This is a genomic window from Nocardiopsis sp. CNR-923 (assembly GCF_001942255.1).
Taxonomy (GTDB): domain Bacteria; phylum Actinomycetota; class Actinomycetes; order Streptosporangiales; family Streptosporangiaceae; genus Nocardiopsis.
The window spans coordinates 115,344-204,647 of the sequence record NZ_MKKC01000098.1 but is presented as its reverse complement, the minus strand read 5'-3'; the positions used below and the strand labels follow the sequence as shown (position 1 = coordinate 204,647).

The window sequence follows — 89,304 nt, the reverse complement described above, 5'->3', positions numbered from 1 at the left end:
GCGTCGTTGCGCACGCCGACCGGAACGCTTCCCGCAACATCGCCCACCGTGGCGGGGTTGTGTGGAACGCGGGGCGCAAGTCACACGTCCCACCCGGATCCTAGGATCGGGGTAAGACGCGGTGGACGTTCCTGGCTGCCAGTCAGGTGTTCGACCGCAAGCTCAGTCCTTCAGGGCCGAGAAGCTGACACCAGAGCCATCCCCGTCCCTGTGGACGGGCTCCGCCTGGGCCGCCCGCCGCTGTCGCCGTCGTCGTCGGCACCGCACTCCCGCCGACGAGGGGAGGTGCGGCGCCTGGGGACGAGGGTCGCGGAGGCTTCGCACCCGAGCCGCGCCTACCCCGGCACGGTGAGGATCTCGGCCCCGTCGTCGGTGATGGCGATCGTGTGCTCACTGTGCGCCGCCCGGCAGCCCGTCGCACTGCGCAGCGTCCACCCGTCGGCGTCGATGACGAGTTCGGCGGTGTCCGCCATGACCCACGGCTCCAGCGCCAGCAGCAGCCCGGGGCGCAGCCTGTGGCCGCGGCCGGGCCGTCCGGTGTTCGGAACGTGCGGGTCCTGGTGCATCGTCGATCCGATGCCGTGGCCTCCGTACTCGGTGTTGATCGGATACCCCGCCCCGCTGAGGACCGTGCCGATGGCGTGGGAGACGTCGCCGACACGGGCCCCGGGCCGGGCGGCGGCGATCCCCGCGGTCAGCGCGCGTTCGGTCGCGTCGATCATCGCGACGCTCTGCGGGGGTCGCGTGTCGCCCACGACGAAGCTGACGGCGGCGTCCGCGGCGACTCCTCCCAGGGCGAGGGCGAGGTCGAGCGTGAGCAGATCGCCGTCGGCGAGCGCGCGGTCGTGGGGGCGTCCGTGGAGCACGGCGTCGTTCACGGCCGTGCAGACGTGGTGGCCGAACGGGCCGCGTCCGAAGGGCGGCGCGTATTCGACGTAACAGGACAGCGCCCCCGCCTCGGCGATCATGGCCGCGGCCCACCGGTCGATGTCCAGGAGGTTCGTGCCGACCGCGCTGCGGCTCCTGAGCGTGCTCAGGATGTCGGCGACCAACGCGCCCGCGTCCTTCGCGCGGGCCAGTCCGGCGGGGGTCAGTATCTCGATCACGCGGCGCCCTTCTCCAGATCCGAATAACTATACCGTCCATGCTATACCGGTCCCTGGGTGGGTCGCGTCGACGGGCCGCCCACTCCCACGGGCCCGGACACGGACCGCGCCGCCCCCGGGCGGTGACCCCGTCCGCGTACGGGGCTTGGCCCGGCCGCGCCGCGGACACGACCTCCGCCGGTCGCGCGTCATCCGCACCCCGTTGCCCTAACCTTGGGCAACGTGACCGAACAGCACCACTACCCCTGGCCCGACGCCTCCGCGACCGGTGTCGGGTCCTGGCCGGGGGAGGACCCCGACGAGGCCGTCCGCACCGTCCTCGGCGAACTCCCCGACCTGCCGCACCTTCCCGAACTCCCCGCGCGCGCGTCGCGCGACATGATCGGCCGCACCGGCGGTCTCCTCGTCGACTTCCCCGTCGAGGTCCAGCCCAGCGGTTGGCGGGTCGTCGACAGCCCCGGCCGCGACGTCGCACGCGCCACCAGCCTCATGTCCTACGACCTGGACGCCCTCGCCGAGCACGCGCACGGCTTCCAGGGCGCCCTGAAGATCCAGGTCGCCGGGCCGTGGACGCTCGCCGCGTCGATCGAACTCCGTTCCGGTCAGCGCCTCGTCTCCGACCGGGGCGCCCGCCGGGACCTGGCCGAGTCCCACCTGGAGGGCGTCCTCGCCCACGTCGCCGACGTCCGCCGCCGCGTGCCCGGCGCCCGCCTCCTCGTCCAGGTCGACGAACCCTCCCTGCCCGCCGTCCTCCTCGGCTCCCTCCCCACGGCCAGCGGGTACGGGCGCCTGCCCGCCGTCGACCGCGTCCACGTCGAGGGGGCTCTGCGCGTGCTCTTCGAGGCCCTCGACGACGCCGGGGCGGTCCCCGTCGCCCACTGCTGCTCCGCAGGGGCCCCCATCGACCTCATGCGCCGCAGCGGAGCCCGTGCCCTCAGCCTCGACGCGCTGCTGCTCGACCGGGACCACGACGAGATGGTCGGCACCGCCGTCGAGGCCGGCGTCGGGCTGATCCTCGGCGTCGTCCCCTCCCTCGACGGCACGCGCGCCGATGCCCGCCCGTCGCCCGCCACCGCCCGGGGACCGCTCCGCGGCGGGACGGGACACCCTCGACGGACGCCTTCGGCGCGGTTCCCTCGAATGTCCGATCCGGCGGCTACGGTCGATCCCGTACGCGAGCTGTGGAACCGGCTGGGATTCACCCCTGACCTGCTCTCCCGCGCGGTGGTCACCTCGCCCACGTGCGGGCTCGCGGGCGCCTCGCCCGAGCACGCGCGCGCCGCCCTCGACACGGCGCGCTCCGGAGCCCGGGTCCTGCGGGACGAACCCCGCGGGTAGGCGCACCCCGGGTCCGCGACCGCGGCGGGCGAGAACGAGAGCAGAAGAAAGGCAGGCAGTGAGCGCGCACGACGACTCCATCCACGTTCCCGACGAGGTCCGCGACCGACACGAGCAGCTGTGTCAGGAACTGGACGACTACAGTTACCGGTACTACCTCGGCAAGCCCGTCGTCTCCGACGCCGAGTACGACCAGTTCATGGGCGAGCTGCTCGACATCGAGCGGCGCCACCCCATCCTCGTCACCCAGGACTCGCCGTCGCAGAAGGTCGGCGCCCCCATCAGCGTCGACTTCGCGGAGGTCGAGCACCTGGTGCGGATGGAGAGCCTGGGCAACGCCTTCGACTACGACGAGCTGGGCGCCTGGGCCGACCGCGCCAGCTCCGAGGTCCCGGTGGACGCCTACCTGTGCGAACTCAAGATCGACGGCCTCGCGGTCGACCTCGTCTACGAGCGCGGCCGTCTCGTGCGCGCGGCCACCCGCGGCGACGGACGCGTCGGTGAGGACATCACCCCCAACATCCGCACCATCGACGTGGTCCCCGAACGCCTCGACGAGTCGGTCCGGCCCGCTCCCCGGCTCCTGGAGGTGCGCGGCGAGGTCTTCCTGCCCGTCGAGGACTTCGAGCGGCTCAACCGACGCATGGCCGACGCGGGCGAGCACGTCTTCGCCAACCCGCGCAACGCCGCCGCCGGGTCGCTGCGGCAGAAGGACCCGCGCGTCACGGCCACGCGTCCGCTGTCGATGATCGTGCACGGTGTGGGCGCCTACGAGCCGGCCGGCGGCGAGGTCTCGTCGGGCGGAGTCGCCCTGACCAGCCAGTCCCAGGCCTACACGCTCCTCGGCGAGTGGGGGTTGCCGCTCAGCGACCGCTACGAGGTCGTCGACTCCATGGACGCGGTCCGCCGGTACGTCGCCCGCTACGAGCGCGACCGCCACGTGCCCGCCTACGAGATCGACGGCATCGTCATCAAGGTCGACGACTTCGGCCTGCAACGTCGCCTGGGGTCCACCAGCCGCGCCCCCCGCTGGGCGATCGCGTACAAGTACCCGCCCGAGGAGGTGACCACCAAGCTCGTCGACATCAAGGTCGGTGTGGGACGGACCGGCCGGGTCACCCCGTACGGCGTGATGGAGCCGGTGGTTGTGGCCGGGTCCGAGGTCGAGTTCGCCACTTTGCACAACGCCCAGGAGGTCGCCCGCAAGGGAGTGCTGATCGGCGACACCGTGGTCCTGCGCAAGGCGGGCGACGTCATCCCCGAGATCGTGGGCCCGGTCGTGGACCTGCGCACCGGCGACGAGCGCGCGTTCGTCATGCCCGAGCGCTGCCCCGAGTGCGGCGCCGAGCTCGGCCAGCAGAAGGAGGGCGACGTCGACCTGCGCTGCCCCAACGCCCGCTCCTGCCCGGGCCAGCTGCGCGAACGCGTCGCCTTCATCGCCGGACGCAAGGCCCTGGACATCGAGGCGCTCGGCTACGTGGCCGCCACCGCCCTCACCCAGCCGCTCGAACCCTCCGAGCCGCCGCTGCGCGACGAGGGTGACCTGTTCGACCTCACCGTCGACCAGTTGCTGCCCATCCGCACGTACGTCCTGGACCCCGACACCACCGAGCCCAAGACCGACCCCAAGACCGGCGATCCCAAGGTGGTGTCCTTCTTCGCCAACAAGGAGGGCGAGCCCAAGAAGACCGTCGAGAAACTCTTCGAGCAGCTGGAGGAGGCCAAGCGGAAGCCGCTGTGGCGGGTTTTGGTGGCCCTGTCCATCCGGCACGTGGGCCCGCGCGCGGCCGAGGACCTCGCCCGCCACTTCCGGTCCATGGACGCCATCCGCGAGGCCGACGAGGAGGAACTGGCCTCCGTCGACGGCATCGGTCCGACCATCGCGACGTCCATCCGGGAGTGGTTCGAGGTCGACTGGCACGCCGAGATCGTCCGCAAGTGGCGCGATGCCGGGGTCCGGATGGAGGACGAGGCGCCCGAGTACGGGTCGGACCTGCTCAAGGACCTGTCCATCGTGGTGACGGGTGGCCTGGAGGGCTTCACCCGCGACAGCGCCAAGGAGGCGATCGCCGGGCGGGGCGGGCGCGCGACGTCGTCGGTGTCGAAGAAGACCAGTTTCGTGGTGGCGGGGGAGAGCCCCGGCTCCAAGTACGACAAGGCGGTCAAGCTGGGGGTGCCGATCCTCGACGAGCGGGGCTTTCGCGTCCTCCTGGAGTCGGGGCCGGAAGCGGCCGTGCGGGAGCGGACGAACCCTCCCGGGGACACCGACGGTGACGGCGAGGCGGCCTCCGGGACCTAGGGTGCGGTCCCGGGGGGCTCGGACGGTGTGCGTGCCGGCCCGTGGGCGAGCCGGATCACCGCGTCGGAGGCCCGGGGCGGACACGGCGGGCCCGGTCGAGGGGATCCCGGCCGGTCCCGCCCCGTCCACCGCCGTTACGCACCGTGTTTCACGGATAGTCTCGGGTACGCGACAGTTGGTGATGAAACCGCGTAAGCTGGACATCACGCGCATGGATGTGGACACATCCAAATCCCGGATTCGGCCATGAGGGGTGGCCGTTTCGTGGGAGCCTCGACTCAGAGGAGCAGCGGCGTCACAGGCGTCGCCCGTCTCCGCGTCCCCCTCACGAGGACCACGGATGAAGGACCCCATCAGCACCAGGGACATCGGTCCCCGGGCCGGGACACCACTCTGGCTGTACATGGCGAGCACCATGCTCGCCGGTCTGGGCCTGCTCGTCTTCGCCAGCCTCGAACTCGGCCTCGCCCAGCTCCAGTCACTGGTCTCCGAACCCCTGCTGTGGGTCCTGCTGTGCATGATCGTCCTCGGCGAGCTCAGACCGATCTCCATGCCCGGCCAGCCGCCCAACAGCGGCACCCCCACCTCCCTGCCGTTCTCCTTCGCCGTCGTCCTCTTCTTCGGGCTCCCGGTCGCCGCCCTCCTCCAGGCCGTGGCCACCGGCGTCGGCGGGTTCGTCAGCGGCCACGCCGGCCACCGGATCGCGTTCAACGCCGCCCAGTACACGCTCTCCCTCGGCGTGGCCGACGCGGTCCTGCGCCTGGCCCTGCCATTCGTCATGGGCGTCCCCTGGATGCCCGAGGGCGGTGAGCTCGTCGCCGTCGCCCTCGCCGGAGCCGCCTACTTCGCGGTCAACCGCGTCCTGGTCATGTGCGCGGTCGCCATGCACGAACGAGCGCCGCTGGCGCAGGTCATGGTCAAGGGGCTCGGCCAGCAGGTCTACGTCAACGGAGTCCTGCTCAGCCTCGCACCGCTGGTCGTCACCGCCATGACCCACTCCGTGCTGTACGTGCCGCTGTTCGCCGTGCCCCTGGGCGCCTTCTACACCAGCGTGCTGCTCTCGGTCAAGCGCGACCACCAGGCCAACCACGACGAACTCACCGGCCTGGCCAACCGCGCCTGTCTGACCGTGCGCGCCCGCCAGGACATCGGCCACGCCCAGCAGCGCGGCAGCCGGGTCGGCCTGCTCCTGCTCGACCTCGACCGGTTCAAGGAGGTCAATGACACCCTCGGCCACCCCACCGGGGACCGCCTCCTGCAGACGGTCGCCCAACGGCTCACCCACAGCGTGCGTCCAGGCGACCTCGTCGCCCGGCTCGGCGGGGACGAGTTCGCCGTCCTGCTGCCCAAGGTCCGCGACACCGCCTCCGCCCGCGAGGTCGCCGCCCGCCTCCGCGACGCCCTCGCCGAACCCGTACGCCTCGACGGCTTGGACTTCGACCTGGAGGCCAGCATCGGCATCGCGCTCTTCCCCTGCGACGCCCCCGACTTCGAACTGCTCATGCAGCGCGCCGATGTCGCCATGTACGTCGCCAAGAGCGCCCGGACCGGAGTCGAGTCCTACGACCCGGGCAAGGACCGCAACTCCACCGCCCGCCTCAGCCTCTTCAGCGAGCTTCGGCGCGGCCTCACCGAGGGCGCCCTGGAGATGTACTACCAACCCAAGGTCTGTCTCAGCGACGGCCACCCCGTCGGCCTGGAGGCCCTCGCCCGCTGGCGGCACCCGACCCGGGGACTGCTCACCCCCGACGAGTTCATACCGGTCGTGCAGCAGTCCAACCTGTTCCGCGCGTTCACCGGCCAGGTCCTGGACACCACCCTCGCCCGCGTCGCGGAATGGCGCCAGGGCGGGATCGACCTGCCCGTCTCCGTCAACCTCAGCATGCGCGAACTCCTCGACCCGGCCCTGCCCGGCACGGTGAACGCCGCGCTGCGCGAGCACGGGGTCCCGCCCGAGCAGCTCGTCCTGGAGATCGGCGAACAGGCGCTCATCACCGACACCCAGGCCGCCACGGCCGCCGTCCGGGCGCTGCGCGGCCTCGGCGTCGGCCTGGCCCTCGACGACTTCGGCACCGGACACTTCACCCTCGCCCAACTCGCCGGGCTCCCCCTGGACGAGGTCAAGATCCACGAGTCGTTCACCGCGCGGCTGACCGACGACTCCGACAACGGCCACACCGTCGTCCGCGCGGCCATCGCCCTGGTCAGGGCCCTGGGGATGAGCGCCACCGCCGAGGGCGTCCAGACCCGTGAACTCGCCCGCGCGGCCGAGGACACCGGCTGCCACGCCGCCCAGGGCCACTACTTCTCGCCCGCGCTCGCCGCTCGCGACGTCCCCGGGTGGCTCGGTGGAAGAGGCCGGGGCGCACTCGCCGGAGCCTTCGCCCGCCACTCCTTCGCGCGGCGCCGGTTCGTCCCCCGGTCGGCGTCGGGACCGGTCGCGGAGCCATAGGATTGGGCCGGTACGACAGTCCGCCGAAGAAATGGTTCTGATGACCGCCATCACCCGCGATGAGGTCGCGCACCTCGCCCGGTTGGCGCGGTTGGCGCTCGACGAGGGCGAGCTCGACACGCTCGCCGTCCAGCTCGGTGACATCCTCACCGCCGTGACCAAGGTGCAGGAGGTCGCCCAGGGCGACATCCCGCCCAGCTCGCACGCGCTGCCGCTGACCAACGTCTACCGTCCCGACGAGGCCCGACCCTGCCTCACGCCCGAGCAGGCCCTGTCCGGGGCCCCCGCGGTGGAGGACCAGCGCTTCCGGGTTCCGCGGATCCTCGGGGAGGAGGAGTGATGAGCGAGGTCGTCAGCCTGACCGCAGCCGAACTCGGCGCGGCCATCGGGACCGGTGAGGTCTCCTCCGAGGAGGCCACCGCCGCCTACCTCGACCGGATCGGCGCCGTCGACGGGCAGATCGGCGCCTTCCTGCACGTCGGCCGTGAGTCGGCGCTCGCCCAGGCCCGCGCGGTGGACGCCCGCCGCGCCGCCGGCGAGGAGCTGGGGCCGCTCGCCGGTGTCCCGGTCGCGCACAAGGACGTGTTCGCCACCAAGGACATGCCCACCACAGCCGCCTCGAAGATCCTCCAGGACTGGCGCCCCCCCTACGACGCCACCGTCACCGCGCGCCTGCGCGAGGCCGGTCTCGTCATCCTGGGCAAGACCAACATGGACGAGTTCGCCATGGGTTCGTCCACGGAGAACTCCGCCTACCACGTCACCCGCAACCCGTGGGACACCGACCGCATCCCCGGCGGCTCCTCCGGCGGCTCCTCCGCGGCCGTGGCCGCCTTCGAGGCGCCCCTGGCCACCGGCACCGACACCGGCGGCTCCATCCGCCAGCCCGCCGCCGTGTGCGGCCTGGTCGGCGGCAAGCCCACCTACGGCGGCTCCTCCAGGTTCGGGCTGATCGCCTTCGCCTCCTCCCTGGACACCCCCGGTCCGCTCGCGCGCAACGTGCTCGACGCCGCACTGCTCCACGAGGCGTTCTCCGGCCACGACCCGCACGACTCCACCTCCGTCGACGCGCCGGTGCCTCCGGTCGCGGACGCCGCCCGCGTGGGCGACGTCGACGGCCTGCGGGTCGGCGTGGTCAAGGAGCTGGACGGCGACGGTTTCCAGGCGGGGGTGCGCCAGCGCTTCCGCGAGACCGTCGAGCTCCTGGAGTCGCTGGGCGCCAAGGTCGTGGAGCTGTCCTGCCCGAGTTTCGACGCGGCGCTGTCGGCGTACTACCTCATCGCTCCCAGCGAGTGCTCCTCGAACCTGGCCCGCTTCGACGCCATGCGCTACGGCCTCCGTGTCGGCGACGACGGCACGCGCAGCGCCGAGGAGGTCATGTCGCTGACCCGCGCGCAGGGCTTCGGCGCCGAGGTCAAGCGCCGTATCGTCCTGGGCACCTACGCGCTGTCCAGCGGGTACTACGACGCCTACTACGGCAGTGCCCAGCAGGTGCGCACGCTCATCAAGCGCGACTTCGACGCCGCCTTCGAGAACGTGGACGTGCTGGTCTCCCCGACCACGCCGACCACCGCGTTCCCGATCGGCGAGCGCCTGGACGACCCGATGGCGATGTACCTGGCCGACCTGTGCACGATCCCGTCCAACCTGGCCGGGAACGCGTCGCTGTCGGTGCCGTGCGGCCTCGCGCCCGAGGACGGTCTGCCCGTCGGCTTCCAGATCATGGCTCCGGCCCTGGCGGACGACCGCACCTACCGGGTGGCGGCGGCCGTCGAACGCGCCCTGTCCGAGCGCGATGGCGACCTGCTCGCCCGCAACCCCTACGCGGTCTAGCCGGGGCCCGTCCCGGATCGATCGCCCGTGCCCGCCGTGTCCGACACGGCGGGCACACGTGTGTCCGGCGGCCGGGTCGGCGTGCCGCGGGGTGCGGCGCCGGGAACGGGCGAGGGGCCCGCCCCTGTGATCACTCACACGGACGGGCCCCTCGTGCACGACCGCTCACTCGCGGCCGAACCGGGGCCGCACCGAAGCGGCGGCCCCGGGAGGTACCGTCAGCCCTCGACGGAGTCGTTGGCGGCGGACTTGCGCTTGCGGCTCAGGTAGATCGCGCCCGCGCCGGCGCCCAGGGCCGCGATACCGGCGGCCACCAGACCGGCCAGAGCGCCACCGGTGACCGGCAGGGACGGCTGGTCACGGTCGTCCGTGGGCGGCGTGGTCGGGGTGGGGGTGTCGGACGGGGTCGGGGTCGGCTCCGGGGACGGCTCCGGGCTCGGGCTCGGGGTCGGCTCCGGGCTCGGGGAGGGCTCCGGCTCCTCCTCGACGGCGGTCCAGGTGGCGGAGGCGGAGGCGGAGACCTCGACCTCGCCCTCCTGGGCGGTGATGAGCGTCTGGGTCGGCGTGTTCTCGTCCTCGCCCTTGAACAGGCGGCCGGTCTGCACCGTGGCGGTCGCGGACAGGCTGAAGGAGGCGGAGCCGTCCTCGGCGTCCCCGGGGACGGAGAAGCCGACGGTGTCGCCGTTGCCGACCGCGTCCACGGCCTCGCCGGACTCCAGGTCGATCAGCTCGACGCCCTCGGGGACGCCGTCGCCGAGCTCGACCGGGATGTCGCCCTCGACACTGGTCTCGACGAGGAACTCGCCGACGGTCGCGCCCGCTCGCCGGAGCTCGCCCGGCGTGATGCTGAGCGTGGCGTTGGGCTCGGCGGTCTGCGGGAGCTCCTCGGCGTTCTCGGTGAGGTACTCGTAGATCGTCTCGGTGTTCGCGTGCGCCTGGGTCAGCTCGGCGCCGTTGCTGAAGTGCCAGATGGCGGCCTGGGTGGCCGAGAGCGCCTGTTCGTCGGTGGTCTGCTCGGTGGCGCCGGCGGCCTCGGCCAGGGCGGCGGTGTCGATCGCCGGGTAGCCGTTCTGGAGGACCCAGTGCACCTTGGCGGGCTGGGCGAAGTCGCCCTGACCCGGGTAGTTGCTCCAGGCGTCCTCGCGGTACCACGCGTCGTTGCGGATCGCGGTCTCGAAGTCGATGCAGTAGGTGGTGAGCGTGTCGCCGTTCTCCAACTCCAGTTTGAACAGGCTCACCCTGGTGCGCTGGCCGTTCACCTCGATCCGCTCGCCGGACTCGGCGGTGCCGGCGTACTGGCCGCGGACGGAGCCCTCGTAGGGTTCCGCCGGGTCGGCGGCCGCCGGCGCGGCCAGCCCGAAGGCGAGCAGGCCCGCCACGGTGGCCGCGAAGCCGACACGGGCGGTGGAACGGGGGAGGTTCGATTGGATCAACTTGTGTCCCGGTTGTTCTAGGGGTTACCGGTAGGCCCGGACAGGTGGACGAGGGGGGATGGAACGGGCACGGCCTCCACGGGCGGCGGCTCGACGAGTCCTTGGGGTCGTCGCGGCCGTCTGGGCGCTCATCGGACAGTCCGAACGCGTGAGGGACGGCGTCCGTGGGGCGGACGCGTCGTCGGTGGGGCGCCAACGCGGGAGCGGGCCGCGTTCGTCGTGGAATGTCTGCCGCGGGCCCGATACTAGCGAGCGCGTCCGCCGTATCCAACCCACTCCGGGGAATTTGTCCTTGAATCGGACATGTACAAAACGCGGTGCCTTATGTCCTGATCCGGACTCCACGCCAGAGCGAAACCATATCGGTCAGTTCCGGCGTTTGCCACCCAGCACCAGGATGAGCAGGCCGGAGACGACCAGGGCACCCGCGATGACCAGCAGACCCGACAGCCAGGTCCCGGTGCCCGCGAGCCGTCGTCCTCGACCCGGTCCTCGGACTCGGGGGCGGGTTCGTCCGTCGGTGTGGCGGCGGGCACCTCGACCGGGGCCTCGGCGCCGGACCCGGGGGTGGGGGTGGGAACGGCGGTCGCGGGCGGTCGCGGCGCGGGGCTGGAGGCGCCTCCGGCTCCTCGGCGTGCCAGGTCAGGGTCGCTGCGGTGGAACTCGTGGTCGTGCCCGGCTCCGCCGTGACCAGCGGCCGGGTCCGCACGCCGTCCCGCCCGGTGAACAGGCGTCCCTCGGGCAGCGGCACGTCGCTGCCGCGCGCGTGCAGGGTCACCACCCCGGCCGGGACCGACGGGTCCACGTCGAGGTAGACCGCCGCGCCGTCGCGCACCCGGCGCACCTGCTCTCCGTCCGCGTCGACCAGCCAGGCCGCGGGCGCGCCCCGAACCGAGAGCTGGACCGGCTCCGTGCCCGCGCTGGTGACGGTGATCGGCCCCAGGGGCCGATCGGGCGCCACGGCCTCGATCTGGGACGGGGCGACCTTCAGGGACGGCGTCGTCGTCTCGTCGGGGGCGCTCTCGCTGCCCGCCACGAGGTACTCGTACAGCGCGGCCACCGCGACGTCGTTGGCGGCCGGGTCCAGTTCGGCCCCGTCCAGGACGTGCCACAGCGCCGCCTGGGTGCCCGCGATCGCCTGGCGCTCGTCGAGGAACGCCGTCGCCGAAGCCAGGGCCAACTCCGTGAGGTTGACGTGGGGGTAGGAGTTGGCGACCACCCACGCGGCCCGGTCCGCGGGGCCGGGCACCGTGTCGGTTTCGGGCCACTGCGTGCCGTCGTCCCACGCTGACTCGACGTAGGCGGTGCGCGGGCGCACCTCGCCCTCGGCGGTGGCCGTGTAGGCGCCCACGGAGTCGCTGCCGCCCAGCCGGAGACTGAACAGGGCGGTGGGGAGCTCACCGCCGTCGGTGAGGACCACCGCCGTGCCCTCGACCGGGTCGCGGTCCACCCGGGAGAAGTCGTCGGCCAGGACTGGGGAAGCGCCGGCCAGCCCGCCGGCCAGGGCGGCCGACGTCAACAAGGCGGCGCACCGACGCAGGATGCTCCACACGCTCACATGCTCCCCGCGAAAGGACGGCGGCCCGATGGGCAGCCGACGAAACCACGATGCTGGGACGTCCAGACTAACGGTCCGACACCGTCGGTGACGGTGACCGGGCACGACGGCGGTGCAATCGTGTGCTCCCCGTGACCTCGGGCGGGGCCGAAGGGGGACGGGCGGGCCCACCCCCGTACGCTCGGTAGGCTGGCCTGGAAGGTATGTCCTCTACGGAAACGGGTTCCCGGCGATGGCCCACGCGGTAACTCCCAGCACTGCCCCGAACAGCGGCCCCACCCCTGTGGCCTACGAGCAGGCGCTGGCCAGGTACGAGCCCGTGCTCGGCTTGGAGACCCACATCGAGCTGGGCACCGCCTCCAAGATGTTCTGCTCCTGCCCCACGGCGTTCGGCGCGCGGCCCAACACCCAGGTGTGCCCGGTCTGCCTCGCACTGCCCGGATCGCTCCCGGTCGTCAACCGGAAGGCCGTCGAGAGCGCCATCCGGCTCGGCCTCGCCCTCGACTGCTCGATCGCGCCCTGGGGGCGGTTCGCCCGGAAGAACTACTTCTACCCGGACATGCCGAAGAACTACCAGATCAGCCAGTACGACGAGCCGATCTGCGTCGACGGCCACCTCGACGTCACCGTCGACACGCCCGAGGGCCCGCGCGTCTTCCGGGTGGACATCGAGCGCGTCCACATGGAGGAGGACACCGGCAAGACCTCCCACGTGGGCGGCGCCACCGGGCGCATCCACGGAGCCGACTACTCGATCGTCGACTACAACCGCGCGGGCATCCCGCTGTTGGAGATCGTCACCAAGCCCATCACCGGCACCGGCGAGCTCGCCCCCCTGGTCGCCCGCGCCTACGCCGCCGAGCTGCGAGACCTGGCCCGCTCGCTGGGCATCTCCGACGTACGCATGGAGGAGGGCTCCATGCGCGTGGACGTGAACGTGTCCGTCAACGAGCACGGCGCCGACGAGTGGGGCACCCGCAGCGAGACCAAGAACGTCAACTCGCTGCGCTCGGTCGAGCGCGCGGTCCGCTCCGAGATCGAGCGCCAGGCCGGTGTGCTGGACGCCGGACACAGGGTCGTCCAGGAGACCCGCCACTTCCAGGAGAACACCGGCCGCAGCATCTCCGGCCGCTCCAAGGAGGAGGCCCAGGACTACCGGTACTTCCCTGACCCCGACCTGGTCCCCGTGGCGCCTCGCGGGAGTGGATCGAGGAGCTGCGCGCCACGCTGCCCGAACTGCCCGCGGCCAAGCGCGCCCGCGTGCGGGCCGAGTGGGACCTCACCGACACCGAACTGCGCGACCTCGTCAACGCCGACGCCATCGACCTGGTCGAGGCGACCGTCGCCGCGGGCGCGCCGTCCGCCGAGGCGCGCAAGCTGTGGCTGAACGAGCTGTCCCGCCGCGCCACCGAGCAGGAGGTCGAGCTCCCCTCCCTGCCGATCACCCCCGGCCAGGTGGCCCGGGTCATCGCGCTCGTCGCCGAGGGTACCCTCACCAACAAGTTGGCACGGCAGGTCGTCGAGGGCGTCCTGGCCGGCGAGGGCGGGCCGGACGCGGTCGTCGAGGCGCGCGGCCTCAAAGTGGTCAGCGACGACGGCGCGCTCGGCGCGGCCGTCGAAGAGGCGATCGCGGCCAACCCGGACGTCGCGGACAAGGTGCGCGGAGGCAAGGTCGCCGCGGCAGGCGCCCTCGTCGGCGCGGTCATGAAGGCAACCCGCGGACAGGCCGACGCCGGCCGTGCCCGCGAACTCATCCTGGAGAGGCTCGGCGCGAACTGAGCGCGCGGACGGGTGTGCGGTGGGTCTCCGGCGCACACTCGTCGATCACGGAGCGTGATGGCTCTGACGTCAACTCTCAGTCGGTCCTCAATCGCTGTGTGACCTTGGTTGCGTAGGGTGGCCGAACATGGGGGTGCGCGCGCCCTCCCGGACCGCCGGTCGCTCCCGGTCCCAGGGCCCGGACGAGCGGGTTCCGTGCCGCGCCCGGAGTCGAACGACGCGAGGTTGGTGGCCCATGTCCGAGGAGAGAGCGCGACGGGGGCCGGGAGCCGTGAGCACCGGGCCCCGTGCCTTGGGAGGTCGGTGATGGGCAGCAGTGCACGCCACCTGTGGCTGTCGGGCGTGGGCGCGGTCTTCCTGGTGCATGTCGCGCTGACGCTCGTGCCCACGGCCGGCGGGACGGTGGCAGGAGACCTCGCCGAGTGGCCCACCGCCGTGGCGGCCGGGGTCGCGGGGGCGTCCCTGTTGTACGCGTCGCACCGCTGGGCCGTCACCGGAGCGGACCAGGACGCCCAGGCGGACGGAGCCGACGGTCCGGCGGCGCTGCGCAACCTGGCGTTCGCCGCCTTCGCCTGGTGCGCGGGCGGTCTCACGCACGGGATCACCGGTCTGCTCAGCTCCGGATCCGTGTTCTCTCTCACGTTGGGTGACCTCTTCTCCCTCGCCGCTTTGCCACTCTTCGTAGTCGGATTCACCAGGTTCGCGCCGTGGCCGGGCGGGCTCCGGACCGCTCTGCGGCACATCACCGACAGCTACGTCTGCGCCGCCGCCGTGTTCTCCGTGGTGTGGCTGCTGATCTTCGCGCCGCTCTACAGCGAACTGGGCGAGGGCGCCGGGTTCCTCGGGTTCGCGCTGGTCTACCCGGTCGCCGACATCGTCGTGCTGTGCCTGCTGGTGCCCTTGGTGTTCATGTCGCCGCACAGCACGCGGCGGGCCGTGCTGTGGGCGATCGGATCGCTGATCCTCATCGCCGGGGCGGACCTGATCGGCGCGATCACACGGCTCACGGGACCGCCCGTGGCCGGGGGCGTCGAGTACCCGGTCAAGCTCCTCGGCTTCGCGCTGCTGGGCGCGCTCCCGTGGCTCGTGGAGCACCGCCAGGCCGCGACCCCGCGCCGGATCACCGGGCGGGGCCTGTACCGGTTCGCCCCCGAACTCGCGGCCATCGGCGCCGTGCTGGTGGCCACCGTGGTCCTGACGGTCGCCTCGCTCGCCCTGCCGGGGGTCGCCCCGGTGCTTCCGCTGGCCGCGGGGACCGCCGTCGTCGTGCTGCTCGTCCGGGTCCTGGGGATGCTGGAGGAGAACGCGACCCTGTCGCGCATGGTGCGCAACCGCGAGGGGCATTTCCACGAACTGGCGCGCAACAGCGGCGACGTCATCCTCATCCTGGACCGCGACGGGGGCGTCCACTACGTCAGCCCGGGCACGGCGGAGGCGTTCGGCTACCGGCTCGACGACGTGCTCGCCGCGCCCGTCACCGCGCTCGTCCACCCGGAGGACCTGACGCGCACGGAGGCCGTCACCGACCTGTTCGCCGACCGGGGTAGTCAGGGCGTCCACCTGCGCCTGCGCGTGCGCGCGTCGGACGGGACCTGGCGGCACACCGAGTCGACGGTGTCCCTGTACGAGCAGCCGGGCGAGCCCGCGCGCCTGCTCGTGACCACGCGCGACATCAGCGCGCAGGTGGCGCTCCAGGACGAGGTGGAGCACCTGACCTTCCATGACGGCGTCACCGGGCTGCCGAACCGGGCCTACCTGGAGGAGCGGGCGAGCGACGTGCTGGCGCACCGCTCGATCAGCGACGAGCCCACCGGGGACATCGCGGTGATCTTCCTGGACCTGGACGGTTTCACCGCGGTCAACGACTCCGCCGGGCACGTGCGCGGAGACCACCTCCTGGGGCAGGCGGCCCGCAGGCTCCGCGGCGAGTTGGACTCCACGGCCACGCTCGCGCGCTGGGGCGGCGACGAGTTCTCGGTCCTGGTCGAGGGGATGCCGCACGCCCAGCAGGTCGTGGACCTGGCCGAACGGCTGGGGCGGGCGATCGCGTCGCAACCCTTCCCGGTGGCCGACCGGGACATCCTGCTGACGGCGAGCATCGGCGTGGCGTTCGCCGAGCCGACCATCGACAGCGGTGAGCTGCTGCGCAACGCCGACGTGGCGATGACGCGCGCCAAGGAGCGCGGGGCGGGCCACGTGGAGGTGTACGCCGCGCACATGCACGACACGGTGGTCTCGCGCCTTGAGCTCCAGATCCGGTTGCGCGAGGCGCTCGCGCGGGGCGAGTTCTTCCTGGAGTACCAGCCGATCGTCGACCTCGGGACCTCCCAGGTGACGGCGGTCGAGGCGCTCGTGCGGTGGAACCGCGACGGTGAGGCGGTCGGACCGGACGCGTTCCTGGGCGCGGCCGAGGAGTCGGGGATGATCGTGCCCCTGGGCGAGTGGATCCTCCGGGAGGCCTGCGAGAAGGTCGCCGTGTGGCGGGTCTCGGACTGGGACATCGGGCTGTCGGTGAACCTGTCCGCCAAGCAGGTGCTGTCCCCGCGTTTCGTGGAGTCCGTCGAGCGGATCCTCGCCGAGACGGGGCTGCCCGTGGAGGTGCTCACCCTGGAGGTGGACGAGGACGTCCTGCTCGGCGACGGCGGTGAGGCGGTCGAGCGCCTCGGCGAGCTGCGGACGCTGGGCGTGCGCCTGGCCATCGACGACTACGGCATGGGCTACGCCTCCCTGGCGCACCTGCGCGAGCTGAGCGTGGACGCGATCAAGATCGACCCGTCGTTCACCGCCGACCTGGGCCGCGACGACACCGTCACGCTGCTCACCCACACGATCATCCAGCTCGGGCGGGACCTGGGCGTGCAGGTGGTGGCCGAGGGCATCGAACGCGCCGAGCAGCTCGAACAGCTACGGGGGATGGGCTGCGACCACGGCCAGGGCTTCCTGGTGGCCCGGCCGATGCCCGCCAGCGGCGTGGAGGCGCTGGTCGGGGGCGAGGCGGGCGCGAGCCTGTAGCCGTGCGCGCCCGGGCATCGGCGACATACCCGGACGTTGCGTCGTTCACCCGTGCGGATGCCTGTGTACTGGCTACGTTGGCGCCATGCCCTCATTCCAACACGAGTTCCCCCTCGACCTGTTGCGGAACGACCCCGGTTTCGCGGCGGAGCTGCTCCAGGAGGCCACCGGGAGGCCGTTGCCCGAGCACACCCGGGTGCGCTGCGACGCCGCCGAGGCCACGAGCACGGCGTTCCCGTACATCAACTCGGACAACGTCGTGGTCTGTAAACGTCCGCCCCTGCCCGGCGAGGGCGACGATCCAGTGCACGTGCTGGCGATCGTCACCGAGCCGCAGCGCAAGTGGGAGCCTCATAAGCTCTACACCTGGCCCACCTACGTCACCTACACCCGACTGCGTCTGAAGTGCCCGGTCGCCCTGCTGGTGCTGACACCTACCTCGGCCCTGGCCCAGAGGTACGACGAGCCCATCGACATGGGCTGCGGCGAGGTCCGGCCCACGGTACTGGGCCTCGACACGCTCAAGCCCGTCACCGACAAGCGGGTGGCCGCCGACCACCCCGTGTTGACGGCCCTGGCCATCGCTGCCAATCCCACCGAGGACCGAGCCGCGCTGGAGGCCTTGTCGGTGGCCTTGCGAAGCCTCGATGCGTCGACGTCCTCGCTGTACTCTGACTATGTCCTCGCGGCGTTGTCCGCCGCGGCCCTGGGATCTCTGGAGGAGATCGTGAAGCTGCGCGACTACGAGTTCAAGACCGAGTTCATCGGTCGCCCCTTCCGTGAGGGAGAGACCCTGGGCCTCACCGAGGCGATCATCGAGTTCCTGGAGGGCCGGGATCTGGTGGTCAGCGATGAGGTCCGCGACCGGATCAACGCGATGACGGACCGAGAGACGCTGCGTGTCTGGGTCCGCCGGGCCGCGAAGGTGGACCGGGCCGAGGACCTGTTCCGCTGACCGTCGCGGGGCCCGTCCACGGACTGGACGAGTCCCCGTCCGACGGCGACACGCGGAACACCTCCGGCGTGTTCTGTGTTACACAGCGCGGGGCGCTTCGTCGGGTTTGCCCTGTTCAACGGTGCAGCATGTCAGCGTGTGCGGTCGGATGCTGAAATTCGCGTCTCAAAAAGTGAGACAAATCGTCGTTCTTGTTGACGCGCCACCACTCCTTCGGTCACTGTTGTGACCGTGCAGAGCAACTCCCTGATTCTCGTACTTGGTCGCGCGCCGCAGCCAGCTGACCTGGTTCTGCTGCGCGCCACCCCTCAACCGCATCGGCGGTGGGGGTTTTTTTATTGCCCGACCAGGCCGTCAGACCACCACGCCAGAGCCGCAGTGCCGCTCTGGACCCTCGCTGAAGGATCTTGAGATGACCGAGCAGATGACCGGCGCCCAATCGCTGATCAGGTCGCTGGAGCACGCCGGCGTTGACACTGTCTTCGGGATTCCCGGTGGCGCCATCCTCCCCGCCTACGACCCCCTCTACGACTCGGCCAAGGTGCGCCACATCCTGATGCGCCACGAGCAGGGGGCGGGCCACGCGGCCGAGGCTACGCCTACGCCACGGGTCGCCCCGGGGTGTGCATGGCGACCAGCGGCCCCGGAGCCACCAACCTCGTCACCCCCCTCGCCGACGCGCACATGGACTCGGTCCCCATGGTCGCGATCACCGGTCAGGTGGCCTCCCCGATGATCGGCACGGACGCGTTCCAGGAAGCCGACATCTGCGGCATCACGATGCCGATCACCAAGCACAACTTCCTCGTCAAAAACGTCCGCGACATCCCGCGCACGGTCGCCGAGGCCTTCCACATCGCCTCCACCGGCCGGCCCGGCCCCGTCCTGGTGGACATCTCCAAGGACGCCCTCCAGGCCTCGGCGGACTTCGCCTGGCCCGAGCGACTGGACCTGCCCGGCTACCGCCCGGTCACCAAGCCGCACGGCAAACAGGTCCGCGAGGCCGCCCGGATGATCAGCGAGGCCAAGCGCCCGGTCCTGTACGTGGGCGGCGGCGTCCTGCGCGCCGGGGCCTCGGCCGAACTGCGGGTCCTGGCCGAACTGACCGGCGTGCCCGTGGTCACCACCCTCATGGCCCGCGGCGTCTTCCCCGACAGCCACCCCCTGTGCGTGGGCATGCCCGGCATGCACGGCGACGTCGCCGCCGTCGGCGCCCTGCAGAAGGCCGACCTGATCGTCGCCCTGGCGCCCGCTTCGCGACCGCGTCACCGGCCGGCTCGACAGCTTCGCCCCCGACGCCAAGGTCGTCCACGCCGACATCGACCCCGCGGAGATCTCCAGAACCGCCACGCGGACGTGCCGATCGTCGGCGACTGCCGCGAGGTGCTGGCGGACCTGGTCGTCGCGGTGCGGGCCGACCAGGAGAAGGGCCGCGAGGGCGACTACGCCGCCTGGTGGAGCCAGCTCAACCGGCTGCGCACGACCTACCCGAAGGGTTTCGACGAGCCCACCGACGGCAGCCTGTCCCCGCAGGCCGTCATCCAGCGCCTGGGCAGGATCGCCGGTCCCGAGGCCAGCTACGTCGCGGGCGTCGGCCAGCACCAGATGTGGGCCGCCCAGTTCATCGACTACGAGCGCCCCGGGGCCTTCATGAACTCCGGAGGCCTCGGCACCATGGGCTTCTCGGTCCCGGCCGCGCTCGGCGCCAAGGTCGGCGACCCGGACCGCGTGGTGTGGTCGGTCGACGGTGACGGCTGCTTCCAGATGACCAACCAGGAGCTCGCCACCTGCGCGATCGAGGGCGTCCCGATCAAGGTCGCCGTCGTCAACAACGGCAACCTGGGCATGGTCCGCCAGTGGCAGACCCTGTTCTACGAGGGGCGCTACTCCAACACCGACCTCCAGACCGCCCCCAGGGACGAGAAGGTGCGGATCCCCGACTTCGTCCGGCTCTCGGAGGCGTACGGTTGTGTCGGCCTGCGGTGCGAGCGCCCCGAGGACATCGACGCCACCATCGAGAAGGCCATGTCGATCGATGACGTCCCGGTCGTCGTGGACTTCACCGTGAACCACGACGCCATGGTCTGGCCGATGGTCGGCCCAGGTGTCAGCAACGACAGCATCCAGTACGCGCGCGACATGGCGCCGACCTGGGAACACGAGGACTAGGAGAGGCCCTAACCACCATGAGCCGTCACACGCTTTCCGTTCTGGTGGAGGACACCCCGGGTATCCTCGCGCGTGCCTCCTCCCTCTTCTCCCGCCGCGGGTTCAACATCGACTCGCTCAGCGTCAGCACCACTGAGTACGCGGGCCTGTCCCGGATGACGATCGTGGTCAACTGCGACCTCCACCCCTTGGAGCAGGTGACCAAGCAGCTCAACAAGCTGGTGAACGTCGTCAAGATCGTGGAGATGGACACCACCGCGTCGGTCCAGCGCGAGCTCCTGCTCGTCAAGGTCAAGGCCGACGCGTCCAGCCGCACCCACGTGCTTCAGACGGCCGAGCTGTTCCGCGCGCACGTCGTGGACGTCAGCCCGGACGTCGTCGTCATCGAGGCCACCGGTGATCCCGAGAAGCTCGATGCCCTGGTCAAGAACCTGGAGCCGTTCGGTATCAGGGAGCTCGTCAAGTCCGGCCTGGTCGCCCTGGGTCGCGGGCCCCGGTCGATCACCGACCGCTCCCTGCGCGCGGTCGACCGCAGCGCCTGAGAGTCCGCGCGGGCATCCGGACGCTTGCGCCGAGCCCGGACACGAACGTAAGAATCAAGGAGAAACCCCAAGTGGCAGCACAGATGTACTACGACGACGCCGCGGACCTGGCGCTCATCCAGAGCAAGAAGGTCGCCGTGATCGGCTACGGCAGCCAGGGGCACGCCCACGCGCTGTCGCTGCGGGACTCGGGCGTCGACGTGCGGATCGGTCTGGCCGAGGGCTCCAAGAGCCGCGCCAAGGCCGAGGAGGAGGGGCTGCGCGTCCTCACCCCCGCCGAGGCCGCCCGTGAGGCCGACGTCATCATGATCTTGGTGCCGGACCACATCCACCGGGACCTGTACGCCAACGAGATCGCGCCCAACCTCGAAGCGGGCAACGCGCTCTTCTTCGGTCACGGCTTCAGCATCCGCTACGGCCTCATCACCCCGCCCGAGGGCGTCGACGTGGCCATGGTCGCCCCCAAGGGGCCGGGTCACCTGGTCCGCCGCCAGTACGAGGCCGGGCGCGGCGTGCCCTGCCTGGTCGCGGTCGAGAAGGACGCCAGCGGACAGGCCTGGGACCTGGCGCTGTCCTGGGCCAAGGGCATCGGCGGCACCAAGGCGGGCGTCATCAGGACGACCTTCACCGAGGAGACCGAGACCGACCTGTTCGGCGAGCAGGCCGTCCTGTGCGGGGGCGCCGAGGAGCTGGTCAAGGCGGGTTTCGCCACTTTGGTCGAGGCGGGCTACCAGCCGGAGATCGCCTACTTCGAGTGCCTGCACGAGCTCAAGCTGATCGTCGACCTCATGTACGAGGGCGGCATCTCCAAGATGAACTGGTCGGTGTCGGACAACGCCGAGTACGGCGGCTACACCCGAGGCCCGCGCGTGGTCACCGAGCAGACCCGCGAGGAGATGCGCAAGATCCTGCGTGAGATCCAGGACGGCAGCTACGCCAAGGAGCTCATGGACGAGTTCGACGCCGGGCAGCCGACCTTCACCAAGCGCCGCGAGGTCGAGCAGAACGAGCCGATCGAGAAGGTGGGCGCCCAACTGCGTCCGCTCATGAGCTGGCTCAAGGCCTGACGATCCGGCACGTCCGGGGCGGGTGGCCACCCGCCCCGGACGCGTGCCCGGGGTGGGGACCTCCGGCGGGTGGCGGGCGGGCGCGTGCGCCCGGTCCCCGACACAGCGACCGGCCGACGGGCTTCCCTACTCCGGCAGTAGACTTTTGATCGGCCGTCACACCCGGGCCGATCCCCCCACCCGTCCGGGTAGCACCACCCGAAAAGGAACCGTTGTGCCCAAACCCGCCGTACTCGTAGCGGAAGAACTCTCGCCCGCCGGAATCGCGCTGCTCGAAGAGGACTTCGAGGTCCGCCGCGTCGACGGGGCCGACCGCTCCCAGCTCCTTCCGGCCATCGCCGACGTCGACGCCGTCATCGTGCGCAGCGCGACCAAGATCGACGCCGAGGCCCTGGCCGCGGCCCACCGCCTCCAGGTGGTCGCCCGCGCCGGTGTCGGTCTGGACAACGTCGACGTGGACGCGGCCACCAAGGCGGGCGTCCTGGTGGTCAACGCCCCGACCTCCAACATCATCAGCGCCGCCGAGCAGGCGATCAACCTGCTGCTGGCCAGCGCGCGCAACACCGCCCCGGCGCACAACGCGCTCGTCAACGGGGAGTGGAAGCGCTCGAAGTACACGGGTGTGGAGCTGTACGAGAAGGTCGTCGGTATCGTCGGCCTGGGTCGCATCGGCGCCCTGGTCGCCCAGCGGCTGTCGGCGTTCGGCACCAGGGTCATCGCCTACGACCCGTTCGTGCAGCCCGCGCGGGCCGCGCAGATCGGTGTGGAGATGACCACCCTGGACGACCTGCTGGAGCGCAGCGACTTCATCACCATCCACCTGCCCAAGAACAAGGACACGCTCGGCCTGATCAGCGACGAGGCGTTGAGCAAGGTCAAGCCGAACGTGCGGATCGTCAACGCCGCGCGCGGCGGGATCCTCGACGAGGACGCGCTGTACCGGGCGCTCAAGGACGGTCGCGTCGCGGGCGCCGGGATCGACGTCTTCGCCAAGGAGCCGTGCACGGACAGCCCGCTGTTCGGGTTCGAGAACGTCGTCGTGGCCCCGCACCTGGGCGCCAGCACCGCCGAGGCGCAGGAGAAGGCGGGCACCCAGGTGGCGCGCTCGGTCAAGCTGGCGCTGTCGGGCGAGTTCGTGCCCGACGCGGTGAACGTGCAGGGCACGGGCGTGGCCGAGGAGATCAAGCCGGGTCTGCCCCTCACCGAGAAGCTGGGCCGGGTGTTCACCTCCCTGGCGGGGACGATCGCCAGCCGGATCGACGTCGAGGTGCGCGGCGAGATCGCCGCACACGACGTCAAGGTGCTGGAGCTCGCCGCGCTCAAGGGCGTGTTCGCCGACGTGGTCGAGGACACGGTGACCTTCGTCAACGCCCCGCTGCTGGCCAAGGAGCGCGGGGTCGAGGTCAACCTCGTGACCAGCGACGACAACAGCGACTGGCGTAACCTCATCACCGTGCGCGGTGTGCTCGCCGACGGTCAGCGGGTGTCGGTCTCGGGCACCCTGACCGGTCCCCGCCAGGTCGAGAAGCTGGTGGAGATCAACAACTACGGCATGGAGATCAGCCTCAGCGAGCACATGGTGTTCCTCTCCTACGAGGACCGTCCGGGCATCGTGGGCAAGGTGGGCGCGCTGCTGGGCGACGCCAGCGTCAACATCGCGGGCATGCAGGTCATCCGGGACCAGGAGGGCGGCAAGGCGCTCATCGCCCTGACCGTGGACTCCGCGGTGCCGGACGACGTCCTGGCCTCGATCTCGGCTGAGATCCAGGCGGACATCTCCCGTCAGATCGACCTGGAGGACTGAGGGATCCGGTGAGGGGGCCGTCCGCGGGTGTGCTTCGCTCCGCGCCCGGTGTCCACTGGGCGGCAGGGGCATGACGTGGGCCGTCCCCCCCGGCCTCCCCGATCAGGGCAGGGCCGTGCCACGGACGTGGCGCGGCCCTGCGTCGTCCAGGAGCCAGGGCGCTGTGCCGCTGTGAACCGCGACGACACGCGGTCGTCTCGCATATTGAGATGACCTGGTCAAATACTTGGACATCCGATATTCTGTCGTCCTAGGAGTCAGCGGTCCGGGCCCACCGTCCACGCCGAGGACGAGGTCCACCGCGCACTCCAGGGCGCGTTGGACCGCAGGGACGGCGGGGGTCCGCTGGACCGCTAGGCTTGTCTCATCCACCGTTCAACCTGATCTCGCGATGTGAGACAAGCGGGGTCCGTTCGAGTTAGAGGCAGTCCGTATGGCAGCGCGCACGGTGAAACTGGCCGTCATCCCCGGTGACGGGATCGGTCCCGAGGTGGTGGGCGAGGGGCTCAAGGTCCTGGAGGCCGTCGCCTCGCGGCACGACCTCGCCATCGAGGCCACCGAGTACGAGCTGGGCGCCAGGCTCTGGCACAGGACCGGCGAGACGCTGCCGGACTCGGTCGGGGCCGAGCTGCGCGAGCATGAGGCGATCCTCCTGGGCGCCGTCGGTGACCCCAGCGTCCCCAGCGGCGTCCTGGAGCGCGGCCTGCTGCTGCGCCTGCGCTTCGACTTCGACCACTACGTGAACCTGCGTCCCGTCCGCCTCTTTCCGGGCGTCGAGAGCCCGCTGGCGGGCGTCTCGCCCGAGGACATCGACATGCTCGTCGTGCGCGAGGGCACCGAGGGCCCCTACGCCGGAGCCGGGGGCGTGCTGCGCAAGGGCACCCCGTACGAGATCGCCACCCAGGACAGCGTCAACACCCGCTTCGGGGTCGAGCGCGTCGTCCGCTACGCCTTCGAGAAGGCCGCCGCCCGCCCGCGGAGGAAGCTCACCCTGGTCCACAAGGACAACGTCCTCACCTTCGCCGGTGAGCTCTGGCAGCGCGTCGTGCGCGAGGTCGGCGCCGAGTACCCGCAGGTCGCCGTCGACTACTGCCACGTCGACGCGGCGGCCATGTTCTTCGTCAACCAGCCCGCGCGCTTCGACGTCGTGGTCACCGACAACCTGTTCGGCGACATCATCACCGACATCGGCGCCGCCGTCACCGGGGGCATCGGGCTCGCCGCCAGCGGCAACGTCAACCCCGACAACACCTTCCCCAGCATGTTCGAGCCGGTCCACGGCTCCGCCCCCGACATCGCGGGGCAGGGCAAGGCCGACCCCACGGCCACGGTGCTGTCGGTCGCCACCATGCTGGACCACCTCGGAGTGCCAGAGGCCGCCCGCCGGATCGAGGCCGCCGTCGCCGCGGACCTCAAGACCCGCGCACAGGGCGCCAAGGCGCGCTCCACCTCCCAGATCGGCGACGACCTCGCCGCGCGAGTAGGCGAGCAGGGCTGACGCGGCGCCGTCGGCCCTGCCCCTCACGCGGGCGCGGCCGTCGGGAACCACCGGCACACGTTGACGGGCGCGCCCGGGTCATCCGCGCGCGCCCGTTGTCCGCATACCTTCCGGTCTGGCACCGGGTGCGCTCTTCCGACAGACTAGATCCCAGGTCGGCGGCGCTGCCGACCTGTTGCACCCGAGAGGACCACCGACGACATGAACAACGACACCACCACAAGCGGGTTGACGTTCGACATCCAGCTCTCCGACCGCCGGAAGACCCCGCGCGAACGAGAGGAACTGCTGGAGAATCCCGGGTTCGGCCAGGTGTTCACCGACCACATGGTGACGATCCGTTACACCGGGGGCAAGGGCTGGCACGACGCGAAGCTGGAGCCGTACGGGCCGCTGAGCCTGGACCCGGCGACCGCCTCCCTGCACTACGCCCAGGAGATCTTCGAGGGCCTCAAGGCCTACCGCCACCCCGACGGCTCCCTGGCCTCCTTCCGGCCCGACGCCAACGCGGCGCGGTTCAACCGGAGCGCGGCCCGCATGGCGATGCCGGAACTGCCCGAGGACCTCTTCCTCCGCTCGATCGAACTCCTCCTCGACCACGACGGCGACTGGGTTCCGAGCAAGCCCGACTTCAGCCTCTACCTGCGCCCGTTCATGATCGCGACGGACGTCGGCCTGGGCGTGAACAACCCGTCCCGCAGCTACCTCTACCTCCTCATCGCGTCTCCGGTCGGCTCCTACTTCTCCGGCGGCATCAAGCCGGTGACCGTCTGGCTGTCGAAGGACTTCACCCGGGCCGCCCCGGGCGGGACCGGAGCCGCCAAGTTCGCGGGTAACTACGCGGCCAGCTTCCTAGCCCAGGCCCAGGCGGTCGAGAAGGGCTGCGACCAGGTGGTCTGGCTCGACGCCCGCGAGCACCGCTGGGTCGAGGAGATGGGCGGCATGAACCTGTGGTTCGTGTTCGGCTCCGGTGAGAACGCGCGCCTGCGCACCCCCCCGCTGACCGGGACGCTGCTGCCGGGCATCACCCGCGAGTCCCTGCTGCGGATGGCGCCCGACCTGGGCTACGAGGCCGAGGAGGCGCCGCTGTCCGTCGAGGAGTGGCGTGCGGCGGCCGAGTCGGGAGAGATCACCGAGGTGTTCGCCTGCGGCACCGCCGCGGTGATCACCCCCGTCGGATTGGTCCGGAGCGACGACGGCGATTTCCGCATCGGCGACGGCACCCCCGGCCCCGTCACCATGCGCCTGCGCGAGGAACTCGTGGGCGTCCAGACCGGCCAGCGCGCCGACAAGTACGGGTGGGTCGCGCGGTTCTAGGGCGGGTGCCGCGCATGCCGCCCGACGCGGAGTGAGCACCGCGTCGTAGGCGTCGGCACCCGGAAGGGGCCGCCGTCGAGGGCGGCGCGCGCCCTGGCGGCGTCACCGCCCGGAGTTCCCACGCGGGCCGTCCGGAGCGCCGGGCGGCCCGTCGTCGTGTCGGCCGGGGCCCAGCCGCCGCCGCGGAGCGGGACGGACCTGCCGAGGATACGTCCGGTAAGAGGGATCACAGTCTCGGAGAATGAGACATTCGGTGCGTGAACTCGGAGGACGCGACCCCCGTGTGGCACACTGGCCCCATGCCGTCCCAGGTTCTCATTATCGTGGGGCGCGCTGGCTGACCGACTGCCCATCCACGCCGGGGCAGTTCACACGGACCCCGCCAGCGCGCTGACCTCTCGTGTCCACGAGGGGTCTTTTGTTGGTCGGGCCGGTGCCCCGGCATCCACCTTCGGGAGTACCACCCATGAGGGATGACGGTTTCCACGTCTTCGACACCACGCTGCGCGACGGGGCCCAGCGCGAGGGGATCAATCTGCGGGTCTCCGACAAGCTGGCCATCGCGCAGCTGCTCGACGACTTCGGGGTGGGGTTCATCGAGGGCGGGTGGCCGGGGGCCAACCCCAAGGACACCGAGTTCTTCCAGCGGGCTTCCCGAGAGCTCACGCTGAAGCACGCGCGACTCACCGCGTTCGGCGCGACCCGCCGGGCCGGTGTGCGGGCCGCCGACGACCCACAGGTGGCCGCCCTGCGCGACAGCGGCGCACCGGTCGTCACCCTTGTCGCCAAGAGTGACGGCCGGCACGTCGAACGCGCTCTGCGCACGACCCTCGCCGAGAACCTCGCCATGATCGCGGACACGGTTTCCCACCTGCACGACCACGGCCAGCGGGTGTTCGTGGACTGCGAGCACTTCTTCGACGGCTACCTCCACGACCCCGCGCACGCGCTCGACGTCGTGCGCACGGCCGCCAAGGCCGGGGCCGACGTGGTCGTCCTGTGCGACACCAACGGCGGCATGCTCCCGGCCGACGTCACCCGAGTGGTGACCGAGGTGCGCGAGGCGACCGGGGTCCGTCTGGGCATCCACGCCCAGGACGACACCGGCTGCGCCGTCGCCAACACCCTCGCCGCGGTCGAGGCCGGCGTCACGCACGCGCAGTGCACCGCCAACGGTTACGGCGAGCGGGTCGCAACGCCAACCTGTTCTCCGTCGTGGGCGCCCTCACCCTCAAACAGGGCCGCGACGTCCTTCCCGAGGGCTGCCTGTCGGAGATGACGCGGGTGGCGACCGCGATCGCCGAGATCGTCAACCTCGCCCCGGACACCCACCAGCCTACGTCGCGTGTCCGCGTTCGCGCACAAGGCCGGGTTGCACGCCTCCGCGATCAAGGTCGACCCGGACCTGTACCAGCACACCGAGCCCGCGCTGGTCGGCAACCGCATGCGCATGCTGGTCTCCGACATGGCCGGGCGGGCCTCGATCGAACTCAAGGCCAAGGAGCTGGGGCTGGACCTGGGCGGCGACCGCGAACTGTCGGGGCGCGTCGTCGACCGGGTCAAGGGGCTGGAACTGTCCGGGTACAGCTTCGAGGCCGCCGACGCCTCCCTGGAACTGCTGCTGCGGGAGGAGCTGGGTTCCCCGGTGCGCTACTTCGACACCGAGTCCTGGCGGGTCATCACCGAGCGGCGCCCCACCAGTGGGGCCAGCCCGCTGGACGACGGTTACGAGAGCCTCACCGAGGCCACGGTCAAGCTCCAGGTCAAGGGTGAGCGGGTGATCGCCACGGCCGAGGGCAACGGCCCGGTCAACGCGCTCGACCGCGCGCTGCGCACCGCGTTGGAGGGCGTGTACACGGCGTTGGCCGGGTTGGAGCTGACCGACTACAAGGTCCGCATCCTGGAGGGCAGCTCCGGCACCAACGCCATCACGCGGATCCTCATCAGCTTCAGCGACGGCGCGGGGGAGTGGACGACGGTGGGCGTGGGCCCCAACGTCGTCGACGCCTCCTGGGTGGCGCTCGAACAGGCCGTCACCTACGGCCTCCTGCGGCAGGGGTACCCGCAGGGCTGAGGTCGGCGGGAGGTCCGCTGCGGGGTCAGCCGTTGCCCGGGTGCACCCACCCGTTGGGCTCGCACCCCTGGAGGCTCAGCGTCTGCTGCTGCATCACCGGCGCGGGTTCGCCCCCGCCGGGGCACAGGACGTGGCCGCGCCCCAGGGTGTGACCCACCTCGTGGTTGATCAGGTAGATCCGGTAGGTCTCCAGGTCGCCGTCGAAGTGCTCCACGCCCGACACCCACCGGTTCTGGTTGATGACGGCGCGGTTGCCGCTCGCACACGAGACGAACCCGTTGGTGCGCAGCGGCGCGCACAGGCGGTCGACGGTGTCCGGGGCGGCCAGGAGCACGCGGATGTCGGCGTCGTCCCCGTCAACCCGCTGGAGCGACCGCTCGCCGTCGTTGCCCCAGCTCCGGGGGTCGCCGAGGACCTCCTCGACGGCCGCAGTGAAGTCCTCGGCCTCCCCGGGCAGTCCCTTCTCCACCTCGACGGCGAAGGTCAGCAGCGGGCCCTCGCCCATGACCTCGCCCTCGCCGTCCATAATGCGCACCACACCGTCGGCGGTGTCGACCTCCTCCTCGACCGAGCGGAGCAGGACGGGAACGTCCTCCTCGGACTCAGGCTCGGCGGCGGCCTCCTCGTCGGCCTCGCGCTCGGCCGCCGGATCGGCGGAGCCGGCGTCGTCGCCCTCCTCCAGGATGGCGGTCGCCCCGGTCCCGGCCGGCGCGGCCAGGCCGCCCGGTTCGGGTACGGCGACCATGAGGACCACGGAGGCCCCGGAGACGAGGCACAAGCCGAGCGCGAGCCCCAGCGGGTACCGGTGGACCCGGCGGAGCCGGGCTCGGGATCCCCTGTGCGAAGCGGACGTGGGCACTGACTGCAACCTCTCGACAACGGACGTCCCTTCCAGGATGCCAGAGGCTGTCCGGAATCCGTGCCAAGGCGGCGCTCCAGAAGCCCGGCAGGGAAGGGGATGTCGGTCACGCGGCCGGATGGCGTGTGCTCTCGGCGGTCCGCGCGGTTACCCTTCAACCGCAAGTGAGTCGACGGGGGTGCTGGGAGGCATCAGGTGCGCATCGCACGTTTCGCGTCCGGGGACGAGGTCGGGTTCGGCCTGGTGGAGACTGACACCGACAGCGGGGAGGAGTTCGTCGCCCGGCTCAACGGCCACCCCCTCCTGGGTGACATCGCGCCGACCGGCGAGCGCGCCAAGCTCTCCGACGTCCGGCTCCTGTCCCCCGTCCTGCCGACCAAGGTGGTGTGCGTCGGCAAGAACTACGCCGACCACGTCGAGGAGATGCGCGACGTGACGGGCGAGCCCACGGAGGAGCCCGTGGTCTTCCTCAAGCCCTCCACGTCGGTGACCGGCCCGCATGACCCCGTCTTCCACCCCGCGGTCTCCGAGGAGATCCACTACGAGGGCGAACTCGCCCTCGTCATCTCCCGGCCGTGCCGCGAGGTGCCCCGCGAGCGCGCCAAGGACGTGATCTTCGGGTACACGGTCGCCAACGACGTCACCGCCCGCGACCTCCAGAAGAGGGACAAGCAGTGGACGCGGGCGAAGGGGTTCGACTCGTTCTGTCCCCTCGGACCCTGGATCACCACGGGTCTGACCGTCGAGGAGGCCCAGAACCTGGCGCTGACCACCACGGTCGACGGCGAGGTCCGGCAGGAGGGCCACACCTCCCGGTTCATCCACGACATCTCGGCCGTCATCGAGTACGTCACCTCGTTCATGACTCTGCTCCCGGGCGACGTCGTCCTCACCGGCACCCCGGCGGGCGTGGGCCCGGTGCGGGTCGGCCAGGAGGTCGCCGTGACCGTCGAGCGGCTCGGCGCCATTCACAACCGCGTGGTCGCACGGGACTGACCCGCCGCTTCCCGCCGAGCGGGCCGCGGCTTGACGCCTTCCGACCCCGATTCCGGGCACGTCCGCGGTACGGCGGTACGCTCTCCGTACCGCCGACCCCGGGAAACGGAAGGATCCACCGTGGCCACGCTCCGACGTCCGGTCCCGCCCGTGATCGCGGCGGCGCTGGCCGTCGTGCTCGTCGTGCTGGGCGCCGGCCTGTGGGCCCTCACCCGGTACGGATCCGGTGACAGCGACCCCGAACAGGAGGCCCCGGTGCGCGAACCCAGCCGCGTCATGATCGCGGGCGACTCCATGACCCAGGGCGCCAACGGCGACTGGACCTGGCGCTACCGCCTGTGGAACCATCTCGCCCCGCACGTCGAGGGCCTGGACTTCGTCGGCCCCTACACCGCACCCGCCACGCGGGACATGATGTTCCCGGTTCCGACCGCCGAGGACGCCGCGACGGACGCCCCGGAGGAGCCGACCACCCCGTCAGCGACCGCGTGGCCCGGCGCGGACGGCGACCCGGCCACCGTCGAGTACCGGGACCCCTCCTTCGACCAGGACCACAACGCCCTGTGGGGGCGCACCCTGCTCGACGCGACCGGCTCGATCGAGGAGGAGGTCAGGGCCCACCAGCCGGACGTGCTGTGCGTCATGATCGGCGTCAACGACCTGCTCTGGCCGGTGGAGACCGAGGAGATGGAACAACGCCTGCGCGACTACGTGGAGGCGGCCCGGCGCGGCAACCCGAACCTGCGCGTCGTGATCGGCGAGGCCCTGCCCATCGCCCTGGCCGAGACCGACGAGGGGTTCGCGCTGCGCGTGTACGCCTACAACGAGGTGGTCCGCGCGGTCGCCGCGGACCTGACCACGGACGCCTCCCCGGTGGTCGGCGTGGACATCGCCGGGCCCCTCGGCTGGAACCCTGCCGTGGACGCCTACGACGGCACCCACCCCAACGCCGACGGCGAACTGAAGATCGCCGCCGCCTTCGCCGACACCCTCTCGCGAAGGTTCGGGATGGGTCCGGCCTACCCCCGACCGCTGCCGTTGGCTACCTGAGCCCACCCGTCACCCACCACCGCCCGTGGGGCGCTGCGCGGTCCGACGGGGACGTCCACCAGCGACGTTCCGGGAGCGGCCGCCAGCCCCCGATACGCTGGTGCCCGTGACTGAGACTCCTATTCGCACCCGATTCGCCCCGTCCCCCACGGGCATGTTCCACGTCGGCGGCGCCCGCTCCGCACTGTTCAACTGGGCCCTGGCGCAGCAGGACCCCGCGGGCCGCATGGTCCTGCGCGTCGAGGACACCGACGCGGCCCGCAACCGCCCGGAGTGGACCGACGGCATCATCCGCGCGCTCGCCTGGCTGGGGATCAGCGACGCAGACCCGCACTTCGAGGGGCCCTACTTCCAGTCGTCCTACGCCGACCAGCACCGTGAGACCGCCGAGCGGCTCCGGGCGGAGGGCCGCGCCTACTTCTGCGACTGCACCCGTGAGCAGGTCCAGGAGCGCCGGGACAACCCCAACCTCGGCTACGACGGCTTCTGCCGCGATCGCGGGCTGGAGCCCGGCCCGGGACGGGCGCTGCGGTTCCGCGTGCCCGAGGGCGGCCCCACGGTCGTCGAGGACCGGATCCGCGGCAGAGTGGAGTTCGACCACGCCTCCATCGAGGACTTCGTGATCGCCCGCGCCGACGGCTCTCCGCTCTTCGTCCTGGCCAACGTGGTCGACGACGTCGAGATGGGCATCACGCACGTCATCCGCGGCGAGGAGCACCTGTCCAACACGCCCAAGCAGCAGCTGCTGTGGGAGGCGCTGGGCTTGACCCCGCCGACGTGGGCGCACCTGCCCGTCATCGTCAACGAGCAGCGCAAGAAGCTGTCCAAGCGCCGCGACAAGGTCGCCCTGGAGTCCTACCAGGACGAGGGCTACCTGGCCGAGGCGATGGTCAACTACCTCATGCTGCTGGGCTGGGCGCCGGGCGAGGACCGTGAGATCCTGCCCTGGGAGGAGATGCGGCCGCTGTTCCGGGTGGAGGACGTCAACAGCTCCAGCGCGTTCTTCGACGAGAAGAAGCTGCGTGCCTTCAACGGCGAGTACATTCGCGCCCTGGACCTGGACGACTTCGTCCGCCGCTGCGAGCCCTGGCTGACCGGTGACGCCGCGCCCTGGGACCCGGCCGACTTCGACCCCGCGGTGTTCCGCGCGGTCGCCCCGCTCGCGCAGAGCCGCGTCGCCGTGCTCGGCGAGATCGTGCCCAACGTGGACTTCCTCTTCCTCCCGGAGCCCGTGGAGGACGACAGGAGCTGGTCCAAGGCGATGAAGCCGGGCGTGGGCAGGGAGATGCTGGAGGCCGTCCAGGACCGCTTCGCCGGTTCCGCTCAGGAGTGGACCGCCGAGGCCCTGAAGACCGCCACGGAGGAGGCCGGAGCCTCGCTCGGACTCAAGCTCGGCAAGGCCCAGGCCCCCGTTCGGGTGGCCGTGACCGGACGCACCGTCGGCCTGCCGCTGTTCGAGTCGCTGGAGGCGCTCGGCCGTGACCGCGTCCTGGCACGGATCGGAGCCGCCTTGGAGCGGCTCCGTGCCCAGGAGAAGGACGCCGCTCGGACGTGAGCGGACGGGGTGGTCGGAGCCACGGTTCGGCCGCCCCGACTCCCGTTCGCGAGCACTCTGAATGTCCGCTAGAGTTAGCGACGTCGCCGAGGGGGACGAGGAAGCGAGAGCGGCCAGGTCCTTCCGAAAGCACTGGGGTATGGTGTAATCGGCAGCACGACTGATTCTGGTTCAGTTAGTCTAGGTTCGAGTCCTGGTACCCCAGCTCCGGTCTCACGGTTGTCCGTGAGCCGCACGGGTCATCGACCACAACGTGCGCCCCGTCGTCTAGTGGCCTAGGACGCCGCCCTCTCAAGGCGGTAACGGCGGTTCGAATCCGCTCGGGGGTACCACAGGGAGAGGCTTCCACCGCGTGGGAGCTTTTCTCCTGGTCGGCGCTTGTCGTCGATGTCCGGTTCGAGCGGGTATCGTAGTCTTCGCGATCGCGCTTGGATCGTCCTGGCCCCCGTCGTCTAGTGGCCTAGGACGCCGCCCTCTCAAGGCGGTAACGGCGGTTCGAATCCGCTCGGGGGTACACGTCACGGAGGGCCCCGCTCGTATGGAGCGGGGCCCTCGTCGTGCCCGGGGTCGACCCGACGGGTCAACTCCCCCGGCCGCGCGTCGCGGAGAGCGATCGGCGACCGGATGAGCCGGTCGTCCCGGAAGCCGTGGACGTGCGCGCTCGCCTCGCCGCGCGGTACCCGTGCCGCGGGCGCCGGATCGGCCCGGGGTGGTCGCGAGGTGGACGCCGTGTGGCGGCTCGGACGTTCTATCCGCGCCGTCCCCGCCAGCTCACCCCGACCCCGCTGCCGAAGGCCCTGATGCCGTGCGTCGGCGGGTCGGGCGTTGCCGACCTCAGCGGTCAGTGCGCCTAGCGGCCCTCGTACGTGTGCAGCGACTCGCTGATCCGCTCGGCGGCCGAGAGCACCGCCTGGGAGTGCATCCGTCCGGGTGAGCGGGTCAGGCGCTCTATCGGTCCGGAGACCGAGACGGCGGCGATCACCCGGCCGCCCGGGCCGGACACGGGAGCCGACACCGACGCCACGCCCTGCTCGCGCTCGGCGACGCTCTGGGCCCACCGGCGGCGACGCACCTGGGTGAGGCTGGCGGCCGTGAACCGGGCGCCCACGAGGCAGCGGCGGATGCGGTCGGGGTCCTCCCACGCGAGCAGCACCTGGGCGGCCGAACCGGCGTTCATCGGGAGTTCGCTGCCGACCGGCACGGTGTCCCGAAGGCCGCTGGTGCGCTCCGACGCGGCCACGCAGACCCGCAGGTCGCCCTGGCGGCGGTAGAGCTGGGCGCTCTCCCCGGTCAGGTCGCGCAGCTGGACGAGCACGGGCGCCGCCACGGCCAGGAGCCGGTCCTCGCCGGTGGCGATGGAGAGCTCGCCCAGGCGCGGGCCCAGCACGAAGCGGCCCTGGCTGTCGCGCCCGACCATGCGGTGCCGCTCCAGGGCGACGGCCAGACGGTGGGCGGTGGGCCGTGCCAGACCGGTGATCTGTACCAACTGGGCCAGGGACGCCGGGCCCGACTCCAGGGCGTCGAGGACCGACATCGTCTTGTCCAACACACCGACGCCGCTGGATGAGCTAGAGTTGTCCATGGCTTGATATTGCCGTCTCGAAATATGGAATGCAAGTCAGCCCGCACGTCCGCGCTGGGTCCACCTCCGTCCGGACCCGAGACGAAGAACGAGAGAGGCGATCGCCCATGGCACGCACGATGGCCGAGAAGGTCTGGGAGGAGCACGTCGTCCGGCGTGCCGACGGCGAGCCGGATCTGCTCTACATCGACCTCCACCTGGTGCACGAGGTGACCAGCCCGCAGGCCTTCGAGGGCTGCGCCTGGCGGGTCGGTCCGTGCGGCGCCCCGACCTCACCATCGCGACCGAGGACCACAACGTCCCCACCCAGGACCTGTTGGCTCCGATCGCCGACCCCGTCTCCCGCAAGCAGGTCGAGACCCTGCGCAAGAACTGCTCGGACTTCGGCGTGCGCCTGCACCCGATGGGCGACATCGAACAGGGCGTCGTGCACGTGGTCGGCCCCCAGTTGGGCTTGACGCAGCCCGGCATGACCATCGTCTGCGGTGACAGCCACACCAGCACGCACGGCGCGTTCGGCGCGCTGGCCTTCGGTATCGGCACCAGCCAGGTCGAGCACGTTCTGGCCACCCAGACCCTGCCCATGGCCCCCTTCAAGACCATGGCCGTCACGGTGAACGGCACGCTCAGGCCGGGTGTGTCCGCCAAGGACATCATCCTCGCGGTGATCGCCAAGATCGGCACCGGCGGCGGCCAGGGCTACGTCATCGAGTACCGCGGCGCGGCGATCGAGTCGCTGTCGATGGAGGCCCGCATGACGGTGTGCAACATGTCCATCGAGGCGGGCGCCCGCGCCGGGATGATCGCCCCCGACCAGACCACGTTCGACTACGTGCGCGGGCGCGCCCACGCCCCGAAGGACGAGGACTTCGACGCGGCCGTCGAGCACTGGAAGAGCCTGCGCACCGACGAGGGCGCCGTCTTCGACGCCGAGGTGGTCCTGGACGCCGACGAACTGAGTCCGTTCGTCACCTGGGGCACCAACCCCGGTCAGGGCGTGCCGCTGGACGCGTCCGTGCCCGACCCGACCTCCTTCGAGGACCCCACCGCGCGCGCAGCCGCGGAGAAGGCCCTGGCCTACATGGACCTGGCCCCCGGCACGCCGATGCGCCAGGTGAGCGTCGACACCGTGTTCCTGGGCTCGTGCACCAACGGCCGTATCGAGGACCTGCGCACCGCCGCCGAGATCATCCGGGGCCGCAAGGTCGCGGACGGCGTGCGCATGCTGGTCGTCCCCGGCTCCATGCGGGTCAAGGAGCAGGCCAACCAGGAGGGACTCGGCCGGATCTTCGAGGAGGCCGGCGCCGAGTGGCGCGAGGCCGGGTGCTCCATGTGCCTGGGCATGAACCCCGACCAGCTCCAGCCCGGTGAGCGCAGCGCCTCCACCTCCAACCGCAACTTCGAGGGCCGCCAGGGGCGCGGTGGCCGCACCCACCTGGTGTCGCCGCAGGTGGCCGCCGCGACCGCCGTGCGCGGGATGCTGTCCTCGCCCGCAGACCTGGTGTCCCTGTAGGGCCCCGACCAGCTAGGAGAGACCTGTTCATGGAGAAGATCGACGTCCACACCGGTCGGGCCGTGCCGCTGCGCGCCAGCAACGTGGACACCGACCAGATCATCCCCGCCGTCTACCTCAAGCGTGTGAGCCGCACCGGGTTCGAGGACGGCCTGTTCGCCGGGTGGCGCGGGAGCGACCCCGACTTCGTCCTGAACCGGCCCGAGCACTCGGGTGCGTCCGTGCTGGTGGCCGGCCCCGACTTCGGTACCGGCTCCTCGCGTGAGCACGCTGTGTGGGCTCTTCGGGACTACGGCTTCCGCGCGGTGCTGTCGTCGCGCTTCGCCGACATCTTCCGGGGCAACTCGCTCAAGGGCGGGCTGCTGACCGTCCTGCTGCCCCAGGAGGTCGTCGAGAAGCTGTGGGACATGGTCGAGGCCGACCCCACCACCGAGGTGACCGTCGACCTGGTCAACCGCGAGGTCCGCGCCCCGGGCGTCCAGGAGGCCTTCGAGCTGGACGACTACACCCGTTGGCGGTTGATGGAGGGTCTGGACGACATCGCCCTGACGCTGGGCCACACGGAGGGGATCGCGGGGTTCGAGCAGGCTCGCCAGCGCTGGCTGCCCGTGACCCAGTAGACACCGGATCGTGTCCTGGGCGGGGGCTGGAGGGCGGTGTGACGCAGCACACCCACCGGCCCCCGAATATTTTACCTTTACTTGGTGTGACCAGTCGCTTGCGGCCTTTGCGTCCTTAAGCGCGCCGCGCGCCGTGCCCGGAATCCGGTTATACGTAGGCATTTGAGGCTCACACGCGGGGGCAAAAGGGGCGCGTGGGACGGTGTCCCGCGAGCTGGGGCCACTGCCTTCCGTGGCTGACGCGCAGGTGGGCGCGGGCTCGACACGCCTTCTCCACAGGCGTTTGTATTTGTGTAAGGGGCCGGGCTTCCCCTAATTTCGTGCGAGCAAGGGGGAACCGGAGGAACCTTATGAACAAGCGTGACCTGATCGACGCGATCTCCGCGCGTCTCGGAGACAAGAAGACCGCGACCGAAGCGGTCAATGCTGTGCTCGAGACCATTCAGACCACAGTGGCGTCGGGCGACAAGGTCGCCATCACGGGCTTCGGTGTGTTCGAGAAGTCCGAGCGTGCGGCTCGTACCGCCCGCAACCCCGCCACCGGGGCCACCATCAACGTCCCCGCGAGCTTCGTTCCGAAGTTCCGTGCTGGCGCTGACTTCAAGGCCCTGGTCAACGACGGGAAGAAGTAGTTCCATCGCCGAACGGCGACGGGTCGGTACCGCCCGGGTCCCCCACGGGGGCCCGGGCGGTACGCGTCCGCGCGACCGTGTCGACCGCGAGGCCGTGCCCGTCCCTCCGCGCCAGCACCAGCAGGTCCCGCGTGCGCGCCCCCACACCGAGACGGACCGCCGCCCGCAGGTCCTCGGGAGTGTCCACGTCCCGCCGGACCGAGTCCACGTCCTCCAGGACCAGTTCCCGGGCGCGGAGGCCAGATGCCGGACGCGTGAGGCGCCCTCGAACGCGGGGCGGAACGGCTCCCCGGGCGCGAAGCGAGGAGTGTCGTGCCCACTCCGGGCGCGTCTGGGAGGAAGGAACGGCGTCGGTCCGACGCCGAGGACAGGACGCGGGCGAGTTCTCCCGGGCGCAGCGCGGGCAGGTCTGCCGACAGGGCGCACAGCCCGTTGCCGGGGAGGCGCCGCCGGGCGACCGCGGCCCCGTGCCGAAGCGCGGGATTGAGCCCCGTGCCCGGTTCTCCGCCCACCACGACCGCGCCGAGGGCCCCCAACGCCTCGCCGGCCCGGACGTCGTCGGTCACGGCGAAGACCGCGTCGACGCGTGCGCAGGCGAGAGCGGCGGTCACCGTGTCGCAGGCGACGGCCAGTGCGAGCTCGCCCCGGAGGGGGCCCGCGGCACGGGCCAGTCGCGACTTGGCCCGATCGAGGTGCTTGACTGGGACGATCAGGGACCAGCGCACCCCGGCGCCTCGGCCCCGTCTCGCTCTCCAAAGCCGGTCACGGTCCCCCCGGAGATGCGGCAACGACAGTGACACGAGGGTAGGCGTTCGCGGCGCGGGGCGGCGCGGGCCCGACGGGTCGGACACCCACCCGGTGACGTGCGTCTCCGGGCTGGAGGAGCGGGTACCGACGCGCCCTAGACTGAACCGGTTGTGCTTCGGGGCCGGACGGGCCCGCAGCGATGGAGTGAGGAGTCCCGTGGCCGAGCATCGAGAATCACGGTGGGTGAAGGTGGTCGTGGCGAGCATCGTGCGCCCCCTCCTGCGACTGGTGACCAAGCCCGTCTGGCGGGGGACCGAGAACGTGCCCGCCCGGGGCGGCGTGATCATCGCCGCGAACCACCTGTCCACCGTCGACCCCCTCACGGTCGCGCACTTCATGTACGTGGGCGCGCGGCGCTGGCCGACCTTCACCATGAAGGACGCGGTCATGCGGATTCCGGTGGTCCGGTCGGTCGCCAGGAGCACGGGGCAGATTCCGATCAAACGCGGCACCACCGAGGCGGTCAAGGCGCTGCGCGAGGCCGAGCTGGCGCTCACCAGGGACGGAGCCTCCGTGATCTTCTACCCGGAGGGGACCTGCACGCGCGACCCCCGGCTGTGGCCGATGACGGCCAAGACGGGTGTGGCCCGCCTGGCGCTGACCACCGGGGTTCCGGTGGTTCCGGTGGCGCACTGGGGCGAGCAGAGGCTCCTCCCGTACCAGGGGGAGAAGAAGCTCAGCCTGTTCCCGCCCAAGCGCGTGGAGTTCCTGGCCGGACCGCCGGTGGACCTGTCCCGCTTCCGGAACAAGCCGCTGACCGCCTCGGTCCTCGCCGAGGCCACGGAGGCCATCATGCGCGACATCACCGACCTCCAGGCGAAGATCCGGGGCGAGGAGCCCCCGGCGGTCCCCTACGACATGAAACGGGCCCGGGTCGAGGCCCGGGCCGAACACGCGGATGAGACGGACGACGCCGAACCGGCGGCGGACGGGCCCCGGACGACGACAACGGGAAGAACCAGGCGTGACGGGACGGATGGGCAGCGACGAGGTGAGGATCGCCGTTCTCGGCGCGGGTTCCTGGGGAACCGTGTTCGCCAACGTCATCGCGGACGCGGCCGACCAGGCCCGGGTGGAGGATCCGGGCGGCCCGGCGGTCGAGGTCGTGCTGTGGGGGCGGCGCTCCTCGGTCGTGGACGCGGTCAACGAGACCTCGCAGAACCCGGACTACTTCCCGGGGATCGCGCTCAACCCGCGGTTGCGGGCCACCGCCGACGCGGCCGAGGCGCTGTCCCGGGCGGACGTGGTGGTGCTGGCGGTCCCCTCGCAGTCGCTGCGGGCCAACCTGGTCCAGTGGCGGGCGCACCTGCGCGACGACGCGGTGATCGTCAGCCTGATGAAGGGCGTGGAGCTGGGCACGCTGCTGCGGGTCAGCGAGATCATCGCCGAGGTCCTGAAGTTCCCCGAGGAGCGGATCGCCGTGGTCTCCGGGCCCAACCTGGCGCGGGAGATCGCTGAGCGCCAGCCCGCCACCGCCGTGGTGGCCTGCCCGCGCGAGGAGACGGCGGTGCGTCTGCAGACCCTGTTCCGGGCGCCGTACTTCCGTCCGTACACCAGCACCGACCTGGTCGGGGTGGAGATCGGCGGTGCCATGAAGAACGTCATCGGGCTCGCCGTGGGCGTGGCCGAGGGGATGGGTCTCGGGGACAACACCAAGGCGTCCCTCATCACGCGCGGACTGGCTGAGAGACGCGTCTCGCGGTGACGCTGGGGGCTGACGAGCACACCCTGTCCGGGTTGGCGGGCATGGGTGACCTCGTGGCGACATGCTCCTCACCTCTGTCGCGGAACCGGACCTTCGGTGAGAAACTGGGCGCGGGCAAGACCCTGGAGCAGGTCGTCGCGGAGACCAGGCAGACGGCAGAGGGGGTCAAGTCCTCGGAGTCGATCCTCGAACTGGGTTGGCGGCACGGCGTGGACATGCCGATCACCGAGGCCGTCGTCAAGATGATGCACCACGACCTGAGCCCGGCGCAGGCGCTGGCCGCGTTCATGGCGCGCAGCACCAAGCCCGAGCGCTACGGAGTCTGAGAGAGGGCGACATGCCGCCTACACCCGCACCGGGGCCCGACACCGAGCACACCCTGGCCCAGAACCTCCCGCACCCTCCCGTCCCGGCCGAGCGGCCGATGCGGATGCCCGTCCACCGGGCCACCACCTACGCGTTCGACACCTCGCGGGAGTACGCGGACGTGCTGGCGGGGCGGCGGGAGGGGTACTCCTACGCGCGGATCGACAGTCCGACGGCCGACGCGTTCGCCGCGGGGGTCGCGGCACTGGAGGGCAGCGGATCGCGGACGCCGGTGCGGGGTCAGGCCTTCGCGTCGGGCATGGCGGCGATCAGCACGGTGCTCATGGCGCTGACGGAGTCCGGGGCGCACGTCGTGGCGGCACGGTCGATCTACGGCAACACGTACTCGCTGCTCGACGGGCTGCTCCGCCGGTTCGGCGTGCGGACGGACTTCGTGGACATCACCGACCCGGAGGCCGTGCGGGCGGCCGTGCGACCCGACACGGCCGTGCTGTTCACCGAGACGCTGTCCAACCCCACCACGGCGGTGTCCGACCTGCCGGCGCTCGCGCGGATCGCGCGGCAGGCGGGCGCGGTCTTCGTCGTGGACTCGACGTTCGCCTCCCCCGCGGTGTGCCGTCCGCTGGAGCACGGGGCGGACGTCGTGCTGCACTCGGCCACCAAGTACATCGGCGGCCACAGCGACGCCACGGGCGGTGTGGCGGTGGCCGCGCCCGAGCTGATCGACCGGATCCGCGCGGCCCGGATCGACCTGGGGCCGTGCCTGGCCCCGGACGAGGCGTACCTGCTGCACCGCGGGTTGGAGACACTGCCACTGCGGGTCCAGCGGCAGTGTGAGACCGCGGCCGCGTTCGCCGCCGCGCTGGAGGGGCATCCCGAGGTGGAGCGGGTCGACCACCCGTCCCTGGCCTCGCACCCGCAGGCGGAGTTGGCCGCGAGGCTGTTCGACGCCGGGCGGTGCGGTGCGGTCGTGACCGTGCACCCGCGGGGCGGTCGGGACGCGGGGATGGCCTTCGCCGACCGGATCAGGCTGGGCACGGTCGCCGCCTCCCTGGGCGGGACGCACACGCTGGTGGGACACGTGGCCTCCACCTCGCACCGCACGATGGGGGAGACCGAACTGGCGGACGCGGGTATCTCACCTGGAGCGGTGCGGTTCTCCATCGGTCTGGAGGACCCCCGGCACCTCATCGAGGACGCTCTCACAGCGCTCGGCGGGGACATGTGACGCGAACGGGATGGTTTCCTGTTTCCGGTTCCATGAAAAGGCGAGATAGGGTCAGGCAGCATGTCGTCCGAGCAGCGCAAGATTCGCGTCGCCGTCGTCTTCGGCGGTCGCAGTTCCGAACACGAGATCTCCTGCGTCACCGCGGGCAGCGTCCTGTCCGTGATCGACCACGACCGTTACGAGGTCGTGCCGGTCGCATCACCAGGACCGGCAACTGGGTCCTGACCTCGGCCGACCCCGAGCGGTTGCGGATCGACGGGGAGACCAAGGCGCTGCCGGCCGTCCCCGAGGACGGCGCTGACCTGGCGCTGCCCTTCGACGCCGCCGGTCAGTTGATGACCGTCGACCCGGAGCGCGGCGTGGAGCGACTGGCCGGTGTGGACGTCGTGCTGCCGTTGCTGCACGGGCCCTTCGGCGAGGACGGCACCGTCCAGGGCCTGTTCGAGATGATGGGCGTGCGCTACGCCGGCGCGGGGGTGTTCTCCAGCGCGGCGGCCATGGACAAGGCGTTCATGAAGGCGATGCTCGTCGGCAACGGGATCGCGACCAGCGACTACGTGGCGATCACCGACCGCCAGTGGCGGACCGAGCGCAAGAAGGCGCTCGACGACGTCGCCGAACTCGGCGGGACCGTCTTCGTCAAGCCCGCTCGCGCGGGCAGCAGCGTCGGCATCAGCAAGGTGGGCGACGCCGGGGACGCCGACGCGGTGATCGCCGCCGTCGAGGCCGCGCGGGAACACGACCCCAAGGTCATCGTGGAGGCCCAGGTCCTCGGGCGCGAGATCGAGTGCGGAGTGCTGGAGGCCGAGGACGGCGGTACGCCCGACGTCTCCCTGCCCGCCGAGGTGCACGTGGCGGACGGGTTCGACTTCTACGACTTCGAGGCCAAGTACCTGTCCACGAGCAGCCTGACCATCCCGGCGCGGATCCCGGATGAGGCCATCGCCCGGCTGCGCGCGCTGGCCGCCGAGTCTTCGACGCGATGGGCTGTGAGGGCCTGGCCCGGGTGGACTTCTTCTACACCGAGGACGGCGGGATCCTCGTCAACGAGCTGAACACGATGCCCGGGTTCACCCCGGCGTCGGCCTTCCCCCAGATGTGGGAGGCGACCGGAGTGGACTACGCGACGCTCGTCGACCGGATGATCACGACGGCCCTCCGGCGGTCTCCGGGCCTGCGCTAGCGACCCGAAGAGCGGGCGACCGAGCCGGTCACCCGCTTCACGTGCGCGGGGGAGGTCGGAGCGGGGGTCAGTTCCGGGTGGGCGGGCGCCCCGGGCCTGGGGAGTCCAGGGGAAGCCTGGAGCCGGAGGGGTCCCCGGTCCGCCCGGGTGCCGCCGCCCCTGGGGAACTCCCGGGGGCTGGGGGCCGCCGTATGGGAGCGCGCCGCCTCCGGTCCGCTGGGCGTCGGCGCCGAGCAGTTCCCGGGCCAGGATGGTGCCGCCCGCCGCGGCCGCGGGGAACACCACGATCGCCACGAACGGTATCGCCAACAGGAAGTACGTGGGCACCGCGTACCCGAGGACGCGCAGCCGCCGGGTGGCCATGTACCCGCGGCGGTCCCGGACGAGCAGCAGGTCGCGCCGGTCGAACGCCCCGGCCAGGAGTTCGATGGCGAGCAGCCACCCGCCGAGCGCCGCCGCCAGGACCGCCCCGGCGACCTGCCCGATCAGGGGGACGAACCCGACCGCGAACACGACCAGGGTGACCGCGAGCGAGGCGAGGATAATCCCGAGCGACTGGCGGACCGCCCGCACGATGGAGGCCGCCAGCGGCTCGTCGGACCCCTCGGGCGCGTTGCCCAACTGCTCCTCGACCAGTTCGGTGATCTTGTCGTAGATCGGCGCGCCCAAGGCCAGCGTCACGGTCGTGAAGGTCACGACCATGACCAGGACGGCGCTGACCGACACCGCCACGGCGACCGCGCCACGCAGGACGTCGCGCCAGAGGGGGGTCCACCCCTCCGAGAACGGCGTCGCCCACGCCGCCAGATCGGACACGTTGACCAGCAGGGTCACGAACAGCGCCAGGAACACCAGCGACGTGAACAGCGGAGGCAGCGCGCCCAGAACGAAGAGGCGCGGACTGCGCACCATCATGCCGAAACCGCGCACGAGCGCGCCCGCACCACCGAGGACTTCGCGAAGAGACTTGATCACGCACGCACCCTAGAGGATGGGTCCGCCGGTGTCAGCCGCGCGGATCGCCAGGGGGCCGGGGTCTGGCCCGCCCGGGCAGGGCATCCCTGACCATCTCCTGGAAATCGCGTACGCCTGTCGTGGCGGTCAGTGGGCGCTCACGGTCCGGAACCACCCCTCCTCCCGGGACAGCTCCGCGTGGGTGCCCGATTGGATCACCCTCCCCTCGCGCACGACGTAGATCCGGTCGACCCGCTCCAGACCCGCCAGGTCATGGGTGATCAGCAGGGTCGAGTAGCCCTCGGCCGCGTCGAGCAGGTCGTCGATGACCGCGTCGCGGGTGTCCGGGTCCAGGTGCGCGGTCGGCTCGTCCAGGACCAGGACCCGGGGCGACGCGAGCAGGGCGCGGGCCAGCGCCAGCCGCTGCACCATGCCGCCGCTCAGTCCGAGCCCGTGCGTGCCCACCCGGGTGTCCAGGCCCTCGGGCATCGCGGTGACCTCGTCCGCGAGCCGGGCCCGGCGCAGCGCCGCCCACAGCTCGTCGTCCTCCGCGCCGGGCCGCGCCAGCCTGAGGTTCTCCCGGAGCGTCGACGCGAACACGTGCGGATCCTGCGGCACCCCCGACACCAGGGCGCGCACCTCGTCCGCCGGGTAGGCGGTCACGTCCGTGCCGCCGATCTCCACCCGCCCCGCTTCGGGGTCACGGAACCGCAGCAGAACCGACGCCAACGTGCTCTTGCCCGCGCCGCTCGGCCCGATCACCGCCACCGTCCACCCGGCCGGGATCTCCAGGTCCACCCCGTCCAGGGCCCAGGGCTCCTCGGGGCCGTACCGAACGCGCAGGTCCCGAACGCGCACCGTCGGATCGCCGTCCGGCTCCAACCCCGTACGAGCGGGCGGCGCGACGGAGGGCGGCGCGTCCAGTACCCCGAACAGCCGCGCCCCGCTGGCCCGGATCGCCCCCAGCTTGGCGGCGACCGCGGGCAGCGGCGCCACGATCTCGAACGCCGCGAGCGTGGTCAGCACCAGCACGGCCAGGGACACCGCGCTCAGCGTGCCGCCCTCCACCGCGGTGACGCCCAGCAACAGCGCCGCCCACACGGTGAGTCCGGTGATCAGCGCGGTCGCCCCCGCGCCGAAACCGAGGATCGCCGCGTCACGCCGCTCCATCCGGGCCAGCTCGCGTCGGCGGCGTACACGCGTTCCACCTGCCGGTCCATCGCCCCGTAGGCCACCAGGTCCGGTGCCCCGTGCAGGGTGTCCACGAGAGCGGTCGACAGCTCGCCGCGCGCCCTGGCCTGCCGCCGCCCCGGGCCCCGGCCGAGCGCCGCCGCCGCGAGCGGCACCGCCAGACCGGCCAGCAGCAGCCCCGCGGCGAGCAGCGGACCGCCCGGCACGTACACCGAGGTCAGGAAGAGCACGGTCGCGCCGCCGGTCACCACCGACACCAGCGGCGGCGTCAGTCCGCGCACGAGCAGGTCCAGCGTCGCCTCGGTGTCGTTGACCAGTCGTGACACCAGGTCACCCGACCGGAACCGGCCGAACGGCTCGGTGGCCGCCAGGCGCTCGTACACCCGCACCCGCACCTCGGCCAAGGTGCGGAACGCGGCGTCGTGGGTGACCAGGCGTTCGAGGTAGCGGGCCACACCACGGCTGACGCCCAGGGCCCGGGTGGCCACCACGGCCACCCCGAGCGCGGTGATCGGCGGATGGTCGGCGGCGGTCGCGAGCATCCACGCCGCCACACCCAGCAGGGCCACCCCCGCGCCGGTCGCGGCCGCTCCCAACAGCACGCCCAGCGCGAACCGGCTCCCGCGCGGCCACGCAAGGGCGACCATCCGCAGCAGCGGGTCCCGGCCGTGGGCGGGCCCGTCCGTGCCGCGTTCCAGGGGGACCTCCGCCTCGGTGCTCATCGCGCCACACTCCGCTCCAGGCTCCGCGGCGGCAACGTGGCGACGCGCGGCGCGGCGCCGAGCACGTCGCGGGCCCACCCGGTGTCGTGGGCGACGATGACGGCGGTCCGGCCCTCCAACAGCCGGGCGACCGCCGTGCGCACCGCCGCGGCGTTCTCCGGATCCAGGTGGGCGGTCGGTTCGTCGAGCAGGACCAGCGGCGCGTCGCGGCACAGCGCCCGCGCGAGCGCGATCCGCTGCCGTTGACCCGCGGACAGACGCGCGCCGCGTTCGCCCAGCCGGGTGCCGTATCCCTCGGGGAGCGCGGAGACGAACGCGTCGGCCTCGGCCCGCCGCGCGGCCTCGCGCACCCGTTCCATGGACGCGTCCGGGGCGCCGAGCCGGATGTTGTCGGCCACCGAGACGTCGAACAGGTAGGGGTGCTGGGGGACCCAGGCGATGCCGCGTCGCCAGTCCTCCGCCGGGACGTCCTCCAGCGGTGTCCAGTCCCCTCCGGGCGCGCGGACGCTGATCCGGCCCTCACCGGGTTCGTGCAACCGCAGCAGTAGGGACAGCAGAGTCGTCTTGCCCGCCCCGCTGGGCCCGGTGAGCAGAACGTGCTCCCCGGCGGTGATCTCCAGGTCCAGGCCGCTCAGCGCGGGCAGGTCCCGTCCGGGGTAGCGCACACCCACACCCTCCATGCGGATGTCCCCGCCGGTGGTAGGGGAGACTCCGCCGGTCGGCGCGTGCTCCCTCCGGTCCCTCGCTCCGGCCTCGGGCTCCCGCCGATCCCCGGCCTCGGCCCCGCCGGCGCGGCGGTGGGCGCCGCGCGTGCGGTCCAGTTCGGTGAAGACCTGCTCGGCGGCGGCCACGCCCTCCATGCTCGCGTGGAAGCGCGCGCCCACCTCGCGGAGCGGCAGATAGGCCTCGGGGGCCAGGATCAGCACGAGCAGGGCCGTCTGGTAGTCCATGTAGCCGCCCAGGAGCCGCAGTCCGACCTCCACGGCCACCAGCGCCACCGCCAGGGTGGCCAGCAGTTCCAGCGCGAGCGCCGACAGGAAGGCGACCCGCAGGGTGCCCATGGTCGCCCTGCGGTGCTCCTCGCCCACTCGTCGGATGACCGCGGCCTGGGCCTTGGCCCGGCGGAACACCGCGAGCGTGGGCAGCCCCTCCACCACGTCCAGGAAGTGCCCGCCCAGACGGCTCAGCAGCCGCCACTGCCGATCGGTGCGCGACTGGGTGTGCATCCCGATCAGCGCCATGAAGACGGGGATCAGCGGCAACGTCACCAGGATGACGGCGCCCGAGATCCAGTCGGCCCAGAACACCACCGCCAGTACGGCGAGCGGGACGATGGCGGACAGCACCAGTTGCGGCAGGTAGCGGGCGAAGTAGTCGTCGAGCGCGTCCAAGCCCCGGGTGGCCAGGGTGACCAGCTCGCCCGCCTTGGGGGAGCCCGCCTCGCCGTCGACCCCGGGCTCCGCCGTCCACACCCGACCGGAGCCGGTCACGTGCGCGACCAGGCGTCTGCGCAGCTGGGACTTGGTCCGCGCGGCGCTGTGCAGGGCGGAGGTCTCGGCCAGGTACGAGAGCGCCGCCCGGGCCACGGCGACCCCCGCGACGGCCGCGATCGCCCATCCCAGGGTCTGTGTCCCGGCGCCTTCGGCCGCCCCGGTGATGGTGTAGGCGAGCAGCCAGGCCTGTGCCAGGATCAACCCGGTGAGGAGCACCCCACTGGCGACGGAGACGGCCAGGTGGACCCGGACCGCGTCGGCGGTGCGCACCAGGCGTGGGTCTAGCGGTTTCAACCAGGTCTCCTTGCCGGGGACGGTACGGCGGGACGCTCTCGACCCTACTCACTGGATCCGAGGCGCGGCAGGGTCTCCCCTGCGGCTGTGGACGGCGCCGGACGGACCCGTCCGAGCGGGGAGGCGTGCACGGAGGGCCGCGCGCGGAACGTCCGTGCGGGGCGATGCGCACGGACGTCCCACACGCGGTGGCTACGGCGCCGGGGTCGGCGTGGAGCCTCCCCCGGTCCTCCTACCCGGGCCCGTCACCGCCGGCTCCCGCCTCATCGACGGGGGCCGGCGCTTCGGTGGCCGGGGCGCTGGCGCCCGCTCGGCCCGCGAGGAGGTCGCCCGTGACCTGTGCCCCGGTCACGCGGCGTCGGAACACCCAGTAGCTCCACCCCTGGTAGAGCACGACCAGCGGCAGGAACACCACGGCCACCCAGGTCATCACCACGAGCGTGTACTCGCCCGAGGCCGCGTTCGACACGGTCAGGCTGAACGCCGGGTCGGTGGTCGAGGGCAGCACGTTCGGGAACAGCGACCCGAACAGGGTCGTGGACGCCGCCAGGACGGTCGCGGCGGTCAGGGCGAAGGCCGCCCCCTCCTGTCCGCGCGAGGTCGCGGCGACCCCGCCCACCAGGGCCACGGCGGCCACCACGGCCACTGGCAGGGTCCAGGGCGCGCCGTGGGCCACCTGGGTCCAGACCAGGAAGGTCGCTCCGGCGGGGACCGCGACGCACGAGGAGACCAACGCCGCCCGCCGGGCCCGGACCCGCACCGGGCCGTCGGTCTTGAGCGTCAGGAACACCGCCCCGTGCAGGGTGAACAGCGACAGCGTGGTCACACCGCCGAGCAGGCCGTAGGGGTTGAGCAGGTCGAGGAGGCCGGCGGTCACGATGTGGTCGGCGTCCATGGCCACGCCCCGGACGATGTTGGCGAAGGCCACCCCCCACAGGAAGGCCGGAATGACGCTCCCGAGGAAGATCGCCCGGTCCCACCAGGCGCGCCAGGGCGCGCTGTCCCGCTTGCCCCGGTACTCGAAGGCCACGCCTCGCGCGATCAGGGCGACCAGGATGAGGAGCAGCGGCAGGTAGAACCCGCTGAACAGGGACGCGTACCAGGCGGGGAAGGCGGCGAACATCGCGCCGCCCGCCGTGAGCAGCCACACCTCGTTGGCGTCCCAGACCGGGCCGATCGCGTTGATCGCGACCCGGCGGTCGACGGAGTCGCGCCGACCCATGAAGGGCAGCAGCGTGCCCACTCCGAAGTCGAACCCCTCCAGGACGAAGTATCCGGTCCACAGGACCGCGATGGCGACGAACCAGACGACGGTCAGTTCCATGGTCCTCGGCTCCTAGTAGCTGAAGTGCGGGATGCGGGCCTCGTCCTCGTCGTCCACCAGTTCGGGGACGAGGTGCGAGGGCCCGGCCTTGACGTACTTGACCAGCAGCCCGACCTCGACCACGAAGAGGACGCCGTAGAGGGCGGTGAGGACGGCGAGGCTGGTGGCGACGGTCCCGAGGCCGACCCCGGGGGAGACGCTCGCGGCGGTGAGCAGCTCGCCGTGGACGGTCCACGGCTGGCGTCCCATCTCGGTGAGCACCCAGCCCAGGATGTTCGCGGCCAGGGCCGCGGGCAGGGCGAGCATCCCCAGGATGTGGAACCACGGCCGGGGCGAGCGGCCGCCCCCGGTCAGGAGGAGCCCCAGGGCCGCGACCGCGACCCCGGCCATTCCGAGACCGATCATCAGGCGGAACGCCCAGTACACGACGAACACGTTGGGCGTGTAGTCACCGGGGCCGTAGTACTCCTCGTAGGCCTGTTCGAGGTCGTTCATCCCGTGCACCTCGCCGTCGAACTCGCCGGTGGCCAGGAAGCTGAGGACGTTGGGCACGGTCACGTCGATGGGGTTGTACCGGGCCTCGGTGTCGCCGACGGCGAAGGCGGAGAAGTCGGCGCCCTCCTCGGTGTCCCACAGGGCCTCGGCGGCGGCGAGCTTCATCGGCTCGTACTCGGCGGCCAGTTTGGCCTGGTGGTCGCCGGAGACGACCACGATCACCCCGGCAAGGAGGGTGAACACCAGCCCGACCCTGAGCGTTGCGCGGAACAGGGCGCGTTCGCCCTTGGGCGGGGCCACGCCCGCCACCCCGGTGTCGCCGTGCCGCGCGTCGCGCCAGAGCTTGTAGCAGCTGACGCACACGACGAACAGACCGGCCGTGATGAACGCGGCCGACACGGTGTGCAGGTAGGTCGACCACGCCTGGTCGTTGCCGAGCACGGCCCAGATGTCGGTGAGCTGGGCGCGACCGGTCAGCGGGTCGACCTCGTAGCCGACCGGCCGCCGCATCCACGCGTTGGCCGCCAGGATGAAGTAGGCGGACAGGTTGGTGCCGATCGCCACCAGCCAGACGCAGAGCAGGTGCACCGCGCGCGGCAGCCGGTGCCAGCCGAAGATCCACAGGCCGATGAAGGTCGACTCCAGGAAGAAGGCCAGCAGGGCCTCCATCGCCAGCGGGGCGCCGAAGACGTCCCCGACGAAGCGGGAGTACTCGCTCCAGTTCATCCCGAACTGGAACTCCTGCACGATCCCGGTGACCACGCCCATGGCGAAGTTGATGAGGAACAGCTTGCCGAAGAACTGCGTCGCCTGGAGGTACTCGTGCCTGCCGGTCCGGTACCAGACCGTCTGGAGCACCGCCACGATGAAGGACAGCCCGATGGTCAGGGGTACGAAGAGGAAGTGGTAGATCGTGGTGATCCCGAACTGCCACCTCGCGAGATCAAGAGCTTCCATGCCCACCTCTCAGGTACCGACTGGCCGTAGTACTACGAACTGTAGTGCTACGACGCGTCGTAAGTCCGGGCGGCCCCGGGATAACGCCTGGCCGGTGCGCCGTCGGGGGGTGGGGCGGGGGCCGTGACCGTGGCGGTGGATCGTGCGAGGTCGCCCGTTCTTGCTGGGGGAGGGCCTCTGCCTGCGACAACGCGGCCGTGTTGGGGGTCGGTCCCACCATGGCGGGTGATGGTGGGCACGGGAGGGCGTGTGGTGCGACACGTGCTGTTTGGGAGCGCTCCCGCGTCTGTCGGGCAGCCGCCCCTCGGGGCGGATGGCCGCGCGGCTGCGGCAGGCGGGTGGGGCGGGCCGAGGCCGAGGGCACTCAGTCCCGCGCGCCCGTCCCGGCGACGTCGACGCCGCGGTCGGCCAGCATGGCCTCCATCGCCTCGATTTCCTTCACCTGGGCGTCGGCCATCCCCTGCGCCAGGTCGGTCACGAGCTCCTCGCGGCCGAGTTCGACCTCGACCTGGGCCATGTCGATGCCGCCCTCGTGGTGGGCGATCATCAGCTCCAGGAACATGACCTCGGCCTCGACGCCCTCGGCCGCCCGGAAGGCGTCCATCTCCTCCTCGGTGGCCAGGCCGGGCATGGTCTGCGGAACGACGCCCTCGCCTGCGCCGTGGTCGTGCTCGGAGCCCTCCATCCACGCCATGGGCGGCTCCGCGCCGCGCGAGTTCAGCCCCCACATGGTCAGCCAGCCCTGCATGATCCCGATCTGGCCCTGCTGCGTACGGGCGATGTCGACCGCGATGATCCCCAGCTCCGGGTCCGCGGTCTTGTCCATGATGATGAGCGACATGTCCACGGCCTGGGCGTGGTGGGCGCTCATGTCCCGGAGGAAGCCCGCGTCGGCGCTGTTGTCCAACGGGCTGGACGGGCGTCCCACGAGATAGCCGACCACCAGTGCGAGAGTGACGAGAATCACAGTTATTCCCAGGGGCACGGCACGACCGGCCGAACGGGGGGACCCGTCCCGGGTGGCGTCGTCCGTCTCCTCCGCGCCTGCCCGCCCGAGCGCTTCCCCGTGCGGCGCGTCGCCGGCCGCCTCGGTGGTTCCGGCGGCGGTCTCGCTTGTGTGTCCCATGGACCCATCCTGGTCGAATCGCACAGCTGTGGTGCCAAAGTAGAGGATAGATAAGTCCTATTCGACCGCATGTGTATCAGGAGGCCCGGTGGCCAAGAAGAAGACGGCGGCGGAACGGCGTCGTAGAGCCGCGGAGATGCGGGAACAACGGGTCAAACTTGAGCGGCGTCGCAAGATACTCAACATCGCGGGCGTCAGCGCCGCAGCCGCCCTGGTCCTGGGTCTGCTCGCCTTCGCGGTCTTCATGGAGATCCGCAGCCGGATCATCTCCGGTCTGGAGGAGTTCGAGGTCGGCTCCTACCAGCACGTCGACGTCGGCGAGCGGGTGGACTACGCGCAGTCGCCGCCGGTGGGCGGGGACCACTGGGCGTACTGGCAGAACTGCGGGGTCTACCCCGAGGCCGTGACCCCCGAACTCGGCGTGCACTCCCTGGAGCACGGCGCGGTGTGGATCAACTACGCACCCGATCTCGAACAGGACCAGGTCGACGCCCTGGTGGACATGTACAGCCCCGGCGACTACCTGCTCATCGCGCCCCGCGACGGCCTGGAAGCGCCGATCGTCGCCTCCAGTTGGGGCCGCCAGATCACGGCCGAGACCGCGGACGACGAGGCCCTCCAGCGATTCGTCACCCTCTACGAGCGCGGCACCGACGTCCCCGAACCCGGCGCCGCCTGCTCGGGCGCGATCTCCGCGACGGAGCCCGTGGTCGAGGAGGGCCTGGAGACGGGCGACACGAGCTTCCTCGGCGGAGATGCGCCGATGGACGACGGTTCCGGCGCCGGTGCGGACGACGCGGCCGGTGCGGACGACGCGGCCGCCTCGGACGCACCCGCCGAGGAGTAGCCGCTACTTCCTCGCCGACCCCTCCCGCCCCACCGTTCCCTCCCACCGCAAGGACCCGGGGCCGCCGACGCTGCGTCGGCGGCCCCCTTCTCATCCCTCGTCCTTGCTCCCGCGGCCCGTCCACACGCGGGCGGCGCGCGCGCTCACAGCCGGCCCTCGGGCAGAGGCGGGACGTGCTCCTCGACGAGCGCGCTCAGGGTGGTCAGCGCGGCGGCCGCAGGGCCGTGGCTCGGAGGCACGGTCAGCTCGACATAGGCGGTGTGCCCCACCGCCACGAACATGGTGGGGTCGTCGGCGGGTACCGGGAGCCAGGGCACCCCGTCGACCTCCTGGAGGGGGGCGTCGATGGTCAGGGCCGCGGGACGGGGCACTCCGCAGCGCACACCGATCGGGGGGTCGCCCCACGCCGCCGTCACGTCGGACTCGGGGGTCACGTCGGCGCGTCGGGCGCCCATGAGGGTGTCGGGGAGCGCGGCGACCAGCGCTGCACAGGTCCGCACGGTCGTCTCGTCGGTCTTGGGCGGTTCCATCCGCACGGTCCCCGCCCCGCACCCGGTCGCCAACAGGACGCCGGCGACGGCCGCTGCCACACCCGCTCTCCACACGGTCAGCACCCCACCCGTGCGTCAGAGGTTGACGATCGGGCAGGTCAGAGTGCGGGCGATCCCGTCCAGCCGCTGGATCCGGGCCACCACCAGCGCGCCCAGGGAGTCGACGTCGTCGGCCTGGGCCTGCACGATCACGTCGTAGGGTCCCGTGACGTCGTGCGCCTCGTCGACGCCCTCGATCTCCCTGATCCGTCCCGCGACCTCGGCGGCGCGCCCGACCTCGGTTTGGATCAGGATGTATGCCTGCACCATGTGAACTCCTTCGTGTGTGCCGGGTGTGAGGTAGAGCGGCCCCGGCCGAGCCGACGGTGCGGCCGATGACGAACGGGTGACGATCGTGGGTCTAGACCACCGTTCCGGAGCGTCACCGTACCCTGATCACTGTGTTGAGCACCATTGGGGGTCTTGGTGAGTTCGCTCTGATCGCACGCGTGACGAGCCAATTCCCCGCGACGCAAGATGTAATCCTCGGACCAGGCGACGACGCGGCGGTCGTCGCGGCGCCCGACGGAAGGACGGTCGCCACCACGGATGTGCTGGTCGAAGGGCGTCACTTCCGTCGGGACTGGTCGTCCGCGCGCGACGTCGGGCACCGTGCCGTGGCCCAGAACTTCGCCGACGTCGCCGCCATGGGCGCCCGCCCCACGGGGCTGCTCATCGGCTTCGCCGCCCCCTCCGACCTGCCCGTCTCCTGGGCGGAGGAGTTCGCCGCCGGGGTACGCGACGAGTGCGCTCTGGCGGGCGGCGCCGTCGTGGGCGGAGACACGGTGGCGTCCGACACACTGACCGTCGCGATCACCGCGCTCGGCGACCTCCAGGGGCGCGCTCCCGTACGCCGCGACGGAGCCCGCCCGGGCGACGTCGTGGCGTACTCCGGCCGTCTCGGGCTGTCGGCGGCCGGTCTGGCCCTCCTGGAGGCGGGGATCGACGGCCCCGCGGAGTGCCTGTCCGAGCACCGAAGGCCGAGTCCCCCCTACGCCGAGGGGCCCGTGGCGGCCAGGGCGGGGGCCACCGCCATGCTCGACGTGAGCGACGGCCTCGCCCAGGACCTCGGCCACGTCTGCCGGGCCAGCGGGGTCCGCGTCGACCTCGACCCCGAGGCGCTCCGCCCCGACCCCGCACTCCTGGAGGCGGTCCGGGTCCTGGGGGCGAGGCCGGAGGACGCCGAACGCGTCGCCCGTGAGCTGATGGTCGGCGGCGGTGAGGACCACGCCCTGGCCGCGACGTTCCCGCCCGAGGCCGACCTCCCCGAGAACTGGATCCGGATGGGCAGCGTCCTCACTGGTGGAGGGGAGGCTGAGAACCGGGCCGACCGGTCGCGCGCACACCGGTCACCGTGAACGGCCGCCCGCCGGCGCGGAGCGGCTGGGATCACTTCCGCGAAGGTTGACACAGCCGGGATTTGTCCCGTTTGGCGATCGCGCTAGGCTGTGCCAACGCGGCTCACGTCGTCCGCTGGGCGGCCCGCCCGTCCTCGTGGAGCGAAGAGCCCGGAACGTGCCAGCGCCCGGGCACGGAAGGTCCGCGACCGGCCTCCCCCCGGCGAGGGCAGGCAGAAGCGGAGCATCGTCGAGAGGCGGTTTATGGGGCGGCACGTGTCGCGGCACGACTCCCGGCGCGGTGTGCACCGCAGCGAACGGGCGGACGCCGGCGTGCTGCGACGGATCGGCGGCTACCTGGAGAGCACCGTTCCCAAGCGCGTCGAACCCCCACGGCTGCTCAACGTCCTCGTCGTGTCCGGTGTCATCCTCGGACTGCTGCTCTTCGGCTACAGCACGACCCAGATCTACCTCCAGTTCGGCGGTTCGCCGGGAGCGACGCAGGTCCCGGACGCCCAGGACGGCGCGCAGCCGAGCCACGGGGCCTCCCCCGGCGACGAGGAGGGCGGTTCCTCCGGCGAGCGCGGCGAGCAGGTGCAGTCGGGCGTGGAGCCCACCACGGTGGTCTACGAGATCGTCGAGGTCAGTACGACGGGGTTCACGGCACGGGTCACCGTCACCAACACCTCCCGCGTCACGCTGGACGCCTGGGAGTTGGCGCTGGCCTTCGGGACCGCCGAGGTCACCGAGGTCCGGGACGCCGACTGGGAGCCGTTCTCGGACGGCATCCTCGCCCGTCAGCCCGGTTCCCAGGAGGACCTGGAACCCGGTGACTCCGCGACGCTCGAACTCGACGCCATCGGCGCACCGCAGTACCCGGTGCGCTGCTCGCTCAACGGCCACGTCTGCGCCCTCTGAACGGCCGCCGCGGAGCGCCCCGGGCGGCGCCCGGCGGGTCCCCGGACACGCCGAAGGCCCCCCGACCGTTGATCGGAGGGCCTTCGCCGAATCCAGAAGGCTGGAACCCTAGCGGGTCACCTTGCCGGCCTTGATGCACGAGGTGCAGGCGTTCACGCGCTTGGGCGTGCCGCCCACGCGCGTGCGAACGGTCTGGATGTTGGGGTTCCAGCGGCGGCGGGTGCGACGGTGCGAGTGGGAAACACTGTTACCGAACCCTGGTCCCTTGCCGCAGACGTCGCAGACGGAAGCCACGGTAACTCCATTCAAGCGCTCGGGATCGCGCACGTCGCCGCACGCGAAGGGTCGACCGACCGGGAGAGGCCGGGTGGACAGGCTGGCGCGGACGCCAACCGTGGAAGAGTACACGAAGGACGTGGTCGCGGATGTCGACCGCGGACCGGTGCCCGTACCCGTCGTGGTGGAGACGGTGCGGACGAAGCCTCGCACCCCCACCTGAGCATCGCATCCGCCACGCGGGCATGGCGAAAAGGCGATGAACTCCGACGAGTATACCCCGGTCGGGAGGGGCCGGACGCCCACCCGGACCCGCCCGCCGGCCCCACACACCTCCTACGCGTCGCACGCTGCCACTACGGTGACGTTGAGCAGAGCGATCTGGCGGGGACGGGGACACTGTGAGCACCTGGGACGAACCGCTGCGCGTGGCCCTCGGCGGCTCCGCGCGGGCCTTCAAGGACAAACTGGACCTGCACACCGTCGGCGACCTGCTGCGGTACTACCCGCGCCGCTACGACCGCCGGGGTGAGCTGACCGACCTCGCCGCGCTGCGCGAGGGCGAGGACGTCACCGTGCAGGCGCGCGTGCTGGACGCCAAGCGCCGCACCGTGCCCGCGCGTCAGGGCCGCCGCCGGATGGACATGATGGAGGCCACGGTCACCGACGGTACCGGGCGCCTGCACCTGACCTTCTTCAACCGGGGCGCTACCACCAGAACTCCCTCGTGCCCGGGCGGCTGGCGCTGTTCTCCGGCCGGGTCTCCACCTACCGGGGACGCCGCCAGCTCGACCACCCCGAGTACCAGCTCATCGACGAGGACGGCAGCGAGGGCGAGCGCGCCCGTGCCTTCGCCGAGGAGCTCATCCCGATCTACCCGGCGGTCAAGGGGCTCGACTCGTCCCGGATCGCCTTGGCGATGGACCTGGCCCTGGCCCGGGCCGCGGACCTGCCCGATCCGCTCCCGGCCGAGGTACGCGAACGGCACCGCCTGACCGGCGTCCAGGACGCCCTCGAACGGATCCACCGGCCGACGGGCTGGGCGGACGTGGGCAGCGCCCGTCGCCGCCTGAAGTGGGACGAGGCCTTCGTGCTCCAGTTGGCCCTGGCCCGTCGCCGCCACCAGGCCGAGGAGCTGCCCGCCAGGCCGCGCCCCGGCGTCGAGGGCGGGATCCTCGACGCCTTCGACGCCGAACTGCCCTTCACCCTCACCGGCGGCCAGCGCGAGGTGGGCGACCGCCTCGCGGAGCGGTTGGACGCGGCCCACCCGATGCACTGCCTGCTCCAGGGGGACGTGGGAGCGGGCAAGACCCTGGTCGCGCTGCGCGCCATGCTCCGCGTGGTCGACTCCGGCGGCCAGGCCGTCCTGCTCGCCCCCACGGAGGTCCTCGCCCAACAGCACCACCGCTCGATCAGTGCCATGCTCGGACCGCTGGCCCGCGCCGGGCAGCTGGACGGGGCGCACGACGCCACCCGGGTGGCCCTGCTGACGGGTTCGATGAGCACCGCCGCGCGGCGTTCGGCCCTGCTCGACGCCGCCTCCGGCGCGGCCGGGATCGTCGTGGGCACGCACGCCCTCCTCCAGGAGCACGTGTCCTTCGCCGACCTGGGCCTGGTCGTGGTGGACGAACAGCACCGGTTCGGGGTGGAGCAGCGCGACGCCCTGCGGGAGAAGGCGGTCGACGGGCGTCCGCACGTGCTCGTGATGACCGCCACGCCGATCCCGCGCACGGTCGCCATGACCGTCTACGGCGACCTCGACGTGGTCGCGCTCACGCAGCTGCCCACCGGCCGCGCGGGGGTGTCCACGCACGTCGTCCCGGCCAGGGAGAAGCCGCACTTCCTTGACCGTGCCTGGGAGCGGATCCTGGAGGAGGCCGCCCACGGCCGCCAGGCGTTCGTGGTCTGTCCGCGCATCGGGGAGACCGATGGTGAGGCCGTCGGACGGGACGCCGAGGAGGAGGTCGGCGCCGACCCCGACGCGGACGCCCCGGGCGCCCGTCCGCCGCTGGCCGTGCTCGACGTGGCGGCACGACTGGCCGAGGGACCGCTGGCGGACCTGACGGTGGAGGCGCTGCACGGCCGGATGGCCCCCGACGACAAGGACGCGGTCATGCGCCGGTTCACGGAGGGGCGGACCGACGTCGTGGTCTCGACGACCGTCGTCGAGGTGGGCGTGGACGTGCCGAACGCCACCGTGATGGTGATCATGGACGCGGACCGTTTCGGCGTCTCGCAGCTGCACCAGCTGCGCGGACGCGTCGGCCGAGGGAAGCTGCCGGGGCTGTGTCTGCTCGTCACGGACGCGGAGGAGGACTCCCCGGCGCGGGAGCGGCTGGAGGCCGTGGCGGCGACGACCGACGGGTTCGAGCTGTCCCGGGTGGATCTGGAGGCGCGCCGGGAGGGCGACGTCCTCGGTCAGGCCCAGTCCGGCGCCCGGTCGTCCCTTCGGATGCTCACCCTGCTCAAGGACGAGGAGCTGATCGGCGAGGCGCGGGCGGAGGCCACGGCCTACATCGGCGGCGATCCGGACCTGACCGCGTACCCGCCGCTGGCCGAGGCGTTGGCGGAGCTGCTGCCCGAGGACCGCGCGGAGTACCTGGACAAGGCCTGAGGGGAGCCGGGCCGCCGTCCCGACGCCCTAACGTGGAGGGTATGACGCGCATCATCGCCGGAGCGGCGGGCGGACGGCGGATCGCCGCGCCCGACGGCCGCACCACCCGACCCACCAGCGACCGGGCGCGCGAGGCCCTGTTCTCCTCCGTCCAGTCCGACCTCGGCTCCCTGGAGGGGCTGCGGGTCATGGACCTGTACGCGGGGTCGGGGGCCATCGGCTTGGAGGCGCTGTCCCGCGGCGCCGCGCACGCGCTGCTCGTGGAGGCCGACCGGAAGGCGGCGCGGGTCGTACGGGACAACATCGGCGCGTTGGGCCTGCCCGGCGCCCGCCTGGTGGCCGACCGGGTGGAACGGGTGGTCGCCGCCCCGAGCCCGGGCGAGCCCTACGACCTGGTCGTGGCCGACCCCCCGTACGCGGTCGGCGACGAGGAGGTGGCCGCGATGCTCAGCGGCCTCGTGCGGAACGCATGGCTGGCCGAGGACGCGCTCGTGGTGGTCGAGCGCTCCAAACGCGGCGCCGAACCCGCCTGGCCGGAGGGGCTGGTACGGGAGCGCAGGCGCGGGTACGGGGAGGCGGTGCTCTGGTACGCACGGCCCCCGGCCTGATGAGACCGCGCGGCGCGCCTCCCCGGGGGCCGGACCGGCCGCGGTAGAACTCCGTTATGCGGGTGTCGCCCCGATCGGCGCCGGAGGCGACCCCTACGATCGCGGTACTCGAGAGTAACTCCTGAGAGGGGCGATCACCGTGCGCCGAGTCGTCTGCCCGGGTTCCTTCGACCCGGTGACCTTCGGACACATCGACATCATCGGACGAGCTGCCAAGCAGTACGACGAGGTCGTCGCGGCCGTGCTCAACAACGTCAACAAGCGCGGGCTGTTCACCGTCCCGGAGAAGCTGGACATGCTCAGGGAGAGCACCGCCGACCTGGAGAACGTCCGCGTCACCGACTTCGACGGGCTGCTCGTCGACTTCTGCCGGGCCAACGGCGTCGAGACGATCGTGCGCAGCCTCCGCTCGGTCAGCGACTTCGACTACGAACTCCAGATCGCGCAGATGAACTTCCAGCTCTCCGGAGTGGAGACCGTGTTCATGACCGCCAACCCGCAGTACTCGTTCCTGTCGTCCAGCCTGGTGCGCGAGATCGCCCAGCACGGCGGGGACGTGTCCAGCCTGGTGACGCCGTACGTCCAGGAGCGACTCCGGGACAAGTACGAGGAGCGCTCCCGCGGCTGACCGGCCGTCCGCCGACATCCGCCCTGGGGCGGGCTCCGGCGGCTGATTTGGGTGGTCGGGCCCATGATAGGTAGAATCTTGGTTCGACCCTGAGCGTCGCCGTACTTGGCGTGCGCGCGGGCCGGTCGCGCCGGAACGGCATCCCGCGTGCCCGGTGTCTTTCGAACCTCTCGTGAAAGCGCGATTACCCTGTCTCGTCCTGAACCTCGTGACCCGTTCGTGGTCGACACCCGTCAGCTGGGCCGCCAGCCGGGGTCGATGCGAACCGTCAACCGCATCGTGACCGTGCCGGAGGCCTTCTCCGGGGCGCTGGCGAGCGTGCCCGAGGGCAGCGAGGTCGAGTTCGATCTCCGGCTGGAGGCGGTGATGGAGGGCGTTCTCGTCACCGGCACCGTCAAAGGACAGCTCACGGCGGAGTGCTCGCGCTGCCTCGACCCGCTCTCCGACGAGATCGAGGCGGGTTTCCAGGAGCTGTACCGCTATTGCGACGACGAGTCGGCGGCGGCCGACGAGGACGCGTCCGACGAGGATGAGGACTACTATCTAGAGGGCGACCTGCTCGATCTCGGACCCGTGGTCAGGGACGCCGTCGTGCTCGCCCTCCCGCTCTCGCCGCTGTGCGAACCGGACTGCCCCGGTTTGTGCGCGGAGTGCGGCGTCCGGCTCGCCGAGGTCGGTCCCGACCACGGTCACGGCGACGCCGTCGACCCACGCTGGGAGGCTCTCCGCGCCATCGCGGAGGATCCCGGAGAACGATGAGTTCGTGAACCGGTCACGGGGCGTCCTACGGGCGCCCGTGTGACGGGACACACCCTCCCCGCCGCAGCGCGCGGGGTGACCAGATAAGCGACCTCCCGCGACCGCGGGGGTGACCCAGGAGGATTGAAGTGGCCGTCCCGAAGCGGAAGATGTCGCGGAGCAACACCCGGACCCGCCGTTCCCAGTGGAAGGCGTCGCGCCCGGTGCTGGTCAACTGCCCGCGCTGCCGTGACCCGAAGCAGCCCCACATCGCGTGCCCGACGTGCGGCACCTACAACAACCGCCAGGTCACCAACCCGGCGTAACGCACGCGTGTCAGGCCTCGGGTCCCCTACCCGACGATTCGCCTCGGGGCGGACCCGCACACCGGGTCCGCCCCGAAGTGCTGTCGGAGGAAGTCCGTAGGGTGAGTGACCCGTGCCGACGTGGGCAGTAGACAACCAGAACCGCACAAGCACCCAGCCGTGATCCGGGCTCTCCCGGGTTCCCGAGTTCGTGGTGGCCGCCGGGGGAGCGCCGCTCCCGCGACGATCACCTCGTGTTCGAGCACCTCAGCGAGCCGGGGATCCACACCCGACCGCAGGGCACGCCCTCTGCGCGGCGCGTCAGAAAAGGGAAGTGAACTCGCGTGGCAAGCCAACTCTCCGTCTCCGAGGCCAGGGCGTTCCACAAGGCGATCGGCGTCGAGGTCGATCCCAGGATTCTGCTCCGGGCCCTCACCCACCGGTCCTACGCCTATGAGAAGGGCGGGCTGCCCACGAACGAGCGCCTGGAGTTCCTCGGCGACTCCGTGCTCGGCCTGGTGGTGACCGACACCCTCTTCCGCAAGCACCCCGACCTGCCCGAGGGGCAGCTGGCCAAGCTCCGCGCCGCCGTCGTCAATATGCGCGCCCTCGCGGACGTGGCCCGCGGCCTCGGCATCGGCGCCTATATCCGCCTCGGCCGGGGCGAGGAGGGCACCGGAGGCCGCGACAAGTCCTCGATTCTCGCCGACACCCTTGAGGCGATCATCGGCGCCGTGTACCTCGACCGGGGACTGGACGTGGCCTCCGAGTTCGTGCACCGCCTCTTCGACCCGCTCATCGCGACGGCCTCGGGGTTGGGCGCCGGGCTGGACTGGAAGACGTCCCTGCAGGAGCTGACCGCGGCCGAGATGCTCGGTGTTCCCGAGTACCACGTCGACGAGAGCGGCCCCGACCACCAGAAGACCTTCCGCGCCACCGTGCGCGTGGCGGGCGAGAGCTACGGTCTCGGCGAGGGCCGCAGCAAGAAGGAGGCCGAGCAGCAGGCCGCCGAGTCCGCGTGGAAGGCGATCCGCGCGCGGGCGGACGCCGCCCAGTCCTCCTGCAACGGCCAGAACCGGAGCTGACGTGCCCGAACTCCCCGAGGTCGAGGTCGTGCGCCGCGGCCTGGCCACGCACGCGCTGGGTTGGACGGTCGGCGCCGTCGAGGTCCTGCACCCGAGGTCGGTGCGCCGCCACGTCCCCGGCGCGGCGGACTTCGCCGCACGTCTGGAGGGGCGGGTCCCCACGGCCGCCCACCGCCGCGGCAAGTACCTGTGGCTGACCCTGGACAGCGGCGAGATGCTGCTGTCCCATCTGGGCATGAGCGGACAGATGCTCGTCCAGCCAGCCGGGAAGCCGGACGAGAAGCACCTGCGGGTGCGGCTGCCGCTCTCGGACGGCCGGGAACTGCGCTTCGTCGACCAGCGCACCTTCGGCCACCTGCTGGTGGACGCCCCGGGCGAGCGGGAGGGCGTCCCCTCCTCGGTCGACCACATCGCCCTGGACCCCATGGATCCCGACTTCGCCCCGGAGTCCTTCGTCCGTGCCCTGCGCGCGCGGCGGACCGAGGTCAAGCGTGCGCTGCTCGACCAGTCCCTCGTCAGCGGCGTGGGCAACATCTACGCGGACGAGGCCCTGTGGCGGGCCCGTCTGCACTGGGCCCGCTCCACCCGGGACCTGTCCCTCCTCCAGGCGACCGAACTCCTGGGGCACGTGCACGACGTCATGAACGAGGCGCTCGCGGTGGGCGGCACGACCTTCGACGGGCTGTACGTCGACGTCAACGGGCGGAGCGGGTACTTCGAGCGCGGTCTGAACGCCTACGGGCGCCAGGACCGGCCCTGCGTCCGCTGCGGAGCGCCGATCGTCCGGGAGGCGTTCATGAACCGCTCGTCGTTCAGTTGCCCGCACTGCCAGCCGGCGCCGAGGGCCCGCCGATAGGCTGCGCTCGCGGTGGGCCTCCGCTTCGTTTCCCCCGTGATCGGGCGACATCTGGAACAGGTAGTTCGGGCGTGTCGGTGAGGAAACTGTCGCCGTGAGGTAAGGGAAGGTGCGGCCCGTGGAGGACCGTGAGGAGCCGGTGCGGCTGACCGTGTGGGTGCGCGGCCGGGTCCAGGGCGTGGGTTTTCGCTGGTGGACACGGTCTCGGGCGCTCGAACTCGGGCTGAGCGGGGCGGCCACCAACCTCGCCGACGGACGGGTCGAGGTGGTCGCGGAGGGACCGCGCGGCGACTGCGCTCGGCTTCTGGAACAGCTGAGGAGTGGCCGCACGCCCGGTCATGTGGACTTCGTGGTGGAACGTTGGTCATCGCCTGGGGGGACGTTCACCGGATTCATCGAGCGGTGAGTATGCTTGTGGCGTAACGCGATTCGGTCCGCGGTCGCGGTGACCTCACGGGGCACCGTGACGGGAGCGGTCCCACTCCGCACGTGCTTTCGTGGCGTGTGGCTCGGGGTGGGCGCGACCGCATCGTGTGACCTCACGTGCCCAGGTCGTTCCGGCCCGGCGTGTGGTCGTTACGGACTGTTGTAATCCAATCTTGACCAGCGGCGCGCGGAGTGAGACTCTGGAAGGCACATCGCGCAATCTTCCACCCGTGGCATCGGCTCCACAGTCGACGACCTCCGGGATGTCGTGTGCGCGTTTCCACTGGTCACTCAGTGTGGAGGACCCACATCATGGCGAAGGCTCTGTTTGGCCACGTCGGCGGCTCCGACCCTCGTATGGTCCAGGAGATGCGACGGCTTCAGAATCGAGTACGTGACCTTGAGGCCGAGATCAGCCGCCTCCAGGCACGTAACGACCAGCTCAGCATGGCCGTCACCGACGTCGCCGTCAGCGCGACGGATCGCGAGCCCGCGCTCGCCTGACCAGCGCCGTCGACCCACCGGGCGCACGCCCGGTCGACCGCGCGACACGTGAACCACGGACGGGACGCCGTACGCAGCACCCAAGGCGTCCCTGACGGTAGTTCCGTCAGCCGCCCCGCGGTCCGGTCGCCCCAGCGCCTCGATTCCCCAACCCTCGGCCGCAGACTTCCTTTCCTTTTCCTTGCGGCATTGTTTACCTACCCGGCGGACACCCACGCAACCCTCCGTGTTCGCCGGAACTCCCCCCAGGATCCGACCGTGGCCCACCTCATCGGGCCCGTCGGCGCGAACCGCGCCCGCCACCCCCTGCTTCGTGGCACCCTTGGATGATGCTGCGCGAGGTGTCCCACGAGGGCGTTCGCGCCATCGTCGAGGCGGCCCGCGCGGGCCCGGTGCCCGGTGTGGGAGGTGCGGGTGTACCTGAAGAACCTGACGCTGCGCGGCTTCAAGTCGTTCGCGTCGGCCACCACCCTGCGTTTCGAACCCGGGATCACCTGCGTGGTGGGCCCCAACGGATCCGGGAAGTCCAACGTCGTCGACGCCCTGTCCTGGGTGATGGGCGAGCAGGGCGCCAAGTCCCTGCGCGGCGGCAAGATGGAGGACGTGATCTTCGCGGGCACCTCCACCCGGCAGGCGCTCGGACGCGCTGAGGTCAGCCTCACCATCGACAACTCGGACGGCGCCCTGCCGATCGACTACACCGAGGTCACCATCCGCCGGACGATGTTCCGCAACGGCGGCTCCGAGTACGCGATCAACGGCGACACCTGCCGCCTCCTCGACATCCAGGACCTGCTCAGCGACTCCGGCATCGGCCGCGAGATGCACGTCATCGTCGGCCAGGGACAGCTCGACACCGTCCTGCACGCCGGCCCGGAGGAACGCCGCGCGCTCATCGAGGAGGCCGCGGGCATCCTCAAGCACCGCAAGCGCAAAGAGAAGGCGATCCGCAAGCTCAACGCGATGCAGGGCAACCTGGACCGCGTCACCGACCTCACCGCGGAGCTGCGCCGCCAGCTCAAGCCCCTGGGCCGCCAGGCCGAACTCGCCCGGCGCGCCGCCGTCATCCAGGCCGACCTGCGCGACGCCCGGCTCCGCCTCCTCGCCGACGACATCGTCACCCTCACCGACCGGCTGGCCAAGGAGGAGGCTGACGAGAAGGAGGTCCTCGAACGACGGACCGCCGCCGAGGCCGCGCTCACCCAGGCGCAGCAGCGCGAGACCGCCCTGGAGGTCCAGTCCGCCGAGGCCGCCCCGGTCCTGGCGCGAGCGTCGGAGACCTACCACGCGCTCTCCCGCCTGGCCGAACGCCTCGACGCCGTCCGCGGGCTCGCCAGTGAGCGCCACCGCAACCTGGTCGCCGTCACCGACGAGCCCGTGAGCCGCCGTGACCCCGAGGAACTGGAGACGGAGGCAGAGGAGGCCGCGGCCCAGGAGGAGGAGCTGATCACCCGCCTGGAGGAGGCACGGGAATCCTTGGAGGCCGCGGTCGAGGAGCGCACCTGCGCCGAGGACGCCTGCACCGGGAGGAGAAGCGGCTGGAGGCCGCGACCCGCGCCTCCGCCGAGCGCCGCGAGGGCATCGTGCGCCTGAGCGCGCGGGTGGAGAGCCTGCGCGGCCGGTTGGGCGAGGGCGAGGCTGAGATCGCCCGGTTGGCGGAGGCCGCCCGCCAGGCCGCCGAACGCGCGGCCGAGGCCCAGGCCGAGTACGAGATGGCCGCGCAGGAGTCCGCCGGGCTGGACGAGGGCGACGCCGAGCTCGACACCGCCCAGGAACGGGCCGCGCGGCTGTTGTCGGCGGCCGAGGCTGAGCTCAACGAACTCCGCGACGCCGAGCGCACCGCCGAGCGGGAGCGGTCCGCGCTGGCCGCCCGCAAGGAGGCGCTCGAACTCGGCCTCGCGCACAAGGACGGTGCGGGCACCCTGCTGGAGGCCGCTCCGGACGGGCTGCTCGGTAGTCTGGCGGCGCTCGTCCAGGTCGACCCCGGCCACGGGACCGCCGTCGCCGCAGCCTTCGGCCGGGCCGCGGGCGCGTGGCCGTGGCGTCCCCGGAGATCGCCGCCACCGCCGTCCGGCTGCTCCGGGACCGGGACGCGGGCCGCGCGGGCATCGTGATCGCGGGCGCGGTCCCGAGCACGCCGCGCGGGGACTGGCCCGCCCTGCCCGACGGCGCGCGCTACGCCGTCGACGCGGTGGTCGTCCCCGACAGCCTGCGCGGGTCCGTCACGGCCCTGCTCAACCGCACCGCCCTGGCCACCGACGCCGCGCACGCCCAGGACCTGGTCGCCGCCCTGCCCGGCGTGCGCGCGGTCACCCCCGACGGCGACGTCTTCGCCGCGGAGATGGTCTACGGCGGCTCGGCCGCCGCCCCCAGCCTCCTGGAGGTCCAGGCCGCCGTGGACGAGGCGGCCGAGCTCCTGGAGGATGCCACCGAGACCGCCAAGCGGGCCGCCGCGGATCTGGAGGCCAGGAAGCGCGCACGCGCGGAGTTGGCCGAGGCCGCCGACGAGCTGGCCGCACGCCGCCGCCAGAGCGACCGCAAGCGCAACGAGTCCGCCCAGCGCCTGGGCAAGCTCGCCGGTCAGGCCCGGTCGGCCGAGGCCGAGTCCGAGCGCTACGCCGCCTCGGCGGCCAAGGCGGCCGCTGCCCGGGGCGAGGACGCGGGGAGGCTGGCTCGGCTGGAGGAGGAGCTGGCCGAGGCCGAGGAGATAGCCCTCTCCATCGAGGAGGACGCTCCCGACCCCGAGACGCGCGACGCCCTCACCGCGCGGGCCTCGCGCGCCCGCGCCGCTGAGATGGAACGCCGCCTGGCGGTGCGCACCGCCGAGGAGCGCGCGCGTTCCGTCGCCGGCCGGGCCGAGGCGCTGCTCGCCCAGGCCGCCGAGGAGCGCCGGGCCGTCGAGCGCGCCGCCGAGCGCCGACGCACCCGCACCGCCCAGGCCACCATCGCCGACGCCGTCGCCGAGAGCGCCAGACTGGCCCTGGAACGGATCCGGGTGTCTGTGGCCGCCGCCGACAGTGAGCGGACCGCGGCCGAGGCGCGGAAGGAGGCCCGCGACGCGGAACTGCGGACGGTGCGGTCGCGTGTTCGGGACCTGTCGGTCGAGTTGGAGAAGCTCACCAGTTCGGCGCACAGCGGCGAGGTGGCACGGGCCGAGCGGCGCATGCGGCTGGAGCAACTGGAGACCAGGGCGGTCGAGGAGATGGGCGTGGACGTGCCCACCCTGGTCGCCGAGTACGGCCCCGGGGTCCCGGTGCCGCCGACCGTCGACGCGGGGGAGGAAGCCGAGCCCGTGCCGTACGAGCGCGAGGCGCAGGCCAAGCGGGCCCGGAGCGCGGAGCGCCAGCTCAACCAGCTCGGCAGGATCAACCCCCTCGCGCTGGAGGAGTTCGCGGCGCTGGAGGAGCGGCACGCCTTCCTCAACGCCCAGTTGGAGGACCTGAAGAAGACCCGCCGGGACCTGCTGGAGATCGTGCAGGAGGTGGACGCCCGGGTGCAGGAGGTGTTCTCCTCCGCCTACCTGGACGTGGAGCGCGAGTTCGCCGCGATCTTCGGCCGCCTGTTCCCGGGTGGTGAGGGCCGGCTCCTGCTCACCGACCCGGACGACATGCTGGCCACCGGGATCGAGGTCGAGGCGCGCCCCCCGGGGAAGAAGGTCAAGCGGCTCTCGCTGCTGTCCGGCGGCGAGCGGTCGCTGACGGCGGTGGCTTTCCTGGCCGCGATCTTCAAGGCGCGCCCGTCGCCGTTCTACGTCATGGACGAGGTCGAGGCGGCCCTGGACGACACCAACCTCCAGCGCCTGCTGGTGATCTTCGAGGAGCTGCGCTCGTCGTCCCAGCTCATCGTGATCACCCACCAAAAACGCACGATGGAGGCGGCCGACGCCCTCTACGGCGTCACGATGCAGGGAGACGGCATCTCCCAGGTGATCAGCCAGAGGCTCGACCGCCCCGCCTGACGCCCGCCCCGGACCCTCTCCGGCGCGTCCCGAAGGACGGTGCCGGAGAGTCCTCGGGCCCGTTCGCGCAACGGTCACCCCGAGGGGCCCGCCGGTCCGTGCGCCGCACGACGAGGCGGGCCGCTGGCGAGGAACGAGCGTCAGGCGTGGCCGAGGATGCGCGACCCCCGGCCTTGGAGCGACCGAACGGAGTGGGCGCCGCGCCGCAGGCGTCCCTGGGGCCCGCCGGACCGCGGAGCGGCCAGCGGGCGGGACGAGCGGACCACGACGAACACGGCTATTTCCGGTCGATGGTGATCACCGGAGACGTCCAGGTCTCCCAGTGGTCGGGGTCGTCCGCGTCGCCCAGCGCCCTGAGCGCGCGGACCTCCAGACGGTACTCGCCGTCCCGGACCTCGCGGATCCGGCTCGCGTCGCTGACCGTCCCGTCCCACGCGTAGGAGAAGAACGACGTCGACGTCGCGCTGCGCCCGACGTTGGCCACGTCGACGGCGACGTTGCGGGTCGGGTGCACCGGACGGCCCGTGCGCTCGTTGATCACCCTCATCTCCAGCTGGGAGACGTGGTGGTCGAAGTGCGCGATGACGTAGGGGTAGTCGGGCAGGCCGTCGACCCACGACATGGTGTAGGACGCTCCGTCCGGCTGGTTGACGAAGGTCCCTCCGTCCTCCGCCGCGCAGTCCAGTCCGAAGAACACCTCGCACTCGGTGATCCGCGTCAGCCAGGGCAGCTCATGGACGTCGCCGTTCCCGTCGATGATCGGGGTCATCGCCTGGATCTCCTGGTAGTCGCCCGCGTAGGCCGCGTACGGGACGCGGAGGGTCGCGCCGTCGACCTCGGTGACGGTGAGGTACCCGCCGTACACGGGCTGGGAGAGCTCGGTGGCGGGCGGGGTGATGGTCACCTCGACGTCGACCGACCCGCCCGCGTCCACGGTCACCGAGTCCGCGCTGAAGGACACCTCCGCGAAGGCGTCGTTGAACGACGGCGTGAAGGTGTTCCCGTGGGTGCCGAGCGCGGCCTCGTGGCCGAGGTCGTAGGTGGCCTCGGCGGCGCCGTCGTTGGTGATGGTGACGGTCTCGGTCACGGCCTCCCGCGTCTCGCCCGGAGCCAGCTTGCCCGGGGACACGCTCGTGGTGGCCAGCACCGCGCCCGGGATGTCCACCATGCCCGCGCCCTGGCGGTGCACGTTGTCGAGGAGGCCGAGGCTCGGGTCGCCCCACCAGGCCTGGGGATCGGCGTTGTTCTGGAGGACGGTGCGCACGTCGCCCGCAGCCAACTCGGGACGGGCCTGGAGGAGCAGTGCCACGGAGCCGGCCACGTGCGGCGAGGACATGGACGTGCCGCTGATGGTGGCGTATCCGCCCAGGGCCATGGGGTAGGTGGAGTTGATCAGACCGCCGGGGGCGCCGATGTCGGGCTTGAGGTCGAGGTCGGGGGACATGCCGTAGGAGCTGAACGAGCTGATCAGACCGCCGGTCGGGTTCGGGGTGCGCACGGTCTCCTCGGTCCAGGTCAGGGTGACCGGCTCCGAGCCCTCCAGGAGCTCCCTCAGGTGGGCGCCCGCCTCGTCGGAGACGCCGATGGAGAACGCGCCCCGGTCGGTGACCCCGCCGCCGGCGAACATGCCGGGAACGTTGTTGTGGATGACGACGCCGGTCGCGCCCGCGTCGAGCGCGGTGTCGTACTTCTCGGCGAACGTGCAGCTGCCGCGCACGATCAGCGCCGTGCGGCCCTCGGGGTCGCCTTCGAGTTCGTCGCCCAGGGACGAGCAGGCCTGGCCGATGTAGACGAGTTCGTCGGTCTCACCCTCGGTGGGCGGCGCAGCGGCGTCGGCCATCGGCATGAACGGCAGTTCCTCGCCGCCGGGGCTGGCGATGACGGACGCCGCTCTGATGTGGGTGTTGTCGTAGGAGGCCACGCCGATCACGTTCTCGCCGAGCCCGGGGGCGCCGGCCGAGTACAGGCCGGTGTCGCCCTCGTTGCCGATGGACGCGACGACCACCATGCCCTCGTCGACCAGGTTGTCGGAGGCGACCGCGGTCGGGTACCCGGGCCAGGTGTGGGAGGACCCGATGCTCATGTTGAGCACGTCCATGTCGTCGGCCAGGGCGCGCTCCATGGCGGCGATCATGATGTCGGCGGTGGTCGAACCGGCGCAGCCGAACACCTTGTAGGCGCCCAGGTCGGCCTCGGGCGCCACGCCGGTGACCTGGCCGGACGCGCCGACGATCCCGGCGACGTGTGTGCCGTGCCCGTTGCAGTCCTGGGGGTCCTCGTCCGGGACGGGGGTGATGCTGGTGGGGAAGCGGGCGTCGAAGTCGTCGCCGACGAAGTCGTATCCGGCGACCACGCGGTCGTTGGGGAAGCCCCCCGGTCCGCCGAGGTCGGGGTGGGTGTAGTCGATGCCGGTGTCCATCACGGCGACCCGCAGGCCCTCGCCGGTCAGTCCGAGTTCGTTCTGCCCGACGTCGGCTCCGGTCATGCTGAGAGCGGTTTCCAGGTCGGGCTGGGACTGGTCCGGTTCGGGGGCCTCGTAGCGCATGACCGGGTAGATGGCGTTGACGCCGGGGATCTCACGGGCGGCGCCCACCTGGGCGTCGTCCATCTCGACCGAGAAGCCGTTCCACAGTTCGCCGAAGGCGTGCCGTTCCTCGTACTGGAGGCCGTGTTCCTCGGCGTCGGCGCGGAAGGCGCGCTGTTCCTGGTCGACCGCGTCCTCGGTGTTGCCCTCGGCCTCGGGCGGCCCCTCCAGTTCGATGAACCACAGGCCGTCGGCCTGGTGGGTCATCTCGCCGTTCTCGGCGCTGGGGGCCGGGTGGAGGGGGGCGATCTCGGGTCCGTCATCGGCGCTGGCGGGGGTGGCCACGACGAGCCCCGCTATCAGGGTCAGCCCGGCGAGCGACGCCAGGTGCGAGCGGTGGGGTACCACCTTGTCAACACATCCCTTCTGCGTGCGTCACGGAACACCGGGGGAGCGAGCAGCCCAGACGGTGACGGATTCGTGTGTACCGGGGGATAGCCCGATTGGTGTCCGTTCTCGGGTTTTCGACGCACATAGCACCGAGATCATTGCGGTGCGTCATAAAAGTGTCAATGTTCTCCGAGACTCAATTCGGCCACACGGTAGAATAAAAGGATCTTGGGTGATCATCTTTCGCATGAGTCATCAAAACGGTCATACAAGGCTTCTATTGGGAGAAAAGGGAACAATTTGCCAGGCGCGAGCTGAGCGGGGGACGTGCATCCGGTCACTCGCTCCGATGGCGGTCGTTCGTCGTGGAAGTGGCGGAAAAGGTGCGTCATCCTGGGCCTGAACAGGGACGAAAAGGTTCAGGAGTTACAGTGGTGGCGTCGGGTCGCCGCTGGCGGCCCGACGGTGTGGACCGAGCGAAGTCCGGTCACGCGGCCCCCGGCCGCCAATCCGGCGCTGTCCCGCAACTGTGAGGCCCCGCTCCGAGCGGGGACGAGCCAGGTCGCCTCGCCCGCACCGACGCACCCGTCCTCGTGGGAAGGACAGGCCGTCCCCCCGTGGGCCGTGCTCCCCTTCCCCCTGCCCAACCCAAGGAGCACAGTGCGATCGCACGCCAACTCCCCCCCGTACTCCTCGGCGCCACGCTCGCGCTCACCGCGTGCGGCGGCCAGGACCCCCAGACCGACACCGCGGCCGACGAGGCCGCGGAGAGCCCCTCCGTCGCCTGCGGCCCGCCCGAGGCTGACCCGGACCGCGCGTCGGTCGGCGACGGCGCCTTCCCGGTCACCCTCACCGACGCGCTCGGCGAGGTCACCCTGGAGGAGGCGCCGGAGCGGATCGTCTCCCTCTCGCCCAGCCACACCGAGATGCTCTTCGCCATCGGCGCGGGCGAGCAGGTGGAGGCCGCCGACGAGTACTCCGACTTCCCGGCCGAGGCGCCCACCACCGACCTCAGCGGGTTCACACCCAGCGTCGAGGCGATCGCCGAGTACGACCCCGACCTGGTCGTCCTGGCCCGCAGCGCCGAGGACACCGTCCCGCAACTGCAGGCCGTGGACATCCCGGTCCTGACGATGGACGCCGCCGCCGACCTGGAGGACGTCTACGCCCAGATCCGCCTGCTCGGCGACGCAACCGGGATGACGCAGGAGGCCGACGCCGAGGCGAGCCGGGTCGAGACCGAGTTCACCGAGATCGTCGAGGGAGTCTGCGCCGAGGCGGGGGACGCCGGGCTCAGCTTCTACCAGGAGCTCGACGACACCCTCTACTCCGCCACCTCCGACACCTTCGTCGGTCAGATCTACGCCTCCTTCGGTCTGGTGAACATCGCCGACGAGGCCGACGACGGCACCGCGGGCGGCTACCCGCAGCTGTCCCAGGAGTACGTGGTCGAGGAGAACCCCGACCTCGTCTTCCTGTCCTACGAGGGCGAGGGCGCCGTCGACGCGGTCGCCGAGCGGCCCGCCTTCGACACCGTGGCCGCGGTCCAGAACGACGCCGTCGTCCAGCTCGACGCGGACATCGCCTCCCGGTGGGGGCCGCGCGTGGTCGACTTCGCGGAGGCGGTCGGCACGGCCGTCACCGAACACGCGGGCTCCTAGGTGAGACCGGGGGTCGGGGCCTCGACCGGATGGCTGGCGGGCGGTCTCGGCGCGCTGGTCGGGGCCGCCCTCTTCGGCGTCTCCGCGGGCGCGGCGGACATCACCGCGGCCGACATCGTCCGCCACCTGCTCAGCCTCGCCGCACCGTCGGTCGAGAGCCCGCTCACCGAGCGGCAGGTGGCGCTCCTGGTCGAACTGCGGCTGCCCCGGGTGGTCATGGGAGCCGTCGTCGGCGCGCTCCTGGCCACCGCGGGCGGTGCGTACCAGGGGGTCTTCCGCAATCCCCTGGCCGACCCCTACCTGCTCGGCGCCGCCGCGGGCGCCGGGCTCGGAGCGACGCTCGTCCTGGTGTTCGGCCAGCAGGTGAGCGACGCGCCCCGCGCCCTGGTGCCGGTGGCGGCCTTCGTGGGCGCCCTCGTCGGTGTGGCGTTGGCCTACGCGCTCGGTGCGACGGCGGGCGGCGGCGGGACCGCCTCCCTCGTCCTGGCGGGCGTGGCCGTGTCGTCCTTCCTGTCCGCCGCCCAGACCCTCGTCCAGCAGCTCGGCGCAGACCAGCTCCAGCGGATCTTCTCCTGGCTACTCGGCGGACTGGGCCGCGGCGGATGGGACGACGTCCGGCTGGTCGCGCCCTACACGGTGGTCGCCCTGGCCGTTCTGCTCGTGTGCGGCCATCTGCTGGACATGCTCGCGCTGGGCGACGACAAGGCGGTCAGCCTCGGGCTCAATCCGACCGTCGTGCGGGCGGTCGTCATCGCCGCCGCGTCACTGGCCACCGCCGCCGCCGTGGCGGTGAGCGGGCTGATCGGCTTCGTCGGCATCGTCGTCCCGCACATCGTGCGCCGTCTCGTCGGCTCCAACTACCGGGCGATCCTGCCCGTCACCGTGCTCTTCGGCGGCGCGTTCATGGTCCTCGTCGACATCGTCGCCCGCACCGTGGTGGCCCCGGCCGAGCTGCCCCTCGGCGTGGTCACGGCCTTCCTCGGCGCGCCCTTCTTCCTACTCATCCTGCGCTCCACGCGTCACCGCACGTCCTGAGCGTCTGCGCCGGCGGTCGGCGGCCACGGACGTGCGGTGACGGGACGCGGGTCCGGGGCCCAGTCCCGCTCACCGGGCGGGAACGGTAATCTGCATGTCGATGGACATCACCGTGCTCGCAATCCTGATCATCGTCGTCGCGCTCCTGGTGGTCGGCGGATCCTTCCTGGTCACGACCCGACGTTCGGTCGCGCCGGGCGAGGAGGAGACCAAGCCCGAGGCCACCGGGGAGCCCCCGGCGGCGGCCCCCGTCGAGGACCGGGACCGGGGCGCCGAGGCGGTCGCCACGCCACCCGCCCAGGCTCCGCCCGCCGAGGAGACGGCCGTCAAGCCCGCCGAGCCGGCGCTGGAGACGCCGCCGCCGTCAGCGGGCCGGATGGTGCGCCTGCGCGCGCGCCTTGCCCGCTCGCAGAGCGCCCTCGGCCAGGGGTTGCTGAATCTGCTGTCCTCCGACACCCTCGACGAGGACACGTGGGAGGAGATCGAGGACACGCTCATCACCGCCGACATCGGTGTCACCTCGGCCGCGCAGATCGTCGACCACCTGCGCACGCGGGTGAAGGTGCTCGGCACCCGCGACACCGACGAGGTGCGGGCCATGCTCCGCGAGGAACTGCTCGACCAGATCGGCGGAAACACCGACCGCACGGTCCGCACGGAACCGCACGGGGACCGGCCCGCCGTGATCATGGTCGTCGGCGTCAACGGCACCGGCAAGACCACCACCACGGGCAAGCTCGCCCGCGTCCTGGTCGGTGACGGCCGCAGCGTCGTGTTGGGCGCGGCCGACACCTTTCGCGCCGCCGCCACCGAGCAGCTCCAGACCTGGGGCAGCCGGGTGGGCGCTCCGGTCGTGCGCAAGGAGGAGGGGGCGGACCCGGCCAGCGTGGCCTTCGACGCGGTCTCCCGGGGCGTCGAGGACGGCGCGGACACGGTCATCGTCGACACCGCCGGACGCCTGCACACCAAGACCGGGCTCATGGACGAGTTGGGCAAGGTCAAGCGTGTCATCGAGAAGAAGTCGCAGGTCGACGAGGTCCTGCTGGTCCTGGACGCGACCACCGGGCAGAACGGCCTGCGCCAGGCGCGCGTGTTCGCCGAGGTCGTCAACGTCACCGGGATCGCGCTGACCAAGCTGGACGGCACCGCCAAGGGCGGCATCATCGTGCAGGTCCAGCGGGAACTGGGCGTGCCGGTCAAGCTGGTCGGACTGGGCGAGGGCCCCGACGACCTGGCCCCCTTCGACCCCGAGGTCTTCGTCGACGCCATCCTCGCCACGGACTGAGCGCTCGGACGAGGCTCCGAGGAACCCCGGCCAGGATCCCGGGAGGGGCCCGGCCGTCCCCGTGCCGCAAGGGTGTGACCGACGTCATGCGACGGAAACCACACGGAAACTCCGTGACGCGGAACCTATCGGGGACTTCGTCGCCGGAGTGAGATCGACCTGCGATCTGATACTCGGTGTCCGAAATGTCGCTCTTCGTCCGTCACGCGGTGGCCGGTCGGTGCCGGTGCACGACCGTTCGCGCGTGCCGAGCCGTTGGTTCATGTCTCCTTAACACTCCTGGCAGTCCTTTTACACGCGCGCAACATGTCGGCTCAGGACGAGAAACACCCAGGTCGGACAGTGGCGTCCGTGGTGCTGCATTCGGGCCCGAAGACGCGCTCGCTGACTGCCGCCCTCTCCGACACATCCCCCGTCCGTCCAACGGAGGCGACGACATGATCGACACCGGCAACACCACGTGGCTGCTGATCAGCGCCGCGCTGGTGATGCTCATGACCCCGGGCCTGGCCTTCTTCTACGGAGGCATGTCGCGGGCCAAGAGCGTCCTCAACATGATGCTCATGAGCTTCGCGAGCATCGCCATCGTCAGCGTCCTGTGGGTGCTCGTCGGCCACTCGCTGACCTACGCCGAGGGCCCCGGAGCGCTCAACCACTTCATCGGCGGTCTCGACTACCTCGGCCTCACCAGCCTCGTCGGTGAGATCGAGCCCTCCGACGGCGAGGGCGGCGGTGGCTACCCGCTCCTCGTCGACGCCGGGTTCCAGATGATGTTCGCCATCATCACCGTCGCGCTCATCAGCGGCGCGATCGCCGACCGCGCCAAGTTCGGCGCCTGGCTGATCTTCGTGCCCGTCTGGGCCCTGCTCGCCTACTTCCCCGTGGCCCACTGGGTCTGGGGCGGCGGCTGGTTCGAGCTGATCGGCGTCGGCGACGCGAGCGTCATCGACTTCGCGGGCGGCACCGCCGTCCACATCAACGCCGGTGCCGCGGCCTTGGCCCTGACCGTCGTCCTCGGCCGCCGCAAGGGCTTCGGCGTCGAGTCCATGCGCCCGCACAACCTGCCCTTCGTCCTGCTCGGCGCGGCCCTGCTCTGGTTCGGCTGGTTCGGTTTCAACGCCGGTTCCGCCTACGCCGCGGACGACGTCGCCGCACTCGCCCTGGTCAACACCCAGGTCGCCACGGCCGCCGCGATCATCGCCTGGATGCTCGTCGAGAAGCTGCGTTACGGCAAGGCCAGCGCCCTGGGGTTCGCCTCCGGGGCCGTCGCGGGCCTGGTCGCCGTCACGCCGGCCGCCGCGGACGTCTCGCCGGTGGGCGCCATCGCCGTCGGCCTGGTCTCCGGCGCCCTCTGCGCCTACGCCATCAGCTGGAAATTCAAGTTCAAGTACGACGACGCGCTTGACGTGGTCGGCGTCCACCTGGTCGGCGGCGTCATCGGCTCGTTGATGATCGGCCTCGTCGCCTCCGCGGTCGGCTCCGCCGGCGCCGACGGCCTCCTGTACGGCGGCGGCATCGACCTACTGGTCGTCCAGCTGATCGCCGTCATCGCCACGATCGTCTACTCATTCGTCGTCACCTGGGTCATCGCCAAGGTCATCGACCTCGCCATGGGCTTCCGCCTCCCCGAGGAGGTCGAGACCAACGGCCTCGACCACGAACTCCACGCCGAGACGGCCTACGCGTTCGAGGAACTCGACGAGTTGGAGGAAGGAGCGGTCTCCTCGCCGACGCCTCCGGGCGGGGAGACGGCCTCATCGCCGGTCAGGTCCTAGCCTCGACGCTGAGGTCGCGGATCTCGTGCCGCTCAGGCGGTGGGGTGACCCTCGGGGTCGGTGGAGAGAGTTCTCCGCCGGCCCCGTTTCGGCGTTCCCGGGGGCGCCCGTGGCGCGCGCGCCCGCGACGGGACGCGTCGGGTTGCACGGTTGGATACCCTTCGAAGCGATGCGGCGGGAGCGCCGGGAGACCGTGGGAGCCACCCGAGGGTGGGCGGGACACGGAGGACGGCCCCGATCCCAGGCCGGAGCGCGATCGGCGCGACCACGAGCCTACGGAGCCGCATCCCACGCCAGGGACGGGATCCGCGTCCGCGGTCCCCCCTCCCCGAGAACCCATGCGTATTCGTACAGCGCCCCGTCGAACGGGGTCAGGAGGCAAGATGGCGCCGGTGAGTCACAACAGGGGTCGCAGGAGTGGTCGGACCGCTCTCGCCACGGCGGGCACGGTCGTCGTGCTCGCTCTGACCGGGTGCTCGGCCCTGAGCGGCCTGCTGCCCGGCGGCGAGGAGGAGCCCAGCCCCGAACCCACGGAGACGGTGGACGCGGCGCCGCTCATGGAGGAGGCGCTCGCCGACCTGGCCGCCTACCCCGCGCTCACGGCGACCGGGCAGGTGGCCGAGAGCGTTGGAGGCCAGGTGCAGGACACGGCACTGACCGTGGCCGACAGCGGCGCGACGAGCGGCACTGTCCAGGTCAACGGCGCCGAGGGTGAGCTGATCAGCGTCGACGGCCGGACCTACGTCCGCGCCGCCGAGGACTTCTGGTTGGACCGCGGCGTCTTCGGTCCGGACTTCGACGACTTCGAGGGCAACTGGGTGCGCACCTCCGCCGGCCAGACCGGGATCGACCCCGCGACGACCCTGGCCCCGGCTGAGCTGGCCGCGATCCTCGGCGAACTGGAGATCGAGGAGGCGGACGCGGTCGAGGAGAACCTCGACGGCACGCTCACCTACCGAGTCGACCTCGCGGGCGAGCGCGACCAGGTGTGGATCGACGCCGAGACCAACCAGATCCAGCGCATCGCCATCGAGGAACTCGTCCCGGAGGACGCCGAGACCGGTCCCCAGGTGCGGCTGGACCTGGCGCAGGCGGAACAGTCCGAGACCGAGCAGCTCTACGACGGCCTGATCACCGCCGTCGAGGAGGAGCTGACCAGCTCCCGTGACGCGCGCGTCGAGGTGGCCTGGCAGGGCGACCCCGCCCTCACCTGTGAGGACGGCCCCGACTGCACGTGGTCCGGCACCGTCGCGGACTCCGGCGACGCCGAGGGCGGGAGCGTCGCCGTCCGGATGGACGTGACGTTCAGCGAGGAGGAGCTCGGCCAGCTTGAGTGCAGCGACGGCGGCACTCTGGAGGCCGGTGGCACCCTGGAGCTGTCGTGCGGCGCCGACTACGACAACGTCAGCACCTCCGAGCAGGAGCGCTCGGTCGACGGTGAGGCCCGTCTCTCCACCCGGGGCATGAGCGGTGACGACCAGGAAGCCGTCCTGACCGCCCTGCGCGAACAGCGCGAGGCGACCCTGGCGGGTGAGGGCGCCGCCGCTGACGGGACGGACGCCGAGGAGTCGCCCGCCGAAAACGGCTCCGGGAACTGAGCCCCGACCCAGGCGGGTCGAGGGCAGGTAACCTGGGAGACCAATTCCGAGACGAAGGACTGGCCACACTCGTGTTCGAGACGCTTTCCGACCGGCTGACATCGGTCTTCTCCTCGCTGCGCGGCAAGGGTCGCCTGTCCGAGGAGGACATCAACGCGACCGCGCGGGAGATCCGTCTCGCCCTCCTGGAGGCGGACGTCGCGCTTGCGGTGGTCCGCGAGTTCATCGCGCGGATCAAGGACCGCGCCCGGGGGGAGGAGGTCTCCAAGGCCCTCAACCCCGCGCAGCAGGTCATCAGGATCGTCAACGAGGAACTGGTCGAGATCCTCGGCGGCCAGACGCGGCAGATCCGGTTCGCGAAGAACCCGCCGACCGTCATCATGCTGGCGGGCCTCCAGGGCGCCGGCAAGACCACCCTGGCGGGCAAGCTCGCCAGGTGGCTGAGCGCGGAGCGCAACACCCCGCTGCTGGTCGCCGCCGACCTCCAGCGTCCGAACGCGGTCACCCAGCTCCAGGTGGTCGGGGAGCGTGCCGGAACGCCCGTGTTCGCCCCCGAGCCGGGGAACGGTGTCGGCGACCCGGTGCGGGTCGCCCGTGAGTCCATCGAGCACGCGCGCCGCGACAACCACAACGTGGTCATCATCGACACCGCGGGGCGCCTGGGCGTCGACACCGAGATGATGCGGCAGGCCGCGGACATCCGTGACGCCGTCAAGCCGGACGAGATCCTGTTCGTCGTCGACGCCATGATCGGTCAGGACGCGGTCAACACCGCGCAGGCCTTCCTCGACGGCGTGGGCTTCGACGCGGTCGCGCTGACCAAGCTCGACGGTGACGCGCGCGGTGGCGCGGCGCTGTCCATCCGGCACATCACCGGCCGTCCGATCATGTTCGCCTCCACGGGCGAGAAGCTTGAGGACTTCGACCTCTTCCACCCGGACCGGATGGCCTCGCGCATCCTGGACATGGGCGACGTCCTCACCCTCATCGAGCAGGCACAGCGCACGTTCGACGAGGCCGAGGTCGAGAAGATGGCCTCGACCATCGCCTCGGACGAGGACTTCACGCTGGACGACTTCCTCCAGCAGATGTCCATGGTCCGCAAGCTCGGCCCGATCGGGAACCTGCTCGGCATGATGCCCGGCATGGGTCAGATGCGCGAGCAGATCGACAACATCAACGACAAGGACCTGGACCGCATCCAGGCCGTCATCCAGTCGATGACGCCGGCCGAGCGGGCAACCCGAAGATGATCAACGGCTCGCGCCGACTGCGCATCGCCAACGGTTCGGGAACCCAGGTCGGTGATGTCAACGGGCTGGTCACCCGGTTCTTCGAGGCGCAGAAGATGATGCGCAAGATGAAGAACGGCGGTGTGCCTGGGATGCCCGGAATGCCGGGCATGGGCGCTGGCGGCAACCGTAAGAAGGCCAAGGCCCAGGCCAAGAAGGCGAAGAAGGGCAAGCAGCGCAGCGGCAACCCGATGAAGGCCCGCCAGCAGGAGGCCGAGCGCGCCGCTGAGCGCCAGCGTCGCCAGGAGGAGGGCGGTCAGACCATGCCGCAGCTGCCACCCGGCCTCGGCGGCGGCGCAGGTCAGCCGCAACTCCCGCCGGGTCTCGGCGGTCCGAACATGCCGGACCTGTCGAACTTCAAACTGCCCAAGAAGAAGTAGGACGGTTCGGATCCGGGGCGCGGCCCGTCTCCAGCGGATGCTGGAGACGGGCCGTCCGGCTGTCGAAGGTGTGACGCCACGCGCCCGGTGTCGTGTCCAAGGAACCCGCCGACGTCTGGCACAATGAGTAGTCGACTAACGGTGGCTGGCCAGCCTCTAACTCGTCCGCCACCCACGTCAGCCTTGGCGGGTGCCACAGCCCCACGTGGTTCGTCGCCGGGCGCCTAACACCGTTAATCGGGAGAAGACCACTCCAGTGGCTGTCAAACTGAAGCTCAAGCGTATGGGGAAGATCCGTACGCCCCAGTACCGCATCATCGTCGCCGACGCCCGCAGCAAGCGTGACGGCAAGGCGATCGAGGAGATCGGCAAGTACCACCCCAAGGAGCACCCGAGCCTCATCGAGGTCGACTCCGAGCGGGCCCAGTACTGGCTGTCCGTGGGCGCTCAGCCGTCCGACGCGGTGAAGGTCCTCCTGCGCAAGACCGGTGACTGGCAGAAGTTCAAGGGACTGCCCGCTCCGGCTCCGCTCCAGGTCGCCGAGGCCAGGGACCCCGAGGCCAAGGAGGCCGCCTTCCAGGCCGCGCTGAAGGAGCTCGTGCTTCCCGGCGGCGAGCCCAAGGGCAAGGCCAAGAAGTCCGAGAAGAAGGCGGACAAGGCGGCCGAGAAGCCCGCCGAGACCGCCGAGGCGGAGAAGTCCGAGGGCGAGGCCTGACGTGCTGGAAGAGGCGCTTGAGCACCTCGTGAAGGGGATCGTCGCGAACTCCGACGACGTCCAGGTGCGAGCCAGGAGGCTCCGCAAGGGCAAGGTCCTGGAGGTCCGGGTCCACCCCGACGACCTTGGCAAGGTGATCGGCCGCAACGGCCGTACCGCCAAGGCGCTGCGGACCGTGATCGGCTCCCTGTCCGGGGGCCGCTACGTCCGTGTGGACCTGCTGGACCTGCACGAGGTGCGCTGACCCGCCTCTCGGGGCGCCGCCCGGGCCGGTCGCGCCCCGCAGTCGTGCCCGGGGCCCGTCCCCGCGCCGTCGTTCCGGCCCCCGCGGGCCGGGCACCAGGGAGGGATGGAGTTCCATGCTGCTCGTCGTCGGCCGGATCGGCCGTGCGCACGGGGTGCGCGGTGACGTGGCCGTCGACGTGCGCACCGACGACCCGGCGCAGCGGTTCGCCGTGGGCTCCGTGCTGACCACCGACCCCGCCGACGCGGGGCCGCTGCGCGTCACCGCGAGCCGCCGCCACAGCGGGAGGCTGATCGTGCGCTTCGAGGGCGTCGCGGACCGGGACGCCGCCGAGGAGTTGCGCGGCACCGCCCTGCTCGTGGACTCCGCCGACATCGGGCCGACCGGTGACCCGGACGAGTTCCACGACCACGAGCTCATCGGACTGGCCGTGGTGACCACCGGCGGGGAGTTGGTCGGCACCGTGGAGGACGTGCTCCACCACGCGCAGGACGTGTTGGTCGTGACCACCGACGAGGGGCGCGAGGTCCTCGTGCCGTTCGTGTCCGCCCTGGTCCCCGAGGTCGACGTGACCGGAGGCCGACTCGTCGTCGACCCGCCGGGCGGCCTGCTCGACCTCGCTGACTGAAGGGAAGCCCCGTGCGCATCGACATCATCAGCATCTTCCCCGACTACTTCGCTCCCCTGGCCCTGTCGCTGATCGGCAAGCGCGCGCTTCCGGGCTGCTCGACGTCCAGGTCCACGACCTGCGGTCCTGGACCCACGACCGGCACAACACCGTCGACGACACGCCGTACGGCGGCGGTCCCGGCATGGTGATGAAGCCCGAGCCGTGGGGCGAGGCGCTCGACGAGGTCGTGGCGAAGGGGCCCGCGCGGCTGATCCTGCCGACCCCGACGCGGTCGGCCGTTCCGCCAGTCCGACGCCGAGCGCTGGCGGGGGAGGAACGGCTGGTCTTCGGCTGCGGGCGCTACGAGGGGATCGACGCGCGCGTGGCGGTGGAGGCGGCCGGGCGGATGCCCGTCGAGGAGCTGAGCATCGGCGACTACGTGCTCAACGGGGGCGAGTCCGCGACGTTGGTCATGGTCGAGGCGATCACACGGCTGCTGCCCGGTGTGCTCGGGAACACGGAGTCGGCGGTGCAGGACTCCTTCGCCTCGGGTGGGATGGAACACCTCGTCGAGGGCCCCGTCTACACCAAGCCCGCCGTGTGGCGCGGGCAGGAGGCGCCGCCGGTCCTGCTGTCGGGCAACCACGGCGCCGTCGACCGCTGGCGACGCGACCAGGCGCTGCGCAAGACCGCGCGGAACCGCCCGGACCTGGTGGCGGCGACGCCGGAGGAGCGACTGGACCGGCGTGACCGGGAGGTTCTCGCCGAGGAGGCCGTTCGGGACGATGGCCAACCTGTGGCAGACTAGGTGAGTTCCCCTTGGTGATCGGCCGCATCCGCATGCCGGCGGCAGGACGTCGGCCTCTGTGACGGTCACCCGGGCGGTACGACAGTTCAGACCCATGAGGGCCCTCGCCCGCGCAACCCTTCCCGGCCACGGAGCCGGGGCCGGACGCGGAGCGCTACCGATGAGGATTCGCGAGATGCACACCGCCATTCAGGAGCTTGAGAAGGCTCAGCTTCGCACCGACGTCCCGGAGTTCCGCCCCGGCGACACGCTCAACGTCCACGTGCGCGTGACCGAGGGCAACCGGACCCGTGTCCAGGTCTTCAAGGGCGTGGTCATCCGCCGTCAGGGCTCGGGCAACCGCGAGACCTTCACCGCCCGCAAGGTCAGCTACGGCGTGGGCGTGGAGCGCACCTTCCCCATCCACACCCCGGCCATCGAGAAGTACGAGGTCGCCGCCCGCGGCCGCGTGCGTCGCGCCAAGCTGTACTACCTGCGCGACCTGCGTGGGAAGGCCGCCCGCATCCGGGAGCGCCGCGAGCCCGCCGCCAAGTAGCCCCGGCGCTTGCGACGCCGCTCCGCCCCTCGCCTCACGGCCTCCGCTCAGCAGGCAGGATAGGCTTTCGGGCGATGAGCAAAGACGACAGGGACCGCGTCGAGAACGGGGTCCAGGACGAGGATTCCGCCCGACCGGGCCCGGAGGAGCACGGCTCCGACACTGGCTCCCGAGTGCACGAGCACTCGGGAGCCAGTCGTGTCTCCACCGGTGGCGGTCCGGAGCAGGAGAAGGGGGCGGACAGCGAGATGAGCAAGTCCGAGAGCAGTGAGAAGAAGGGGTCGTTCTGGAAGGAACTGCCCATCCTGATCGTCATTGCCTTCGTCCTGGCCTTCGTGATCAGGACATGGGTGATGCAGGCCTTCTACATCCCCTCCGGCTCCATGGAGAACACGCTCCTCGTCGGTGACCGGGTGCTCGTCAACAAGGTGGTCTACGAGCTCCGCGACATCGAGCGCGGCGAGGTGGTCGTCTTCAACGGAGAGGACTCGTGGGACGACCCGAGCACGGTGCAGGTGCCCGAGCCGACCAACCCCGTCGCCGGGGCCTTCACGTGGGTGCAGCAGCAACTCGGCGCGGCGCCCACCGGCAAGGAGTACATCAAGCGGGTGATCGGCCTGCCGGGAGACGTCGTGGAGTGCTGCGACGAGCAGAACCGTGTCCTGGTCAACGGCGTGCCCCTGGAGGAGGACGCCTATCTCTTCCCGGGAAGCGTGGAGAGCCACACCGAGTTCGGTCCGATCGAGGTTCCGGAGGGGCACCTGTGGCTCATGGGGGACCACCGGTTGATATCCGTGGATTCCCGGGGCAACCAGAACAACCCTGGCGGCGGCGCGGTCCCGATCGACCACGTGGAGGGGCGCGCGTTCGTGATCATCTGGCCGTTCAGCCAGTTCGGGTCGCTGAGCGTGCCCGCGACCTTCGAGGAGCTCAACGCCGCGGACGACTGAGGCACGAGCCGGCCGCGTCGGGCGCACCCGGCGCGCACGGCGGGTCACCGGCCCGCCGCGCGCACGGCGGCCGGGGGTCCTCGCGCGTCCAGGGGGTGACCGGTCGGTGAACGAAATCCGTCCCAGGGAGTACACGGGGGCCCTCCGTGACGCATGATGGATTCCGGGTCGTCCTCACGTCGCCCGTACGCGGGGCCGCCGCTCCGGCGGGAACAAGCCGGGGACCGGCGGTGTCCATGGGACAGGGGGTCGAAGCGACCGGAGAGTGCGACGAAAGCGAGCGCGTGGATGAGTTCTGAGGACCTGGAGAAGTACGAGGCCGAGATGGAGCTCCAGCTCTATCGCGAGTACCGGGACGTCGTCGGGCTGTTCAGCTACGTGGTGGAGACCGAGCGCCGGTTCTACCTCACCAACCACGTCGACCTCCAGCCGCGTTCCACCGAGAACGGGGAGATGTACTTCGAGGTGGTGATGGAGGACGCCTGGGTCTGGGACATGTACCGGCCCGCCAGATTCGTGCGCAACGTGCGGGTGGTGACCTTCAAGGACGTCAACGTGGAGGAGATCACCAAGGCCGACCTGGAGGTGCCGCCCACGGAGGGCGACGGCTCCTGATCCCGGGCGGGCCCGCCCGGACCCGCCGGTCGCGAGCCGTTCCGGACGCCGGGGCCCTCCTCCGCGACCGGACCCCGGGCGTTCCCCCGTTCCCAACCGTGGGACCCGCGTCGTCCACAGCCGGACAACTGCCTCTGGCGCGCTGACCCCCGATCACCGACCGTGGTGATCGGGAGGTGGTCGCCGATGGACCAGCGGGCCGTGTACCGCCGCGTGCTGGGCGTCCGTGGTGAGGACCTGGCGGCGGTGTTCCTCGAACGCGCCGGGATGCGCGTGCTCGACCGCAACTGGCGCGTCCCGGCCGGTGAGATCGACATCGTGGCCCGGGACGGGCGCACGCTGGTCGTGGCGGAGGTCAAGACCCGCACCTCCGCGCGGTTCGGCCATCCGCTCGACGCCCTCACCCCCGCCCGTCGCTTCCGGTTGCGCCGCCTCGGCATGGCCTGGGCGGCCCGGCACCGCGTTCCGGCCCGGCCACTGCGCGTCGACGGCGTCGGCGTCCTGGTGGTCGGCGGCCGCGTGTTCGTCACCCACGAACGCGGGGTGGGCTGATGTCGTACGCACGCGCGCACTGCGTCACCCTGGTGGGCGTCCAGGGCCACGTCGTGGAGGTGGAGGTCCACCTGGGCGGCGGAAACCCCGGGGTCACCCTGGTCGGGTTGCCCGACGCGGCGCTCCGGGAGGCCCGCGACCGGATCCATGCCGCCGTGGTCAACAGCGGGGAGCGCTGGCCCAGCGGCCAGATCACCGTCAGCCTCTCACCCGCCAGCCTGCCCAAGTCCGGCAGCCTCTTCGACCTCGCCATCGCCGGTGCCGTCCTGGCCGCCTCGGGCGAGGTGCCGATGGACCGGCTGGACAGGACGGTCCTCCTCGCCGAACTGGGCCTGGACGGGCGCGTGCGCGCGGTGCGCGGGGTGCTGCCCGCCGTGGTGGCTGCGGTCGAGCGGGGCCACGAGCGTTTCGTCGTCGCACGCGGCAACGCGGAGGAGGCGCGCCTCGTGCCGGGGATCGAGGTGCGGGCCGTGGACGCGCTGGCCGACGTGTGCCATTGGTTGCGCGGCGGGGAGCCGCTGGAGGAGCCTGAGGCGACGCCTGCTCCCGGCGTCGCCTTCCGGGACGACCCCGGAGTGGACCTGGCCGACGTCCTCGGACAGCCGGTCGCCCGACGGGCGGTCGAGATCGCGGCGGCGGGCGGACACAACCTCATGATGCTGGGGCCGCCGGGGACGGGGAAGTCGTTGCTGGCCGAACGATTGCCCACGGTGCTGCCCCGGCTGACCCCCGCGCAGGCGCTGGAGGCGACGGCGATCCACTCGGTGGCGGGGAGCCTCACCCACGGCGCACCGCTGATCACCTCGCCGCCCTTCGCCGCTCCGCACCACTCGGCCAGCCGCGCCGCGATCATCGGCGGAGGCACCGGCCACCCGACGCCCGGGTGGGCCTCCAAGGCGCACCACGGTGTGCTGTTCGTCGACGAGGCGCCGCAGTTCAGCAGGGGGGTGCTCGACTCTCTGCGGGAGCCGCTCGAACGCGGCGAGGTCGTGCTGGCCCGCGCCTCGGCCACCGTGGTGCTGCCCGCCCGCTTCCAGCTGGTGATGGCGGCCAACCCGTGCCCCTGCGCCAAGCCCGGTTCCCTGTGCGCGTGCCCGCCGGGCGAGCGGCGTCGCTACCTGTCGCGTCTGTCGGGGCCCTTGCTGGACCGGGTCGACCTCAAGGTGGAACTCCAACCCGTGGCCCGTGCCGAACTGCTGGCAGACCGAGCCTTCGCCGAGTCGTCCGCGGTGGTGGCCGCACGGGTGGAGAAGGCCCGGGCCCGCGCGGCGGCGAGGCTCGCGCACACGCCGTGGACCACCAACGCGCAGATTCCGGGGGCGCGGCTGCGCCGGGAGTTCCCGGTCGAGTCGGAGGCGTTACGGGTCCTCGGCGGAGCCATGGACCGGGGGCAGATCAGCGCCCGCGGTGTGCACCGGGCTCTGCGGGTCTCCTGGACCCTGGCCGACCTCGCCGACCGGGACCGTCCCGGCGAGGAGGAGACCGCGTACGCCTTCGCGTTGTGGTCGGGCCGGACGTGGTGAGGCGGTGAGGGATGACCGCGATCCCGGGCCACCGGGCTGAAGGGAGTTGGAGAGGCGGGAGGCGTGGTCGTGCCTCACCGAGCGGTGGGGGCGCTGACGGGCCGCCGGGACGTGGCGGGGCGAGGGGCCGTGCGACGGCGGGTGCCGTAGGTGGGGTGAGCCGGTGCGGGAGGGGGCGTGTGCGGTCAGGGCGACGGCGGTGGGCCGTGGAGCGGCGCGGGTGCGGTGACGGCGTTCCGAAGGAGGACGGGACGGAGCCACGGGCGGCGCGGCGGCTGGTCCGCGGGCGCGTGGGTGCGAAGACGTGGTGGGCGCGATGCGGGGACGGACTCGGGGAGGAGCGGACGTGGCCGGACGGGACGGTGAGGGGGAGGCGGACGCCGTGCACGGGCCTGCCTGACGGCCGTGGTGCCGCCGGGCGACCGTGGGTGGGACAGATGCTCGTCGAGTACGGGGCGGACCGGGTGTGGGCCGACCTGGCGGCGGGCGCGCCTGCGCCGATCGTGCCGAGTGGAGTCGACGCGGAGCCGATCACGCGGGAACGGCTGCGGCGGTGCTGGGATCGGTGGAGCCGCCGGGCCGAGGCCGTGGACGCCGACGCCTGTTGAGCGCGTCGGCCCAGGCCGGGATCCGGCTGGTCGTGCCCGGCGATCCCGAATGGCCGGGCCGGCTCGAAGCGCTCGAAGTGCCCGGTGGGAGCCGGTCGCACGGGCTCTGGGTACGCGGCCACGGCGACCTGCGCAACCTGTGCCTTCGGTCGGTGGCGATCGTGGGCGCGCGTGCCGCGACCGCCTACGGGGAGCACGTCGCGGCCGGGCTCGCCTACGATCTGGCCGCGCGTGCGGTCGTGGTGGTGTCCGGCGGGGCCTACGGGATCGACGGGGCGGCGCACCGGGCCGCGCACGCGGTCGGCGGCACCGTGGTCGTGCTCGCCTGCGGGTTGGACGTGGACTACCCGCGCGGGCACGCCGGTCTGTTCGCGGACGTGGCGAGAACCGGCGTGCTGGTGAGCGAGCGGCCCGTCGGCGCCACACCGCGCGCCCCGGACTTCCTGGTGCGCAACCGACTGATCGCCGCGCTCACCCCGGGAACCGTGGTCGTGGAGGCCGGTCGGCGCAGCGGAGCGCTGAACACCGCCTCGCACGCCATGGAGATGCACCGGGCGTTGATGGCGGTGCCGGGCCCGGTGACGTCGGCGATGTCGGTCGGGTGCCACGCGCTGCTCCGTGACTGGCGGGCCGGATGCGTCACGTGCGCCGAGGACGTGCTCGCCCAGGTGACGCCGCTGGGTGACGACCCGCCTCGGCCCGGCCCCTTCCGGGTGGCCGCCGACCTCGACCCCGAGACCGCACGGGTGTTGGAGGCGGTGCCCCGGACGGGGGCGGGCACCGCGACGATCGCCGCGCGCTGCGGCGCCACCCTGGAGGAGGCGATGCGTTCGCTGGGGTTGCTGGCCGCCGCCGGTCACGTGGAGCGCTGTACGAGCGGTTGGCGGCTTCCGCGCTGACATGGCCGGGTGTCCGGTCGCCGTCCGCACGCGGTGTCGCCTGGAAGCAGGGAAGGAAGAGCCCGGTCGGGCGCCCGTCCGCCCCGTGCGGGCGGTGTCGCCGCGGCCAGTCCGCCCCGGGTGCGCGGGCGGTGCGGGGCCGGTCCCGCCGCCGCGGGGAGGATGATCCGTTCAGGTGGGAGCGACCGGGTCCCTCCGACGTCTGGGAGGTACGGTTGGGCCATGGCTTCCACGTACAGCGACGCACTGCTGGCCGACGGTCCCCTCCTGTTCGTCTCCGGTCAGATCCCGCAGGCCCCCGACGGCAGCGTCGCCGGAGACGTGTCGGGCCAGACCCGCCAGATCTTCCGCAACATCGAGGCCGTCCTGGCCCGCCACGACGCGGACCTGACCCACGTCGTGAAGCTCACCTACTACCTGCGGCACATCACCGACCTCGACGAGTTCCGTCCCACGCTCATCTCCTGCCTCCCCGGCGACCACCGCCCGGCCGCGACCCTGGTCGAGGTCAGCGGACTGGTCGATCCGAGCTACCTCGTGGAGATCGACGCCGTCGCCTGCCTTCCCCGGAGGTAGCCGTGCTGGAGCCCTTCGCCGCCCACCTGACCGGCGAGCTGGGCCGGTCGCCGCACACGGTGCGCGGCTACCTCGCGGATCTGCGCTCGCTGCTGGCCCACCTGGAGGAGACCGGGCACGAGGTGGCGGAACTGGACGTCCTTCTCGTGCGTGGATGGCTGTCGCGAGCCCGCGCGGCGGGGGCGAGCCGCGCCACGATCGCCCGACGCGTGGCGGCGGTGCGGGCGTTCACCCGCTACCTGCACCGCGAGGGCGTTCTGGCCACCGACCCGGGCCCGCGACTGGCCAGCCCGGCCCAGCGGCGGTCGCTGCCGACCGTGCTGGACGAGCGCCAAGCGGCCGACGCGCTCGCCGAGTGCGTGGCGCAGTCGCCGACCGAGCTACGCCGGCACGCCGTCGTCGAGACGCTCTACGCCACCGGGGTGCGGGTCGCCGAACTGTGCGCCCTCGACCTGGAGGACGTGGACCGCGAGAGGAACACGGTGCGCGTGGTGGGCAAGGGGGACAAGGAACGCACGGTTCCCGTGGGAGTGCCCGCCCTCGACGCCCTGGACGCCTGGCTCGCCGGGGGGCGCCCCGAACTGGCCACCACGGCCAGTGGCCCGGCGCTGTTCCTCGGCACCCGGGGCGGCCGTCTGGGCGTGCGCCGGGCGAGGGAGGACGTGCACGCCCTCTTGGGCGCCGCCGGTGCGGACTGCGGCCCGCACGGCCTGCGGCACAGCGCGGCCACACACCTGCTCAACGGCGGCGCCGACCTGCGCAGCGTCCAGGAGTACCTCGGCCACGCCAGCCCACGCAGTACCCAGGTCTACACGCACGTGTCGGTGGAGCGGCTGCGCGACACCTACCGCCGAGCTCACCCGCGCGCCTGACCGCGCTTCGGAGCGCCTCCCCACCCCGGATGCGCTGAGCCGTCGGCGCAGGATCGGGGCGGGCGCCCCGACCGCGCCGGAGGTCTGCGACCCCACCGCTCGGGTCCCGGCCATCGCGGGGCTTTCGTTCCGCCGGGGCGCACACGTGCTCCTCCTCAGCCGCCCGCTGTTCCGACGCGGGGCAGCAGCCGGACCTCTCCGTGGCCGAGCAGAGCCAGGGGGTCCAGGTGGGTCGGGCCCCGCAGCAGCCCCCAGTGCAGGCAGGGGCGGTCGGCGCAGTGCGTCGGCCCGTCCGCGACCGTCCCGATCACCTCCCCGGCGTCGACCGGGTCACCTCGGGCGAGCGACGGCTCCACCGGCAGGTACGTGGTGCGAAGGTCACCGTGGACCACGCTCACCAGGGGCGTCCCCGCCACGGGTCCGGCGAAGTGCACCCGTCCGGGGCCGACCGCATGCACCTCCTCTCCCGGTTCGGCCGCCAGGTCCACCCCCAGGTGGCCCGGGAGCCAGCGTCGCTCGGGCGGGTCGAAGCCGCGCAGCACCGCCACCGGGGGTTCCAGGGGCCAGCGCCACGCGGTTCGGTCCGGGGAGACCGGGAAGAGCAGGAGGGAGAAGGCCAGGAGGAGACGGATGAGAGGGTCCATACCGTCCAGGGTCGGGGGGAGGGGGTGGTCCGCCAGAGTGATGAGGGAAGCTGTGGACAACCCGTCCACGGATGGTCGATCCTCCGTGCACAGAGCGCAGGTCCGGTGTATCCCAGACGGACGATAGAATCGTCTGCGGCCCATTGGGCCGACCACAATTCGCACGTCCACGCGCTCCCCCGGGAGGGGCCGCACCCACGGTCCACACCGCTTCGGCGGGGTGGCGGTACGGCCGGGGCGTCAGGCACAACCGACGGCGGAGCGCACACTCCGCCACCGCAAGGAGGACCAGGTCATGGCCACAGTCGTGACGATCCGCCAGCTCCTGGAGAGCGGCGTCCACTTCGGGCACCAGACCCGTCGCTGGAACCCCAAGATGAAGCGCTTCATCTTCACCGAGCGCAACGGCATCTACATCATCGACCTCCAGAAGTCGCTGGCCTACATCGACCGGGCCTACGAGTTCGTCAAGCAGACGGTCGCCCACGGCGGCACCATCCTGTTCGTCGGCACCAAGAAGCAGGCCCAGGAGGCCATCGACGAGCAGGCCCGCCGCGTCGGCATGCCCTTCGTCAACCAGCGCTGGCTGGGCGGCATGCTCACCAACTTCTCCACCGTCCACAAGCGGCTCCAGCGCCTCAAGGAGCTGGAGGAGATCGACTTCGACGACGTCG

Annotated in this window: 58 protein-coding genes, 3 tRNA genes and 16 pseudogenes (1 of these 77 cut by a window edge); 60 read left to right on the top strand and 17 right to left on the bottom strand. The window is 71.7% G+C overall.

Features of this window, described 5'->3' with window-relative positions; all coding sequences use genetic code 11:
- Nucleotides 1-335: 335 nt before the first annotated feature.
- Entirely contained in the window at nucleotides 336-1,106 is a 771-nt protein-coding gene (gene map / locus BJF83_RS17695; protein ID WP_075927153.1) for a type I methionyl aminopeptidase, read from the bottom strand.
- Between the two features lie 222 nt (nucleotides 1,107-1,328).
- Here map and BJF83_RS17690 point away from each other — a divergent pair, with 222 nt between their 5' ends.
- From BJF83_RS17690 to gatA, 5 genes are all read left to right on the top strand, one after another.
- Nucleotides 1,329-2,444, top strand: coding sequence for a methionine synthase (locus tag BJF83_RS17690; protein WP_075927168.1), 1,116 nt, complete (start codon nucleotides 1,329-1,331; stop codon nucleotides 2,442-2,444).
- 58 nt (nucleotides 2,445-2,502) lie between these two features.
- A complete protein-coding gene (gene ligA, locus BJF83_RS17685; RefSeq protein WP_075927152.1) occupies nucleotides 2,503-4,743 on the top strand; it encodes an NAD-dependent DNA ligase LigA in 2,241 nt (746 codons plus the stop codon).
- Between the two features lie 340 nt (nucleotides 4,744-5,083).
- Complete coding sequence (locus tag BJF83_RS17680) at nucleotides 5,084-7,195, top strand: bifunctional diguanylate cyclase/phosphodiesterase (protein ID WP_075927151.1); 2,112 nt, start codon at nucleotides 5,084-5,086, stop codon at nucleotides 7,193-7,195.
- A 40-nt stretch (nucleotides 7,196-7,235) separates the two neighbouring features.
- Entirely contained in the window at nucleotides 7,236-7,535 is a 300-nt protein-coding gene (gene gatC / locus BJF83_RS17675; protein ID WP_075927167.1) for an Asp-tRNA(Asn)/Glu-tRNA(Gln) amidotransferase subunit GatC, read from the top strand.
- Complete coding sequence (gene gatA / locus BJF83_RS17670; RefSeq protein WP_075927150.1) at nucleotides 7,535-9,028, top strand: Asp-tRNA(Asn)/Glu-tRNA(Gln) amidotransferase subunit GatA; 1,494 nt, start codon at nucleotides 7,535-7,537, stop codon at nucleotides 9,026-9,028. Before gatC ends, gatA begins: the two co-directional genes overlap by 1 nt.
- A 218-nt stretch (nucleotides 9,029-9,246) precedes the next feature.
- On the opposite strand, the gene BJF83_RS17665 is transcribed toward gatA, so the two are convergent.
- Nucleotides 9,247-10,461, bottom strand: coding sequence for a thioester domain-containing protein (locus tag BJF83_RS17665; RefSeq protein ID WP_075927149.1), 1,215 nt, complete (start codon nucleotides 10,459-10,461; stop codon nucleotides 9,247-9,249).
- A gap of 322 nt (nucleotides 10,462-10,783) precedes the next feature.
- Nucleotides 10,784-12,013 (bottom strand): thioester domain-containing protein, encoded by a 1,230-nt coding sequence (locus BJF83_RS17660; RefSeq protein ID WP_262391643.1) that lies wholly within the window; start codon nucleotides 12,011-12,013, stop codon nucleotides 10,784-10,786.
- A gap of 289 nt (nucleotides 12,014-12,302) precedes the next feature.
- Between BJF83_RS17660 and gatB the strand changes: the two are divergent.
- From gatB to cimA, 10 genes and pseudogenes are all read left to right on the top strand, one after another.
- Nucleotides 12,303-13,798 (top strand): annotated as a pseudogene (gene gatB, locus BJF83_RS17655) (Asp-tRNA(Asn)/Glu-tRNA(Gln) amidotransferase subunit GatB).
- A gap of 306 nt (nucleotides 13,799-14,104) precedes the next feature.
- Nucleotides 14,105-16,810: a bifunctional diguanylate cyclase/phosphodiesterase gene (locus BJF83_RS17650; protein WP_075927148.1), complete on the top strand. Its 2,706-nt coding sequence runs from the start codon at nucleotides 14,105-14,107 to the stop codon at nucleotides 16,808-16,810.
- Nucleotides 16,811-16,895: 85 nt separating this feature from the next.
- Nucleotides 16,896-17,765 (top strand): hypothetical protein, encoded by an 870-nt coding sequence (locus BJF83_RS17645; RefSeq protein WP_187347174.1) that lies wholly within the window; start codon nucleotides 16,896-16,898, stop codon nucleotides 17,763-17,765.
- A gap of 412 nt (nucleotides 17,766-18,177) precedes the next feature.
- A pseudogene (locus tag BJF83_RS17640) lies at nucleotides 18,178-19,934 on the top strand (acetolactate synthase large subunit).
- A gap of 17 nt (nucleotides 19,935-19,951) precedes the next feature.
- Complete coding sequence (gene ilvN, locus BJF83_RS17635; protein WP_075927147.1) at nucleotides 19,952-20,476, top strand: acetolactate synthase small subunit; 525 nt, start codon at nucleotides 19,952-19,954, stop codon at nucleotides 20,474-20,476.
- 71 nt (nucleotides 20,477-20,547) lie between these two features.
- Entirely contained in the window at nucleotides 20,548-21,543 is a 996-nt protein-coding gene (gene ilvC, locus BJF83_RS17630; protein ID WP_187347173.1) for a ketol-acid reductoisomerase, read from the top strand.
- A 214-nt stretch (nucleotides 21,544-21,757) separates the two neighbouring features.
- The gene (serA, locus tag BJF83_RS17625) at nucleotides 21,758-23,347 is read left to right on the top strand and encodes a phosphoglycerate dehydrogenase (RefSeq protein ID WP_075927145.1); all 1,590 of its coding nucleotides are present in this window, start codon (nucleotides 21,758-21,760) and stop codon (nucleotides 23,345-23,347) included.
- A 433-nt stretch (nucleotides 23,348-23,780) separates the two neighbouring features.
- Nucleotides 23,781-24,845, top strand: a complete 1,065-nt coding sequence (locus BJF83_RS17620) for a 3-isopropylmalate dehydrogenase (RefSeq protein WP_075927144.1) — start codon at nucleotides 23,781-23,783, stop codon at nucleotides 24,843-24,845.
- Between the two features lie 201 nt (nucleotides 24,846-25,046).
- Entirely contained in the window at nucleotides 25,047-26,162 is a 1,116-nt protein-coding gene (locus BJF83_RS17615) for a branched-chain amino acid aminotransferase (RefSeq protein WP_075927143.1), read from the top strand.
- A 466-nt stretch (nucleotides 26,163-26,628) separates the two neighbouring features.
- Nucleotides 26,629-28,236 (top strand): annotated as a pseudogene (cimA, locus tag BJF83_RS17610) (citramalate synthase).
- Between the two features lie 25 nt (nucleotides 28,237-28,261).
- Here cimA and BJF83_RS17605 read toward each other — a convergent pair.
- Entirely contained in the window at nucleotides 28,262-29,032 is a 771-nt protein-coding gene (locus BJF83_RS17605; protein WP_075927165.1) for a DUF3152 domain-containing protein, read from the bottom strand.
- Between the two features lie 258 nt (nucleotides 29,033-29,290).
- On the opposite strand from BJF83_RS17605, the gene BJF83_RS17600 reads away from it, so the two are divergent.
- The 6 genes from BJF83_RS17600 (at nucleotide 29,291) to BJF83_RS17575 (ending at nucleotide 33,210) form a co-directional block, all read left to right on the top strand.
- Complete coding sequence (locus BJF83_RS17600; RefSeq protein WP_075927142.1) at nucleotides 29,291-30,091, top strand: fumarylacetoacetate hydrolase family protein; 801 nt, start codon at nucleotides 29,291-29,293, stop codon at nucleotides 30,089-30,091.
- Nucleotides 30,092-30,211: 120 nt separating this feature from the next.
- Nucleotides 30,212-31,141, top strand: coding sequence for a GDSL-type esterase/lipase family protein (locus BJF83_RS17595; protein WP_075927141.1), 930 nt, complete (start codon nucleotides 30,212-30,214; stop codon nucleotides 31,139-31,141).
- A gap of 106 nt (nucleotides 31,142-31,247) precedes the next feature.
- Nucleotides 31,248-32,696: a glutamate--tRNA ligase gene (gene gltX, locus BJF83_RS17590; protein WP_075927164.1), complete on the top strand. Its 1,449-nt coding sequence runs from the start codon at nucleotides 31,248-31,250 to the stop codon at nucleotides 32,694-32,696.
- A gap of 133 nt (nucleotides 32,697-32,829) precedes the next feature.
- Nucleotides 32,830-32,901, top strand: a tRNA-Gln gene (locus BJF83_RS17585).
- Nucleotides 32,902-32,951: 50 nt separating this feature from the next.
- Nucleotides 32,952-33,028, top strand: a tRNA-Glu gene (locus BJF83_RS17580).
- 109 nt (nucleotides 33,029-33,137) lie between these two features.
- Nucleotides 33,138-33,210: transfer RNA gene (locus tag BJF83_RS17575), tRNA-Glu, on the top strand.
- Nucleotides 33,211-33,546: 336 nt separating this feature from the next.
- On the opposite strand, the gene BJF83_RS17570 is transcribed toward BJF83_RS17575, so the two are convergent.
- Nucleotides 33,547-34,230 carry an IclR family transcriptional regulator gene (locus BJF83_RS17570; protein WP_075927163.1) on the bottom strand — a complete coding sequence of 228 codons (684 nt, stop codon included), beginning with the start codon at nucleotides 34,228-34,230 and terminating at the stop codon, nucleotides 33,547-33,549.
- A gap of 155 nt (nucleotides 34,231-34,385) precedes the next feature.
- On the opposite strand from BJF83_RS17570, the pseudogene leuC reads away from it, so the two are divergent.
- The 3 genes and pseudogenes from leuC (at nucleotide 34,386) to BJF83_RS17555 (ending at nucleotide 37,043) form a co-directional block, all read left to right on the top strand.
- Nucleotides 34,386-35,791: pseudogene (gene leuC / locus BJF83_RS17565) on the top strand (3-isopropylmalate dehydratase large subunit).
- A 29-nt stretch (nucleotides 35,792-35,820) separates the two neighbouring features.
- Entirely contained in the window at nucleotides 35,821-36,411 is a 591-nt protein-coding gene (gene leuD, locus BJF83_RS17560) for a 3-isopropylmalate dehydratase small subunit (RefSeq protein ID WP_075927140.1), read from the top strand.
- A 350-nt stretch (nucleotides 36,412-36,761) separates the two neighbouring features.
- Nucleotides 36,762-37,043 (top strand): HU family DNA-binding protein, encoded by a 282-nt coding sequence (locus tag BJF83_RS17555; protein ID WP_075927139.1) that lies wholly within the window; start codon nucleotides 36,762-36,764, stop codon nucleotides 37,041-37,043.
- Here the strand turns inward: BJF83_RS17555 and cofC are convergent.
- Nucleotides 37,024-37,768: pseudogene (gene cofC / locus BJF83_RS17550) on the bottom strand (2-phospho-L-lactate guanylyltransferase). The gene BJF83_RS17555 and the pseudogene cofC overlap by 20 nt on opposite strands.
- A 238-nt stretch (nucleotides 37,769-38,006) precedes the next feature.
- On the opposite strand from cofC, the pseudogene BJF83_RS17545 reads away from it, so the two are divergent.
- From BJF83_RS17545 to BJF83_RS17530, 4 genes and pseudogenes are all read left to right on the top strand, one after another.
- Nucleotides 38,007-38,818 (top strand): annotated as a pseudogene (locus tag BJF83_RS17545) (lysophospholipid acyltransferase family protein).
- A gap of 8 nt (nucleotides 38,819-38,826) precedes the next feature.
- Nucleotides 38,827-39,881: pseudogene (locus BJF83_RS17540) on the top strand (NAD(P)H-dependent glycerol-3-phosphate dehydrogenase).
- An 11-nt stretch (nucleotides 39,882-39,892) separates the two neighbouring features.
- Complete coding sequence (locus BJF83_RS17535) at nucleotides 39,893-41,110, top strand: PLP-dependent aspartate aminotransferase family protein (protein ID WP_075927138.1); 1,218 nt, start codon at nucleotides 39,893-39,895, stop codon at nucleotides 41,108-41,110.
- Between the two features lie 60 nt (nucleotides 41,111-41,170).
- A pseudogene (locus BJF83_RS17530) lies at nucleotides 41,171-42,293 on the top strand (D-alanine--D-alanine ligase family protein).
- Between the two features lie 333 nt (nucleotides 42,294-42,626).
- On the opposite strand, the pseudogene BJF83_RS17525 reads toward BJF83_RS17530, so the two are convergent.
- The 6 genes and pseudogenes from BJF83_RS17525 to BJF83_RS17500 form a co-directional block, all read right to left on the bottom strand.
- Nucleotides 42,627-43,205, bottom strand: a pseudogene (locus BJF83_RS17525) (EI24 domain-containing protein); the annotation flags it as partial.
- A 189-nt stretch (nucleotides 43,206-43,394) separates the two neighbouring features.
- Nucleotides 43,395-45,160, bottom strand: a pseudogene (cydC, locus tag BJF83_RS17520) (thiol reductant ABC exporter subunit CydC).
- On the bottom strand, nucleotides 45,157-46,947 hold the full coding sequence (cydD, locus tag BJF83_RS17515; protein ID WP_075927137.1) for a thiol reductant ABC exporter subunit CydD: 1,791 nt from the start codon (nucleotides 46,945-46,947) through the stop codon (nucleotides 45,157-45,159). Before cydD ends, cydC begins: the two are co-directional and overlap by 4 nt.
- A gap of 232 nt (nucleotides 46,948-47,179) precedes the next feature.
- The gene (gene cydB, locus BJF83_RS17510) at nucleotides 47,180-48,271 is read right to left on the bottom strand and encodes a cytochrome d ubiquinol oxidase subunit II (protein ID WP_075927136.1); all 1,092 of its coding nucleotides are present in this window, start codon (nucleotides 48,269-48,271) and stop codon (nucleotides 47,180-47,182) included.
- Nucleotides 48,272-48,283: 12 nt separating this feature from the next.
- Nucleotides 48,284-49,723 carry a cytochrome ubiquinol oxidase subunit I gene (locus BJF83_RS17505; protein ID WP_075927135.1) on the bottom strand — a complete coding sequence of 480 codons (1,440 nt, stop codon included), beginning with the start codon at nucleotides 49,721-49,723 and terminating at the stop codon, nucleotides 48,284-48,286.
- Between the two features lie 364 nt (nucleotides 49,724-50,087).
- Nucleotides 50,088-50,849 carry a DUF305 domain-containing protein gene (locus BJF83_RS17500; RefSeq protein ID WP_075927134.1) on the bottom strand — a complete coding sequence of 254 codons (762 nt, stop codon included), beginning with the start codon at nucleotides 50,847-50,849 and terminating at the stop codon, nucleotides 50,088-50,090.
- Between the two features lie 88 nt (nucleotides 50,850-50,937).
- Here BJF83_RS17500 and BJF83_RS17495 point away from each other — a divergent pair, with 88 nt between their 5' ends.
- Complete coding sequence (locus BJF83_RS17495; RefSeq protein ID WP_075927133.1) at nucleotides 50,938-51,696, top strand: DUF3105 domain-containing protein; 759 nt, start codon at nucleotides 50,938-50,940, stop codon at nucleotides 51,694-51,696.
- Nucleotides 51,697-51,839: 143 nt separating this feature from the next.
- Here the strand turns inward: BJF83_RS17495 and BJF83_RS17490 are convergent, their stop codons facing one another.
- Both BJF83_RS17490 and BJF83_RS17485 read right to left on the bottom strand, forming a co-directional pair.
- On the bottom strand, nucleotides 51,840-52,286 hold the full coding sequence (locus tag BJF83_RS17490; protein ID WP_262391641.1) for a DUF3515 domain-containing protein: 447 nt from the start codon (nucleotides 52,284-52,286) through the stop codon (nucleotides 51,840-51,842).
- Nucleotides 52,287-52,322: 36 nt separating this feature from the next.
- Entirely contained in the window at nucleotides 52,323-52,556 is a 234-nt protein-coding gene (locus tag BJF83_RS17485) for an Lrp/AsnC family transcriptional regulator (RefSeq protein ID WP_075927131.1), read from the bottom strand.
- Between the two features lie 131 nt (nucleotides 52,557-52,687).
- On the opposite strand from BJF83_RS17485, the pseudogene BJF83_RS17480 reads away from it, so the two are divergent.
- Together BJF83_RS17480 and BJF83_RS17475 are read left to right on the top strand one after the other, a co-directional pair.
- A pseudogene (locus BJF83_RS17480) lies at nucleotides 52,688-53,694 on the top strand (thiamine-phosphate kinase).
- Nucleotides 53,695-53,887: 193 nt separating this feature from the next.
- The gene (locus BJF83_RS17475) at nucleotides 53,888-54,541 is read left to right on the top strand and encodes a cellulose binding domain-containing protein (protein WP_075927130.1); all 654 of its coding nucleotides are present in this window, start codon (nucleotides 53,888-53,890) and stop codon (nucleotides 54,539-54,541) included.
- 108 nt (nucleotides 54,542-54,649) lie between these two features.
- Here the strand turns inward: BJF83_RS17475 and rpmB are convergent, their stop codons facing one another.
- Nucleotides 54,650-54,835: a 50S ribosomal protein L28 gene (gene rpmB, locus BJF83_RS17470; protein ID WP_013151263.1), complete on the bottom strand. Its 186-nt coding sequence runs from the start codon at nucleotides 54,833-54,835 to the stop codon at nucleotides 54,650-54,652.
- 383 nt (nucleotides 54,836-55,218) lie between these two features.
- Here rpmB and recG point away from each other — a divergent pair.
- The 10 genes and pseudogenes from recG (at nucleotide 55,219) to smc (ending at nucleotide 66,539) form a co-directional block, all read left to right on the top strand.
- Nucleotides 55,219-57,431: pseudogene (gene recG, locus BJF83_RS17465) on the top strand (ATP-dependent DNA helicase RecG).
- A gap of 32 nt (nucleotides 57,432-57,463) precedes the next feature.
- Nucleotides 57,464-58,039 (top strand): 16S rRNA (guanine(966)-N(2))-methyltransferase RsmD, encoded by a 576-nt coding sequence (gene rsmD / locus BJF83_RS17460; protein ID WP_262391639.1) that lies wholly within the window; start codon nucleotides 57,464-57,466, stop codon nucleotides 58,037-58,039.
- A 139-nt stretch (nucleotides 58,040-58,178) separates the two neighbouring features.
- Entirely contained in the window at nucleotides 58,179-58,667 is a 489-nt protein-coding gene (gene coaD / locus BJF83_RS17455; protein WP_075927128.1) for a pantetheine-phosphate adenylyltransferase, read from the top strand.
- A gap of 219 nt (nucleotides 58,668-58,886) precedes the next feature.
- Nucleotides 58,887-59,426, top strand: a complete 540-nt coding sequence (locus BJF83_RS17450; protein ID WP_075927127.1) for a DUF177 domain-containing protein — start codon at nucleotides 58,887-58,889, stop codon at nucleotides 59,424-59,426.
- Nucleotides 59,427-59,554: 128 nt separating this feature from the next.
- A complete protein-coding gene (gene rpmF, locus BJF83_RS17445; RefSeq protein WP_013151268.1) occupies nucleotides 59,555-59,731 on the top strand; it encodes a 50S ribosomal protein L32 in 177 nt (58 codons plus the stop codon).
- Nucleotides 59,732-60,054: 323 nt separating this feature from the next.
- Nucleotides 60,055-60,795: a ribonuclease III gene (gene rnc / locus BJF83_RS17440; RefSeq protein WP_075927126.1), complete on the top strand. Its 741-nt coding sequence runs from the start codon at nucleotides 60,055-60,057 to the stop codon at nucleotides 60,793-60,795.
- Between the two features lies 1 nt (nucleotide 60,796).
- Nucleotides 60,797-61,651, top strand: coding sequence for a bifunctional DNA-formamidopyrimidine glycosylase/DNA-(apurinic or apyrimidinic site) lyase (gene mutM / locus BJF83_RS17435; protein WP_075927125.1), 855 nt, complete (start codon nucleotides 60,797-60,799; stop codon nucleotides 61,649-61,651).
- 118 nt (nucleotides 61,652-61,769) lie between these two features.
- Nucleotides 61,770-62,057, top strand: coding sequence for an acylphosphatase (locus BJF83_RS17430; RefSeq protein WP_075927124.1), 288 nt, complete (start codon nucleotides 61,770-61,772; stop codon nucleotides 62,055-62,057).
- 332 nt (nucleotides 62,058-62,389) lie between these two features.
- Nucleotides 62,390-62,581 (top strand): hypothetical protein, encoded by a 192-nt coding sequence (locus BJF83_RS17425; protein ID WP_075927123.1) that lies wholly within the window; start codon nucleotides 62,390-62,392, stop codon nucleotides 62,579-62,581.
- Nucleotides 62,582-62,995: 414 nt separating this feature from the next.
- Nucleotides 62,996-66,539: pseudogene (gene smc, locus BJF83_RS17415) on the top strand (chromosome segregation protein SMC).
- A 277-nt stretch (nucleotides 66,540-66,816) separates the two neighbouring features.
- Here the strand turns inward: smc and BJF83_RS17410 are convergent.
- Nucleotides 66,817-69,471: a S8 family serine peptidase gene (locus BJF83_RS17410; protein ID WP_075927121.1), complete on the bottom strand. Its 2,655-nt coding sequence runs from the start codon at nucleotides 69,469-69,471 to the stop codon at nucleotides 66,817-66,819.
- 599 nt (nucleotides 69,472-70,070) lie between these two features.
- Here BJF83_RS17410 and BJF83_RS17405 point away from each other — a divergent pair.
- The 18 genes and pseudogenes from BJF83_RS17405 to BJF83_RS17320 all read left to right on the top strand — a co-directional run bounded on the left by BJF83_RS17405 (nucleotide 70,071) and on the right by BJF83_RS17320 (nucleotide 87,986).
- Nucleotides 70,071-71,114, top strand: a complete 1,044-nt coding sequence (locus BJF83_RS17405; RefSeq protein WP_075927120.1) for an ABC transporter substrate-binding protein — start codon at nucleotides 70,071-70,073, stop codon at nucleotides 71,112-71,114.
- Entirely contained in the window at nucleotides 71,115-72,149 is a 1,035-nt protein-coding gene (locus tag BJF83_RS17400; RefSeq protein ID WP_075927119.1) for an iron ABC transporter permease, read from the top strand.
- A gap of 100 nt (nucleotides 72,150-72,249) precedes the next feature.
- A complete protein-coding gene (gene ftsY, locus BJF83_RS17395) occupies nucleotides 72,250-73,434 on the top strand; it encodes a signal recognition particle-docking protein FtsY (protein ID WP_075927162.1) in 1,185 nt (394 codons plus the stop codon).
- A gap of 437 nt (nucleotides 73,435-73,871) precedes the next feature.
- Nucleotides 73,872-75,209 carry an ammonium transporter gene (locus BJF83_RS17390; RefSeq protein WP_075927118.1) on the top strand — a complete coding sequence of 446 codons (1,338 nt, stop codon included), beginning with the start codon at nucleotides 73,872-73,874 and terminating at the stop codon, nucleotides 75,207-75,209.
- Between the two features lie 383 nt (nucleotides 75,210-75,592).
- Nucleotides 75,593-76,807 (top strand): hypothetical protein, encoded by a 1,215-nt coding sequence (locus BJF83_RS17385; protein WP_075927117.1) that lies wholly within the window; start codon nucleotides 75,593-75,595, stop codon nucleotides 76,805-76,807.
- Between the two features lie 71 nt (nucleotides 76,808-76,878).
- Nucleotides 76,879-78,479, top strand: a pseudogene (gene ffh, locus BJF83_RS17380) (signal recognition particle protein).
- Between the two features lie 256 nt (nucleotides 78,480-78,735).
- Complete coding sequence (gene rpsP, locus BJF83_RS17375) at nucleotides 78,736-79,194, top strand: 30S ribosomal protein S16 (RefSeq protein ID WP_075927116.1); 459 nt, start codon at nucleotides 78,736-78,738, stop codon at nucleotides 79,192-79,194.
- Nucleotide 79,195: 1 nt separating this feature from the next.
- Nucleotides 79,196-79,438: an RNA-binding protein gene (locus BJF83_RS17370; protein ID WP_075927115.1), complete on the top strand. Its 243-nt coding sequence runs from the start codon at nucleotides 79,196-79,198 to the stop codon at nucleotides 79,436-79,438.
- Nucleotides 79,439-79,553: 115 nt separating this feature from the next.
- A complete protein-coding gene (gene rimM / locus BJF83_RS17365) occupies nucleotides 79,554-80,066 on the top strand; it encodes a ribosome maturation factor RimM (protein WP_075927114.1) in 513 nt (170 codons plus the stop codon).
- 11 nt (nucleotides 80,067-80,077) lie between these two features.
- Nucleotides 80,078-80,856 (top strand): annotated as a pseudogene (gene trmD / locus BJF83_RS17360) (tRNA (guanosine(37)-N1)-methyltransferase TrmD).
- 175 nt (nucleotides 80,857-81,031) lie between these two features.
- Entirely contained in the window at nucleotides 81,032-81,391 is a 360-nt protein-coding gene (gene rplS / locus BJF83_RS17355) for a 50S ribosomal protein L19 (protein ID WP_075927113.1), read from the top strand.
- 74 nt (nucleotides 81,392-81,465) lie between these two features.
- The gene (gene lepB, locus BJF83_RS17350) at nucleotides 81,466-82,341 is read left to right on the top strand and encodes a signal peptidase I (protein WP_075927112.1); all 876 of its coding nucleotides are present in this window, start codon (nucleotides 81,466-81,468) and stop codon (nucleotides 82,339-82,341) included.
- A 288-nt stretch (nucleotides 82,342-82,629) separates the two neighbouring features.
- Nucleotides 82,630-82,956 (top strand): DUF2469 domain-containing protein, encoded by a 327-nt coding sequence (locus tag BJF83_RS17345; RefSeq protein ID WP_075927111.1) that lies wholly within the window; start codon nucleotides 82,630-82,632, stop codon nucleotides 82,954-82,956.
- 186 nt (nucleotides 82,957-83,142) lie between these two features.
- The gene (locus BJF83_RS17340) at nucleotides 83,143-83,508 is read left to right on the top strand and encodes a YraN family protein (RefSeq protein ID WP_075927161.1); all 366 of its coding nucleotides are present in this window, start codon (nucleotides 83,143-83,145) and stop codon (nucleotides 83,506-83,508) included.
- Complete coding sequence (locus tag BJF83_RS17335; RefSeq protein WP_075927110.1) at nucleotides 83,508-85,031, top strand: YifB family Mg chelatase-like AAA ATPase; 1,524 nt, start codon at nucleotides 83,508-83,510, stop codon at nucleotides 85,029-85,031. Before BJF83_RS17340 ends, BJF83_RS17335 begins: the two co-directional genes overlap by 1 nt.
- A gap of 316 nt (nucleotides 85,032-85,347) precedes the next feature.
- Nucleotides 85,348-86,538 (top strand): annotated as a pseudogene (locus tag BJF83_RS17330) (DNA-processing protein DprA).
- Nucleotides 86,539-86,760: 222 nt separating this feature from the next.
- Complete coding sequence (locus BJF83_RS17325; protein WP_075927109.1) at nucleotides 86,761-87,114, top strand: RidA family protein; 354 nt, start codon at nucleotides 86,761-86,763, stop codon at nucleotides 87,112-87,114.
- 2 nt (nucleotides 87,115-87,116) lie between these two features.
- Entirely contained in the window at nucleotides 87,117-87,986 is an 870-nt protein-coding gene (locus BJF83_RS17320; protein ID WP_075927108.1) for a tyrosine recombinase XerC, read from the top strand.
- Between the two features lie 155 nt (nucleotides 87,987-88,141).
- Here BJF83_RS17320 and BJF83_RS17315 read toward each other — a convergent pair whose 3' ends face one another.
- The gene (locus BJF83_RS17315; protein ID WP_075927160.1) at nucleotides 88,142-88,630 is read right to left on the bottom strand and encodes a M23 family metallopeptidase; all 489 of its coding nucleotides are present in this window, start codon (nucleotides 88,628-88,630) and stop codon (nucleotides 88,142-88,144) included.
- Nucleotides 88,631-88,925: 295 nt separating this feature from the next.
- Between BJF83_RS17315 and rpsB the strand changes: the two genes are divergently transcribed.
- Nucleotides 88,926-89,304, top strand: the 5' portion of a protein-coding gene (gene rpsB, locus BJF83_RS17310) for a 30S ribosomal protein S2 (protein WP_075927107.1). Its footprint extends 566 nt past the window's final position; only the first 379 of its 945 coding nucleotides appear in the window; the start codon lies at nucleotides 88,926-88,928; its stop codon lies off the right edge, out of view.

What these genes read in the sequence shown, in the direction of transcription:
- BJF83_RS17680 (WP_075927151.1), top strand. Translation starts at nt 5,084, where the DNA reads ATGAAGGACCCCATCAGCACCAGGGACATCGGTCCCCGGGCCGGGACA.
- gatC (WP_075927167.1), top strand. Translation starts at nt 7,236, where the DNA reads ATGACCGCCATCACCCGCGATGAGGTCGCGCACCTCGCCCGGTTGGCG.
- gatA (WP_075927150.1), top strand. Translation starts at nt 7,535, where the DNA reads ATGAGCGAGGTCGTCAGCCTGACCGCAGCCGAACTCGGCGCGGCCATC.
- BJF83_RS17650 (WP_075927148.1), top strand. Translation starts at nt 14,105, where the DNA reads ATGGGCAGCAGTGCACGCCACCTGTGGCTGTCGGGCGTGGGCGCGGTC.
- BJF83_RS17645 (WP_187347174.1), top strand. Translation starts at nt 16,896, where the DNA reads ATGCCCTCATTCCAACACGAGTTCCCCCTCGACCTGTTGCGGAACGAC.
- ilvN (WP_075927147.1), top strand. Translation starts at nt 19,952, where the DNA reads ATGAGCCGTCACACGCTTTCCGTTCTGGTGGAGGACACCCCGGGTATC.
- BJF83_RS17620 (WP_075927144.1), top strand. Translation starts at nt 23,781, where the DNA reads ATGGCAGCGCGCACGGTGAAACTGGCCGTCATCCCCGGTGACGGGATC.
- BJF83_RS17615 (WP_075927143.1), top strand. Translation starts at nt 25,047, where the DNA reads ATGAACAACGACACCACCACAAGCGGGTTGACGTTCGACATCCAGCTC.
- BJF83_RS17570 (WP_075927163.1), bottom strand. Translation starts at nt 34,230, where the DNA reads ATGTCGGTCCTCGACGCCCTGGAGTCGGGCCCGGCGTCCCTGGCCCAG.
- leuD (WP_075927140.1), top strand. Translation starts at nt 35,821, where the DNA reads ATGGAGAAGATCGACGTCCACACCGGTCGGGCCGTGCCGCTGCGCGCC.
- BJF83_RS17555 (WP_075927139.1), top strand. Translation starts at nt 36,762, where the DNA reads ATGAACAAGCGTGACCTGATCGACGCGATCTCCGCGCGTCTCGGAGAC.
- BJF83_RS17535 (WP_075927138.1), top strand. Translation starts at nt 39,893, where the DNA reads ATGCCGCCTACACCCGCACCGGGGCCCGACACCGAGCACACCCTGGCC.
- cydB (WP_075927136.1), bottom strand. Translation starts at nt 48,271, where the DNA reads ATGGAACTGACCGTCGTCTGGTTCGTCGCCATCGCGGTCCTGTGGACC.
- BJF83_RS17505 (WP_075927135.1), bottom strand. Translation starts at nt 49,723, where the DNA reads ATGGAAGCTCTTGATCTCGCGAGGTGGCAGTTCGGGATCACCACGATC.
- BJF83_RS17500 (WP_075927134.1), bottom strand. Translation starts at nt 50,849, where the DNA reads ATGGGACACACAAGCGAGACCGCCGCCGGAACCACCGAGGCGGCCGGC.
- BJF83_RS17485 (WP_075927131.1), bottom strand. Translation starts at nt 52,556, where the DNA reads ATGGTGCAGGCATACATCCTGATCCAAACCGAGGTCGGGCGCGCCGCC.
- BJF83_RS17475 (WP_075927130.1), top strand. Translation starts at nt 53,888, where the DNA reads ATGGGGCGGCACGTGTCGCGGCACGACTCCCGGCGCGGTGTGCACCGC.
- BJF83_RS17425 (WP_075927123.1), top strand. Translation starts at nt 62,390, where the DNA reads ATGGCGAAGGCTCTGTTTGGCCACGTCGGCGGCTCCGACCCTCGTATG.
- ftsY (WP_075927162.1), top strand. Translation starts at nt 72,250, where the DNA reads ATGGACATCACCGTGCTCGCAATCCTGATCATCGTCGTCGCGCTCCTG.
- BJF83_RS17390 (WP_075927118.1), top strand. Translation starts at nt 73,872, where the DNA reads ATGATCGACACCGGCAACACCACGTGGCTGCTGATCAGCGCCGCGCTG.
- BJF83_RS17385 (WP_075927117.1), top strand. Translation starts at nt 75,593, where the DNA reads ATGGCGCCGGTGAGTCACAACAGGGGTCGCAGGAGTGGTCGGACCGCT.
- rimM (WP_075927114.1), top strand. Translation starts at nt 79,554, where the DNA reads ATGCTGCTCGTCGTCGGCCGGATCGGCCGTGCGCACGGGGTGCGCGGT.
- rplS (WP_075927113.1), top strand. Translation starts at nt 81,032, where the DNA reads ATGCACACCGCCATTCAGGAGCTTGAGAAGGCTCAGCTTCGCACCGAC.
- lepB (WP_075927112.1), top strand. Translation starts at nt 81,466, where the DNA reads ATGAGCAAAGACGACAGGGACCGCGTCGAGAACGGGGTCCAGGACGAG.
- BJF83_RS17345 (WP_075927111.1), top strand. Translation starts at nt 82,630, where the DNA reads ATGAGTTCTGAGGACCTGGAGAAGTACGAGGCCGAGATGGAGCTCCAG.
- BJF83_RS17340 (WP_075927161.1), top strand. Translation starts at nt 83,143, where the DNA reads ATGGACCAGCGGGCCGTGTACCGCCGCGTGCTGGGCGTCCGTGGTGAG.
- BJF83_RS17335 (WP_075927110.1), top strand. Translation starts at nt 83,508, where the DNA reads ATGTCGTACGCACGCGCGCACTGCGTCACCCTGGTGGGCGTCCAGGGC.
- BJF83_RS17325 (WP_075927109.1), top strand. Translation starts at nt 86,761, where the DNA reads ATGGCTTCCACGTACAGCGACGCACTGCTGGCCGACGGTCCCCTCCTG.
- BJF83_RS17315 (WP_075927160.1), bottom strand. Translation starts at nt 88,630, where the DNA reads ATGGACCCTCTCATCCGTCTCCTCCTGGCCTTCTCCCTCCTGCTCTTC.